Genomic DNA, 109,382 nt, shown 5'->3' on the forward strand with positions numbered 1-109,382 from the left:
TACTCGTTGATGGCGGCGACGACGCCGGCACCGACGGTGCGGCCGCCCTCGCGGATGGCGAAGCGCAGCTTCTCCTCCATGGCCACCGGGACGATCAGCGTGACGTCCATGGTCACGTTGTCGCCCGGCATCACCATCTCGGTGCCCTCCGGCAGCGTGCACACCCCGGTCACGTCCGTGGTCCGGAAGTAGAACTGCGGCCGGTAGTTGGTGAAGAACGGCGTGTGGCGCCCGCCCTCCTCCTTGGTCAGGATGTAGGCCTCGGCCTTGAACTTCGTGTGCGGCTTCACCGAGCCCGGCTTGCACACCACTTGGCCCCGCTCGACGTCCTCGCGCTTGGTGCCGCGCAGCAGAACGCCGACGTTGTCGCCCGCCTGGCCCTGGTCGAGCAGCTTGCGGAACATCTCGACGCCCGTCACCGTCGTCTTGGTGGTCGCCCGGATGCCGACGATCTCGACTTCCTCGCCCACCTTGATGATCCCGCGCTCGACCCGGCCCGTCACCACCGTGCCGCGGCCCGAGATCGAGAACACGTCCTCGATCGGCATCAGGAACGGCATGTCGATCGGGCGCTCCGGCTGCGGGATGTAGCTGTCCACCGTCGCCATCAGCGCCAGGACGGCCTCCTTGCCGATCTTCGGCTCCTTGTCCTCCAGCGCCATCAGCGCCGAGCCCTTGGTGATCGGGATGTCGTCGCCCGGGAAGTCGTACTTCGACAGAAGCTCGCGCACCTCCAGCTCGACCAGCTCCAGAAGCTCCTCGTCGTCGACCATGTCGACCTTGTTGAGGAACACCACCAGCGCCGGAACGCCGACCTGACGCGCCAGCAGGATGTGCTCGCGGGTCTGCGGCATCGGGCCGTCGGCCGCCGACACGACCAGAATCGCGCCGTCCATCTGCGCCGCGCCCGTGATCATGTTCTTCACGTAATCGGCGTGCCCGGGGCAATCCACGTGCGCGTAGTGCCGGTTGGCCGTCTCGTACTCCACGTGCGCCGTCGAGATCGTGATCCCGCGCGCCTTCTCCTCCGGAGCCTTGTCGATCTGGTCGTAGGCCGTGAACGTCGCCCCGCCCGTCTCCGCCAGAACCTTCGTGATCGCAGCCGTCAACGACGTCTTGCCATGATCAACGTGGCCGATCGTGCCGATGTTGCAGTGCGGCTTGGTGCGGGAGAACTTTTCCTTGCCCATCAGAGCCTCCTAAATTCGAAATCGTGTTGCGGTTGAAGAGGTGTTTCAGGCGTAGCCTTAGGCGTACTTGGCGATGACCTTGTCGGCCTCGCCGCGCGGCACCTCTTCGTAGTGATCGAACTGCATGGTGAAGTTCGCGCGGCCCTGCGACATGGAACGCAGGTTGTTCACGTAGCCGAACATGTTTGCGAGCGGCACCATCGCGTTGATGACGTTGGCGTTGCCGCGCATGTCCTGGCCCTGGATCTGACCACGGCGGGAGTTCAGGTCGCCGATGACCGAACCGGTGTAGTCCTCCGGCGAGACCACCTCGACCTTCATCACCGGCTCAAGCAGGACCGAGCCGCCCTTCTGGAGCGCCTCGCGCAGGGCAGCGCGGGACGCGATCTCGAAGGCGAGCGCTGACGAGTCGACGTCGTGGAAGGCGCCGTCGATCAGCTCGACCTTGATGTCCACAACCGGGAAGCCCGCCAGGATACCGGCGCCCAGGACGGAGTTAAGGCCCTTCTCGACGCCCGGAATGTACTCCTTCGGCACCGCGCCGCCGACGATCTTCGACTCGAACGAGAAGCCCGCGCCCGGCTCGTTGGGCTCGACCACCAACTTGACCCGGGCGAACTGGCCCGTGCCGCCAGTCTGCTTCTTGTGCGTATAGTCGATCTCCTGACGGCGGGTCAGCTTCTCGCGATAGGCCACCTGCGGCTGGCCGATATTCGCGTCGACCTTGTACGTGCGGCGCAGGATGTCGACCTTGATGTCAAGGTGCAGCTCGCCCATCCCCTTGAGGATGGTCTGGCCGGATTCCTGGTCCGTGGAAACCCGGAAGGACGGATCCTCGGCGGCGAGCTTCGAGAGCGCGATGCCGAGCTTCTCCTGATCGGCCTTCGACTTCGGCTCGACGGCGATCTCGATAACCGGCTCAGGGAACTCCATGCGTTCCAGGATGACAGCCTTGGTCGGGTCGCACAGGGTATCGCCGGTGCGGGTATCCTTCAGGCCAGCCAGCGCGACGATGTCGCCGGCGAACGCTTCCTTGATGTCCTCGCGATTGTTGGCGTGCATCAGCAGCATGCGGCCGACGCGCTCCTTCTTGTCGCGCGTCGAGTTGATGACGTTGGCGCCCGACTCGACCTTGCCCGAGTACACGCGGCAGAACGTGATCGTGCCGACGTGGGGATCGTCCATGATCTTGAAGGCGAGCATGGAGAAGGGGTCGGTGTCGGTCGGGTGCCGGACGACCGGTTCCTCGGTCTTGTAGTCGATGCCTTCCACGTCGCCACGGTCAGCGGGGGAGGGCAAGTAGTCCACGACCGCGTCGAGGAGCGGCTGCACGCCCTTGTTCTTGAAGGCCGAACCGCAGAGCACCGGATGGAAGGCCCGCAGCTGCACGGCACGGCGCACGAGCTTGTGCATCGTCGCCACGTCCGGCTCGGTGCCGTCGAGGTAGGCCATCATGGCCTCGTCATCGAGCTCGACGCAGGCTTCGACCAGCTTGCCGCGGTACTCGACCGCCTGGTCCTTGAGATCCTCGGGAATCTCGACCTCGGAGAAGTCGGCGCCCAGGGTCTCGCCGGACCAGACGATCGCCTTCATTTTGATGAGGTCAATCACGCCCTTGAAGTTCGACTCCGAGCCGATCGGCAGCTGAAGGCAAACCGGCTTACCAGCGACGCGGTCGATGATGTCGGCCACGCATTTGAAGAAGTCCGCGCCGATCTTGTCCATCTTGTTGACGAACACGACCCGCGGCACGTCGTACTTGTCGGCCTGGCGCCAGACGGTCTCGGTCTGCGGCTCGACGCCCTGGTTGCCGTCGAGCACACACACGGCGCCGTCGAGCACGCGAAGGGAACGCTCCACCTCGATGGTGAAGTCCACGTGGCCGGGGGTGTCGATGATGTTCAGGCGCTTGTCGCGCCAGAAGCACGTCGTAGCGGCGGACGTGATCGTGATGCCGCGCTCCTGCTCCTGCTCCATCCAGTCCATCGTGGCGGCGCCGTCATGGACCTCGCCGATCTTATGAGACTTGCCGGTGTAGTAGAGGATCCGCTCCGTGGTCGTGGTCTTCCCGGCATCGATGTGGGCCATGATGCCGAAGTTGCGGTAGTCCTCGATCGCGTGCGTGCGGGGCATCGGATTGCTCCTGAGAGACGGCGGAACCGCTTACCAGCGGTAGTGCGAGAAGGCGCGGTTGGCCTCGGCCATCCGGTGCGTGTCTTCCCGCTTCTTGACGGCACTGCCGCGGTTGTTGGCGGCGTCGAGCAGCTCGGCGGAGAGGCGCTCGATCATGGTACGGTCGTTCCGGGACCGGGCGGCCTGGATCAGCCAGCGGATCGCCAGAGCCTGGCGACGCTCAGTCCGGACCTCGACGGGCACTTGGTAGGTCGCGCCACCGACGCGCCGGGAGCGCACTTCGATCATCGGAGCGACGTTGTCGAGCGCGGCGCGGAATACCTCGATCGGGTTGGCCCGGGCGCGGTTCTCGACGATGTCGAAGGCGCCGTAGACGATCCGCTCCGCGGTCGACTTCTTGCCTTCGTACATGATCGAATTCATGAACTTCGTCAGCACGACGTCCCCGTACTTCGGGTCCGGAATGATCTCACGCTTCTCGGCAGAGTGACGACGGGACATGTCTCAGAACTCTCAAACGAGTAGTTTTTAAGCGCCTCGCGCAGGCCGCCTCAGCGTTCTTGGTGACGCCGGCGACATCCTTACGAGGCCGTGAAAACCTGTACTGACGTCCGAATAAACTTCGGTCGTCGCCCTTACTTCGGCCGCTTGGCACCGTACTTGGACCGGCGCTGCTTCCGGTTCTTGACGCCCTGCGTGTCGAGCACGCCGCGCAGGATGTGGTAGCGCACACCCGGGAGATCCTTCACGCGGCCACCGCGGATCATGACCACAGAGTGCTCCTGGAGGTTGTGGCCCTCACCCGGAATGTAGCCGATCACCTCGAAGCCGTTGGTGAGACGAACCTTGGCGACCTTCCGGAGCGCCGAGTTCGGCTTCTTCGGGGTCGTCGTGTAGACCCTGGTGCAGACGCCGCGCTTCTGCGGGCAAGCGTCAAGCGCCGGAACCTTGTTGCGGCTCCGCTGGATCTTCCGCGGCTGGGCGATCAGCTGGTTGATCGTCGGCATCCTGTGCCCTCTTCCTCGGTCACCTTGGCCGGACTGCACAGGGCAATCCGCAAAACGAATATGCGCCGGAGGGCCTGTCACGAACCCTCGGCGCGGTGTGGGCAGAGGAGCACGCTCGAAACGAACGCGCTCGTACCTACGGATCTGACTTAGAGCGTCAGGCGATTTGAACCTTCGGATCGCTCGGGGCGATGGCGGCTACAAGGAAGAACCGAGGAGCCGTCGGCAGCCGATGGCCGTCCGAAGTGGCGCGCTTCTAGACGCGGTTAGCGCCTAGGTCAATGCATCCGCTGCAGAAAACTGCGCCCATCGAGACGTTAACGTCCGGTCACAGGGCGGAGCGATCGAGCCGCGCGACCTCCCGCTTTTCAGAGGGCTGTCGCCGACATGACATTGCTCGGGCGCCTCGACGGGAAGCGGAGAATCGGCGGCCGAAGCTCCCCATCCCGGGCGGACAGGCCATGCGCACCTCCCACGCCGTTCCACGCCCGTCGGCCACGTAGTCCGGTCGTGGACCCATCGCTGCGAATCGCTCCGTAGGTCTCCCTCTCATAATAGACGTCCGGCGGTCAGCCGTTTCCGCCGGCGAGGTTTTTTCCGCGCGCGGACATACCTCGAGGCGTCGACCTCATCGAATGCCGGTATTCGGATTCGAAGCCGACGTGTCGGATCGGGGCAGGACACAGGCCTCACGGTCTACGGAAGATTAAAGCGAACCATCGAAGTGTCGCGATCGTCGGGCGGCGAGCAGGTCGCCCAGGTTCGCGTCAAGGATGTTGCGTATGGGTTGCGTCGCTGTCAGCAACGTCGTCCCCTTCCGGCGGATCACTCCCGCCTCTGCGGCGGGCGAGCGTGACGCGCGCAACCGCCGCCGGAGCGAACAGCGGTCGCTCCTGGACGCGGTCTACGCGACGGGCAGCATGATCGTCGGCGCGGACGATCGGGACATCAAACTCACCGCGTCCCGCCTCCAGGTCTATGGCTTCCTGGCGATCGAGGAGGTGAGAGCCGACGGATCCATGCGCCGCTTGCGACCCTCCGAAGCGATTCGCGCGCGGTCGGAGCGTCCGTGGCGCTTGTCGAAGCCGGCTTTCGGTACCGCCGTCACCATTCCAAGCCTCGACGGATTCCTGTTCGAATCGGCCGGCGAGCCTTTCTGACAGCCGCTCGCCTCCGAGCGATGCGTCCGTCGCGCGGGAATACGCGGCTGTCCTACCGGAAGCGTCGCGTTGACGGGTCGGGCCGGCGGCCTCGACGAGTGCGGCCGGTCGAAGAGCGGGGTAAGCCGACTCGGATTGGACGCTGACCGAACAGCCCAGCCGCGAGCCCGCTCAAACGGGATCGGCCGGCGTGACGCGAGCCCGCTCCCGGTGCGATCGAGACGCCCGTGCGCCAAGGCCGGGCCGGCCGATTTCGTCCCGATCGGCTTGCCATCCCGGCCTGCCCGTAGTATGCGCCCGGCCTTCGCGACATTCCCATTGGGTGCTCGCACCCTGTGAACGCGGCGACCGCGCCGGCGTCTTCGACGCCGCAAGCGCGGTTTATTACATGAGCCGGGGACATCAGATCCCCATCAGGCGTCGTCCGCCGGGCAATACCGCCCGCGTGCGGAAACCCGCCTGAAACAAGGAGTCACGCACGTGATCCAGATGCAGACGAATCTGGACGTCGCCGACAACTCGGGTGCACGCCGTGTGATGTGCATCAAGGTGCTCGGCGGGTCGAAGCGCAAATATGCCGGCGTCGGCGACGTGATCGTCGTGTCGGTGAAGGAGGCGATCCCGCGCGGTCGCGTCAAGAAAGGCGACGTCATGAAGGCGGTCGTCGTTCGCACCGCCAAGGACGTGAAGCGCGCCGACGGATCGGTCATCCGCTTCGACAAGAACGCCGCGGTCCTGATCAACAATCAGAAGGAGCCGATCGGCACCCGCATCTTCGGACCGGTGCCGCGCGAACTGCGCGCGCGCAACCACATGAAGATCATCTCGCTGGCGCCGGAGGTGCTGTGATGGCCGCCAAGATCAAGAAGGGCGACAAGGTCGTCGTGCTCACCGGCCGCGATTCCGGCCGCTCGGGCGAGGTGATCCAGGTGCTGCCGAAAGAGGGTCGGGCCTTCGTGCGCGGCATCAACCTGGTCAAGAAGCACCAGAAGCAGACACAGAACCAGGAAGGCGGCATCATCTCCAAGGAGGCCGCTATCCAACTCTCGAACATCGCGGTCGCCGATGCCAACGGCAAGCCGACCCGCGTGGGTTTCCGCATTCTCGAAGACGGGCGCAAGGTCCGGTTCGCCAAGAGCACGGGGGATCAGATCGATGGCTGAGGCCGACAAGAACGCCTACACCCCGCGGCTTCGCAAGCACTACGACGAAGTGGTGCGGCAGAAGCTGATCGAGGAGTTCGGGTACAAGAACCCGATGCAGGTCCCCCAGATCGAGAAGATCGTCATCAACATGGGCGTCGGCGAGTCCACGGCGGATTCGAAGAAGGCGTCTGTGGCTGCCGGCGACCTCGCTCTGATCGCCGGCCAGAAGCCGGTGATCACCCGAGCCCGCAAGGCCATTGCGACCTTCAAGGTCCGCGAGGGCATGCCGATCGGCTGCAAGGTGACGCTGCGCAAGCAGCGCATGTACGAGTTCATGGACCGCCTGATCACGATCGCGCTGCCGCGCGTCCGCGATTTCCGCGGCCTGAATCCGCGCTCGTTCGACGGGCGGGGCAACTACGCGCTGGGTCTCAAGGAGCACCTCGTGTTCCCGGAGATCTCCTACGACAAGGCAGAGCAGACCTGGGGCATGGACATCGTCGTGGCGACCTCCGCCCAGACCGATGCCGAGGCCAAGGCCCTGCTCGCCGCCTTCCAGTTCCCGTTCCGGCAGTGAGGCCCTCGCGCCTCATACGCGGACACCGGAGATAGACCACATGTCGAAGAAAAGCTCAGTCGAGAAGAATGAGGCCCGCAAGGCGTTGGTGAAGCGCTTCGCGGCCAAGCGGAAGGCGCTCCTCGAAGTCGCCAACAACGACAGCCTCGAGATGGAGGAGCGCTTCGAGGCGCGCCTCAAGCTCGCGGAACTGCCGCGCAACTCGTCGGCCACCCGCATCCGCAACCGCTGCGGCATCACCGGCCGGCCTCGGGCCTTCTACCGCAAGATGGGCATCTCGCGCGTCGCGCTGCGAGAGCTGGGCAACCGGGGCCTGATCCCCGGCCTGGTCAAGTCGAGCTGGTAAGGAGGTCCCCATGGTCAACGATCCCGTGGGCGACATGCTCACCCGCATCCGCAACGGCCAGCTGCGCCGTCGCAACGTCGTCCAGACGCCCGGCTCGCGCCTGCGCGCCAGCGTCCTGAACGTGCTGAAGGCCGAGGGCTATATCCGCGACTACGCGGCCACGGACCTCGGCAACGGCCGCACCGAGTTCGCCATCGAGCTCAAGTACTACGACGGCCGCCCGGTGATCCGCGAGATCAAGCGCGTGTCGAAGCCCGGCCGTCGGGTCTACTCGTCGGTCGGCGAACTTCCGCACGTTGCCGACGGCCTCGGCGTCACCATCGTCTCCACCCCGCAGGGCGTCATGGCCGACCACGAGGCGCGCGAGCGCAACGTCGGCGGTGAAGTGCTCTGCACCGTGTTCTGATCGGGACATAAGGAGGGTATCCCATGTCTCGCGTAGGCAAGAAGCCGGTTCCCGTCCCCGCTGGCGTCACCGCCACCGTCGATGGCCAGACCGTGAAGATGAAGGGCTCGAAGGGCGAGCTGCACTTTGTCGTCCCGTCCCTCGTCAATGTGGCGATGAAGGACGGCGCGATCGAGGTCCAGCCGGTCAACCAGTCCAAGCCCGCCCGTTCCCTCTGGGGCACGTCGCGGGCGCAGATCGCCAACATCGTCGAGGGCGTGTCGAAGGGCTTCGAGAAGAAGCTCGAGATCACGGGCGTCGGCTATCGTGCGGCGATGGCCGGCAAGGCCCTCAAGCTGTCGCTCGGCTACAGCCACGACATCGAATACGCGATCCCGGCCGGGATCACGATCGCTACCCCGAAGCCCACCGAGATCACGATCTCCGGGATCAACCGCCAGCAGGTCGGTCAGGTCGCCGCCGAGATCCGCGAATACCGCGGACCCGAACCCTACAAGGGCAAGGGCGTGAAGTACGCGGGCGAGTTCATCTTCCGCAAGGAAGGCAAGAAGAAGTAAGGAGGGCATCATGTCTCGCAAGCTCGAAGCCCTCGATCGCCGCAAGGCGCGCGTCCGCCGCGCGCTGCGGGCGGCCGCCAACGGCCGTCCGCGGCTCTCGGTGTTCCGCTCGTCGAAGCAGATCTACGTGCAGGTCATCGACGACGTGGCCGGCAAGACGCTGGCCGCCGCCTCGTCGATCGACAAGGCGCTCAAGGGTGATCTCAAGACCGGCGCCGACGTCGCCGCCGCGACCGCGGTCGGCAAGCTGGTGGCCGAGCGCGCCAAGGCGGCGGGGGTCACGAAAGTGATCTTCGACCGCTCCGGCTACATCTATCACGGCCGCGTCAAGGCCGTGGCCGAAGCCGCCCGCGAGGGCGGCCTGGAGTTCTAAGACTCCTTCCGCGCGGCATATCGGCCGCGCGGACCTTTCCTCCCCTCTGGGCGGGAAGAATCGAGCGAGCGGGTCCTTCGATCCGCGCTAGTGAGATAGGTAGACCAACATGGCACGTGAACGTGAAGGCGGGGGCCGCGGCCGCCGCGATGATCGCGAGGAGCGCGACAGCGAATTCGTGGACAAGCTCGTCCACATCAACCGCGTCGCCAAGGTGGTGAAGGGCGGCCGTCGCTTCGGCTTCGCGGCTCTCGTCGTCGTCGGCGACCAGAAGGGCCGCGTCGGCTTCGGCCACGGCAAGGCCCGTGAGGTGCCAGAGGCGATCCGGAAGGCGACCGAGGCGGCCAAGCGCGGCCTCATCCGCGTGTCGCTGCGCGAGGGCCGGACGCTGCACCACGACGTCAACGGCCGTCACGGCGCCGGCAAGGTGATCCTCCGTGCCGCCCCGCAGGGTACCGGCATCATCGCCGGCGGCCCGATGCGCGCCGTGTTCGAGACGCTCGGCATGCAGGACGTCGTCGCCAAGTCGCTCGGCTCCTCGAACCCCTACAACCTCGTGCGCGCCACCTTCGAGGCGCTCAAGAACGAGGACAGCCCGCGCTCCGTGGCGGCCCGCCGTGGCATCAAGGTGTCGAGCCTCCAGGCCCGCCGCCGCGACGCCGACCCGGCCGACCAGTCCGAAGCCGCGGTCGCGTAAGGGAGGGTCCGATGGCACAGAAGACGCTCCGCATCGAGCAGATCGGCTCGCCGATCCGCCGCGAGGCCAGCCAGCGCCAGACGCTGATCGGCCTGAAGCTCAACAAGCTTCACCGCGTGTCCGAGCTGGAGGATACTCCCTCCGTGCGCGGCATGATCCGCAAGGTTGCGCACCTCGTGCGCGTCCACGGCGACGTGGCGTGAGGAGGGCACCATGAAGCTCAACCAGATCAGCGACAATCCCGGCGCCACCAAGGACCGGATGCGCGTCGGCAGGGGCATCGGCTCCGGCAAGGGCAAGACCGCGGGCCGCGGCGTGAAGGGTCAGAAGGCCCGGACCGGCGTGTCCATCAAGGGCTTCGAGGGCGGCCAGATGCCGTTGCATCGTCGCCTTCCGAAGCGCGGCTTCAACAACATCCACGGCCAGGACCTGAACGAGGTGAACCTCGGCCGGATCCAGGAAGCCGTGGATGCGGGCAAGCTCGACAAGGCCGCGACCGTGACGGTCGAGAGCCTCGTCGCCGCCGGCATCATCGCCCGTCCCCGGGACGGCGTGAAGCTGCTCGGCGTCGGAGAGCTGACCGCGAAGCTCGCCTTCGATGTTACCCGCGCCTCCAAGACCGCCGTCGAGGCGGTCGAGAAGGCCGGAGGCTCGGTCACGGTCGCCTTCGCTTCGGGCGTCTCGACCCGCGGCGGCGCCCGCGAGGCGGCCACGGCCTGACGGCCGGCCAAGGGGCGACCCGGAGACCCGTTGCGCGGTTCCCCGGCACCCTTTAAGCCGATCCTTCGAGCGGCGGCCCTGCGACCACGCGGGCCGCCGTTTTCATTTCATCCGGGCAATCGACGCCCGGCGACACTCCCAGGACGCGACGCTTATGGCCTCAGCCGCCGAGCAGCTTGCCGCCAACCTCAACTTCGGGGCGATCGCCAAGGCCGATGAGCTGAAGAAGCGCATCTGGTTCACTCTGGGCGCCCTCGTGGTGTTCCGGTTGGGCACGTATATCCCGATTCCCGGTATCGACCCGGAACAGTTCGCCCGGAATTTCCAGCAGCAATCCGGCGGCGTGCTCGGGCTGTTCAACATGTTCTCCGGCGGTGCCGTCGAGCGCATGGCGATCTTCGCCCTGAATATCATGCCCTACATCTCCGCCTCGATCATCGTTCAGTTGCTCACCTCGGTGATCCCGAGCCTGGAGACGCTGAAGAAGGAGGGTGAGTCCGGTCGCAAGGTGATCAACCAGTACACCCGCTATCTCACGGTCGTGCTGGCGCTGGTTCAATCCTGGGGCATCGCGATCGGGCTCCAGAGTTCGTCGGCGGCCATCGATCCCGGCCCGTTCTTCCTGGCCTCGACGGTGATCACACTGACCGGCGGCACCCTGTTCCTGATGTGGGTCGGCGAGCAGATCACCTCGCGCGGCATCGGCAACGGCTCCTCGCTGATCATCTTCGCCGGTATCGTGGCCCACCTGCCGGTGGCGATCGCCGGCGCGCTCGAACTCGGCCGCACTGGCGCTCTCTCGCCGGCGGTGATCCTGGGCGTCGCCGTGGCGGCCGTGGCCCTGGTCTACTTCATCGTGTTCATGGAGCGCGCCCAGCGCCGGCTCCTGATCAATTACCCCAAGCGCCAGGTCGGCAACCGCATGTACGAGGGCCAGACCTCGTTCCTGCCGTTGAAGCTTAATACGTCGGGCGTCATCCCGCCGATCTTCGCCTCGTCGCTGCTGCTCCTGCCGGCGACCGCTGCGAGCTTCTCGGCCAGCGGCGGCACCGCCGGGTGGCTCGGCACGGTCACGGCCTATCTCGGCCACGGCACGCCGCTGTTCATCGCCCTCTACGCGGCGCTGATCATCTTCTTCACGTTCTTCTACACGGCGGTCGTGTTCAATCCGCAGGAGACGGCCGATAACCTGAAGAAGCATGGCGGCTTCATTCCCGGCATCCGCCCGGGCGAGCGCACGGCCGCCTTCATCGACAAGGTGCTCACCCGCATCACGGTGATCGGTGCTCTGTACCTGACCTTCGTGTGCCTGTGCCCCGAGATCCTCTCGTCCTACGCCTCGGCGAGCCTGGGCTTCGGCGGCACCTCGCTGCTCATCGTGGTGTCGGTCACGATGGACACCGTCGCCCAGATCCACGGGCACCTGATGGCGCACCAGTACGAGGGCCTCGTGAAGAAGGCCAAGCTGCGTGGCGCATCGACCACGCAACGCCGCCGCTGACCCTGCTACAGAGGCGGGACTGACCCACGCAAGACCCCGCCTATGGCCCAAAGGCCTGGATGCCTCCGGGCGCAGGACCGGCTAGAAAAACGCGAACCAGGCGATGCCGGGGAGGCTTCGCCAGCCGCCGCTTGTGCCCGGAAAGAGCCGGGCCGGACGAGGACAACGCCATGCGCATCATTCTGCTCGGACCGCCCGGTGCGGGGAAGGGGACCCAGTCCGAGCGGATCGTACAGCGATTCGGGATCCCGCAGCTGTCCACCGGTGACATGCTGCGCGCCGCGGTAGCTGCCGGCACCCCGGTGGGACTCGAGGCCAAGGCCGTCATGGAATCCGGCGGGCTCGTCTCCGACCGGATCGTTGTCGGGATCGTCGCCGACCGCATCGAAGAGGCGGATGCAAGGCGCGGCTTCATCCTCGACGGCTTCCCCCGTACAGTCGCCCAGGCCGAGGCGCTGGCCACCATGCTGGCCGGGAAGGGGCTGAGCCTCTCCGCCGTCATCGAGCTGAAGGTCGACGAGGACGCCCTCGTCGGGCGGATCCAGAAGCGGGCGGCCGAGACCCTGGCCCGCGGCCAGGCCGTGCGCAAGGACGACACCCCGGAGGTGTTCAAGCAGCGTCTCGAGGCCTACCGCGCCCAGACCGCGCCCCTCTCGGCCTATTACGCGAAGACGGGCCTGCTCCGGACCGTCGACGGGATGCAGCCGATCGATACGGTCACCACCGAGCTGATGTCGGTGCTCGAGCCGCACGAGGAGCGCGTCGCCTCCTGACGTGACTGCGCGCGCCGCCGTTCAGGCAGTCTGCCGGATGACGCCTCGGCTCCGGTCGAGCCGCGCGAGCGTGCATTCGAGGTGATCGCATCCAACGCCGAGTCCGATTGGTGCGGACGCGCCGGGTCGACGGCCTTGCCGTCGCACACGCCTTGCGCGGCCCCCCCACCGTCGCCGCGAGGTCGAGGTAATACGGATCGGCGCGATCCCCCGTGCGAGCAGAGCGCGGTGTTGATCATCGCCGCGCTTATGCAGCCGACGGTGCGCTCGGCGCCAGCGAAGGTCGCGACGTGTTCGGCGGTGGAGACCCCTTCCGGATCGCAGGGCGCATAGCCCCAGCCACGCAAGCAGCCGGGGAGAGCTTTCAGGCCGTTCGGCAGGCGGCCTTGACCGTCGGTGCCTCACGAACGGCTGCGCAGGGTGTCGAAGCCTCGGCTGCCACCACAGCCTATCCAGCCGGCAGGTCATCGCCGGTGCGAGGTCGACACGCGGTCGGCAAGTGCCCCGGGGCGCTTCGACGAAGGTTTCCCCCCGGCGGGCCCGGGACAGGTCTGTCCACGACAGTCGATCGTATGAAGTCGATCGATCCGATGCGGACGCGGGGACCGCACAAGGACCGCGGAGCCTTGAAAACGATCGGAAGCGCCAATCCGCCAAGCTGAACCGCACGTGCGAACAATCCGCGGCGTCACCGGTTGAGGGACGCAAGATCCTTGGGAACCTCGATGTCACTCCGCCTCGCCACGACGACGCTGCTCCTCTTCGCTGTGGCGCTGCCGGTGATACCGGTCGCAGCCCAGAGCCCGGCTCAATCCTTCCTCTACGGGGAGAAGCGGTTCCGGCACGCATGCCAGCCGCCGCTGAAATTCGCCGCCGGAGCCTGCGTCCGCCACTGCCCCGCCGGCTATCGCAACACCGGGGGCTATTGCCGGTTTCTGGGAGAGCGGATGCGCTGAGGTCGGAGCGTCAGGGCGCCCGCTTCCGGTCGGCCCGCAGAGCGCCGAAGAAGTTGACGATGTCCATCGCAAGCGAGCGGCGGCCGAACTGGCGGGACGGATGCCCGTCGGTCCTGCCGTCGCGTAGCTCGATCATCGCGGTCATCACGTTGTAGCGGAACACCATCCTCCGCCCGTCGAAGGTGGCCCAGAGCAGGTCCTGCCCAGCGCCGGGCTGCTGGAGTTGCACCGAGCCGGGATCGGCCTCGCTGAGCACACCGCCGACCACCGCAAGAACCACCGGGACCACCTCGTCGGCGCATTCCTCCGCCGCCAGAAGCACCAGATCGGCGAAAGCCCGCAGGGTCGCGCCGTCGCTGGTCACAGCCGACATATCCACCTCTTCGTTCGTGCCTTCGATCCGCGCGCGACGCATGGCGGCACGTTCGGGCGTGCGCTTGTCGTTGACATCGGACTCCGCGCACGCTAGCAGGCCGTCCTTCGTTCAACCGATCGCTGGTCCGAGGTGCCCTGTCCAGGGCCGCCCACGGGCCGCTTCGTCGTTTGACGCGCGCATGGGCCGGCCTCCACCGGACGCGTGCGACCATCGCCCGGCTCGCCCGGGCCTCACATGGAGAGTGATCGTGGCCCGTATCGCAGGCGTCAATATCCCGACCAATAAGCGCGTCGTCATCGCGCTTCAGTACATCCACGGCATCGGCGCGAAGAAGGCCGAGGAGATCACCCAGAAGGTGAACATCCCCGCCGAGCGCCGGGTGAACCAGCTCACCGACGCAGAGGTGCTCCAGATCCGCGAGACGATCGACCGCGACTATCTGGTCGAGGGCGACCTGCGCCGCGAAGTCTCGATGAACATCAAGCGCCTGATGGATCTCGGCGCCTATCGCGGCCTGCGTCACCGCAAGCAGCTGCCGGTCCGCGGCCAGCGCACCCACACCAATGCCCGCACCCGCAAGGGTAAGGCGAAGCCGATCGCCGGCAAGAAGAAGTAAGTTTTAGCGATTGGAAGGCCGTGCTTTGCTCGGCCTTCTTTCCGTCGCGCCGGATGTCCCGCGAGGATCCCGGCGAAGGCTCGATCACCCTGCACGGGCGCCGCAGCCAAATCCCAAAGAGAATCCCGAGCGCCTGGAATTACGGGCGCGCTTGAAGGAAGAGTGAGACCAGATGGCCAAGGAACCGCAACGCGTCCGCCGCCGCGAACGCAAGAACATCGTGTCGGGCGTCGCCCACGTGAACGCCTCGTTCAACAACACGATGATCACCATCACGGATGCGCAGGGCAACACGATCTCCTGGTCGTCCGCCGGCGCCATGGGCTTCAAGGGCTCGCGCAAGTCGACGCCCTACGCCGCTCAGGTGGCCGCCGAGGATGCCGGCCGCAAGGCGGCCGAGCACGGCATGCGCACCCTCGAGGTCGAGGTGTCGGGCCCGGGTTCGGGCCGCGAGTCGGCTCTGCGCGCGCTCCAGGCCGCGGGCTTCACCGTGACCTCGATCCGCGACGTGACCTCGATCCCCCACAACGGTTGCCGTCCGCGCAAGCGTCGCCGGGTCTGATTGAAGCGTTTTGACGGAGAAGCTCATGACGGGATCGAGGCCGCTTCCGGGCGTGCTGCGTTGGAACCTCGGCGACCTCACGGTCACCGCGCTCAACGACGGCTGGTTTCAGGCCAGCCTCGATCTCGTCACGGGGATCTCGAAGGCGGAGGCCGGGACGCTGCAGGTCGCGGGCTTCCGCACAGAGCAGCCGAAAATCACCCTCAACGCGTTCCTGGTCACCGGTGCCGGCCGCAAGCCGGTGCTGATCGATACAGGCTATGGCGACCTCGCGCCGGCTGAGACCCTCGGCCGGGCAGGCGCGGCCCTCGCGCTCACCGGCGTGAAGCCGGAGGAGATCGAGACGGTCCTCGTTACCCACCTGCATCCCGACCACGTCGGCGGTCTGGTGAAGGACGAGGCGGCGCGTTACCCGAACGCCGAGATCGTGGTCCATGCCGACGAGGCGGCGCACTGGCTTCCGGACGAGGCCCTGTCCCGGGCTCCGGACGGCGCCAAGCCCTATTTCGAGGGCGCCCGCAAGGCGGTGGCGCCCTATGCGAAGCGGATGCGCCAGCATCGGGGCGGGGAGGTATTGCCGGGCATCACGGCGGTCCACCTGCCGGGCCACACCCCTGGACATTGCGGTTTCCGCATCGTCTCCGGTGGACAGTCACTCCTGATGTGGACGGATGTGGTGCACCTGCCGGCGATCCAGTTCAAGAACCCGGAGGCCGGCGTCGCATTTGATGTCGACGGCGATCAGGCGCGGGAGACCCGCAAGGCGATCATGGACGCGGTGGCGATCGACCGATCCTTCATCGCCGGGGCGCATCTCGAATTCCCGGCCCTCGGCTACGTGGCTCGGGACGGCGCGGGATACAGCTTCGTGCCGGCGCTCTGGGTCGGCGGCGAGTAGAGACGAATAGAGATTCAGGGACCGTTCGGGGCGCCAGGGGGCGGCGCTGGGCGGCCGAAGCGCGGGGACGGGCGTCGCGGATCCCGGGCATGGACGAGAGGTAGGATCGTGGTCATTCAGAAGAACTGGCAGGAACTGATCAAGCCGAACAAGCTGCAGGTCTCGACCGGCGACGACCCGAAGCGGGTTGCCACCGTCGTGGCCGAGCCGCTCGAGCGCGGCTTCGGTACCACTCTGGGCAACGCGCTGCGCCGGGTGCTCCTGTCCTCGCTCCAGGGCGCGGCCGTGACTTCGGTGCAGATCGACGGCGTTCTGCACGAATTCTCGTCGATCCCGGGCGTGCGCGAGGACGTCACCGACATCGTCCTCAACATCAAGACCATCGCGATCCGGTCGCAGACCGATGCGCCCAAGCGCATGACCCTGCGCAAGACCGGCCCGGGCCTCGTCACGGCGGGCGACATCGGCACGGTCGGTGACATCCAGATCCTGAACCCCGACCTCGTGATCTGCACGCTCGACGACGGCGCAGAGATCCGCATGGAGTTCACCGTCGCCACCGGCAAGGGTTACGTCCCGGCCGAGCGCAACCGCCCCGAGGACGCGCCGATCGGCTTGATACCGGTCGATTCGCTGTTCTCGCCAGTCACCAAGGTCAGCTACCGCGTCGAGACCACCCGTGAGGGTCAGGATCTCGACAAGGACAAGCTCACCATGACGATCGAGACCAACGGGGCGGTCGGTCCGGAGGATGCGCTCGCCTACGCGGCGCGTATCATCCAGGATCAGCTCCAGGTCTTCGTGAACTTCGAGGATCCGCGCAAGGAAGAGGCCGCCCCGCTGGCGCCGCAGCTGCCCTTCAACCCGGCGCTGCTCAAGAAGGTCGACGAGCTGGAGCTTTCGGTCCGTTCGGCGAACTGCCTGAAGAACGACAACATCGTCTACATCGGCGACCTGATCCAGAAGTCCGAGGGCGAGATGCTCCGCACTCCGAACTTCGGCCGCAAGTCGCTCAACGAGATCAAGGAAGTGCTCGCCGGTATGGGCCTGCACCTCGGCATGGACATCCCCGGCTGGCCGCCGGAGAACATCGAGGATCTCGCCAAGCGCTTCGAGGAGCACTACTGAGGCGAGCTGCCTCGGGCTGAACTTGGCGGCGCTTCACGGCGCCGCTTGCTTGGCCGGACCGGGTCGGATCGTCGCGAGCACGACGCGAAGTCCCAAAAAATCCCGCCGCGGGGTCATGCGGAATGAACAGCCCCGCTGTTGGGGCGCCCGGCCGTACCGTGGCACGGCGGCCGAGATGAGAAGGAAGCCAGAATCATGCGACACGGGTATCGCGGCCGCCGCTTCAACCGCACCGCCGAGCATCGCAAGGCGATGTTCGCCAACATGTCGGTCGCGCTTCTGAAGCACGAGCAGATCATCACGACCCTGCCGAAGGCCAAGGACCTACGTCCCGTGGTCGAGAAGCTGATCACCCTGGGCCGCATCGATAGCGTCCACACCCGCCGTCTCGCCATGGCGCAGCTGCGCGATGCCGACATGGTCAAGAAGCTCTTCACCGTGCTCGGCCCGCGCTACCAGGGCCGCCCGGGCGGCTATTGCCGCATCATGAAGGCGGGCTTCCGCCAGGGTGACAACGCCCCGATGGCGGTGATCGAGTTCGTCGACCGCGATGTCGAGGCCCGCGGCAAGGATTCCGGTCCGAGCCAGGTCTCCGAGGCGGCCTGAGCCGACGGGAGAGACCTTCGAGGCTCTCCACTGACCTGAGAAAGCCGCCCCGGACGATCCGGGGCGGCTTTCTTGTGTCTTGCGCCGGGTCAAAAAAAACCCGCCGGCTTGCGCCGACGGGTCTGAAGCAGGGTCCACGTTTCGTGGAGGTCGCGGGAACTCTCCCTGGCGGCCAGGATCGGACTGGCCGGGAACTCGACCGCGCCGCTATCCGCGAAACCCCTATCCCTGCCGGAACCTGTTCGGCGGATCGTCCTGGTCCGGGTCGTTATCGCGCCGTGCGCCTGGGAAGATGCCGTGATCGCTCATGGTCCACCTCCGTCTCTGGCCGGAGCAACGATGCTCCGTGGAGGTCAATGAGCCGGCTCCACGCCAGTTCCCGACCGCCTGACGCCGCTTAGCGGCGCGCCGCGTCGGCGCTCTCGATCAGCCCCGAGACCCGGCTCGCCAGATCCGCCGAGCGGAACGGCTTTGTCAGCACCGGCAGGTCTTCGGGGATCTGCATCGCATCGGCGTGGCCGGTGAGAATCAGGACGGGAAGGCTCGGATCGCGGTCCCGGATCTCGGCGGCCAGCTCGATGCCGCTCATGCCCGGCATGGCGAGGTCGGCGACGACGAGGTCGAACCGGCCGGCCTCCAGCGACTGGAGCGCCGCCTCGCCATCGACCGCTTCCATCGCAGTGTAGCCGAAGCCTGCGAGAAACGAGGCTGTGACGTGGCGGACCTGCGGGTCGTCGTCGACCACCAGGATGCGCGCCGAACGCGCGGCCACCGGCGCCGCCCCCGACGTCCGGGTCGCCTGCTTCGGCGCTTCGGCGGCGAACGGGAGGGCCAGCTCGACACGCGTCCCGCGGCCGACCTCGCTTTCGATCGCGAGCCGCCCCTTCGATTGCTGCGCGAGGCCGAACACCATCGCGAGCCCCAACCCGGTCCCCTGGCCGATGGCCTTCGTGGTGAAGAACGGCTCGCAGACCCGGCGCAGGATCTCCTCCGGCATGCCGGTGCCCTCGTCGGTGACGCTGATACCGAGATAGGAGCCATCGGCGATCTCGGGATCGCCGGTGATGCCGAGCCGCCTTGTGGCCACCGTGATGATCCCGCCCTCCGGCATGGCATCCCGGGCGTTGATGCAGAGGTTGAGCACTGCGAGTTCCAGCTGGTCGGGGTCGACCTGGACGGCCGCCAAGTCGTCCGCCAGCTCGGTCCGCACGCTGACGAGGCCGCCGAGGCTGCGCCCGAATAGATCGCTCATCCCGGCGATCAGGCCATTCACGTCTGTTGCGCGGGCCTGGAGGTCGTGGGCGCGGCTGAAGCTGAGCAGGCGCTTGGTCAGAGACGCACCGCGCTCGGCCGCCCCGCGGGCGTTCTCGATCAGGCGCTGCACCCGCGGCAGGTCGGCGACCTTCGGGCCGGCGAGTTCCAGGCTGCCGAGGATCGCGGTCAGCAGATTGTTGAAGTCGTGCGCGATGCCGCCCGCCAGCGTCCCCAGCGCCTGCATCTTGTCGGACTGGCGCAGCCGCGCCTCCAGAATCCGCTGCTCGGTCACGTCCCGCTCGATCACCGCGAGGTGGCTGACCGCGCCGACCGCGTCGCGGATCGGCACGCGCGTCACGTGGCTCCACTGCTCGGCGCCGGTCGGACCGTCGCTGGTGAGGCTCTCGACGACCGCGCCGGACCGGATCGCCGCCGCGTCCGCCTCGGCGACCGCGCCGGCCGTTGGCCCGAGGAGATCGTCCTCACGGCGTCCCAGGCAGGCGGAGATGTCCTGGCCGAGCAGCGCCGCCTTGCGGGCGTTGAGCCGCACGAAGTGCCCCTGCGCGTCCTTGAAGCTGATGGCATCCTGGGCATGGTCGAGCAGGCCGCGCAACAGAGCCCGCTCGGTGGCGAGATCCCGGCCCAGGCCGTGGCGCTCGAAGGCCTGCCGGACGGTGGAGCGCAGCAGGCTCGCGTCCCAGGGCTTGGTGACGTAGCCGACGATCCCGCCGCGGTTGAGGGCGGCGATCACCGCGGTGATGTCGGCGTAGCCCGTGAGCAGGATCGCCTGCGCATCGTGGAAAGTGCGGGCCTCCGCCAGCAGCGCGTCCCCGGTCAGCCCCGGCATGCGCTGGTCGGAGAGCACCACGGCGATGTCGGGCTCGGCATGGAGGATCTCGAGCGCCTCAGCCGGGCGCGAGGTCGTCAGAACCCGGTAGGAATCCTCGAACAGGTCCTCCAGGGCGATCAGGATGTCCGGCTCGTCGTCGACGGCCAAGATCGTCCCGCTCAGCCTCCCGCTCCCCGCCGTGCCTTCAGTCATGCGCTGGCCGCCTGCCGCGGAATCCCGATCACGAAGCAGGCTCCCCCTTCCGGCGCCGTCTCCACGGTAAGCGCGCCGCTATGCGCCTGAACGACGCTGTAGGCAATCGCAAGGCCCAGGCCGGTACCGGAGCCCACCGGCTTCGTCGTGAAAAACGGCTCGAAGATCTTCTCGCGCAGGTCGTCCGGAATGCCGGGTCCCGTATCGCTGATCCGGATCTCGTCGATCTCGGGGCTCGACTGCGTCGTGATCCGGATGGTGCCCCCGTCCGGCATGGCGTCGGCCGCATTGCCGAGGATGTTCATCACGACCTGGTTGAGCAGCGCCGGGGTGCAGTGGATCTCGGCCCGGCCCGAGAAGGTGCGCTCCACGGCGATCCGGTCGCCGAGCTTGTGCTGGAGCAGGGCCAGCACGGTCTCGATCGCCTCGGGCACGTTGACCAGTGCACGCTCGCCCTCGTCGAGGCGCGAGAACTTCCGGAGGTTCAGCACGAGGTCCTGGATCCGGGTGAGCCCCATCCGCATCGAGCCGACCCGCTGGCGCGCCTTGTCGACGGCGCGGGCGGCGGCCTCGGGGGCCGCCTCCGGCAGCTCGCCGAGCAGGCGCTCGACCGTGCCCTGGTGGGCCAGGATGAAGGCGAGGGGGTTGTTGATCTCGTGGGCGATACCGGCGACGAGTTCGCCCAGCGAGGCCATCTTGGCGGCCTGGACCAGCTTGGCCTGGGCGTCGGTAAGCTGGCGGTTCGCGTCGGCGAGGTCGCGGTTGGCGCGCTCCAGGGCGTCGGCGAGCCGGGCCCGGGCCTCGGCGGCGTCGGCCTCGGCGCGGGCGCGCTCCACCGCCCGCTCCCGCTCGCCGAACTGGCCGGCGATGCGCCGGTCGTCCTCCTCCAGCAGGCGGCGGCGCACGAAGCCGCGCACCCGCAGCGCCAGAACCTCGGCGTCGGCCTTGGAGATCACGTCGTCCGCGCCCGCCGCGAAGGCCTCGACCAGAAAGTCCTTGGCCGGGTCGCTGCCGGCGATGCCCACGAGGTGGAAGCCGGCGCCCGCCGCCTGGCCGGAGCGGCGCTGGCTGATCACCCGGCACAGGACGAGCCCGTCATAGGCGTGGCCGAGCAGGTCGACGGTCACGCAGTCGAACGGGGCCTCCCCACCGGCCCCGTCGAGGGCAGCGAGCGCGGCCTCCGGCCCTGCCGCGGTGGCGACGTGGTGCCCGTCCTGGCCGAGCAGGCCGCCCAGGTAGGTCCGGTAGGTGGCGCTGCCGTCGATCACCAGGATGCGCCCGCGCCGGAAGGCGGCGGCGCCCGGGCCCTCGCCGTCGGAGGCCGCGCGGCGCTCGCGCAGCAGGGCACGGATCCGCAGGATCATCAGGTCGCGGTCGGCGGATTTGGGCAGGTAGGCGTCGGCGCCGCTTTCGAGCCCCTGGCGCTCGCCGCCATTCCCGCCGGTCAGCATCAGCACCGGCAGGGCGCGGGTCCGCAGGGACAGGCGCATCTGCCGGATCAGCTCGTCGCCGTTCATGCCCGGCAGGTGGTAATCCGCAACCACGAGGTCGGGCTGGTTGCGGTTGAGGTGGTCGAGGGCGGTTTCGGCCGAGGGGCAGCGCTCCACCGCGAAGCCGTGCGCCTCCAGCAGCAGGCGCAGCTCCAGCGCCTGCGTCTCCGAATCCTCCACGAGCAGGATCCGGGCGGGCTCCTCCCTGGCGACGGCCTCGCCCGGGCTCACGGACGCGCCCCCGGATCGGCGAGCCGAAGGACGTGGTCGGCGATCCGGTCGAGGGGCAGGACGGCCCGGGCGGCGCCGAGCCGCACGGCCGCCGCCGGCATGCCGTAGACCACCGCGGTGCTCTCGTGCTCGGCCACCGTCTGGGCGCCGGCCCGGTGCATGTCGGCCAAGCCGGCGGCTCCGTCCTCGCCCATGCCGGTGAGCAGGACGCCGATGCCCGCAGCGCCAGCCTGCCGGGCCAGGGAGCGGAACAGCACGGTCGCGGCCGGGCGCTGGCCGGAGACCGGCGCAGACTGGATCACCCGCATCACGCGTCCCGTACCGATCTCCAGGTGGCGGTCGCCCGGCGCCACGTAGACGCGGCCGGCCTCAGCCCGCTCCCCGTCCCGGGCCAGCGAGACCGGCAGCGCCACCACGCTGTCGAGCCAGCTCGCAAACCCTTCCATGAAGGCCGCCCCCATGTGCTGGACCACGAGCACCGGCAGCGGAAATCCCTTCGGGAGCGCGCCGATGACCCGGGCCAGTGCCGGAGGACCTCCGGTCGAGGCTGCGATCCCGAGAAGGCTCGGTGCCTGCCCGGTCGGCTCGGCAACGGGCGCGAAGGAGGCGGGCGCGGTGCGGCCCGCCCATTCGGTGCCGATCGGCCGCCTTCGGATCACCGGGACCTGGGCCATGATCCGCAGCTGCGTGCAGATCTCGCCGGCCACCGCCTCGTAGCCGGCGTGGGTCGTGGCCACGGGCTTCTCGACCACCGACAGGGCGCCGGCGCGCAGCGCGTTCATGGAGATCCGCAGCGAGGCATCCTCGACCGAGTCGGCGACCACGACGATCGGTGTCGGATGCTCGGCCATGATTCGGCGGGTGGTCTCCAGCCCGTCGATGCCGGGCAGGCGGATGTCCATCGAGATCACGTCCGGCCGCACCGCCCGGAGCGTATCGAGGGCCTCCTCGCCGGAAGCCACCGCGGCGACGAGTTCGAGCCGGGGATCGCGCGAGACGATGTAACGCAGCAGCTCGCGCACGACGAGGCTGTCCTCGACCAGCATGACCCGGACCGGATTCATAACAGCTGCCCGATCGTGTCGAGCAGCTGGCGCTGGTCGAATTTCTGCTTGGTCAGGTAGGCATCCGCGCCGAGATCGAGGCCGCGGGCCACGTCCTCGGCGTCCCCGCGCGAGGTCATCAGGATCGTCGGAAGCCGGGCGAAGCGGCCATCGGCGCGCAGGGCCTTGAGCAGGCCAAAGCCATCGAGACGCGGCATCTCCACGTCGGCGAGCACGAGATCGACGGGCTCGATCTCGGCGCGCAGCCGATCGAGGGCATCCTGACCGTCGACGCAGACGACCACGCGGTAGCCGGCGGCTTCCAAGATGCCCTTCTCCAAGGTCCGGGTGGTGATCGAATCGTCGACGACGAGGATCGTCGCGCGTGCTGTGGCGCGGGATGCGGTCGTCGAACGTGGAGCCTGCGCCATCGTTCCGGCCGATACAACGGCCGACGTGACAGCAGCGCGCGCGGCGAGCCCCTCGGGGTCGAGGACGAGCACCGGCACATCCCCCGGCAGCACCGCGGTCCCGGCGACCAGGCCGGGATCGGACCCGAAGGACGGGGCGGGCAGGACCAGGAGTGAACGGACGTCGTGCAGGCGGTCGACCGCGAGCGCGAGGCGGCCGCCACCGGCTCGCAGCAGCACCGCGGTCAGGATGCCCGGGTCGGGCGGCGCGCCGCCCGGGTTGCCGGGATCGGGCGCGGCGGAGACCGGGCCGAGGATCTCGGCGAGGTCGGTCACCGGGTGGCTGGTCGCCGCGTCGCCGGCACCATGCCGCAGGATCGTGCGGCCCATGGCCAGCGGCAATCCGGCCCGCTCCAGGCGCAGCAGGCGCTCCACGACACCACCCGGCAGGGCGTAGGTGCGCCCGCCCGCCTCGACCAGGAGCAGGCTGCGGCGGGCCGCCGAGAGCGGCAGGCTGAAGACCAGCGCGGTGCCCGCGGGCTCGCGCGGCTCGAGGCGCACGCTGCCGAGGAGCTGGCGCGCCGCGTCCGCCGCCACCGACAGGCCGTAGCCGCGTCCCGAGAGGGTATCGACGGCCTCCGCGGTGGAGAAGCCGGGCTCGAAGACGAGGCGCAGCAGGGTCTCGGAATCGGCCGGCCCCTCGGGGGCGAGCAGCCCGCGCGCGCGGGCGGCGGCCTCGATCCGGGTCAGGTCCGGGCCGGGCCCGTCGTCCGACACCGTGACCTGGAGGCGCGACCCGCGCACCGCCACCTCCAGCCCGAGCCCCAGCGCCTCGGGCTTGCCGGCGGCACGGCGCAACTCCGGCTGTTGCCAGCCGTGGCTCAGGGCATTGCGCAGGGCGTGCAGCAGCGGGTCCTTCAGTGCCTGCAGGGTGCCGCGCTCCACCGGCAGGTCGAGGCCTTGCAGGTCGAGATCGACCTCGCGCCCCTGCTCCCGGGCCGTCTCCCGGATCGAGCGGGCGAGGGGGCCCAGCACGGTCTCGGCCGGGACGAGGGCGAGGCGCTCGGCCCCGGCATGGACCCGGACCGCCGCCGCCTCGATCGCGCTGGTTGCGGCACCTTGCCGCCGGGACAGTTCCGCGGCCTCGCGAGCGAAGCTGCCGAGGCGGGCCGCGAAGGCGCGCAGTTCGGGTCGCTCCGTTTCGGCCCCGGCGGCGAGGACCTCGGCGCCGGCACGCAGGTCCCGGGCCAGCCGGGCGAGGCGCGCCAGGCCCTCTGCGGCGGGCGCCTGAGCCGCCAGGGTGCTGGCGAGGTCATGGCTCGCCCGGGCCAGCGCCTCCACGGCCTCGCCCGGCACCCGCAGGATCGCGGCGCCGGACTCGGCGGGCTCCGGGGGCGCCTTGGGTGCGGGGGCGGCAGCGACCGGCGCGGCGACCGGCGCGCGCGATGCGGCGGGCGGGGCCGACGCCTCCGGGGCCAGCCCGTGCAGCCCGAGGTACCGCCCCAGCGCGGCCAGCGCGTCACCCGGCATGTCCGGTCCGGCCCCATCCTTGAGGCCGGCGACGTAGGACTCGATCCGATCGAGGGCGAGGTGCACGGCGTTGGCCCCGTCCCGGTCGAGGGCGCTCGCGCCGTTGCGGACCCGCTCGAACAGGGTCTCCAGGCGGTGGGCCACCGCCTCCACGGCCGGGAGATCGACGGCGCGCGCGGCCCCCTTCAGGCTGTGGGCGCGGCGGAACACATCGTTCCAATCCGGCGTCGCGCTGCCCAGCGCGCCGCGGATCGCCGCGATGTGCTCATGGTGCTCGACCTCGAAGGCCGCGAGCAGGAGCTGGCGGATGTCGGCGGCCAAGGCGCGATCCGGCCTCAGTGCCGATAGCGTTCGGCGAGGGCCATGAGGGCCTGGGCCAACTCGGTGAGATTGGCCGAGGCCGTCTCGACCTGCCGGGTTCCGGCCGCCGTCTGCTGGCTCGCCTGCCGGATGTTCTGCAGGGCGCCCATCACCTGCTCGATGCCCAGCTGCTGCTGGTTCGTGGAGGCCACGATCTGCTGGAAGGTCTGCACGTTCTCCTCGACCCGGGCGGTGATCTCCTCGATGGTGCGCTGGGTCGTGTCGGAGCGGGTCTTGCCGGCCGCCGCGCGCTTGACCGCCTCCTCGGTGAGCATCACCGATGTGTTGATGCCGCGCTGGATCTCGCCGAGGATCCCGCGGACCTGGCCGGTGGCCGCCTTCGCTTGGTCGGCCAGCAGCTTCATCTCCGAGGCGACGACCGCGAAGCTGCGCCCGTTCTCCCCGGCGGCGGCGGCCTCGATCGCCGCGTTGAGCGCGAGGAGATGCGTGCGCTCCGAGATGTCGTTGACCGTCTCGATGATGTCGCCGATCGTCTGTGTCTTCTCGGAGAGGCTGACGATGTTGCCGGCCACCGCCTCGGCCTGCTCGCGGATGGCGTCCATGGCCTTGGCGGTATCGGACACGGCGCGCAGCCCCTGGCGCGACGTCTGCGCGGTGGCCTGCGCGGTGGCGATCACCTCGGTGGCGCGCTTGCTGATCTGGGCGCCCGAATGGGTGATCTCGTCGACCGTGGCGGCGGTCTCCTGCACGGCGGCGAATTGCTGCTCGACCGAGGCCGCCTGCTCCTGCGCCGAGGCGCGGATCTCGGCCGCGGCGGCGTTCAGGTCGGCCGTGGCGGCGCGGTTCGTCCGCGCGAGGTCGGAGAGGCCGGCCACCATGGCGTTCAGGGTGACGCCGAGGCGGCCGATCTCGTCGCCACCGCGCGCTTCCAGCCGGCCCGAGAGGTCGCCTTCGCCGACCCGTTCCACGAAGGCCATCACCGTTTCGAGCGGGCGCACCACCGCTCGGCTGATGAGCCACGTGACGAGGATCGCGAGCAGCACGGCGGCGGCCAGCGTCAGGTAGATCGAGAGGCGCGAGCGCTCGTAGACCTCCTGCGCGGCGCGCTGGCCGAGGGCCATGCCGCCATCGAGCAGGGTGCGGAGGTTCCGGATCCCGTCCAGGAACGGCGCCTGCAGTCGGATGATCTCGTCGTTGCGGGCCTCGACCGCGGCGGTGTCCTGCTTGGCGATCGCCGCGAACTGCGCCTCGCTCGCGCTCCGGACCTCGCGGAAGGTGCGCTGAGCCTCGGTCGCCGCCGTGGCGGTCCGCTCCCAGACGGAACGGCGCTCGGCGGAGGCCGATTGGGCCCGGTACTCGGTGGAGAGCTGGAGGATGGCGGCGAGGCGGTTCTCGACCTGGGCGGCGGTCTGGCGCCAGGCGGCCACGGTTTCGTCGGTGCGCACCACCGTCGCCTGGCCCTGCGACAGCATCGCGATCACGGCGTTGCGGCGCAGGAGCCCGAGGTCGCGGGCCTCGTTCCCCAGATCGTCGAGTTGGCGCAGGACCGACATGTCGCGGCGGACGATCATGTCGGTGGTGTCGCGCACCGAACCGATCTGCTCCAGCGCATAGAGGCCGAGGGCCACGATCACCACCGTGACGGCGACGAAGCCGAGGAGGATGCGTCTTCCGATCGAGAGCGTCACGGTCGGGGGTGGCTCCGGTTGGGGGCGCGCCGGCGCGGTCAGGGCAGCGCGCGGCGCAGGAGGCGAGCGAGGTCGATGACGACGAAGTCGGGGCGGTCGTCGCCGGCCGCCGCGGGGGCATAACCCGAAGCGGCCTCGTTTCCCAATCCGTCGGGGTCCGTGCCGTCCGGCAGCCCCCCGGCGGCAGATCCCGGCGCGCGGACGATTCCCAGCACCCGGTCGACCGCGAGGGCGATGGGCTGCGTCTGGCTCTGGGTTGCGCGCAGCACGACCAGATGGCCCGCGTCCGGCCCCGCCTCGGACGATGGCTGCGGCCGGCCCAGGGCGCGGGCGAGGCCGAGGACACCGACGATCCGGCCCGAGAGTGCGATCAGGCCGATCAGCGCGGGCATCGCGCCGGGCATCGGCGTGCAGGGGCGCATCGGCAGCACCTGCGCCACGGCGGCCAGCGGCAGCCCGTAGCGCTCGCCCCCGCAGGTGCAGACGAGGTGGTCGGCGCCTTCCTCCGACCGTGCCGCGGCGGCGCCCCTCCGGGCCAGAGCCGCGGCGCGCTCGGCCCGCAGGTCCCGCTCGGTTCGCGGCCGTGGGCCCCGCGCCTGTGCGCTCGGGCGCGCCTCCATCAGGAACTCCTGCTGCCAGTGCCAGTGCGGCGGGACGCGACGAGCCCGGCGCGGGCCGCGGCCGCCCCGGCGGCGATCTCGCCGGCCGCCGCGCCGTCCCCCTCGGGCAGGGTCATGTCCGGCCTGAGGGCTTGGCTCAGGGCGACGGCGTTGTCGAGGGCGCGGGCCGCCTCCTCCGGGCGGCCCAGGGCGACGAGCAGCAGCCCGAGATGGTAATGGGCCATCACGAAGCCCCGGTCGAGGTAGAGCGCCGCCCGCAGCGCCCGCTCGGCCTCCGCGTCCCGGCCGAGGCTGCGGGCCAGCAGACCTTCGTAGAAGCGCAAGGCGGGAACGGTCGGATCCCGGTCGAGGGCGGTGTGCAGCGCCCGCCAGGCCGCGCCGGTCTCGCCCGCATCCGCCAGGGCGCGGATGCGATCGAGGTCTCCGGCCTGTGCCTCGTCCGCGGCCTGCGTGTCGTCGCCTGCCGCACCGGGCCGCGCGAACGCCGCCGAGGCGGCGGGCGCAAGATGCGGAGCCAGGGCCGCGACAGGACCGACGGAGCCCTGGACCTCCCACGATTCATCGCCCGCCCGGGTCCGCCGCACCGGGTCCGGCTCCGGCATGGCACGGCTGGCGGCGGAGAGCACCGGCCAGGGGGCGGGTGGCGGAACCGCGTCCTCAAGGCGGCGATAGGCCACGGTGCCGGGCAGGCTGACGGGGTCGAGGAAGGCCGAGAAGGCCGGGCTCGGCTCGGCATGGCCGAGGAGCAGCCAGCCGTCCTTCCGCAGCCTGCGGCCGAGACCGCGCACCACCCCGGAGACCGTCTCGGCGTTGAAATAGATCAACACGTTGCGGCACAGGATCAGGTCGAACCCCTCGCCCTGCAGAGGCATCGGCTCGGCGAGCCTCAGGAGGTTGCCGCGCTCGAACCGGACCAGCGCGCGGAATTCCGGCCGCAGGGCGTAGCCGCCCTCGCGGTGGATGCCGGGCGCGGGGGGCAGGCGCGTGAAGTAGCGCAGACGCTCCTCAGGGGGCATCGTGCGCAGGGCCCAGCGGCCGTACTCGGCCGCGCGCGCGGTCGCCAGCGCCTCGCCGCTGATGTCGGTCCCGAGGATGTTGACCCGCCAGTCGGGCAGGGCTTCGCCGAGGGCCTCACGGACCAGGATCGCCAGCGAGTAGGCCTCGGCCCCCGTCGAACACCCGGCACTCCAGATCCGCAGGGTGCGCTCGGGCTCCCGCGCCGCGATCAGCCCCGGCAGAATCGTCTCGCGCAGGGCTTGGAACTGCTCGGCATACCGGAAGAAGAAGGTCTCGCCGACCGTGATCTCGGCCTCGAGATTCGCCCATTCGGCCTCGCCGCGCTGGCCGTCGGCCAGGAGGGTCCCGTAACCGGTGCAGTCCGGCACCGACGTCGCGCGGAAGCGCCGGCGCAGCCGCTCGACCAGGAGGTCGTCCTTGTCGGCATAGTAGTGGTGACCGGTGCGCGTGATGATCCGCGCCTTCAGCTCGGCATAGGCCGGGTCGGCCGGATCTGGGCGGGAATGGCCCGTGCGGGGCATCGCGGGATCAGGCGGTGGGGGGAAGCGCGGCAAGGCGCTCGGCGGCGGCCTGCGCCAGCGCCGCGACCCGGGCCCGCTCCTTTGCGGTCAGGAGGCTCTCGGTGGCGAGGGCGTGGACGAGGCGGTCGCCGATGACGATCTCGGCGGCGACGCAGCCGTTGAGGGTCCCGGCCTCCTCGGCCGGCCGGATCGCAGCCTCGGGCACGCTCACGAGATCGGCGACGCGATCGACCAGATATGCGGTCGCCTCGCCCCGCGTGAGCACGAGATGCGCGTAGAGGCCGGGCTCGGAGGCGGCCGGGCGCAGGCCCAGCAGGGTCGCCAGATCGATCACCGGAACCGGCGCGCCGCCGAGATTGAGGAAGCCGGCCAGCCAGCCCCCGGTGGCGGGCGGATTGTGCAGATCCGGCAGCGGCAGGATTTCGGCGACGGCGGCGCGGGGCAGGGCGCAGGGCGTTCCGGCCACGTCGAGGAGGAGATAGGCCGAACCGCTGCTGGCCACCGCCACCCCCTGCCTCTGATACGCGGTCGCGGGACGAGCCGGGACTGGTCGCGAGATAGGCCGCGAGAGCGCGCCAGGCAATCGCCCGATCGATCCGTCGCGGCACCGGGGAACCAAGTCTCACCCAACCCGCTTATTTTCCGACGCAGCGGCGCCGTTCCAGACGACGAGCGACGCCTCGCCTGCGCCGGACTACGCCAGGGATTGATCATGAGGAAACTACTGTTGGCCGCCGCGTCGCTGACGCTGCTCGCGGGCTCCGCGTACGCTCAGGGCAACGCCCCCTACAACAACATCGGCGCACAGGCCGGCGGCCCCCGCGGTGGGGTCGAGCGCGCGGGCGAAGCCGCCGCCATGGAGCAGGGCGCCGCGCCGGCTCGGCGGCCGATGATGCGCAAGCGCATGAAGCACAAGCGCATGATGAAGCACCACCGCCGGATGCACCATCAGATGTGATCGGCCCGGGTGCCGCCACTCGGCGGCACCGCTGGGACGTTCAGGCCTGTCGCACCTGCGGCGGGCCTTTTTTCATGGCGCCCAAGCCTTCGCGGCGCCCAAGCCTTCGCGGCGCCCAGAGCCGAGCCTTCACGGCGCCCGGGTCATGGCGCGCGGTCGTCCCGCGACGGATACGGTTGCCCGGAGAGGCGGGTCGGTTCACTCTCATGCGAAAGCCGTCTCAACCGGAAGATGTTCGCAAACGAACATCCGCACCCGGAAGGGTAGGCCGGCCCGGCGGTGCCGGGGGAATCCAGGGAGTCCCGATGTCACGACCGCTCGACCGGAGATCCGACGACAGGATCGAGGCGACCGGCGTCGAAGGACGGCGCAGTGCCATCGTGGCGTCGGTGCGCCAGCGCGGCTTCGTCACCATCGAGGCCCTGGCGACGCAGTTCGGCGTCACCGTGCAGACGATCCGGCGCGACCTGAACGAACTCAGCGCCGAGGGGAGGCTGGAGCGCTACCGCGGCGGCGGCGGCCTGCCCTCCAGCGTGGAGAACATCGACTATGCCGACCGACGGGTGACTCTGCTGCCCGAGAAGACCCGGATCGGCCGGCTCGCGGCCAGCCGGATCCCGTCGCACTGCTCGGTCTTCGTGAACATCGGCACCACCCCGGAGGCGGTGGCCCGGGAACTGACCCGGCACGATGACCTCAGCGTCATCACCAACAACCTCAACGTGGCGATCTCCCTGGCCGAAGCCACCGAATTCCGCATCGTTGTGGCGGGGGGCACCGTGCGCAACCGCGACGGCGCGGTGCTCGGGCAGCTCACCTGCGACACGCTCAGCCAGTTCCGGGTCGACGTGGCGGTGATCGGCATCAGCGGCATCGATGCCGACGGCGCCCTGCTGGACTACGATTACGAGGAGGTGCGGGCGACGCAGACCATCCTGGCCCATGCCCGCAGGACCTTCCTGGTGGCAGACCACACCAAGTTCACCCGCCGGCCCATGGTGCAGGTCGGGCGGCTCGACCAGATCGACACCTTCTTCACCGACCGGATGCCCCCGCCGGAGATCGTCGCCATGATCGAGCGACAGGGCGTCACCCTGGCCGTCGCAGACGACGAACCATAACGAACATCGTTTTTTCGCTTGCGAAAATTTGTGACCCGCTCAATATATCCTCAACCCGCCACAAGGGCGGGATTGGAGGAACAATGGCGGCAGCAACGCGCCAGCGCACGCCGTCCGACGCCTACGATCTCCTGGTCATCGGCGGCGGCATCAACGGGACCGGCATCGCGCGCGATGCGTCCGGCCGCGGCCTCTCGGTCCTGCTGGCCGAGCGCGGGGATCTGGCCGGCTTCACCTCGTCGTCGTCGACGAAGCTGATCCACGGCGGCCTGCGCTACCTTGAATATTACGAGTTCCGCCTCGTGCGCGAGGCGCTCGCCGAGCGCGAGCGGCTGCTCCGGCTCGCCCCCCACGTAATCTGGCCGCTGCGATTCGTACTGCCCCACGACGAGGGCCTGCGCCCGGCCTGGATGCTGCGGCTCGGCCTGTTCCTGTACGACCATCTTGCGCGGCTGCGCACGCTGCCGGGCTCGACGTCGGTGGACCTGCGCAGTTCCCCGTACGGTGCGCCGCTGCAGAAACGGCTCACCCGCGGCTTCGTCTATTCCGACTGCTGGGTGGAGGATAGCCGCCTCGTCGTGCTCAACGCCATGGACGCGCGCGAGCATGGCGCCACGGTGCTGACCCGCACCGGCGTGGTCTCGGCCCGGCGCGAAGGTGACGGCTGGGTCGCGACGCTCCGCGACGAGCGCGGCGGGGCCGAGCGCACCGTCCGGGCGAAGGCCGTGGTCAACGCGGCCGGTCCCTGGGTCAGCGCAACGCTCGGCAGCACGCTCGGCATCAACAGCCGCGCGGCCGTGCGCCTGATCAAGGGCAGCCACATCGTGGTGAAGCGGCTGTTCACGGGCGATCAGGCCTACATCCTGCAGCAGCCCGACAAGCGGATCGTCTTCGCGATCCCCTACGAGCGCGACTTCACGCTGATCGGCACCACGGACGTGCCCTATGACGGCGAGCCGGGATCGGTCTCGATCTCCCCGGAGGAGACCGACTACCTCTGCGGCTGCATCAACCGTTCCTTCGAAACCCGCATCGGCCCGGCCGACGTGGTCTGGAGCTATTCGGGGGTGCGCCCGCTCTACGACGACGCGGCCGAGAACGCCTCGGCGGTGACCCGCGACTACGTCCTGGACGTGGAAGACCAGGGCGGCCGGGCGGCGGTGCTGTCGGTGTTCGGCGGCAAGATCACGACCTACCGGCGGCTGGCCGAGCACGCGCTGGAGAAGCTGAAGCCGTTCTTCCCCGGCCTCAAGGGCGCCTGGACCGGGGACGCGATTCTGCCCGGCGGGGCCATGCGGGATGCCGATTTCGACCAGTTCCTGGCCAAGCTGAAGGCCGAGAAGCCGTTCCTGCCTGCCGAGACCGCGCGGCGCCTGGCCCGCGCCTACGGGACGCGGACGCGCGACATCGTCGGGACCGCCCAGTCCATGGCCGATCTCGGCGAGGCCTTCGACGGAGGCCTCACGGCGGCCGAGGTCGATTATCTCCGGACGGAAGAGTGGGCGGTTACCGCGGAGGACATCCTCTGGCGGCGTTCGAAGCTCGGCCTGCGCACCGGCCCGGAGAGCGCGGCGCGGCTTGCCGCCTACCTCGACCGCAAGGCCGAGGCGGCCTGAGCTTTCGGACCCGAGTTTTTTCGGACGCGAGTCTTTTCGGACCCGAGTCGGCGCGAGACCGATCGGGCAAACAGGGAGGTGACGATGAGCCGTTACGTCGGGGCCATCGACCAGGGCACCACGAGCAGCCGCTTCATGGTGTTCGATCGCGAGGGCAGCGTGATCGCGCTGGCCCAGGCCGAGCATGCGCAGATCTATCCGGCTCCGGGCCATGTCGAGCACGACGCCGCCGAGATCTGGACGAAGACGCAAGGGGTGATGCGCGAGGCCCTGGACAAGGCCGGCCTCCAGCCCACCGACCTCGCCTCCATCGGCATCACCAACCAGCGCGAGACCACGCTGATCTGGGACCGGCGGACCGGCAAGCCGCTGCACAACGCCCTGGTCTGGCAGGACACCCGCAACGACCGGCTGGTGGCCGAGTTCGCCCGCGACGGCGGCCGTGACCGGTTCCGCGACCTCACCGGGCTGCCGCTGGCGAGTTATTTTTCGGGGCTCAAGCTGCGCTGGCTCCTGGACCACGTGGACGGCGCCCGGGAGCGGGCCGAGGCCGGCGACGTGCTGTTCGGCAACATCGACACCTGGCTGGTCTGGAACCTCACCGGCGGCACCGAGGACGGCCTCCACGTCACCGACGTGACCAATGCCAGCCGCACGCAGCTGATGTCGCTCAAGACCCTGGAATGGGACGACGGCATGCTGAGCGTCTTCGGCATCCCGAAGGCGATGCTGCCCAAGATCGTCTCGTCGAGCGAGGTCTACGGCGAGACCAAGGCCCCGTTCGCGGGGGTGCCGATCGCCGGTATCCTGGGCGACCAGCAGGCGGCCCTGTTCGGGCAGACCTGCTTCGCGCCCGGCGAGGCCAAGAACACCTACGGCACCGGCTGCTTCGCGCTGATGAACACCGGCGCCGAGCCGGTCCCCTCGAAGGCCGGCCTCGTCACGACCCTGGCCTACCGCCTCGACGGCCAGAAGCCCGCCTATGCGCTCGAGGGCTCGATCGCCATCACGGGCGCCCTGGTGCAGTGGCTGCGCGACAACCTTCACATGATCAAGGATTCGGCCGAGGTCGAGACGCTGGCCACGACCGTGGAGGACAATGGCGGGGTCTACTTCGTGCCGGCCTTCTCGGGCCTCTACGCGCCGCACTGGAACGAGGGCGCCCGCGGCCTGATCATCGGGCTGACCCGCTACGTCAACCGCGGCCACATCGCCCGCTCGGTTCTGGAGGCGACCGCCTTCCAGACCCGCGAGGTGCTGCAGGCGATGGCCCAGGATTCCGGCATCCCGGTCAAGGAGTTACGGGCGGATGGCGGCATGGTCGCCAACACCACGCTGATGCAGTTCCAGTCCGACATGCTCGACGTGCCGGTGGTGCGCCCGAAGGTCTCCGAGACCACGGCGCTCGGCGCCGCCTACGCGGCCGGCCTGGCGGTCGGCTACTGGAAGGGCCTCGACGACCTCAAGCGCAACTGGGGCGTCGACAAGCGCTGGACGCCCAAGATGGATGCCGGCCAGCGCGAGAAGATCGCTTCCGCCTGGGGCCGGGCGGTGCAGCGGTCCTTCGACTGGAAGACGGACGCGGATTGATCGGACGGCCTTGGCCCGCACGCGATACGTGCGGGCCAAATTTTTGAAAAGAAACAATAAAATTGGGGAGAGAAGACCATGACATCGCCATTCCTGGGCGAATTCCTCGGCACGATGACGCTGATCGTGCTGGGGGACGGCGTCGTCGCCGGCGCGCTGCTCAAGAAGTCCAAGGGCGAGAATGCGGGCTGGATCGCGATCACCGCCGGATGGGCCTTCGGCGTCCTCGCCGGGATCTTCGTCGCCACGGCGACCGGCAGCCCCGACGCGCACCTCAACCCCGCCGTGACCGTGGCGGGCGCCGTCAGCTCCGGGGATTTCTCGAAGCTCGCGGTCTTCATCCCGGCGCAGATGCTCGGCGCCTTCGTGGGCGCCGCGATCGTCTGGCTCCACTACCTGCCCCACTGGGCGGCGACCCCGGAGCAGGACCTCAAGCTCGCCTGCTTCTGCACGGGGCCGGCGATTCGGGACGCGAAGGCCAACTGGATGTCCGAGATCATCGCCACCTTCTTCCTGATCCTGACGATCTCGGCCCTCGTGACCAACGCGGTCGGTGTCGCGGGGACGATCCCGCGCGGAGTCGCACCCTACATGGTCGGCATGCTGGTCTGGGGCATCGGCCTCTCGCTCGGCGGCACCACCGGCTACGCCATCAACCCCGCCCGCGACCTCGGGCCCCGGCTCGCTCACGCCGTCCTGCCGATCGCCGGAAAGGGCCATTCCGACTGGGGCTACGCGCTGATCCCGGTCGCCGGACCCGTGGTCGGGGCGGTGCTGGCCGGGCTGTTCGTGCGGTTCCTCGGGATCTGACGGAAACGCCGCATCCTCAACCGCCGCATGGCGTCCCGGCGTCGCGGCGGTTTGCGGCGCGGGGTCTTGCACCTTAAGTCAGGGCGATCCCGACCGCGCCCACGGGCGCCTCCCCGCGGTGTGGCATGGCCGTCGTCCTCGACATCCTGAAGAACGATCCGCGGCCGGTGCGCCTGCGCCACCCGGAGAAGGCGCACCGGCCCGACCAGCCCGTCCAGGCGAGGAAGCCCGACTGGATCCGCGTGAAGGCGCCGGGCTCCAAGGCCTGGGCCGAGACCCAGAAGATCGTGCGCGAGCACGGCCTCGTCACGGTCTGCGAGGAGGCCGGCTGTCCCAATATCGGCGAGTGCTGGGAGAAGCGGCACGCCACCTTCATGATCATGGGCGACACCTGCACGCGGGCCTGCGCCTTCTGCAACGTGCGCACCGGCCTGCCCGACGCACTCGACGCCCAGGAACCCGAGAAGATCGGCGACTCGGTGGCCAAGCTCGGCCTGCACCACGTGGTGATCACGTCGGTGGACCGCGACGACCTGAAGGACGGCGGCGCCGCCCATTTCGCCCGGACCATCGCGGCGATCCGGCGGGCGAGCCCCGGCACCACGGTGGAGATCCTCACCCCCGACTTCCTGCGCAAGGACGGCGCACTGGAGGAGGTGGTCGCGGCCAAGCCCGACGTGTTCAACCACAACCTCGAGACGGTGCCGGCAAAGTACCTTACGGTCCGGCCCGGCGCCCGGTACTTCCACTCGGTGCGCCTGCTCCAGCGGGTGAAGGAGCTCGACCCTGCGATCTTCACCAAGTCGGGCATCATGGTCGGGCTGGGCGAGGAGCGGAACGAGGTTCTGCAGCTCATGGACGACCTGCGCTCAGCCGAGGTCGACTTCCTCACCATCGGACAGTATCTGCAGCCGTCGAAGAAGCACCACGAGGTCGTGCGCTTCGTGCCTCCCGACGAATTCAAGACCTACGAGACCACCGCCTACGCCAAGGGTTTCCTGCTGGTCTCGGCCACGCCCCTGACCCGCTCGTCCCACCATGCAGGCGAGGATTTCGCGCGCTTGCAGGCGGCCCGGCTCGCGAAACTGTCGCCTGCGCTCTCGGCCTGAGGAAATCCGACGACCATGCCGTCCTTTCGGGTCACCCGCGCGGTGAAGCACTCGCCGCAGCAGATGTACGACCTCGTCGCCGACGTGGAGCGCTATCCGGAGTTCCTGCCGCTCTGCGAATCCCTGCGGGTGATCCGCCGCCAGGACATGCCGGACGGCGGCCAGGTGCTGATCGCCGAGATGGGCGTGGGCTACAAGGCGATCCGCGAGCGCTTCACCACCCGGGTCAGCCTCGATCCCGCGAACTTCAAGATCGTCGCCGAATACATCGACGGCCCGTTCCGCCATCTGGAGAACCGCTGGCTGTTCAAGGACGCGCCGGAGGTGGCGTGCAACGTCGATTTCTTCATCACCTACGAATTCAAGAGCCGCACCCTCGGCCTGCTGATGGGCACGATGTTCGACCGGGCCTTCCGCAAGTTCACCGACGCCTTCGAGGGGCGGGCGAACCGGATGTACGGCGCGGGGGCGTAAGGCGCAGGCCTCACCGGCCGCCCTTGCGCGCGCCCAGCAGCAGGCTCGTCTCCGAATTGGCGATGCCGTCGATCTGACGGATCGTCCGGAGCAGGGCGTCGAAGGCCGGGAGAGACTCCGCCTCGATCTCGGCGACGATGTCCCAGCGCCCGTTGGTGGTGTGGAGCGCGCGGATCTCGGGCAGTCCGGCGAGGCGCCGGATCACGCTCTCGGCGTGGCGCCCGTCCACCTCGATCATCGCCACCGCCCGCATGCCGCCCGGTTCGAGGTCGCGGGCGAGCACGACCGTGAAGCCGTGGATCACGCCGGTCTCGATCAGGCGGTCGAGGCGGGCCCGCACGGTCGCGCGCGTCACGCCGAGGGCGGCCGCGAGCTTGGCGATCGGCAACCGCGCATCGGTACGCAGCAGCGCGATCAGGCGGTGGTCGAGGTCGTCCGGCATCGCATCGGCACTCTGAGCGGCAGAGCTTATCAGACTGCGCGACCCGGTGCCCGGAATGATCACTTCTCGGGCTCAACACCGCCATCCGTCCCGGGTCACGCTGCGGGATCGAAAAGCGAGGGCGGGAGATCGACGTGGTGCGCTACATCGGCACGGCTGAGATGGCGGCGCTGGTCGGGCGCGAGGGGCCGGAGGCATTCCTGATCCGGCTCGCCGGCTATCTGCGCGCCGATTTCCGGCGCTGGACGGCGTTCGACCGGGCACCGCGGCTGGCCACGCTGTCGCCGCTCGGCGTGATCGAGCTGATGCCGGTCTCGGATGCGGGGACCTACGCGTTCAAGTTCGTCAACGGGCATCCCGGCAACCCGCGGACCGGCAGGCTCACGGTGGCGGCCTTCGGGGTGCTGGCCGATGTCGCCACCGGCTACCCGCTCCTCGTCTCCGAGATGACCCTGCTGACGGCCCTGCGCACCGCCGCGACCTCGGCCCTGGCGGCCTCGGCGCTGGCCCGTCCCGGCAGCCGCACGCTCGCGCTGATCGGCACCGGAGCGCAGGCCGAGTTCCAGGCGCTGGCCTTTAAGGCCGTCAACGGCATCGAGGCGGTGCGGCTCTTCGACGTGGATGCCGGCGCCATGGCCAAGGCTCGGGCGAACCTGGAGGGCCGGGGGCTCTCCGTCACCTGCGCGAAGTCCGTGGCGGACGCGGTGCGCGGCGCCGACATCGTCACCACCGCCACCGCCGACAAGGCGCGCGCCAAGATCCTCACCCCCGACCTGATCGAGCCCGGTCAGCACCTCAACGCCATCGGGGGCGATTGCCCGGGCAAGACCGAGCTGCATGTCGACATCCTGCGGTCCGCTGCCGTGTTCGTGGAATACGAGCCGCAGACCCGGATCGAGGGCGAGATCCAGCAGATGCCGGCAGATTTCCCCGTGACCGAGCTGTGGCGGGTGATCGCCGGCGAGACGCCGGGCCGCACCGGGCCGGATCAGGTGACGGTGTTCGACTCGGTCGGCTTCGCCCTCGAAGACTTCTCGGCGTTGCGCTGCGTGCGCGACCTTGCGGGTCCGGGTCCCGAACTCGATCTGGTCCCGGACCTGGACGACCCGAAGGATCTGTTCGGCGCGATGCTCGGGCGGGGCAGGGCGCTCGACCGGGCCGCCTGATCAGGCGCGAGCCGGCATGCGGACATGCTCCGGCCGCACGCCCATCCCGATCATCCGGGCGGGCAGGGCCTGGAGCATCGGCAGCCTGTCGAGCATCCGCAGGGCGAGCGGTGCCCGGAACGGCGCGTCGGCCTCGAGGGACGCGGCGATGACCCGGGACTGGATCACGCGCTGCAGCCCCTGCGTCACCCGCACCGGAAACATCCGCCGGGCCTGGACGCGGGCGAGATCGGCCTCGGCGAGGCGGCCGGCCCGGAGGGGTTCGACCAGGATGTTGGCCGCCGCGACCGCATCCTGGATCGCGAGGTTGATGCCGACCCCGCCCACCGGCGACATCGCGTGCGCGGCATCCCCGATACAGAGCAGCCCCGGCCGGTGCCAGCGCTCCAGCCGGTCGACCGTGACGGTCAGGAGCTTCACCGCGTCCCAGTCGGCGATCTCGCCGGTGCGGTCGGCCAGGAACGGCGCGATCTCGCCGACCGCAGCCCGGAAGGCCGGAAGGCCCTTCGCGCGGATCGCCGTGTCGCCGCCCTTCGGTACCACGTAGGCGCATTGCCAGGTGTCGCCCCGGTCGAGGGTGATCAGGATGCGCCCCGGGCCGAACCGCCCGGCCGCCGCCTCCGGATCGCCGTCCCGCCGCGGGAGTCGGAACCACATCACGTCGATCGGGGCCCCGAAGGTGCGGGGCGCGAAGCCCGCCTGCGCGCGCATGAGCGAGTGGCGCCCGTCCGCGCAGAGCACGAGGTCGGAGCGGATTTCCAGCGGCCCGTCCGGTCCCTCCGCCCGCACGCCCACCACCCGGCCATCCGCCTCAATGAGACCGCGCGCCTCGGTACGGCGGATCAGCCGGAACTCTGGATACTGCCCGGCCTCACGGGCCAAAAAGTCCAGAAAATCCCATTGCGGCATGAAGGACAGGAAGCGGTTGCGGGTCGGTAGCCGGCTGAAATCGGCGACCCGGTAGCTCCGTCCCGCAACGACGCCGGAGAAGGTCTCCACCCGGCGCTGGGGCAGGGCACGGAAGCGCTCGGAAAACCCCAGCTCGTCCATCAGATCCAGGGTGGAGGGGTGGATCGTGTCGCCGCGGAAATCGCGCAGGAAATCCGCGTGCTTCTCCAGCACGGTCACGGCGATCCCGGCGCGGGCGAAGAGCAGGCCGGCCATCATGCCGGCCGGTCCGCCGCCGACGACGCAGAGCCGGGTCGTCACCGTGTCCATCGATCGCCTCCGTGCCGGCCGGTCAGTCCGCGAGCGCCCCTTCGAGGAGGCCGATGGCGTCCGCGACGGCGGCGCGACGGATGCCCGCGCGCCCGAGGTCGCCGTAGCGCCGCTCCAGGTGGCGCCGACCGCCGTCCCGCAGGGCCAACCCGAAATGCACGAGCCCGACGGGCTTCTCCGCGCTGCCGCCACCGGGCCCGGCGACGCCGGTGATCGCCACTGCGACCGTGGCGTGCGACGCCGCCAGCGCCCCAGAGGCCATCGCCCGCGCCACCGCTTCGCTGACCGCGCCCTGCGTGCGGATCAGCTCCATCGGCACGCCGATAGCTTCCGCCTTGGCGGCGTTCGAGTAAGTGACGAACCCCCGTTCGACCACGGTCGAGGAGCCCGGAACCGCCGTGAGCAGCCCCGCCACGAGGCCGCCCGTGCACGATTCCGCGGTGGCGATCATGTGCCCGGCTGCCGCGTAGGCGGCGATCAGCGCCTCGGCGCGCCCGAGAAGCTCCGTGTCGTCGATCATGGCGAACAGGCTCCCTCGGGGCCGGAGCGCCCTATCTCGCCTTGTGACGCAAGGCCGGGTCCGGCTCAAGGACCGGCAGCCCCCGACAGGAGAGACCGCGCCGATGATGTTTCCCGCGACCACGGCCTTCTACGCCGCGCTGCTCGCCCTCCTTTATCTGGGCCTTTCGGGATGGGTCATGGCGAGCCGGGTCTCCGGCAACGTCCTGGTGGGTGACGGCGGCGACGATGTCCTGCTCAAGCGCGTCCGCTCGCACGCCAATTTCTCGGAATACGTGCCGCTGGCGCTGATCCTCGTGGGCCTGCTGGAAGCCGGGGGCGCCGGCCATGGGCTTGTGCAGGGTCTTCTGCTCGCCCTGCTGGTCGGCCGCATCCTGCATCCGGTCGGCATGTTCGCGCCGCCGAACTCCCCGCGCCAGTACGCCTGCCGGGGCGGCGGCATCCTGCTGACCATGGCGACGCTGGGCATCGCGGCGATCGCGCTTCTCCTGCGGGCGGCTTGACGACGGAGAGGGTGCTCCGGCGCTGAGCGCCGTTGGACGGGACGGGCTTCCTCTGACCAGGCGCCGCGCTCAGGACGGACACGATCCGAGCCTTCGACGCGCCCGCGTGGGCGGCGCGTCTCTCAGAGTTCCAGCACGTCCACGGCCGCGCCGAGGCGGTCGCGGGCGATGTCGGCGACGTGGCGGTGGTGGGTGAACAGGATCGGCTGGACGCTGGCACCGATCTCCGCCAGCGCATCCAGGCCGTAGCCGGTACGGGCCTCGTCGAAGGTCGAGAACAGGTCGTCGCCGATGAACGGCGCCGGCTCGGCGCGCCCGGCGTAATCCTCCAGGTAGGCGAGCCGTAGGGCGAGGTAGAGCTGATCGCGGGTGCCCTCGCTCAGCGCCTCGATCCCGACCAGGCCGCCGCCCGCGCGCTGCCCGGCAAGCTTCGGGGTGTCGGCCTCGTCGTAGGTCTGGGCGAGGCCCGAGAAGGCGCCGCCGGTGAGAGCCCGGAACAGGGCGCCGGCCCTCGCCACAAGCGGATCCTGCTGGCCCGCCCGGTGCCGGGCAACGGCCTGCCCGAGCATCAGCCCGGCCAGCCGCAGCACCGCCCAGGAGCGGGATGCCGCCTGCAGGTCCGCTTCGGCGGCCTTGCGCTCGGCCAGCGCCAGCTCGGCGCCGGAGCCACCCTCCAGCTCCGCCCGGCGGCGCTCGGCGCGGTCGCGGTCGGCGAAGATGACTTGCCCGCGCTCGGCCTGTTCCTCGGCCTCCATGGCGAGCCGGGCCAGCTCCGCCTCGACCGCCTCCGGGGGAAGCGCGTCGAGCCCGCTTCGCAGCTCGGCTTCGGGCAATCCATCGGCGGCCCCGGCGAGGCTGCCGCGCAGCCGAAGCAGCTCGGCGCGGAGCATCGCCCGGGCCTTGAGCCGGCCGAACAGGGCCTCGATCTCGGGGGTCGGCGCCTCGGAGAGACCCGGCATCGCCTCGGCGACCTGCCGGGTCAGGTCCGCGCGGGCGGCGTCGCGCAGCCCCGCGGCGGCACGCAGGGCGGTCTCGGCCTCTTCCAGGCGGCGGTTCAGCTCGGCGCGCCGGGCCTCCCGGGCCTGGGCGGCGACGAGGCGGGCGTGCAACGTGCGGATCGCGCCGGTGGGCGATGTGCCCGCGAGGTCCGGCGCCAGGGCGTCGACGAGGTTCGCCGCGCCGACCCGGAAGCCCTCCATGTCGCGGCGGAGACCGGCCGCCCGCCGGTGCAGGTCGGCCCGCACCGCGAGCCGGTCGGGCACCGTGCGCCACGCCTCCAGCGCGCCCTCCGCCTCCTCGGGCCGGGCGCTGGCGTCGAGGCCCAGAGGCAGCAGCGCCTCCGCCCATTCGGATCGCCACGCGGCCCGGCGCGAACCGGCCTCGGCCAGGGCGAGCTCCAGCCTCTCCGTGGTCGCGGTGGCGGCTCGCAGCAGGCCGCCGGTCTCCAGATTCGCCTCCCAGCGGCTCGCCAGGGTGGCGACGCGCGCCTCCAGCCGTTCGAGCGTCGGGCCGATCTCGAAATCCGGCCCCGCATCGAGCCCGGCGCGGGCGCAGAGATCGGCGAGCGGCGCCCTGGCGGCCTCGATCCGCGCCCCCAGCCTGTCCCGCTCGATCCGCTGCTCGGCCAGCCGCTGCTCGGCCTCGATCAGGCTCTCGGTCTCGGCGAGCCAAGCCGCCATCTCGGCCGGGGGCCCGGGGACGATGCCGGCGGGCTGCCAGGCCTCGCGCCATGCCGCCTCGCCTTCGGCGATCTCCCCGGCGAGCCCGGCCAGGATAGCCTCGGCCGCAGCGACGGCGGCCTCTTCGGCGGCGAGGCGCTCCAGATCGGCCGCATGGGCCGCGACCCGGGCGGCATCAGTGGCGCGCTCGTCGGCGAGGCGGTCCGCCTCCAGGAGCGCCCGCTCGTAGGCGGCGATCTCGGCGAGCCCGGCGGGCCGCCCGGCGGCGAGGGCGTCGCGCAGGGACGCGAAGGCCGCGTCGCGGGAGGCGCGCAATCCGTCGAGCCGCTCCCTCGTGGCGATCGGCCGTCCGGCCTCGCGCTCGCGCAGGCGGTCCCGGGTGGCGGCGGCCTGCCGGAAGGCGGCGTCGCGCCGGTCGGCCGCGCGCTCGTGCTCGCGGCTCTTGGCGTCGAGGCGGGTCCGGTAGCGCGACACCGTCTCGGGGGCGGGCAGGGGGGTGCGGGCGAGGTTCGCGGTGTCGGCGACAGGCGGCGACAGCCGTCCGGCCTGATTGCGCAGCAGCCCCGTCTCCCGGCGGATCGCGGAATCGAGGGCCTCGTGGGTGGCGATGCGCTCGTGCAGCCTCGCGAGCGGCTTCAACGCCTCGCGCAGCGGCGTGGGATCGCGGGCGGCGTCGGCCGCATCGACCTCCCGAGCCCGCAGGTCGCGCTCGGCCCGGGCGGCGGCGAGGTCGCGGGCGAGTTGCTCCTCGGCGGCCGCCAGGGTCCGGCCGTCGCGGATCAGCCGGTCGATCCGGGCGCGGGCGGCGTCCGTGGGCTGGCCGATCTCGAGCGCGGCGAGGTCCGGGGCGCCGATCCGGGCGCGCAGCCGCTCCAGGTCGAGCCCGACCTTGTGGGCGTCGCCCTCGATCCGGGGCAGGTCGGTGCCGCCCTTCTCGAACTCCTTGGTGCCGCTGAAGGCGGCGAGGATCTCGTCCGCCCGTAGGAGCAGCGCCGGCTCCACCGGCACGGCTTCGGCCTCAGTGCGCGCCCGGGCCAGGACCGAATCCGCCCGCGCCGCCTCGGCTTCCGCGGCGCGGCAGCGTTCGAGGGCTGCCGCGAGGCGCTCGATCCAGGCGGAATCCGCCTCGACGAGCCCGTCATCGGCGGCGATCCGGCGTTCCAGGGCGTCGATCTCGGCGACGATCGGCCGGGCGCGCTTGAACCGTTCCAGGCGGGCGCGCTCGGTCGCCACGCGCTCACGCTCGACCCGGAGCGCGTCGAGTTGAGCGGCCGCGGCCGCGATCTCCTCGTTCAGGGCGCGCCAGTCCCCGGCGCGCAGGCCCTTCTCGCGGATCGCCTTGCGGGCGCTCTCGTGCCTCTCCAGCGCCTGGTAGAAGGTCCTGTGCTTGGCCTGGCGCGGCGCGAAGATGGCCTCGGCCTCCGTGTCGAGCTCGGATTGCAGCTCCGTGAGGCCGCGCAGGCCCGAACCCGCCGCGAACAGGCTGGCGCCGACCTCGCCCTCGACGTCGACCATCTCGCGCCCCCCCGCCCGCAGGCTCACCGCATCGAGGCCGAAGGCGCGGCAGAACACCGTCCGGGAGATGCCGCCGAGAAACGGCGCCAGCACGTCGTCCTGCAGGGGGGCCTCGTCGGCGTCGATCAGCGTCCGGCTGTTGCCCTTCCGGCGGCGGAACGACAGACGCCTTCCGTCGGCGCCCTCCACCTCGGCGCCGAGGCGCAGAAGTGGCATGTCGTGCAGGAAGGCGTAGCGGGTGGTCTTCTCGAACCCGAACAGCAGGTCCGTGACCGCCGCCAGCGCGGTGCTCTTGCCGGCCTCGTTCGCGCCCAGCACCACGTGCAGGCGCGCATCGGGCCGGAAGGTCACGGTCCGGTCCGTGAAAGCGCCGTAGCGCTCCAGGGCGAGGCGGATCAGCCGCATGGCGCGCCACTCAGCAATGCCGGCCGCCGAGGCGGCCGAGGATCAGCGCCTCGGCCTCGGCGCAGAGGGCGTCGAACTCGGCCTCCAGATCCGCCTCCGCGGCGGCGGTGGCGGGCATCCGGGCCTCGATCTCGGCGAGCGCGGCCCGGGCGCGGGTCCGGAACTCCGGATCGCGGTCGAGGTCGGCGAGCAGGGCGGCGGGGTCGATCGCCGCCCCGGACGGAATCGCGGCGGCGCGGGGGCGGCGGGTCTCGATCTTGAGGCGCTCCAGCCAGATATCCTCGTGCAGCCGGTGCGCGGCGGCCTGGATCTCGGCGGTGAGGTTCTCGCGGTCGGCCGAGAGTGCGTCGTGGGCCGGCGTGGTGCCGGTGAGGTGGACGCGCACCAGCACGAGGCGACGGGCTGCCACCGATGCCAGCGGCCGCAGCGCCGCCTCCACGACGTCGAGGGCGGCGCGGGTGTCATCCGCGTCGGCCAGGTCGACCGAGACCTGCTCGAAGCGGGCCCGGTCGAGGGGGAAGCGGCTGACGCCGGTCACCCGCCCGTCGGCCACCTCGACCAGGACCGCACCCTTCTCGCCGCATTCGCGCACGCTCCGACCCTGGATGTTGCCGGGGAACACGATCCAGGGATCCCGGGACAGCTCGGCGTATTCGTGGATGTGGCCGAGGGCCCAGTAATCGTAGCCCCGGCCGACCAGGTCGGCGACCGAGCAGGGGGCGTAGGTCTCGTGGGCCGCGTGGCCGGTGCAGGAGGTGTGGAGCACGCCGAGGTTGAACCAGCCCGGCAGGGCGGCCGGGTAGGTCAGCGACAGGTTCTCCTCCACGGCCCTGCCCTGGAAGCTGCGGCCGTGCACCGCGACCCGCAAGGCCTCGAGGCGCAGGGTGCCGGCGCGGGCGGCCGGGAATACGTGCACCGAGGCCGGCAGGGTGATCGCGCGGGTGATCACGCTCTCGGCGTCGTGGTTGCCGCGCACCAGGATCGTCGGGATGCCGGCCCGGTCGAGCCGCGCCACCTGCCGGGCGAAGAACAGCCCGATCGTGTTGTCCGCCCAGTCGCCGTCATAGACGTCGCCCGCCACGACCACGAAGGCGACCGCGCGCTCGATCGCCTGGGTGACGAGATCCTCGAAGGCCTGCCGCCCGGCCGTGGCGAGGCGGCGGGCGAGTTCCGCGTCGCGCGTGGCCAGGCCCGACAGCGGACTGCCGAGATGCAGGTCCGCCGCATGGATGAAGCTGAAGCCCGTCATCGGCCTCCGAGGGAGCGATCGGTGAAATGGCGCGACACGCACCGGGCGGACCGGGGTCTTAGGCCGCCGGGGCGTCCTGCCTCAAGCGCCGTCGGCGGATCGCTGCACAGGTACGATCACCGGGTGACGATCGAAGCGAACGCTCCGGCCCCGGGCGCGTTGAAGCGCGGCGGTGGCGGGCGTGCCCCCCGTTGAGGTACGAGTCCGGCCCGATGAACAGTGCTGCACATCCCGCCCGGTCCGGCCTCGCCCCGGTCCCGGCGCATCCGATCCGGCCGGCGGATCGCGGGCGGACGCCCTACAAGATCGTGAGCTGGAACCTGCTTCGGCGCACCGGCGCGGCGGTGGACGACGTAGCCGCGCTCGTGAGGCAGGAGCAGCCCGACCTGCTGCTGATGCAGGAGGCGACCCGCGGCATCGGGTTCCTGCGGGAGCGGGTCGGCGGCCACTATGCCTGGGCGCCGCTGCCGGGGCGGATCCACGGGCTGGCCATGTGGAGCCCGAAGCCCTGGCAGACGCCGCCGCGGGTGATCGCGCTGCCCTCCGGCGCCCTGGTGCACCGGGTCTGCCAGGTGCTCGATCTGGGCGATTTCGGCGTGGCCAACGTCCACCTGTCGCACGGGCAGATGCTGAACCGCCGCCAGCTGCGCCGGATCGTCAGCGAGCTGCCGCCGCGCGCCGCGGTGCTGGGCGACTACAACATCGTCGGCCCCGCCCTGATCCCGGGCTTCCGCGATGTCGGCCCCCGCCAGCCGACCCACGCCATGGTCGAGGTGCTGCCGCTGCGGCTCGACCGCTGCCTCGCCCGGGGCCTCGTCTGCCACGAGCACGCTGTGCTGCCGCGCGGCCCCTCCGATCACCGGCCGATCGTCGTCCATCTCGGGCCGGCGTCCGAGGCGCACGCGCCCGGCCGCTTCAAAGGTATGGCAGCAGCAGTCGCACGCCTGCGTCGCGCAGACGGACCGGCAGGGACCGCGCGCTGAGATCATCCAGGTTCAGGCGCGCCTCCATCTTGCCGCGCATGAACGCGTCGATCTGGGCCGCGAGGTCCGGGTCGATGATCTCGACGTTCAGCTCGAAGTTGAGCCGGAAGCTGCGCATGTCCCAGTTCGCGCTGCCGACGAAACACCACACGTCGTCGACCACCATCGCCTTCGAGTGGTCGAAGGGCGGCTCGTCGAGCCAGACCCGCACCCCGGCCCGGAGCAGCGATTCGAGATGCGCCCGGGTGGCCCAGTCGATGAACGGGTGATCGCTCGTCCGCGGGATGATCAGGTCCACCGTGATGCCGCGGATCGCGGCCTGCGCCAGGGCCCCGGTCACCAGCTCGTCGGGCAGGAAGTAGGGTGTCACGAACCGGACCGTCTGGCGCGCGCAGGCGAGCGCCTGGAGGATGACCTGCTCGATCTTCTCCACGTCCGCGTCCGGGCCCGAGGTGACGGCCCGCGCGACGATGTTCCCGACCGGCTCCAGATCGGCGAACCAAGGCTCGGCATCCAGGATCTCGCCGTCGACGAAGGCCCAATCCGCCGCGAAGGCGGCGGCCAGCTGCTCGACCACCGGTCCCCGGAGCCGGAAATGCGTGTCGCGGATCGGGTGCTCGGGCTTCAAGGCGACGCGGTTCGGCTGCGAGATGTTGAGGCCGCCCGTGAAGGCGATGCACCCATCGATGATCAGCAGCTTCTTGTGCGAGCGCAGGTTGAGGAAGGGCATCCGCCAGGGCAGGGCGGAGTGCATGAACAGCGCCACCGGCACCCCGAGGTCCGTCAGGCGACGATAGACGGGCGCGCGGAAATAGCCCCCTCCGATGCCGTCGATGATGACGCGGACCTTCACGCCGCGCGCCTTGGCCTCCGCCAGAGCGTCGCAGAATTCGCGGCCGGTGGGATCGTCGCGGAAGATGTAGCTGGACAGTCCGATGCTGGCCTGGGCCTCGCGGATCGCCGCCAGCATGACCGGATAGGCCGCGTCGCCGTTGCGGAACATCCGCACGTCGTTGCCCGAGAAGGCCGGGAGGCCGGTGATGCGCCGGATCGCCCGGTCCAGGGGCCAGAGTGCCTCCGGCACCACGGCATCATCGAAGTCCGGAAGCTGCGTCGCGTCGGAGGGCTTCGTCCGCAGCCTTCGGGCGCGGCGCGAGACGCGGTTGATGCCGAAGATCAGATAGAGGGCCGTGCCGAAGATCGGCGACAGCCAGGCGAGTCCGATCCACCCGACCGCGACGCTGACCCGGCGCTTGCGCAGCAGGGCGTGCAGGGTGACCCCGACCGCCAGCACGAAGCCGATGAGCGCCACGACATCCGCCCGCAGCAGGGCGGTCGACTGAACCCATCGATACAGCGCGTCTTCCAAGATCTCGGCATCCGGTTCGCGTCAGACGGCGCCGGATATACCTGAAGGCAGCGTCGGGGCGCGGATTTAATCCGTCTTCTTCACGGGATACGCGACGGATCCGCGGCACCGATGGGCCGCGCGCAGCGATAGGGGCCGCTGCCGTCCAGTGCCCCGTACAGGACGCGGCCGCCGGACGCGATGCAGCGCGCCTTGGCCTCGGCGTAGGGCCGGTGAAAGCTCCAGATCGTGATCATCGGCCCGACCGTCGCGAGGCAGATGCCGGCGAACAGCAGGGATGCGGCCCAGGTCGCACCGTCCCGCTGCGGGCGCGGCGGCCGGGGCGGCGGCATCGCACCGACGAATGCCAGCGTCAGACCGAACAGGTCGATGGTGCTCATCAGCCGTTCCGCATTGAGGCGCCGAGCCCGGTAGGACCGGGAGATCCTTAATCCTAGGGCAGCGGGGCGCCATAACCTACGCGAAGCGGGCCAAGGCGCCCTGCGTCGTATCGCGCCTGGGTCACGGCTCCCAGCGGGGCGGCCGCTTGCCCAGGAACGCATCGATGCCCTCCTGCGCGTCGGCCATCATCATGTTCCGGGTCATGACCTCGGCGGTGTATCCGTAGGCCTCCTCCAGGCCCATCTCGATCTGCCGGCCGAACGCCTCCTTGCCGATCGCCAGCACGCGCCGGGCCTTCGAGGCGATCCGGGCGGCGAGGGCGGAGACCGCACCGTCGAGCGCGCTGGCGGGCACGACGCGGTTGACGAGGCCGATGCGCAGCGCCTCGGGCGCGTCGATCGGCTCGCCGACGAGCAGCATCTCCAGGGCGGCCTTGCGCGGGACGGCGCGCGACAGGGCGACCATCGGGGTCGAGCAGAACAGGCCGATCTGCACGCCCGGCGTGGCGAAGCGGGCATCCTCGGCGCAGATCGCGAGGTCGCAAGTGGCGACGAGCTGGCAACCGGCCGCTGTGGCGATGCCGTGGACCTGGGCGATCACCGGCTGCGGCAGGCGTGCGATGCTCAGCATCAGGCGGGCACAGGTGCGGAACACAGCCTCGGTTGCTCCCCGGGAGGGATCAGCGCGCATCTCCTTGAGGTCGTGGCCGGCGCAGAAGGCGGGGCCGGCGCCGCGCAGGACCACGACGCGCACGCCGGGGTCCTGACGAATCGCGTCCAGCGCCTCCTGGAGCGCACCCATCAGCGCCATCGACAGGGCGTTGCGCGCCTGCGGGCGGTTCAGCGTCAGGATCGCGACGCCATCGGCATCGTGGCGCAGCAGGACGGGCGCTTCGGCGGGACTTGAGGCGGACAGGACTGCGGACATGCTGGCGTCTCCCGGTGGCGGCCCCGTATTCGTGCGGGGCCAGTCTCGGAGCGAGACGCTAGCACAGCGACGGAGGTGGGTACGCCACCCTCATGCCTGCTCGGCCAGGGCGAAGTCGAGACTCGCGAAGTCGGCGCCCGGCCCGTTCCACCACACCGCGGGGTAGGTCGCGAGCCGGCCCATCACGCCGGCATAGGCATCGGACAGCGCGGTATCGACGATCGCCAGCCCGGCGCCCGACAGGGCAAGGCTGTCGGCGAGGGCTGCGCCACGCCGGTTGCCGTCGAGGCAGGCGACGCGGATCCCGATTCGGGTGAGGCCGAGGCGGATCCCCTCGGCCTGTCCGAGGTCCCGCACCAGCAGGGCGACCGCGTCGCCGGCCCGCAGGCCTTCGCCGCAGGCCCAGCGCGCGACGCGGTGCGGGCAGATCGGCGCGGCGGGCGCGCCCTGGACGGCGCGCGGGTCGTAGGGAGCAGGGCCGGCGGCCCCGCGGAAGCGCCGGTCGGGGTCGCGCGGCGCCGGGGCCGGCACCGGGGCGGACATGTCTGCGGCAGAGGAGTTCACGCCTAGCATACGCTGCGAACCGCCTGGATCTGGATAAACGGTGGACTTGGCGTGACGCGGGCAGGTTAACACTCTGTCTCACGATCGCTCACCATCGGAACACTGGCCCGCTTTCAGGCCTCCGGAGGCCCGGGACTGCGCCTATGCCGAATAGGTCGTGAACGGCGAACAGCACTTTGCATGCAACTTCGGTCGCATTGGCGGCCGCAACGGGCCGGCCTATGTCCCGCCTGCCCGAGGCGACCCGCGAGAGGTCGCCCATCATTGAGGAAACGAAAACCCATGCGCCACGTCGCACCCTTCGCCGCCCTGATGCTCGCGGCCCTGCCGGCGCAGGCGCAGATCCGGAACGCGCCGGCGCCCCGCACCCTCGAATTCGCCGCCTACATCTTCGCCGCCTCGAACGTCTGCGGCTACCGGATCGGCACGGACGCGTTCGAGGCCCTGCTGGCGAAGCAGAACGTGCGGATCGACGACGTCCAGCCGCGCGGACCGTTCGGCAACCGCGTGCAGACGATGTTCACGCTCATGTCGAACCAGATGGCCGTCGATCGCGATCAGGCCTGCCTCGCGGTCGCGGGCGAGTACGGGCCGGAGGGCACGGTCGCACGCAATGTCCTCCTGCCGGCGGGCGCGAATCCGGCAGCCCCCGCCCCGGCGGAACCCGCCAAGCCGGCGCAGTGACGGCGAGCGCGGGCTTGGCCTGCGCGTCATCCGCCGAAGCGGCCGCCCGCGCCGGCGGATGACGCAACATCCGGGATCGCGGGAGAACCGCCCTATGACCCGCCGCCGAGGCGCCACTCGATCGGCCGCCCGCCGTTCTCGGAGAGCCAGCGGTTGGCGCGGCCGAACGGGTCGGACCCCGGGAAGTCCCGGGCGCGGTTGAGCGGCGAGGGGTGCCCGCTCTCGAAGACGCCGTGGCGTGCCGCGTCGATCAGCGCGGTCCGGGCGCGGGCCTGGGCGCCCCAGAGCAGGAAGACGGCGGGCTCCGGGCGCGCCGAGACGGCGGCGACCGCCTCGTCGGTGAGCGCCGCCCAGCCGTAGCGCAGATGCGCGCCGGCCTCGCTCGCCTCCACGGTGAGCGCACTGTTGAGGAGGAGCACGCCCTGCCGGGCCCACGGCGTCAGGTCGCCGCCGGCGGCACGGTCGGAGCCGGCCTCCGCCAGGATGACCCGGAGCGACGCGGGCAGCCGGCCCGAGCCCACGTACGAGAAGGCGAGGCCGTTGGCGTCGCCCGGCGTGGGGTACGGGTCCTGCCCAAGGATGACGGCGCGGACGGCGGTCAGCGGCGTCTCGGTCAGCGCGCGGAAGATGTCGGCCGGCGCCGGCAGCACGCGCGCGCCCGCCGCGATCCGGGCGTCGACGCGGGCAGCCACGGTGTCGGCCTCCCCGTCCGCGAAGAACGGCAGCGCCAGCCACGGCGAACCGGAGGCACGGAAGGTGGCGAGGGCAGCGGTCACGGGCGTGTCGGTCATCGGGTCTCGACTTTTCCAGGGAGGACGGCGGCCTGCGGCGAGATAAGCGGCCCGGCGCCCGGCGCCATTCTGCCGGCGGCTTGCGCCGACCGAGGGCGCCCGCGGTTGCGGGCCGGGGCCACGGTGATTAGGGAAGGTTGGTCGACCGCGTGCGGCGATATCGGTGCGGCATGTCGCTGCCGGCCTTCGCCGGGCAGTTCCGCACCCTACATGGGATCGCATCCGACACCGGGAAGCGTCCGGTCCAGGCCCAAGCGCGTGCGCCGGCTGCCGGGCATCTGAAGCCAGAGGAAGGACTCGGCGCGCGGCGCCGGAACGCTGCCATGAACGAACGCGTCGAACCCGCCGCGCTGGCGGAGAGCCGGCCCCTCGCATCCCGCGCGCCCGCGGCGGACGGCCTTCCGGCCGACCACCCGAAGGTCGCCTGGGGCCGCGTCGGCGTGCTCCTGATGAACCTCGGCACGCCCGAGGGCACGAGCTACTGGCCGATGCGGCGCTATCTCAAGGAGTTCCTATCGGACCGGCGCGTCATCGAGGTACCGCGCCTGATCTGGTGGCCGCTGCTCAACCTGATCATCCTGACCAAGCGCCCGGGGCCGAAGGGCCGCGACTACGCGAGCGTGTGGAACAACGCGCTGAACGAGGGGCCGCTCAAGACCATCACCCGCGGCCAGAGCGAGCGCCTCCAGGCGGCGATGGGCGATTCCGTCGTGGTCGACTGGGCGATGCGCTACGGCAAGCCGGAGGTCGCCGGGCGGCTCCAGGCGCTCCTCGACCAGGGCTGCGACCGGATCCTGCTGGTGCCGCTCTACCCGCAATACGCCGCCGCCACGTCCGCCACCGCCTGCGACCAGGCGTTCCGGGCGCTGATGGACATGCGCTGGCAGCCGACGGTGCGGGTGTCGCCCCCCTACCACGACGATCCGGTCTACATCGCCGCGATGGCCGATTCGATTCGCGAAGGCCTCGCCAAGCTCGACTTCGAGCCCGAGGTGATCCTCACCTCCTTCCACGGGGTGCCGCGGAGCTACCTGCTCAAGGGCGACCCCTACCATTGCCAATGCCTCAAGACCGGGCGGCTGATCCGGGAGGCCCTGGGCCTGTCACCCGAGCGCATGAAGGTGACGTTCCAGTCGCGCTTCGGCAACGAGGAATGGCTGAAGCCCTACACCGACGAGACCGTGACGGAACTGGCGAAGTCCGGCGTCAAGCGCATGGCGATCGTCGCCCCCGGCTTCACGGCGGATTGCCTGGAGACGCTGGAGGAACTCGACGGCGAGAACCGCCACTATTTCGAGGAGAACGGCGGGGAGCGCTTCGCCTACATCCCCTGCCTGAACGATTCCGATCTCGGCATGCGGGTGATCGAGCACGTCGTGCGCCGCGAACTCCAGGGCTGGCTCTGAGGGAAAGCGTCCGGGCGCCGCTTGCGGATGGCCCGGGCCGACCTATCATCCTCCGAAGCTGGACGGTTTCCACGATCCGGCGCCTGGAGGATCACATGGCGTTCTTCATCGGGATCGCATGTCCCTGGCTCCTGATCGCCGTGCTCGATCGGATCGCCGAAGGCCGCCGCACGGCGGAACTCGCCGCTCTCGGGGTCACGGCACCGCCGCCGCCTGCGAGCTCCGCCTACCTGCATCCCGACCGGCCGTATTGAGGGATCGAGGCGACCAAGATCGCCGGTCCTCCAAAGACTCGCGAGTTTCCTGGCCGTCCGACCCACTCCTGATCATTCCGGGGCCGCGAAGCGGAGCCCGGAATGACAACGTATTTTATTCTGCGGGCGTCACGTCACCGGTTGAAGAGCAGATCTGAGAAACCGTCGCATTTCTCAGAGTAGCCTTCCCCGGCGGTCGCCCTCCCCGAGCCAGAGAGGGGGATGCCGCAGGGTCCTACCCGGTCACGGCTTCTTCGTTTCCGGCGCAGGCTGCGCCGTCGCGGGCGCCGCGTCGGTGCGGTCGATCTTGGCCTGCGAGCGGAGCTTCAGGATCAGGTCCTGCTGCGCCTTGCGGATCAGGTGCTGGTCGATCTGCTCCTTCAGCTCGTCGAAGGTCGGCTGCGGCTTGGTGCGCTTCTCCTCGACCTTGATGACGTGCCAGCCGAACTGCGTCTTGACCGGGTCCGAAACTTGGCCGGGCTTCATCGCAAAGGCGGCGTTGGCGAAATCCGGGACCATCCGTTCCTTGGTGAACCAGCCGAGATCGCCGCCCTCGGCCTTCGAGCCCGGATCCTTCGAGGTCTCGGCCGCGACCTTGGCGAAATCCTCGCCGCCCTTGATCCGCGTGGCGATGTTCTTCGCGTCGGCCTCGTTGTCGACCAGGATGTGGCGCGCGTGCACCTCCTCCTCCGGCTTCATGAGCTTGACGGTCTGGTCGTAGACCGCGTGCTCCGCCTCGGGCGTGACTGAGCGCTTGGCCTCCTGCTCCAGGTAGTCGTCGAGCAGCAGCTTGTCGCGGAAATAGGCGAGCTTGCGCTTGAAGTCCGGCGTGTCGCCGATCTTGGCGGCCTCGGCGGCCTGCGCGCCGACCCGCAGGTCGACCATGTAGTCGACCAGCAGGGTCTTCTTCTGCGCGTCGTCGACCCCCGGAAGGGACAGGGCCGGGTCGTCGGCCGCGATCGCGAGATCGCCCTGCGTGATCGGCTTGCCGTTGACGCTGGCGACCACCGTGTCCGGCCCCGGAGCGGCGGCCGGCGTGCTGGCTGCGGGCGTCGGGGCCGGAGCCTTCTGGGGCGCCTGCGCCAACGCGAATCCGGGCATCGCGAGCATCAGGGCAAGCGCGCTCGCGCGCCGGAGGAGGGCGGTGTTCGGCATGCTGGCGTAGTCCTCGACTGACGTCTCGTCGCCGCACCTGTTGAGGCCGGGCGGCAGGCCGCGGCACAGGTGGCCCGCGTGGCGCGAGAAGGCAAGCGCCGCAGTTTCGCGCCGTTCGGAACCGCCGCCGGGCCCCGGCGCGTTTGATGCCGCCTCTTTCAGGTGCACCGGGCGATGTTTACCTCTATAAGCCCGGCCAACTCCGCCAAGGCCGGCCCGCCACGCTCGCACGTGGGCGGGCTCGCGCGTCTGCAGGTCAACGATGCTCGGCTCGATCGCCAAGAAGATTTTCGGCTCCTCCAACGACCGCCGCGTCAAGGGCTACCGCCCGCGCGTGGCGCAGATCAACGCGCTGGAACCGGAGATCCAGGCCCTGTCCGATGACGTCCTGCGGGGGCGAACCGAGACGCTGAAGGCGGAACTCGCCGCCGGCAAGAGCCTCGACGACATCCTGGTGCCCGCCTTCGCGACGGTGCGCGAGGCCGCCAAGCGCGTCTTCGGCCAGCGCCACTTCGACGTGCAGCTCATCGGCGGCATGGTCCTGCACGAGGGCGGCATCGCCGAGATGAAGACCGGCGAAGGCAAGACCCTGGTGGCGACGCTGCCGGTCTACCTGAATGCCCTTGAGGGCAAGGGCGTCCACGTGGTGACGGTGAACGACTACCTCGCCTCGCGTGACGCGGAGTGGATGGGCCAGCTCTACCGGTTCCTGGGGCTCACCGTCGGCACCATCGTCCACGGCCTCGACGACGAGCAGCGCAAGGCGGCCTACGCCTGCGACATCACCTACGGCACCAACAACGAGTACGGCTTCGACTATCTGCGCGACAACATGAAGTACGAATTGTCCCAGCTCGCCCAGCGGGGACACAACTTCGCGATCGTCGACGAGGTCGACTCGATCCTGATCGACGAGGCGCGCACGCCGCTGATCATCTCCGGGCCGGTGGACGACCGGTCCGAGCTGTACGTCGCCGTCGACGCGCTCATGCCCCGGCTGGTGCGCGAGCATTACGACCTCGACGAGAAGCAGCGCACGGTCTCGCTCACCGAGGACGGCAACGAGTTCGTCGAGCAGGCGATGCGGGAGGTCGGCCTCCTGAAGGACGGCGACCTGTACGACGCGCACAACGTCACCCTCGTCCACCACGTGAACCAGGCGCTGCGCGCCAACACCCTGTTCACCCGGGACAAGGACTACATCGTCAAGAACGACGAGGTGGTGATCATCGACGAGTTTACCGGCCGCATGATGCAGGGCCGGCGCTACTCGGAGGGCCTGCATCAGGCGCTCGAGGCCAAGGAGCGGGTGACGATCCAGCCCGAGAACCAGACGCTGGCGTCGATCACCTTCCAGAATTATTTTCGACTTTACAAAAAGCTGGCGGGCATGACCGGCACCGCATCGACGGAAGCCGACGAGTTCGCCGAGATCTACAAGCTCGACGTGGTCGATATCCCGACCAACAAGGAAGTCGAGCGCGTCGACGAGGACGACGAGGTCTACCGCACGGTGGCCGAGAAGTACGACGGCATCATCGCGGAGATCGACAAGGCCCATGCGCGCCACCAGCCGATCCTGGTCGGCACCGGCAGCATCGAGAAGTCGGAGCACCTGGCCGAGATGCTGAAGAAGGCCGGCTACACCCTGCTCGACTATTCCGACCCGAACGCGCTCACCGACGTCTACAAGGCGGCCCGGGAGGGCCGGGTCACCAAGCGCTTCGCCGTGCTGAACGCCCGCTTCCACGAGCAGGAGGCCTACATCGTCGCCGAGGCCGGCGTGCCCGGCGCGATCACCATCGCCACCAACATGGCCGGCCGCGGCACCGACATCAAACTCGGCGGCAACCTCGAGATGCGCATCGAGAAGGAGCTCAGCCATCTCCCGGACGGCTCCGAACGCGAGGCCGCGATCGAGGCGATCAAGGCGGAGATCGCCGACAACCGCGCCAAGGTGCTGGCCTCCGGCGAGCCGGCCGATCCTGCTGCCGGCCGCAAGAAGGCCCTGCCGGGCGGCCTCTACATCATCGGCACCGAGCGCCATGAATCCCGGCGCATCGACAACCAGCTCCGCGGCCGCTCGGGCCGCCAGGGCGATCCCGGGCGCTCGAAGTTCTACCTGTCGCTTCAGGACGACCTGATGCGGATCTTCGGCTCCGACCGCATGGACGGGATGCTGCAGAAGCTCGGCCTGGAGCAGGGCGAGGCGATCATTCACCCCTGGATCAACAAGGCCATCGAGAAGGCGCAGCAGAAGGTCGAGGCGCGCAACTTCGACATGCGCAAGAACGTGCTGAAGTACGACAACGTCATGAACGACCAGCGCAAGGTCGTCTTCGAGCAGCGCCGGGACTTCATGGCCCAGGAGAGCGTGCGCGAGACCGTCGACGAGATGCGCGAGGGCGTGATCGACGACCTCGTCGCCCGCCACATTCCGGAGAACGCCTACGCCGAGCAGTGGGACGCTGCCGGCCTGCGCGAGCAGGTCAAGGAGGTGCTCAACCTCGACGCGCCTGTGGAGGACTGGGCCAAGGAAGAGGGCATCGCCGACGAGGAGATGCGCGAGCGGCTGCTCAAGGCGGCAGAGTCGGCCTACGCGGCCCGCGCCGAGAAGAACGGCGCCGAAGTCACGGCCTATATCGAGAAGCAGGTGCTGCTCCAGACCCTGGATCATCTCTGGCGCGAGCACCTCGTGACCCTCGACCATCTGCGGCAGGTGATCGGCTGGCGCGGGTTCGCCCAGCGCGACCCGCTCAACGAGTACAAGTCCGAGGCGTTCGACCTCTTCAATTCCCTCGTGACGGCCCTGCGCGAACAGGTGACGACCCAGCTCTCGCGCGTCGAGATCATGTTCCAGGAGCCGGGTCAGGAGTCTTTCCCGGCCGCCAGCCCTGCGCTGCCGCAGATGTTCGCCGAGCATCTCGACCCGGTCACCGGCGAGAACGAGATGGCCTATGCCGAGCGCGGCTCGGGCAGCGAAGGCGGCGGCGGGCCGGCCTATGGCTACGCGGCGCAGGCTCTGTCGGCCGACGGCGCCGTGATGGAGCGCGACCCCACCGACGCCACCACCTGGGGGCGCGTCGGGCGCAACGAGCCGTGCCCGTGCGGATCCGGGAAGAAATACAAGCACTGCCACGGCAGCCTTCAGGCCTGAGGCGGCCTTCGCCATGGCCGCGCGGACGGTCTTCGTCGCCGGCGCCGGCACCGAGATCGGCAAGACCTACGTCACCGCGGCGCTCACCCGGCGCCTTCGGGCGCGGGGCCGTCCGATCCGGACGCTGAAGCCGCTCGCGAGCGGCGTTCCGCCGCTCGGCGACCCGGCCTTCGCCGAGAGCGACACCGCCCGGTTGCTCGACGCCCAGGACATCGCCGTCGACGACGCCACCGTCGAGGCCTGCTCGCCCTGGCGGTTCTCGGCGCCGCTCTCGCCCGATCAGGCGGCCGTGCTGGAGGGCCGGTCCCTGGCGCTGCCCGACCTCGTCGCCTGGTGCCGGGCGCAGATCGCCGGCACCGAGGGGACGCTGCTGATCGAGGGCGTCGGCGGCCTGATGAGCCCAGTGACCGAGACGGCGACCGGACTCGACTGGCTCCGGGCGCTCGGCGTGCCCGCGCTGCTCGTCTCCGGCAGCTATCTTGGGGCGATCAGCCACGCGCTGACCGCCTGCGAGACCCTGCGCCTGCACGGCGTTCCGCTGCTCGCCGTGGCGGTCAGCGAGAGCGAGGGGGCGCCGGCACCGCCCGCCACCGTGGCCGCATCGATCGGCCGCCATGCGGGCGTGCCGGTCTTTCGCCTGAGGCGCGACGAGGCTTGCCCCGACGCGCTCGCCGACCTGATCTGACGGGGGCTTCGGATCCCGGTCCGGCGCTGGACGGAGCAGCAGCAGTCGCTACCTGTCCGGTGGTGGCGAAAGGCCCAGCTTCGGGATAGCCGGGTCGGCGATGCGGAAATCCGGTATGTGGCCTGCGGGAGCCGTTCGTTGAGTCAGTCCCTTGCTCCTGAGGCGAATCCAGGCTCCGAGGGCGGGGCGGACGAGGCCCAGCCCGGCCGAGGCCGGCTGCGGCCGGCACTCGTCTTCGGCGCGCTGGGCGTCGTCTACGGGGACATCGGCACGAGTCCGCTCTACGCCTTCAAGGAGGCAGTGAAGGCCGCGACCGCCGGCGGCGCGGCGGTGCCGGCGGCGGCCACCGGGGCGGTGTCGCTGATCCTGTGGTCGCTGATCCTGATCGTCTCGCTGAAATACGCGGTGCTGATCCTGCGGGCCGACAACCGGGGCGAGGGCGGCATCGTGGCGATGCTGGCGCTGCTCGGCGCACGGCAGGCGCGGCCCGGAACCTGGAAGGCGCTGCTGCTGGTGGTCGGGCTGATCGGCGCGGCGCTGCTGTACGGCGACGGGGCGATCACGCCGGCGATCTCGGTGCTCTCCGCCATCGAAGGCCTGAAGGTCGACGCGCCGGCGCTCGGACATTTCGTCGTGCCGATCACCATCGTGATCCTGCTCGCTCTGTTCATGGTGCAGCACAAGGGCGTGGCCGTGATCGGCCGGGTGTTCGGCCCGGTGATGCTCGTCTGGTTCGTCGTGCTCGCGGCGCTCGGGATCGGCGGCATCCTCGGCAGGCCCGAGATCCTGGCGGCGCTGAACCCGCTCCGGGCACTCGATTTCATGCTGCATGCGGGCTGGCACGTGAGCTTCGCGATGCTGGGTGCGGCCTTCCTGGCGGTGACCGGCGGCGAGGCGATGTACGCCGATCTCGGCCATTTCGGCGCCCTGCCGATCCGCGCGGCGTGGTTCGGCCTCGTGCTGCCCGCCCTGGTGCTCAATTATTTCGGCCAGGGTGCGCTGCTGCTCGCCGCGCCGGACGCCCTGGAGAACCCGTTCTTCCGGCTGTGCCCGGACTGGGGGCACCTGCCGCTCATCCTCCTCGCCACGATGGCCACGATCATCGCCTCGCAGGCGATCATCTCCGGCGTGTTCTCCCTGACCCAGCAGTCGATCCAGCTCGGGTTCCTGCCGGCCATGCGCATCGTCCAGACGGCGCGGGACGAGCGCGGCCAGATCTACGTGCCGGCGGTGAACTGGCTGCTGGCGGCCGCGACCCTGGTGGCGGTGGTGATGTTCGGTTCCTCCGACGCGCTGGCCGGTGCCTACGGAATCGCGGTCTCGGCGCTGATGGGCATCACCACCCTGCTGGCCGCCCTGATCGCCCTGCGGTGGGGCTACAACCCGATCCTGGTCTGCGCGGTCAACGGCGTCTTCCTCGCCATCGACAGCGTGTTCTTCGCGGCCAACAGCGTGAAGATCCTGGAGGGCGGCTGGTTTCCCCTCATCCTCGCGGGGATCGTCGCGCTGATGATGCTCACCTGGAAGAAGGGCAACGAACTCGTCGAGCAGGCGCGGGTCGCGATGCGGCAGCCGGAGGACGCGTTCCTGTCCGGTCTCCAGCACCGCGACCTGCTGCGCCTGCCCGGCACGGCGGCGTTCCTGTCAGCGGCCGAGCACGGGATCCCGCTGCACCTCTCACGCTTCGTCGAGCGCAACCGCGCCCTGATGGAGCGGATCCTGATCATCACCGCCCAGTATGAGGAGACGCCGACCGTCCCGGTGGCACGGCGGGCGCACGTGACGATCCTGGCGCCGGACTTCTACCGGGTGATCCTGCGCTACGGCTTCATGGAGGAGGCCTCGATCCCGGAGGGACTGGCCTGCGCGGTCGAATCCCGCCACCTCCCGCCGCACGCGATCGACGACCTGACCGTGTTCGTCGGGCACGAGACGATCATTCCGAAGAGCGACAACCTCGGCATGGCGAACTGGCGCGAGAACCTGTTCGCCTTCATGCAGCGCAATGCCGAGCGCACCGGCGCGTTCTTCGGGGTGCCGACCCGCCAGGTGGTCGAGGTCGGCACCGAGATCGAGATCTGATCGGACCTGATCGGGCGTGAACGACGCGGTACCGCCGCGACCGGGACCCGGGGGGGGTTCGCCGCCGGCGATCACCTCGACGATGGATGCCCGGGGTCAGGGGACTGTCATAAGAGGATGCTCGCTCGCGCTCCGGACGGCATCCTTCCGCGCCCGATTTCCAGGGTAACCCCACAGAAACTTGAGGCTCCGCTTCGGGCGCGAGCGGAACCGCGGCCCGGCGTCATCGTTCCGCCCCGACACAGGCGACGCACGTCGACGGCGGTCGCTGGATCGGAGGGAAACCATGAACAGGGATCATTTAGAGGGCGGGGTCCGCCACCTGCGGGGCCGGGTGAAGACGGCGGCGGGCGCGGTCCGCGGCCGGCCCGGCACGCAGCTCGACGGAGCCTACGATCAGGCAGCCGGCGCCGCACAATACGCCTACGGCGAGGCGCGCGACGCCGTGCGCGATCTGCGCCACGGCGGCGAGCACTTGGTGGAGGAGGGCCGCACCCGCTTTCGGCAGGTCAGCGATCGTGGGCACGCCCTGGCCGATGAGGCCATCGAACGCGGGCAGCATTACCGCGACCGAGCAGTCCGCCACGGTCGCAGCCTTGCCGAGCGAGCGGACGAGAACCGCGCCACCACCCTCGCCCTCGTGGCCGCCGTGGCCTTCGGCCTCGGCTGGCTGGCGCGGCCCAGCCGCTGAGAGGGCCTGCGCGTTCCGCGGCGGGGCGGGCGGCGATGCGGCCGCCCCGCAGACATGAACGCATAAAGACATCTTTATGTCTTGATTGCTTCATAGGCCGCGAGGTGGTAGGGGCTGCCCCCGAACCGCAACGCGAACACGGAGCCATCGACTCATGGCCAAGGATTACATCGTCAAGGACATCGGGCTGGCCGATTACGGCCGCAAGGAGATCTCGATCGCCGAGACGGAGATGCCGGGCCTGATGGCGGTCCGCGAGGAGTACGGCGCCGCGCAGCCCCTGAAGGGCGCGAAGATCGCCGGCTCGCTCCACATGACGATCCAGACCGCGGTGCTGATCGAGACCCTGAAGGCGCTCGGCGCCGACATCCGCTGGGTCTCCTGCAACATCTACTCGACCCAGGACCACGCCGCCGCCGCCGTTGCGGCCGCCGGCATCCCGGTCTTCGCCGTGAAGGGCGAGACCCTGGAGGAGTACTGGGACTACACCTCGCGCCTGTTCGACTGGCATGGCGGCGGCATGCCGAACATGATCCTCGACGACGGCGGCGACGCCACCATGTTCGTCCATCTCGGCCTGCGCGCCGAGCGCGGCGACACCGCCTTCCTCGACAAGCCCGAGAGCGAGGAGGAGGAGATCTTCTTCGCGCTGCTCAAGAAGAAGCTCGCCGAGAAGCCGAAGGGCTGGTTCGCCGGTCTGGCCGACAGCATCAAGGGCGTCTCCGAGGAGACCACCACGGGCGTCCACCGCCTCTACGTGCTGGCCAAGGAGGGTAAGCTGCTCTTCCCGGCGATCAACGTGAACGACTCGGTCACAAAGTCGAAGTTCGACAACCTCTACGGCTGCCGCGAGTCGCTGGTGGACGGCATCCGCCGCGGTACCGACGTGATGATGGCCGGCAAGGTCGCCATGGTGGCGGGCTTCGGCGACGTCGGCAAGGGCTCGGCCTCGTCGCTGCGCCATGCCGGCTGCCGCGTCCTCGTCTCCGAGGTCGATCCGATCTGCGCCCTGCAGGCGGCCATGGAGGGCTACGAGGTCGTCACCATGGAAGACGCCGCGCCGCGCGCCGACATTTTCGTGACCGCCACGGGCAACAAGGACATCATCACCCTCGATCACATGCGGGCGATGAAGGACCGGGCGATCGTCTGCAACATCGGCCACTTCGACAACGAGATTCAGGTCGCCGGCCTGAAAAATCTGAAGTGGAACAACATCAAGCCGCAGGTCGACGAGATCGAGTTCGCCGACGGCCACCGCATCATCCTCCTGTCGGAGGGCCGCCTGGTGAACCTCGGCAACGCCACCGGACACCCGTCCTTCGTGATGTCGGCCTCGTTCACCAACCAGACGCTCGCCCAGATCGAGCTCTGGACCAACCCGGGCAAGTACCAAAAGCAGGTCTACACCCTGCCGAAGGCCCTGGACGAGAAGGTGGCGGCGCTCCACCTCGAGAAGATCGGCGCCAAGCTGTCGAAGCTGCGCCCCGATCAGGCCTCCTATATCGGCGTCTCCGAATCCGGCCCGTTCAAGCCGGAGCATTACCGCTACTGACGCGGACGGGACCGGGTTCGGCGCGCTCCCGCACGCCGAACCCGGAGTTGCAGATCCAACGCTCCCGCGTCACCGGCAGGGTCACGACCCCGCCCGCCACTGAGTCTCAAAGGGCCCGGCGCGCTGCGTCGGGTCCTTTCGTTTGTCAAGGCATTCGCGCGTCATCGAACTGTGTCTTCTGTGTGTCGTTAACGGATGATTGTGGCCGCCCGGCTGAAAGCCACGCTTCGTTCCCCTTCCGGGGCGATTCCGCAGCACGTTAGAGTGTGGGCGAATCTTTGATCGATGGGTCCGCGGCGGTTCGCGAGAATCAGCCCGGGGACGGTGCGTTCCGCGCCGCGCGATGTTGCGCGCTGTTCGGGCCGCGAGGGGCGGGGCGGGGCAAATCATGGGTGTCGGTCGTGCGGCGCACGTTCGGATCTGCGTGGGCGTGCTCGCATTGACCGCGGCAAGCACCGCACTCGCCGAACTGCCCGAGACCGCCGCGGCGCGCGCGCCGCGCGAGATGCACAGCGTCGCCGCCCTGGCGATCTTCGGCGGCCTCATCGCCTTCGCGGTGATTCTCTCGCTGCTCCACCTCTACGAGCGCGGGCGCTGGACCCGCCGGGAGCGCGAGCTCGCCGGTGCCCTCGACGTGCTGCGCGGCGCCCACGACCGCGCCGAGATGCTGCTCAACGCCGAGCGCCAGATCATCGTCACCTGGGACCGGCGCAGCGAACCGGTGGTCGAGGGTGATATCAGCCTGGCGATCTTCGGCGAGCGCCCGACCTCGGGCTATGCCCGCCGCGTCCTGGCGTTCGGCACTTGGCTGGTCGCTTCGGACGCCGCCACGGTCGAGGCCGCGGTGGAGACCCTGCGGGCGCGGGGCACGAGCTTCACGCTCAGCCTGCGCACCCAGACCGGGCGGAGCATCGAGGCGCACGGGCAGGCGGTGGCCGGTCGCGCGCTCCTGCGGCTGCGCGAGACCACTCAGGAGCGCTGCGAGATCGCCGATCTGCGCGCCACCCTCGACGAGACCCGCCGCGGCCTGTCGGCGCTGGCCGGCCTCCTCGACGCGATCCCACAGCCGGTCTGGCGGCGCAACCGCGAGGGCAGCCTGAGCTGGGTCAACGCCGCCTACGTGGCGGCTGTCGAGGCGGAGAGCCGCGAAGCCGCCCTGGATCGCGGCACCGAGCTGTTCGACCGGCCGGCCCGCGAATCGATCGCCCGCGACGAGGCGGCGCGCTTCGCCGGCCCGACCCGGAGCGTGCCGCGTCTCTCGGCGGTCGTCGCCGGCAACCGGCGCATGCTCGACGTGTTCGAGGCGACCCTCGACAGCGGCCGCGTCGGGATCGCCATCGACGTGTCCGAGCTGGAAAGCGTCCGCGCCGACCTGCAGCGCCAGATGAACGCGAACGTCCGCACCCTCGACCAGTTGCCGACCGCGGTGGCGATGTTCGACGTTTCGCAGCGGCTGATCTTCCACAATGCCGCCTATCGCCAGCTCTGGGATCTCGATCAGGCCTTCCTCGACAGCCGCCCCTCGGACGGCGAGATCCTCGATCACCTCCGGGCGGAGCGGAAGCTCGAGGAGCAGGCGGATTTCCGCGGCTGGAAGCAGGGGGTGCTCGCGGCCTACCGGGCTGCGGAGGCGAACCAGACCTGGTGGTACCTGCCCGATGGCCGCACGCTGCGCGTGGTTGCGGATCCGAACCCGCAGGGCGGCCTGACCTACCTGTTCGACGACGTTTCTGACCGGCTGAACGCCGAATCGCGTTACATCGCCCTGCGCCGTCTCCAGGCCGAGACCCTGGACACCCTGGCAGAGCCGGTCGCGGTGTTCGGCGCGGACGGCCGCCTGACCCTCGCCAACCGCGCCTTCTGCACCGTTTGGCGGCTCGACCCCGCGATGGTCGAGGAGCGCCCGCACGTCGACGCCGTGATCGTCGCCTGCCGGTCTCTGGCCCCCGCCGAGGAGCCGTGGCTCGACATCCGCGACGCGGTGGTCGGGCTCGAATCCAGGACCGCACGCGCGTGCCGCCTGGAGGTGGTGGACGGCACCGTCCTCGATTGCGCGGCCCAGCCGCTGCCCGAGGGCGCGACCCTGCTGACCCTGATCGACGTGACCGCGAGCGTGAATGTCGAACGGGCGCTGACCGAGAAGAACGACGCCCTCGAGAAGGCCGCGCAGCTGCGCGACACCTTCGTGCACCATGTCTCCTACGAGCTGCGCTCGCCGCTCACCAACATCATCGGCTTCACCCAGTTGCTCGGCGACGAGACGGTCGGGGCGCTCAACGAGCGGCAGCGCGAATATGCCGACCACATCATGCGCTCCTCGGCCGCGCTCCTCGTCATCATTAACGACATCCTCGACCTCGCCTCGATCGATGCCGGCTCGCTCGAGCTTCAGCGGGAGGATGTCGACGTTCAGGCCACGATCGAGGCCGCCGTGCGCGGCATCGAGGACCGGCTGGCGGAATCGCACATCACCCTCGCCCTCGACGTGCCAGAGGATATCGGCAGCGTCCACGCGGACGGGAAGCGTGTCCGCCAGATCCTGTTCAACCTGCTCTCGAACGCCGTCGGCTTCTCGGATCCCGGACAGCGCGTCGAGGTCCATGCCCGGCGGGACGCGAACGACCTGCTCCTGAGCGTGCGCGATCACGGCCGCGGCATGCCGCCGGAGATCGCGGATTCGGTCTTCAACCGCTTCGAGAGCCACACCCTCGGCACGCGCCATCGCGGGGTCGGCCTCGGCCTGTCGATCGTGCGGTCCTTCGTCGAGCTCCACGGCGGCCGGGTCCTGCTGGAGACGGCGCCCGGGAACGGGACCCGCGTGACCTGCACCTTCCCGCTCGCCGCAGCAGAGGCGCCGCGGCTCGATGAGCGGGAGCCACCCCGGCCGTTCGCCACCCCGCCCGCGACCGCGCCGCGCAAGCCGGGATTGGCGCTTCACTGACCGTTTCGGCAGTCGGGCCGCGCCATCGCGTGAAGCGGTGGCGGTATCGGACTTGATTAATCGGCCGGTCCTGCTCAGCACGAGGCATGTCCGCATACGATCGTTCCGGCTGGGCCGTCTTCGGCATCGGCGACTTCCGCCTGTTCGGCTCAGCCCGGTTCCTGACGGGTCTGGCCTACCAGATGCAGGCGGTGGCGATCGGTTGGTTCGTCTACGGCCTGACCCATTCCGCCCTGGCGCTCGGCCTCGTCGGCCTCGCGGGCTTCCTACCGGCGATGCTCTGTGCGTTGATCACCGGACATGTCGCGGATGCCTACGACCGCCGCCTCGTCGGCGCCTCGGCCTTCGCGCTCCAGAGCGCGGCGAGCTTCGGCCTCTTCGCCTACGCGCTGGCGGGGTACCAATCCGTCTGGCCGATCTACGCCCTGGTGATCGTGGTCGGCACCGCCCGGGCTTTCGCGAATCCGGCCCTGCAGGCGCTGCTGCCGACCCTTGTGCCGGGCCCGCAGTTCGGCTCGGCCATCGCCTGGAACGCCTCGCTCTGGCAGAGCGCCTCCGTGATCGGCCCGGCGCTGGGCGGCCTCCTCTATGCCTTGGGGCCGTCGGTGGTGTTCGGCGGGGCAGGGGCCAGCTTCGCGCTGGCCAGCGCCCTCACGGTGCTGATCCGGTTCCGGCCGGCACCGGCGAGCGAGCGGCCGCCGATCACATGGGCGGCGCTCTCGGCCGGCATCGGCTACATCCGCTCGCAGCCGGTGGTGCTCGGGGCGATCAGCCTCGACCTGTTCACCGTCCTGCTCGGGGGCGCCACAGCGCTCCTGCCGATCTACGCCGCAGAGGTTCTGCATGTCGGCCCCCTCGGGCTCGGGGCGCTCCGGAGCATGCCGGCCTTCGGGGCAGTCGCCATGGCGATCCTGCTGGCGAACCGCCCGCTCCGGCGCCACGCGGGCCTGCGCATGCTCCGGGCGGCCGCCGTGTTCGGCGCCGCCACCGTGGCGTTCGGCCTCTCGACCTCGCTGCCGCTCTCGATGGCCTGCCTGTTCGTCACCGGGGCGGCCGACATGATCTCGGTCTACGTGCGCCAGACCTTCGTGCAGGGCGAGACCCCCGACGCCATGCGCGGCCGGGTCTCGGCGGTGAACACGGTGTTCATCGGCGCCTCAAACGAGCTCGGCGAGTTCGAATCCGGCCTGCTCGCCGCCGCGATCGGCGCGGTGCCGGCGGTGGTGGCCGGCGGCGCGGCCACGATCGCCGTCGCGCTGCTCTGGGGCCGGCTGTTCCCGGCGCTGCGCGCACGGGACCAATTGATGGTTCAGAGGTGACGGGCCAAATCGGCGACAGGCATCGGCGGAGGTGAACACCGGTTCGGACAATCCGATCACGTCCGGCCGCCCCAAGGTTCATCCCGGCCGCGCCGCCAAGCCGGCCGGGTCGGGATAACCCTTTCTCTGACAGACGCTTCGCGTGGGCTCTTCAACCTTGAAGCCCGGCTGGCAGCCGGGCCCCGGGTCGATGCAGTCGAAGGTCAGCGCCCCGCCAGCAGCGGCGACCAGGTCGGATCGGAGGCGTAGGAGGGCGTCGGGACCGGCTGCTCCACGCGGCCGGTGATGTCGACCATGAACAGCTTGCCGCCGCCCTGGCCGCCGGGATCGCGGAAGAACAGCACGTACTGGCCGTTGGGCGCGAAGGTCGGCCCCTCGTTGTGGAAGCCCTCGGTCAGGACCCGCTCGCCGGTGCCGTCTGGCTTGGACACGCAGATGGCGAAGCCGCCGTTGCGCTGGCGGGTATAGGCGATCAGGTCGCCCCGCGGCGACCAGGCCGGCTGCGAGGCTGAGCCGGGGCCGAAGGTGATCCGGTGCGGGTTCGAGCCGTCCGCGCCCATGACGTAGACCTGCTGCGAGCCGCCGCGGTCCGATTCGAACGCGATCTGCGCACCGTCCGGCGCGTAGGTCGGGGAGGTGTCGATCGCCATGCCGTTGGTGATCGAATGCTGAGCCTTCGAGGCGATGTCCATCGTCACGATGTCGGCGTTCCCGCCCTGCTGGACGCTCATCACGAGGCGCCGGCCGTCCGGCGAGAAGCGCGGGCTCGCGCTCATCGAATCGACGTTGCCCAGCGCCTGGCGCGAGCCCGTCTCCAGATTGATCACCTGGACCCGCGGCTGGTGCCCGGTGGCCTGCGCCATGAAGGCGATGTCCTGCGTGGCCGGGGAGTAGCGCGGGGCGACGATCGACATCTCCCCGCTGGTGATCGCCCGGACGTTAGCCCCGTCCTGATCCATGACCATCAGGCGCTTGCGCCGGTTCTCCTTCGGGCCGGTCTCGTCCACGAACGCGATGCGGCTGTCGAACCAGGGGCCGAGGCCGGTGATCTTGGTGTAGACCGCGTCGGAGATCAGGTGGCCGGTGCGCCGGGCGTTGGCGGCGTCGGTGCCGTATTGCTGGCCGGTCATCTGCTGGCCGGAGGTCACGTCCCAGAGGCGGAACTCGACCTTGAGCCGACCGGAGGCGTCGCGGGCGACGCGCCCGGTGACGAGGCCCTGGACGCCGGTGGCGCGCCACTTCTCGAAGTTCGGCGCGGCGTCGAAGTTCGGTGATTCCGGGAAGCGGGCGTGGTCGAGGGGCGTGAAGTAGCCCGAGCGACGCAGATTGTTGGTGACCACGCCGGACACGAGGCCGCCGAGGCTCGGATCGCCGCCGAAATCCGCGATGGCGATCGGCATCGGCTGGAAGTTGCCGCCGCCGATGCGCAGCTGCAGCTGCGCCTGGGCCGGCGCCCCCAGGAACGCCGTCAGCACGGCCAGGAACGCGATCAGGCGCGCGGCAAAGGACGTCGGGGAACGCCCGACGGAGGATATGTTCTTCATGGGTCGGATCCGAGTGACGATCAGACGGGGAGGTGTTTGAAGGCAGGTCGCGCGGGCGGAGACCTCAGGTCGCCGTGAACTCGAACTCCGCGTTGATGGCCTTCCAGTCATTGTAGTACGGCGCGTAGGTGGCGGGAATGTTGTACGGCGCGCAGCGGCGAACGGCCCGGAGCGCGGCTTGCGCGATCGACTGGTCGACCGCGCTGCTCCCGCCGCGCATGATCCGCGGCTCGGTGCTCAGCGACCCGTTCGGGTTCAGGCGGATGTCGAGCACCGGCAGGATCACCCCCTGGGCCGCACCGGGCGGCGCCGAGTAGCAGCGCTCGATCTGCTGCTGCAGCAGTCCGACCAGGGCGTCACGCAGCGACGGCGACAGGCGCTGCGCGGTCCCGGTCGCGGCGCCGAGCGCCGCCACCTTCTGCACCGCGTGGCCTGTGGCGCCGGTGGACTGGGACGGTGCCTTCGAGGCGAGCATCGAGCGGATGTCGCCCGCGTTGAACTTGTCGGCAAGCTCGGCCTGCTTGCGCGCCTTGGCCTCCGCGTCGGCCTTGGCCTTCGCGTCCGCCGTTGCCTTGGCCTTCGCCTTGGCGGCGGCCTCCGCTTTGGCCTTGGCCGCGGCTTCCGCCTTCTCGCGCTCCGCCTCGGCCTTGGCCTCGGCGATCTCCTTCTGCCGCTCGGCTTCCGCCTCGGCCTTGGCCTCCGCAGCCTTGGCCTCCGCGGCCTTCTTGGCGGCTTCCCGGGCGGCCTCGGCCTTGGCGGCATCCGCCTTCGCCTTGGCCTCGGCCTTCGCGGCGGCGGCCTTCGCAGCCATGGCCTCGGCCTCCTGCCGCTCGATCAGCTTGTCGAGCTGCTCGCGCTTCTCGGCTTCGGCCTTGGCCACCGCCTCGGCCTTGGCTTTCGCCTCGGCCTTGGTCGCCGCGGCCTTCTCGGCGGCAGCGGCCTTGTCGGCCGCAGCCTTCTCGGCTGCCTTCTCGGCGGCCTTGGCGGCCGCCTTCTCGGCCTCGCGCTTCTCCTCGGCGGCCTTGGCCGTCTCCTGCGGATCCGGCTCGGCGCGCAGCGGCATCTCCTCCGCGTTGGCGAGCTTCATGTCGGCGGTGCGGGTGGGCGCGTTCGGCGCGTCGGTCTTGGCGTTCTCGGGCTCGCGATCCTCGATCTTCTCGGCTTGGCGATCGGCCCGCGGCTGCGCGTTCGGCATCGGCTTGTCGGCCTGCCGCTCGCCCTTGGTGATCTCCGAGAACTGGTTCTCGGTGATCACCTCGACGGGCACGCCCTCCTGCGCCTCGGGCAAAGCCGGGGCCGCCACGCTGAACAGCGCGAGCGCGAGCAGCGCCACATGGGTGCCGGCCGAGATCCAGACACCCGGTTCCTTGCGGTCGAAGCGGAACTCCACGGCGATTGGCCCTACTGATGCTCAGGCTCGGTGACGAGGGCGACCTTCTTGAAGCCGCCACCGGTCACGATCGCCATCACCTGTGCGACGCGGCCGTAATCGACCCGCTTGTCGCCGCGCACGAACACGCGCTCCTCGGTCCCGGTCTTCGCCGTCTCGAGGAGCTTCGGGATGATCGTATCGTCGGTCAGCTCGTCCTCCCCGAGGAAGACCTGGCCGGTCTGGCGAATCGACAGGGTCACCGGCTTGACGTCGGAATTGAGCGGCGACGCCTTGGATTGCGGCAGGTCGAGGGGGACGCCCACCGTCATCATCGGCGCCGCGACCATGAAGATGATCAGGAGCACCAGCACGACGTCGATGAACGGCGTCATGTTGATCTCGTTGATGGGGCCACCGCGCCGGCCCCTGCGCCGCCGCCGCTTGCCGCCGTGGGATGCTCCCGCCGCCATGCTCATGGGTCAAGCTCCTGGATCAGCCCCCTCAGGCGGCGAGAGAGAGCCGCTCGTCGATCTGGCGAGAGAGGATCGCGGAGAACTCGTCGGCGAAACCCTCCAGCCGCGACTGCGACTTCGAGACCTCGGCCTGAAGCTTGTTGTAGGCGAGCACGGCCGGAATCGCCGCGAACAACCCGATGGCGGTGGCAAACAGCGCCTCCGCGATGCCGGGGGCGACGACCGCCAGCGAGGTATTCTTCGAGGCCGCGATCGAGGTGAACGCGGTCATGATGCCCCAGACCGTGCCGAACAGGCCGATATAAGGGCCGGCCGAGCCGATCGAGGCGAGGAACAGCAGGCGCGATTCCAGCCGCTCGACCTCGCGCTGGATGGTGACGTCGAGCTGCTTCTCGATGCGCTGCGACAGGGACTGAACCTGCCGGCCCGAGCCCTCGAACGAGCGCTTCCACTCGCGCATGGCGGCGACGAACACGGCGGCCAGCCCCGTGGCCGGCCGGTCATTGAACGAACGGAACAGCTCCTCGAGCGAGCGGCCGGACCAGAACGCGTCCTCGAACGCGTCCATCTCGGCCTTGGTGCGGCGGAACAGCAGCGTCTTGTCGACGATGATCGACCAGCACCAGATCGAGGCGCTGAGCAGCCCGATCATCACGATCTTCACGACGAAATGGGCCTGCAGGAACAGCCCGAGCAGCGTCATGTCGGCGACAGGCGCGGCCTGCATCGCGTCGGCTGGGTTCATCCGTCGAGGTCTCCTGCTCCGGATCGCGATGCGCCGGGCGAGGCCCGCGTCCGCCGGATCCGTGAGCGATATCAATGCTATCGCCCGCGAATCTGTCGAAAGTAAGGGCCGTTCTTGCCTCGAGGACCCGGCACCGTCGCACCGCCGTCTTAAGGGCGCGATAGGGTTAAGGATCGGTTTCGATCCGGGTTTTCCCGAGGCGCCCCCGCGTCATCTCTGGCAGGCTGGACCTCCCGAAACCGCCCCCCTTATGCTCACGCCCGGCGGCGCCGCATCGAGAGCGCCGCGAGCCTCAGTACGGGATGCGAGATGACTCTACCTGTTCCGAGCCTCCCCGATCTGCTGCCCGCCGGCCCGGCGCGGTTCCTCGGCTGGTCCTGCATCGCCGACCCGGCGATCGCCGGCGCCCTGGCGCGGGCGGGCTTCGACGCGGTTCTGCTGGACCAGCAACACGGCGCCCACGACTACCAGTCGAGCTGCGCGGCGATCACCGAGGTGGCGCTCGCCGGCAAGCCGACCCTGGTTCGGGTGCCGGTCGGTGACTTCGCCATGGCCTCGCGGATGCTCGATGCGGGTGCGTCCGGCATCGTCGCGCCGATGATCAACACGGTGGCCGACGCGCGGGCGCTCGCCGCCGCCACCAAGTACCCGCCCGTCGGGCAGCGCAGCTGGGGACCGGACCGTGCGATGTGGATGTCGGGGCTTCTCGACGGATCCGATTACCTCGCGGCCGCCAATGACCGCGCGCTGACCATCGCCATGTGCGAGACCGCCGAGGCCATCGACGCGCTGGAGGCGATCCTGGTCGTGCCGGGCATCGACGGGATACTGGTGGGGCCCGCCGATCTGTCCATCGCCCTGTCCAAGGGCGCGGCCCTGGACCCACTCGGGTCGGCGGTCACCGCGGCTCTCGGCGAGATCGTGCGCAAGACCCGGGCCGCGGGCAAGCTCCCCTGCGCCTTCGCACACGCCCCGGCGCGGGCGCGGGAGATGGTCGCCATGGGCTTCCAGCTCGTGTCGGTCGAGTACGATGCGATGACCATCGTCAACGCGTTCGCCCGGCTGCTGTGCGAGGCCGACCCGTCGCGGGCAGGATAGCCCTACGCGGCGTCCTCCGGAGCCAGGCGTCGGCGCAGGGCATCCGGCAGGCGCACAGCGCGTCCGTCCCGCACGCAGGCGACCATGACCTCGGCGCCAACCAGGAACTCGCCGTCCCGGCGGACCTCTTGGGCGAGTTGCATCGACGCGCCGCGCACGGAACAGGTGCGGGTGAGGACGCATAATTGGTCGTCCATGCGCGCGGGACGCACGAAGTCGAGCCTCATCCGGCGCACGACGAAGACGAGGCCGTGCGCCTCGCGGTGAAGGTCGGATTGGTCACCCGCCATCGCCCGGAGCAGCTCGGTCCGGCCGCGCTCCATGAACCGGAGATAGCTCGCGTGGTAGACGAAGCCGGAGAAGTCGGTGTCCTCGTAATAGACCCGGATGCTCAGCCGGTGGAAGGCGTCGCTTTCGTCAGCCAATTCGGTGTTCGCGATGGTCGATACGGTCATCGCAATCGTTTAGCGGGGCGCAACGAGCGCACGCAATATGACGAGGGCCACCCCGGGGGGCAGCCCTCGCAGGTCTCAAATCCGCGCTGTCGGATCAGCCGCCGATGCGGGCGGCCAGGCTCGCCGAGTGGGCGTGCTCGTCGGCGATGTAGGGCAGCGCCTCGCTGGCGAACCGGCGGCCCTGCGCGTTGTCGCCCGCCTTCGCGTAGGCGTCGTAGAGCGACAGGGTCCGGGCGTCGGACCGGGCCTGCTGGTCGATGTAGGTGCGGTCGAAGGCGCGGCCGTTCGGGGCCGACTGGAGCTGCGCCAAGCGGGCCTGACCGCGTTCGCCGAGGGCCACACGGCGACCCGGCTCAGCGGGGCTGTTGTCGACGATGCCGACCGCGCCGAGGGCGCCGCCGACGATGCTGGTGCCGATGTTGGCGGCGACGGTCACGGGGGCGAGCACGAGACCGACCGGGTTGCTCAGATCGGTCCGGATGCCCTGGTTATCGGACACCACCGATCCGTTGCGCGACAGCGAGGTGTTCGGCGGCAGCAGCGCGTCGGTGGTCGCCTTGCGCTCGACCAGGACGCGGTTGGCGTAGTTGCGGACATGCGGGTTGCGCGAACGCTGCAGGGCGATGCGGCTCGCCTCGATGCTGGCGGCGTCCGAACGCAGCGCCTCGGCACGGAACGCGGGGGTCTCGGTCGCGGCGGCGCCGACATCCTGCTGGTTCGCGAAGGGCAGCACGCGGATCGGGAGCGCGTCCTGCGCGAGCGCCGGCGTCGAGAGCGCGGCAGCGGAGAGGCCGAGGACGGCGAGCGTGATTGTCTTCATGACGGAAGATTATCCCTAATGTTCTTATGATGGCTTGAATGATGGCCTGAAGATCTGGCCCGATCCGAGGGGCATCGCCTCGGTTTCGACCGTCTTGCCGGCGCCACGCAGTCTTGGCGCGGTCGCAACCACAACTGCCGCGATTACGCGCTGTTCCCGAACCGAGATCGCTTTTGCGTGATCAGATCAGCGACCGCCGATCCGCATAAGCTTGGCTATATTATCGCGGCCGGCTTCCAAAAGCGGACTGATCACAGGCGCTTGCCGCTTTTGCACCGCACAACCGAATCCGCTCCGCGTTTCGATGCGCCCGCGTCAGCCCATGAGTTGAGGGAGGCTCTGCCCTGCTTCATCGGCATGGATGCCGCCGCCGCCATTCGCTTCAGGCGTCGTCGCCGCCGTCGAACAGGCCGGATTGCGCCCTCGTGTCTCGCTTCGGCTCCGCGAAACCCATATGCCGAAAGGCGTGCTTGGTCAGGACGCGGCCGCGGGGCGTGCGCTGCACGAAGCCGCGCTGGATCAGGTAGGGCTCGATGATGTCCTCGATCGCGTCGCGCGGCTCGGAGAGCGCCGCTCCGATCGTCTCGATGCCGACGGGGCCGCCGCCGAACGAGGTTGCGATCAGCGTGAGGTACTTGCGGTCCATCACGTCCAGCCCGACCGAATCCACGTCGAGAAGCTTCAGCGCCCGGTCGGCGATGGCGCGCGTCACCGTTTCGGCCTCCGCCACCACGGCGAAGTCGCGCACCCGGCGCAGCAGCCGCCCGGCGATGCGCGGCGTCCCGCGGGCGCGCCGGGCGATCTCGTTGGCGCCTTCCGCCGACATGCCGAGCCCGAGCACGCGCGCACCGCGGGCGACGATCTTCTCCAGCTCGTCGATCTCGTAGAACTCGAGGCGGATCGGGATGCCGAACCGGTCGCGCAATGGCGTCGTGAGAAGGCCCGCCCGGGTGGTCGCCCCGACCAGCGTGAACTTCGGCAGCTCGATCTTGACCGAGCGTGCCGCCGGTCCCTCGCCGATGATCAGGTCGAGCTGGTAATCCTCCATGGCGGGGTAGAGGATTTCTTCCACGGCCGGGTTGAGGCGGTGAATCTCGTCGATGAAGAGCACATCGCGCTCTTCGAGGTTGGTCAGCTGCGCCGCGAGGTCGCCGGCCTTGGCGATGACCGGGCCCGAGGTCGAGCGGAAGTTGACCCCGAGTTCGCGCGCCACGATCTGAGCCAGCGTGGTCTTCCCGAGGCCCGGGGGGCCGACGAACAGCACGTGGTCGAGCGCCTGGCCGGTCTTCCTTGCGGCCTCGATGAAGATCTGCATGTTGGCGCGCGCCGCCTTCTGCCCGATGAACTCGGACAGGCTGAGCGGGCGGATGGTCTGATCCACGTCCTCGGCGCGCTTCTCCGGCGTCAGGAGCGCGTTCGTCAGGGGCTTCGGCTTGCTCATGGACCCTTGGCTCGGACCCTCGCTCGTGGACCGGTCCTCGCAGCCCCGACCGAGGGGCCTCGGGAGCCGTCGCGTCCGGGCCGCTCCTCCTAACCTGCGGATGCCGCGAAGTCTAAGAGCCTCTCACAAAGCGCCCGCTGCGCCGTCGCGATCAGTGGAAGGGCTCCCGCTGATCGAGCGCTTTGTGAGGAGCTCCAAGCGCGTCGTGCGGCCCGTTCCGCGGCTCGCCGGGCCGGCGTTCCGTTCGACGGCGGGGGCTCTCGGAGGCTGCCGTTCCGTCACGGCCCATGAAACCGAAGCGGCGCGCCGCGCATTCACGTGTCGAATCCGCAGACTCGGCCGCAGAGCGCTGTCCCAGACCATGATGATCCGATCGACCGCCACCGGTGCAGCCAGCGCCATTCTCCTCCTCGCCAGCCTCGTCGCTGCCGAGGCCGCGCCCTCCCAGGCCGAGACCAAGGTCGCCGAGGCCACGCAGCCCCAGGTCCATCCGGTCGCCGCGGTGGACCGGGACGACGACGCCACCTGCAGCCGGATGCGCCGCCGCCTGTGGATCGAGGGCGAGGGCTGGGTGGTGCGGCGGATCACGACCTGCCGCTGAATCTGCCGGCGTCCCCGGAAGGGCCCATACGCAGTCTGCGCGGCTGGAGACCGGGAACGACGGGTGCTCCGGTCCGTTTCCCAGCGTCGTTTCCGACGCGTTCCCTTCCGATGAGCCTCGGAGCCGGCCCCATGGCGTCCCGGAAAGCCCTCACGCTCCTCACCCTGCTGGTCGCCGCGCCGGCCTCGGCGCAGGGCGTGTATCCCTATGCCCCGGCTCATGGCGGCTATGCCGTCGACTTCGTCCGCGGCACCTATATCGGCGCACCCCTGACGCGTGTCCCGCGTCCGAGCGAGATTGTGCCGTCACCCTGGAGCTACGGGACCTACGGCATTCCGACAGTCTCCGGCATCGCGTCCGCCCCGGCGGCACAGCCGACCATCACGGTCATCAACGCGACGGCCCCGAAGGCGCGCGGCCGCCGTGGCGACGGCGCGACGGATGAGGGCCACGCAGCCGGCGCCCGGGTCATCGCGGTCCAGGTTCCCCGCCGCTGAGCGCGGCGTAGCACGCCGCGTAGGGCGTATTGCAGACCAGACGGCGGTTGAAATCTGGGGCGTCATCGCTCCACCAAGCCGGGCCGCGCTCGCCGAGGGCCGTCTTTGCCGCGTCGACCGCAGCGCGGGCCGAAGCCAGGGCCGCGCCGCGGTCGGGCGGCGGGTCGGGTTCGGCGCGCCGCCACAAGCGACCTCGGATAACGATATTGCGCAAGTCGGGCGCGGTTTTCACCCCGCTCATGCTTGAGGCCGGATCCAGCGTTGGGCTGAAGTTAAGTCTTCCGCCCTAAGACCGGATATCGGGTCCGGAATACGCCATGCAGATCGTCATCGTCGATTCGAGCCGCGTCGTGCTCCAGATCATCACCTCGCTGATCGCGCCGCGGGGGCACCACGTGCATGCCTTCACGGATTCGGCCGAGGCGCTGCAATTCATAACCACCACTCCCTCAGTCCGCGTGCTGATCACCAGCCTTGAGGTGCGGCCGCTCTGCGGGCTCGAACTCTGCTGGTCCGCGCGCCTGCTCGCCGACGAACGCGGCCCCCTGTATGTCATCACCATGTCGTCCGCGCGCAATGTGCGCAGCCTGGCCGAAGCCCTCGACAGCGGCGCCGACGACTTCATCGAGAAGCCGCCGAGCGCCGAAGAGTTGAATGCGCGCTTGCGCGCGGCCGAGCGCCTGATCACGATGCAGGAGGAGCTGAGACGCCTCGCCGAGACCGATCCGCTCACCGGTTCCTACAACCGGCGCGCTTTCTTCAAACGGGCGCGCATCGCCGCAGAACAGTTCGGGCGGCCGGGCGGCATCTCGGCGATCCTCGCCGACATCGACCATTTCAAGCGGATCAACGACCAGCACGGGCACGATGTCGGCGACGTCGCCATCAAGGCCGTCGCCGATCTGCTCGCAGGAGAAGGTGTCGCCGGGCGCCTCGGCGGCGAGGAATTCGGCATCGTCCTCCCGGGCTGCAGCCTCGCCGAGGCCAGCACGCGGGCCGAGCACCTTCGGGAGCGCGTCCAGGCGCTGCGCATCCGTGGCAGCAAGAGTGCGGTCAGCCTGAGTTGCAGCTTCGGGGTCAGCACCTGGATCGACGCCGACAGCGTCGACGCCCTGCTCAAGCGGGCCGACATCGCGCTCTATGCCGCCAAGACCGGCGGCCGCAACCGCGTCGTCCCGTATGAGAGCGAGGCGCCCCGGGCTGTCGCAGGCTGAGACGGCCCGTCTGGTCCAAGTTGGCACGGGCGGCTTGCATATGGTTACCGGCCCCGTCCCGCGGTGGCACACTGGTTGCCTGAACAATGATGCAAAGCGACAGAATCGGCCAATATAAACCTTAATATTCAGGCAGAAATGCTGGAATAGATTTTGGAACTGAGCACCCGATCCCGGTGGGTTTGTATCAAGCCGGGAGACGAAAGGTGCGAGGTCATGAGTACGGCCGTTGGCGTTCTGATCCTGGATGAACCGCAGGACTTGAGTGCGACAGTTCGCGCCACTCTGGAGCATATGCCGGAGTTCCAGACGATCAGCGAAGAGGATCTGGACCAGGCGAATGCGGGGACAGCAGTCGCCCTCGTCTTCCTCGACGAGATCCGGCTCGCGGACGGGATCGCGCGCATCGTCGGGCTGAAGGAGCGGCAGCCGGGCCTGCGCACCCTCGTGGCCTTCGGTGCGCTCACCGCCGACGATCTTCGCGCGCTCCTGGCCGCGGGCGCGGATGCCTTCGTGGCGCGCTCGAAGTCGCCGCGGGAACTCTGCGCCGCCCTGCTCGCCCTGGCGGAGGGTTCGGATTGCCTCGTGCCCCCGGAACAGGCAGTCGCGATGCCGTCGGAACAGGGCGACGGCCTCGGGCTCACGCCGCGCGAGGCGGAGGTCCTCCGCTTCCTCAGTTCCGGCTTCAGCAACAAAGAGGTCGCCCGCCGTCTGGCCTTGAGCGTGCGGACGGTGGAGACCCACCGCCTGAACCTGCGCCGCAAGACGCAGACCGGGCGGTTGAAGGATCTGGTCTCCCTCGCCCGCCAGCTGGGGCTCGCGCCGGTGGTGGACAGCGAGCAGGTCCGCCGCGGCGACGGCCGGTCCGGCTCGGGGAACGACAACCAGTCCCGGCACTGACCGGAGCGCCGGATGATCCCGACCCGGGCTTCACACCTCAGCCGGCGCCGGCCTGCGCGCCGGCGGGGGCCCGCGCACGTCCCGACGACCGCTTCCGCTTGGCTGCCGACTTGGCTGCTGACTTGGCTCCCGACGTCACCGACGGTTCGGCCGCCGAACCGGTCTTCGGCTTGGCCAGGGTCTTCCCCGCGCTCCGCTTGCGTCCCTCGGCCGCCACGGGCTTGACCCGCTTGCCGGCCCGGGCGTCATCTTCGGCCGCGGCCAGACGGGCCTGGAGCAGCCCGAGAACCGCCGCCTCCTCCGGCCGGAGACGGGAGAGATCCGCGCTCAGCTCCGACTCGACCGCATCCTTCACCTGCAGCAGGAGGGCTCCCTCCAGGTAGCAGTCGAGGATCTGCGGGTGGATGTAGCACTTGCGGCAGATCGTCGGCGTGTTGCCGAGGCGGCCTGCGACGCTCTCGATCGCCGCCCGGACGTTGCGCTTGGCGCATGCCTCGCTGTCGAAGCTCTCGAACTCGTGCAGGGCAAGCGCGGCCAGCACCGTCCCGGCCCAGGTGCGAAAATCCTTGGCGGTGAAGTCCTCGCCGGTGATCGCCCGGAGATACGCGTTCACGTCCGACGAGGTGACGTCGCGCCGCGTGCCGTCCGCGTCGAGGTACTGGAACAGCTCCTGCCCGGGCAGGTCCTGGCACGCCTTCACGATCCGGGCGACGCGCCGGTCCTTGAGCGATACGTCCCAGGTCTTGCCGCTCTTGCCCTTGAACCGGAACGACAGGGCAGCGCCCTCGATACGGACATGCGGGTCGCGCAGGGTGGTCAGACCGTAGCTCTTGTTGGTGCGGGCATAATCGTCGTTGCCGACGCGGATCAGTGTGGTCTCGAGCAGGTGGACCACGGTCGCCAGGACCTTGTCGCGGCACAGGCCCGGGCGCTTCATATCGGCATCGACCCGGCGGCGGATGCCCGGCAGGGCGTCCGCGAAGGCCATGATGCGCGAGAACTTGTCGGCCTCGCGGGCCTGCCGGAACCCTGGGTGATAACGGTATTGCTTCCGGCCCTTGGCGTCCCGGCCGGTGGCCTGGATATGCCCGTTGCGGCGCGGGCAGATCCAGACGTCGGTGTAGGCCGGCGGGATCGCCAGAGCGCGGATGCGGGCCAGCGTCGCCGCGTCCCGCAGCGGGGCGCCCTTCGCGTCGAGGTATCGGAACCCCGTACCGCTGCGCTTGCGCCCGAGGCCGGGCCGGCTGTCGTCGACATAGACGAGTCCGGCTTCCTCGGCCGCCGCACGCAGGCCTGCGCCGCTCTGGACCGTCTCGAAATCCGCCATGGCCTGCCCCTCCCATGAACGCCGCCGGGGGCTGCGCCCGGCGGAAAGGCCCTCCTCAAACGGCGATGCGCGACCGCCGTTCCGGTGCTGCGCATCCGCCGCAGGACGATCCGGCGCGCCGTGCTAGAGGAAGCCGATGGAGTCCCCATCCGCCCGCGAAAACCTGCCCACACCGATGCGAAGCCTCGTCTTCGTGGTGACCGAGGATTGGTTCTTCGCCTCGCATTTCCTGCCCATGGCGCGGGCCGCGCTCGCCATGGGGCTCTCGGTCACCGTCGTCACCCGGGTGCGGGCGCACCGCGCGGCCATCGAGGCGACGGGCGCGCGCGTCGTCGCGCTGGAGGCGGAGCGGGCGAGCCTCAACCCGATGGCGGCGGGCTACGCCGCCGGGCAGCTGGCGGCGATCCTGAAGGCGCTCCGGGCCGACATCGTCCACTGCATCGCGCTGCGCGGCATCCTGGTGGGCGGAACCGCGGCCGCGATGGCCGGCATCCCGGCGCGGGTCTACGCGCTCACAGGCCTCGGTCTCATGGGCGCCCGCAGCGATCGGGTCGGGCGCGCGGCGCGCTTGGCCCTGCGGGCGCTGATCCGGGGCCCGCTGGCTTCCGCCCGCACCCGGTTCCTGTTCGAGAATCCGGACGACGCGCTGGCGCTCGGCCTCGATCCGTCCGAGCGCAGCGTCACCGTGGTCGGGGGTGCCGGCGTCGACCTCGACGCGTTCGCGCCGCGGCCACTGCCGGCGATGCCGCCGCTGCGGGTGGCAATCGTGGCGCGCATGCTCTGGTCGAAGGGCGTCGACGTGGCGGTGGAAGCCGTGCGCCTCGCCCGTTCCCGGGGAGCCCCCGTGGAACTCTCGCTGTACGGGGCGCCGGATCCGTCGAACCGGCGCGCGATCGCCGAGTCGACGCTGCGGAACTGGAGCCACGACGGCGTCGCCTGGCACGGGCCGACCGAAGACGTGGCCGCCGTGTGGGCCGGCCACCACGTCGCATGCCTGCCGTCCCGGGGCGGGGAGGGACTGCCGCGGACGCTGCTGGAGGCCGGCGGCTGCGGCCGGGCGCTCGTCACCACCGATGTCCCGGGCTGCCGCAGCCTCGTGCGCGACGGCGTCGAAGGCCTGCTCGTGCCGCCCGGCGACGCCCCGGCCCTGGCCAACGCCCTCGTGCGCCTGAGCGGCGATCCGGCACTGGTGGCGGCCCTCGGCGCGGCGGCCCGGGCGCGGATCGAGTCCGGTGGCTTCACCGAAGCTGCGGTGACCGACAGGGTCTGCGCCGTATGGCGCGATCTGCTGGAGGCCTGACCATGCGCGCTCCGGACGATCCGGCCGGCTTCATCGAGGCCAATACGCGGCTGCTGCCGGTTCCCCACGTCCCCGAGATCCGTCTTCACGTCGCCGAGGAGGCGACCGAGCTCTGGCAGCGGACCGAGGCGGAGTTGCAGGAGATCGGGCTGCCCCCGCCGTTCTGGGCCTTCGCCTGGGCCGGCGGTCAGGCGCTCGCCCGCTACGTCCTCGACAATCCCGGGATCGTCGATGGCCGCCGGGTGGTGGATTTCGCCTCCGGCTCCGGACTGGTGGCAATTGCCGCGGCCCGCGCCGGAGCGGACCATGTGGTCGCCAGCGACCTCGACCCGTTCGCCGTCGCGGCGATCCGGCTGAATGCAGCAGCCAACGGGGTCCGCGAGCGCATCGAGCCCGTCTCCACCGACCTCCTGGGTACCTCGCCCGAGGCCAGCTTGGTATTCGCGGCGGATGTCTTCTACGAGCGCGACCTCGCCCAGGCGGTGACCGGCTGGCTCTCCGACCTGCAAGCGCGGGGCGTCACCGTACTGATCGGCGACCCGGGCCGCGCCTACCTGCCGCGCGAGCGTCTCGAATGCCTGGCGACCTATGCGGTACCGGTCTCGCGCGCCCTCGAGGATGCCGAGATCAAGCGGAGCCACGTCTGGCGGTTGCGCGGCTGAGGCGATGGCGCGGCCGCCGCGCGCCAAATCGATGCGGTCGCGACCTTCGCGGGCTTCGAGGCTTCATCCACGGCCGGAATGCGTTACCTTGGGATCGGTCCGAGATTGGCTCGAGCGCCCCTCGCGCCGGGACGAGGCCGATACAGGTTCGTCCGTGTCCCGCGGAGGGGCGCACAGCGGCATAAGGGTTGTCAGTGAGCGTGAAGCCGAGCCTTCCCCGCGTCGTCGCCTTCTCCGGGAGCGCCAAGCGGCCTTCCCGGACCCGCGACCTCGTGGAGGCGGTCGGCGCCGAGCTTGGGCGACTGCGCCGCATCGACCTCAAGGTCTACGACCTGATCGATGCCGGGCCGGGCCTCGGCGCGACGCGGCGCGAGGACCTGTCCCTGCCGGCGGCGCGACTGATCGAGGCCATCGAGGGGGCGGACGCCCTGATCGTCGGGACGCCGGTCTACCAGGGAGGCTATGCCGGCCTCTTCAAGCACGTGTTCGATTTCGTCGATCCGGCGCGGATGTCGGGCATCCCGGTTGCGCTCACGGCCACGGGCGGCGGCCTGCGCCACGCCCTCGTGGTCGAGCACGGCCTGCGGCCGCTGTTCGGCTTCTTTGCGGCCCATGTGGCGCCGACATCAGTCTATGCCGGCCCCGAGGACATGGCCGACGGGCGCGTCATCGACGAGACCGTGGCCGTCCGGCTCGCTGCCGCCGCCGCCGAGCTGGCGGCCCTGCTCGACGTCGCGCGGGCGATCGATGCCGGCGCGGCCGCCTGAGGCAAGAATCCCCGAGACCGCGGCCGGCCCTAGATCCGGAGCGGACCACGCCAACCCGCGAGGGATCATGTCAGGTTCTCCGATCACGGCCGGCCGGGCGCCCGCGCCGCTCCCCGCCACCTACGTCACGGCCTCCGGCCTGCCGCGCTACCATCCGGTCGCGCAGGCGCTTCACTGGTTCACCGCCGCCCTGGCGCTGGCGGTGCTGCCGCTCGCCTGGGTGGCGATGAGCCTGCCGCCGGCGCCGGCCAAGGGCAGCCTGTTCGTGCTGCACAAGTCGGTCGGGCTGACGATCCTGGCGATCGTCGTCCTGCGGATCGTGTGGCGCATGATCCGGCCGGCGCCCCCGGACCCTCAGGCGCCGCGGCTCCTGACGCTGATCGGCCGCGTGAACCACTGGCTGCTCTACGCGATCTTCCTGATCATGCCGGTCAGCGGCTACCTGCTGAGCGCGCTGTCCGGACGGGACACCCCGTATTTCTGGCTGTTCACGATCCCCGGCCTGACCAAGGACGAAGGGGCGCAGAAGATCGCCGAGTCGATCCATCTCGTCGGGCAATGGTTCGTCTACGCCCTGGTGCTGCTGCACATTGCCGGGACGATCTGGCACCTCGTCATCCGACGGGACGGCCTGCTGGAGCGCATGCTGCCGGTCCAGGACGGACGCGGGACCCGGTAGGTCAGTCGACGCGGCGCAGAACGAAGGTGGTGCCGACCTCCGGGTCGCGCCGCCAGCGTCCGTCGCCGCTCGGAACCAGGTCGATGGTGTGGCCGCGCTTGGCGGTCAGCGTCATGCGCCCGTTCGCGTAGCGCCAGCGGACCGGATCGAACACCTCCAGGCCGCCGTCGTGGCAGCCGGGCACCACGTGAACACCGTCGCCGGCCCCCTCCAGGCTGATGCGGCAGGTATCCCGCTCCTGGAAACGGTCGAGGGCGTACACCCCCGGCACAGGTCCCGCGGCCGCGGTCGATGCGCGTTGCAGCTCCGCCGGCACGGCCGGCGCCGTCTGCAATGGGGCCGTAGGGGGGCGGGTCTCGATCCCGGCGATATCGGGCGTGGCGGCGGCGGGCGGCCGCATCGCCACGATGTCGAGGGGCACGAAGCTGTAGTGCTCGCCGCCCTCGGACGTCGCCATGAGGCTGCGCTGGTCCGGCCGGCGGATGAAGTCGAGGATCGGACGGACGTTGCGGTCGACGAGGCGCACGGCCCCGTCGACGAAGAGCCACCCGGCGACCCCGCTCACGATCGGGAGGGCGCGCCGGCAGCCGGCCGGGAAATTCACACGCCGGCCGGCATCGCCGTTCGCCAGCTGCAGAGTCATCACGCAGCGGCGGTTGGTGCCGTCACGGGACAGGTCCCAGGATCCGGGGGCCTCCCCTAGCTTCTCGGGCAGGCTCGGCGGGGCCGGGGGCGCCGCGAGGGTCTCCGGGGCCGGGACACTGGGCTCGGTCGCTTCTTGCGCTGCGGCCGGCCACGGAATCAGGGCCAAAGCGGCAAGCAGCGCGGCCTGTGCGGATTTCACGCGTGCGGGCTCCAGGGTGTCTCGGCAACGGGGGTCAGCGGGCCGCGGCCTTCGAACCAGGACACGACATTGTCGACCACGAGTTGGGCCATCGCCGCGCGGGTGTGCTCGGAGGCGGAGCCGACATGCGGCAGCAGCACGGTGTTGTCGAGGGCGGCGAGGTCGGCCGGCACGTGCGGCTCGTTCTCGAACACGTCGAGCCCGGCGCCCAGGATCGTACCCGTCCGCAGTGCGGCGATCAGCGCGGCCTCGTCGACGAGGCTGCCGCGGGCGACGTTGACGAGGATCCCCTCGGGGCCCAGCGCCTGCAGGACCGGGGCATCCACCAAGCTTTTGGTGCCGGCGCCGCCGGGTGCGACCACGATCAGGATGTGGACTGCCCGGGCCAGGCCGATCAGGCTGTCGTGGTAGGCGTAGGGAACATCCGCCTGCGGGCGGCGGCCGTGATAGTCGATCTCGACGCCGAAGCTTTCGAGCCGACGGGCGATCGCCCGCCCGATCCGGCCGAGCCCGAGGATGCCGACCCGGCGCTCGCGCAGCGAAGCCGTGAGCGGGAACGGGGCCTTGGGCCAATGGCCTGCGCGCAGGTAGCGGTCGGCCTGCGGGAGCCGCCGCAGCGTCGCCAGCACCAGGCCGACGGCGAGGTCGGCGACCTCGTCGGTGAGCACGTCCGGGGTGTTGGTGACGACGATGCCCCGCCGGTGCGCCTCGACGGCATCGACGGCGTCGTAGCCGACCCCGAAATTGGCGATGATCTCCAGATTCGGCAGGCGGTCCATGAGGGCTGCGTCGACCTGGCCGCCGACGCAGAGGCCGCGGATCCGCGCGCCGATCTCGGTGAGCCTCGCCTCCGGGTCGGCGGCCTCCGCGAGCCGGTGCACGGTGAAGCGGCCCGCGAAGGCTGCCTCGATCAGCGGATGCATCGTCCGCAGGAACAGGATCTCGGGCGGCGCTTCGGGCATCTCACACTCCCCTATCCGGCCGGCCGCCGATGCGGCGACCGAGCGCGGATCCTGGCATAGGGCCTGCGCCCGGTGATGCACCACAGGGCCCGGCCGCCCAGCCGTGACATCCGGGATCCAGCGCCGAGCGGCCTGTCGCTCGGGGCAGGGCTCGCCCCTTCCGAAAACCGCGCGCGATGCCTACTAAGGACAGCGCATAACCGCGAGAGCTTTGCACCGACTCCATCCGAAGACGAAAACCGATGACCAGCCCGCGCACCCTCTACGACAAGATCTGGGACGACCACGTCGTCGATGTCCAGCCGGACGGCACCAGCCTCCTCTACATCGACCGTCATCTCGTTCACGAAGTGACGAGCCCGCAGGCGTTCGAGGGACTCCGCGTGGCCGGCCGCAAGGTTCGGCACCCCGAGAAGACGCTGGCGGTGGTCGACCACAACGTCCAGACCTCCGACCGCTCGAAGGGCATCGAGGATCCCGAGAGCCGGACCCAGCTCGAGGCGCTGGCCGAGAACGTGCGCGATTTCGGCATCGAGTTCTACGACGCCCTCGACCGGCGCCAGGGCATCGTCCACATCATCGGCCCGGAGCAGGGCTTCACGCTCCCCGGCCAGACGATCGTGTGCGGTGATTCGCACACCTCGACGCATGGCGCCTTCGGGGCGCTTGCCCACGGCATCGGCACCTCGGAGGTCGAGCATGTGCTCGCCACCCAGACGCTGCTGCAGAAGAAGGCCAAGAACATGCGCGTCACGGTGGACGGCACGTTGCCGGCCGGCGTGACCGCCAAGGACATCATCCTGGCGATCATCGGCGAGATCGGCACCGCAGGCGGCACCGGCCACGTGATCGAGTACGCCGGCGAGGCGATCCGCGCCCTCTCGATGGAGGGGCGGATGACGATCTGCAACATGTCGATCGAGGGTGGCGCCCGTGCCGGGATGGTCGCGCCCGACGCCACCACATACGCCTACGTCAAGGACCGCCCGAAGGCCCCCAAGGGCGCGGCCTTCGACAAGGCGCGGGCCTACTGGGAGAGCCTGCTCACCGACGAGGGCGCGCAATTCGACCGCGAGGTGCGCCTCGACGCCGCGAGCCTGCCGCCGATCGTCAGCTGGGGCACGAGCCCCGAGGACGTGATCTCGGTACGCGGCCGTGTGCCGGACCCGGCCGCGATCGCCGACGAGAACAAGCGGCAGTCGAAAGAGAAGGCGCTGGCCTACATGGGCCTGACCCCGGGCACGCCGATCACCGACATCACCCTGGACCGAGTGTTCATCGGCTCCTGCACCAATGGCCGGATCGAGGATCTGCGGGTCGTGGCCAAGATGGTCGAGGGCCGCAAGGTCCATGAGAGCGTCTCGGCCATGGTGGTGCCGGGCTCCGGACTCGTGAAGGCGCAGGCCGAGGCCGAGGGCATCGACCGGGTGCTGAAGGCGGCGGGCTTCGACTGGCGCGAGCCGGGCTGCTCCATGTGCCTCGGCATGAACGCCGACCGGCTCAACCCGCTGGAGCGGTGCGCTTCCACGTCGAACCGGAATTTCGAGGGCCGTCAGGGCCATCGCGGACGCACGCATCTGGTCTCGCCGGCGATGGCTGCGGCCGCTGCAGTGGCCGGCCGCTTCGTCGACATCCGGGATTGGCCGCAGGGCTGAAATCCCGATTGACGGGCCACGTCGGTCCGCATAAACGGGGCCGTCGCCGGCTGAAGGCCGGTGGCGAGCCCAGGTGGCGGAATTGGTAGACGCGCTGGTTTCAGGTACCAGTCTTGCAAGAGGTGAAGGTTCGAGTCCTTTCCTGGGCACCATCAGCCGCCTAAAGCGCTGATCCGCAACAAAGCAATTCCCTTGGTTTGATCGTTCGGATGGTTGCATCCGTTCGAGTCCGGCACCGAGATCGTCGACGCGAAGGACGGCAGCAGCGCGGCGCTGGGTCCTCGCCGGGCGCATCCACGGCGGCGCCGACCATGCTGCAGGGCCTCGAGAAGGTCGTCGCAGCGCAGGCATGGCAGGGGAAGATCCGGCAGGCGGTCCGAGCTACGGCACCGCATTCAGATCCCGATCGGGTCGCCCCGGAATGGGCCTACATGGTGCGGCGATTGCAGCCGTTCGTGCCGCTGCGGATCGACCGGGGCCGTGCTCAAGCCTGTCCCGACAAGCAGCGTCGTGCCGCACATCAGCAGGACGGCCGTTCCGGCTGCCGCCTATGACCTCGCACTCTGAGCCGGATCGCCCCGACTCCCACGCGGTCGCGTGAAGGTCGGGGCCAGGGCCCACAGCGCACTCCGGCATCGCTGCCCCGCGCGACAGGCGGCGTCCCCTACCGAGCTGCGCTGGCGGCGTGGAGCCAGCCGAAATCGACTGGGTAGCCAAGGCCGTGAAGCATCTTGACCCGCTTCCACGAGGCCGAACGGGCAGAGGCCTCGTCCTGGCCGGCCTCGACCTCCGCGGCTTCCATGTCCTGAAGTTCACGGGTCAGTTCCTCGCGGAGGCCGGCCGCCTTCATGGCGCCGAGCGCAGCCGTGAACGCCCGCTCGGTAATTTTCACCTGGTCGCAAATCTGACGCACGCTCATCAGTCCTGAGCCCTCTGATATTGCAGATGGACTGCCGCTTCGCAGTCTCCAGACTCCTATCATCCCAGGATGCCCCATGGACGTACGTCTTTGGGTCAGACGGGTTTCGTATCCACCGGGATAAAGCCGCCGGCTCACTTCAGCGACAGCGAACCGAGGCGACGCGTCGCACGACGCCACCGCCGCTTCCGTCCGAATATCCTGCGCGGGTCGGCGAGCCGCGTTTCGAGGTCATCCTTGTGGATGATCCCGGGCTGTACGGTGGCGGCGATCGCGACCAGTGCGGCCGAGCCGACCAGCGCGACCATTGCTGCACCCCAGAACAAACTCTCGAACATTTGGTACTTCCGGCAGGCGTCAGTCTCCAATAGACTCGAAGTCTGATTGAAATTGCGGCCAAAGCTAGACCGTGCAGCATATTTTGCACGCTATTCAGTATCGGCCGGCGCCGCGCGTTGAAGGTCGCGCCGCCTCGACAGCTGTTCAACGCTCCGTTCCGGACGCCGAATACCGGTCCGCGGCGCGAAGGCGAATCGCCCTATGGCGGTGTGCCCGGACGTCCTTGCGCTGGATCAAGGCGCATGGCGCCGTTCGCAGGAAGATTCGTCCGCGCCGCAACAGGGGCCGAGCGATGCGAACCTATATCGTCACCTTCTACAAGACCGTTTCCGACGATACCGGCCATGATCACCATGTCCTGCAGCGGCAGGTCGCAGTCCGCGCCCAATCGGACGTGTCCGCCGAGTGGCAGGCGAAGGCGATGCTCTGCGAGCACGCGCGGGTCATCGACTGGCGGCTGCGGGCGGACACCTGCGAGGTCGCCGCGGCTCCGCATCTCGCAGCGTGAGGCCCCGATCCTGAGCCCCGATCCGGCCGGGCCGGTAGATGAGCCGGGCCGGAACTTGGCAGACAGGATCGGGCGCGTCGGTCCCGGCAGGCAGGCTGGGCGATTTACGAAGCATTCATACTTCCGGTGTCCCCTGGCACTCGATCGTGAGCGATCCCCGGCCCGACCGCATCGGGCTGGCGGCTCCAGCCTTTGGGATCGTGATCCTTTCGACGAGCGGCCCTCCACTTCGTCGAGAGGCAGCCGGGACGGGGATACGCAAGCCATGCCGAGCAGGACCGACAAGGAGCCTAACGAACCGATCCTGGAGTTGTGGCGAATCCTGGCGTTGGCACTGATCGTCGCCGCCGGGATGCTGTTCGTCCACCTGATCGTTCCCGCCGAGGCCGAAGCCTCCAACCAACCGTCGGGCGCAGCCGCGACGGTTCGGTAGCCGGCAGGATCCGCGGGGCCGAGGCCACAGGGCCGCCGGAGCCCAGGACACCATACCGGCGGCGTCAAACCGATCAGCCAGCCGACGGCCCGGGCGGCGCGGCCGCATTCGGCTGGGCGCCGCAGATCAGGACAGCCACCCGCGGAAGCGCGTAATCCGAAATCAGTAAGTTACTTCGGCGCGCCCAGTCGCAGGCCGCAACTATAGAAATCACAAGCAGTCAAGGTCGACATCGCGCGTTCGCCGCGGAGGCCCGCTGGACGCGGACCGGCCAAGGCGCGACACCTACTGCATCGGCAGCGGCAACGCCTCGACGGCGATCTCGCCGATCCCGCGAGCCGCGAGCGAGGCGCGCAGCGGCGCGGTCAGGCAGGTCCCGGCCGTGAAGGCGCCGTGCACGCTCGCGTCCCGGGCCGCATCACGCGGGGCCCCGCCGATCAACTGCACCACCCGCCGCGCGATGGCCGGGGCCGGGTCGATCCAAGCCACCGGCCAGGGCGCGAGGGCCTCGAGGCGCGGCAGCAGCAGGGGATAATGGGTGCAGGCGAGGCAGACCACGTCGGTGCGCCGCCCGTCCGGCTCCGCCACGAAGCAGGGAGCGATCTCGGCGGCCAGGGTGGCGTCGTCCACGGGCGTACCGGCCAGTTCGGCTTCGGCGAAGCCCGCGAGGTTCGGCGAGCCCACCAGGGTGACCGCGCAGGACCCCGCATAGGTCGCGATCAGGTTGTGGGTGTACGAGCGCGCCACCGTGCCGGGGGTGGCGAGCAGGGAGACGAGCCCCGAACGTGTTGCCTCGGCGGCTGGCTTGATCGGCGGCACCACGCCGACGAACGGGGTGGCGAAGCGCTGGCGCAGAGCCGGCAGCACGAGGGTCGAGGCGGTGTTGCAGGCGATCACGACCAGATCGGGCCGGTGCGTCGCGACGAGCTGCTCCATCACGGTCAGGACCCGGGCGACGAGGGTCGCCTCGCCGAGCCGCCCGTACGGGAAAGCGGCGTCGTCGCCGGCATATATGTAGCGGGCATCGGGGCGGGCGCGGCGCACAGCGTCGAGGACGGTGAGACCGCCCAGGCCGGAATCGAAGACCAGGATCGTCGGCTCCGGCGCGCCCCTGAACGCCGCAGGGGCCAGGCTGGCCCCGGCCATCAGATCGATCCGCATGGAAACCCTGGACTCCGCGATGAGCGTCTCGAATCTCGGTGCCGAGAGTTAAGGCCGTGTCACTGCGGCAAGAGAAAGACCCGCGATCCCCAACCGATCTTGTTAACGGTCGTCACCCGACACGCGAACGGGCCGACCGGGGACATGAGGGAGGCGGAATCTCCTGCGGAGGTTGTCTGACCCCGACGGGGACTTATCTTCCTCGCCCGGGCCCGGCGCCGATGAGACGGTTCCAGGACGGGCTCGAAAAGAGGAAGGATCCGCGCATGGCAGCGACGGCGGCACTCCGCTCAGGCGACGCGCGCGCGCAGGCGGCGCCGGCCTTCCCGCCGCCGCCCGTGACAGCCCGGCCGATCGACCGCGCGGCCTGGATCGGCGCCTACCGCCATGTCCGGTGCGAGACCGAGCGACGCGCCGCGCCGCTCTCTCCGGAGGACCAGCAGGTCCAGTCGATGGCCGATGCCAGCCCGACCAAGTGGCATCGCGCGCACGTGACCTGGTTCTTCGAGCAGTTCCTGCTCCGCGAGCATCTGCCGGGCTACGCCATCTACGACGAGCGCCTGCACTACCTGTTCAATTCTTACTACGTCGCGGCCGGCCCGCGTCAGCCGCGCATCCAGCGGGGCATGATCACCCGTCCGACCATGGCGGAGGTGACGGCCTACCGGGCCCATGTCGACCGGGCCGTGGAAGCGCTTCTGGGCGAGGCGTCCGACAGCGCACTGGACGGCCTCCTGCCGATCCTCGAGATCGGCCTGTATCACGAACAGCAGCATCAGGAGCTCCTGCTCACCGATATCCTGCACGCCTTCGCGCAGAACCCGCTGAACCCGGTCTATGACTCCGATTGGCGCTTCCCCGGAGCCTCGGCGAAGGCAGGCCGCGCCGCGCTTGCTCGCGGTGTCGCCTGGATCGGGCATACGGGCGACGGATTCTCGTTCGACAACGAGTCGCCCCGCCACGAGGCGCTGATCCTGCCCGGCCGGATCGACAAGGCCCTCGTTACGAACCGTCAATGGCTCGCCTTCATGGAGGATGGCGGGTACGCCAAGCCCGAGCTGTGGCTCTCGGACGGGTGGTATGCCGGCCAGGGCGAGGCCTGGGAGGCGCCCGGCTACTGGCGCCGGGACGGCGACGGCTGGGCGATGATGACCCTCGGCGGGCTGCGGCCGGTGGAGCTCGACGCCCCCGTGACCCATGTCAGCTACTACGAGGCCGACGCCTATGCCCGCTGGGCCGGCCGCGTCCTGCCGACGGAGTTCGAGTGGGAGGTCGCGGCCCGGGACGGTGCCCTGCCGGACGCGTTCGGGCTCGTCTGGCAATGGACCCGCAGCGCCTACGTGGCCTATCCGGGCTACCGGCCGCTCTCCGGGGCCCTCGGCGAGTACAACGGCAAGTTCATGGCCAACCAGTTCGTGCTGCGCGGCTCCTCCGTCGCCACCCCCGAGGGCCATGCAAGGCTGCCGTACCGCAACTTTTTCTATCCTCACCAGCGCTGGCAGTTCACCGGCCTGCGCTTGGCCGACGCCGCCTGACGCGCCCCGGAGCCCCCCTTTGACCGTCAAGCCCACCTTCCCCGACGCGACACCGGTCGCGCTGGAAACAGCCGAGCTGGCCTTTCTCGCCGACGTGCGGGACGGTCTCTCCCGTCCGCAGAAAGCGCTCTCGCCGAAATACTTCTACGATGCCGCAGGCTCGGCCCTGTTCGAAGCGATCACGCGGCTGCCGGAATACTATCCGACCCGCACGGAGATCGGCATCCTGGACAGGAGCGGGCCGGAAATGGCGGCACTTCTGCCGGCCAAGGCAGCCCTGGTCGAATTCGGCAGCGGCTCGACGGCCAAGCTCCGGAGATTGCTGCGGCACCTCGACAAGCTCGCGGCCTACGTCCCGGTGGACGTCTCCGGCGAGTTCTTGCGCGCGCAGGCCGAGACCCTGAGCGGCGACTTCCCGCATCTGCGGGTCGAGCCGGTGGTGGCCGACTTCACCCGCGACTTCGACCTGCCCGAAACCCTGAGCGGGATGCCGCGGGCCGGCTTCTTCCCCGGATCGACCATCGGCAATTTCGAGCCGGCGGAGGCCGAAGACCTGCTGCGGCGGTTCGGGCGGATCCTGGGGGTGGGCGCGCACATGATCGTGGGCGTCGACCTCGTGAAGGATGCGGCGACCCTGGAGAATGCCTACGACGACGCCCAGGGGGTGACGGCGGCCTTCAACCTCAATCTCCTGACGCGGATCAACCGGGAACTCGCCGGCCGGTTCGACCTCGACAGCTTCGCGCACAGGGCCGTGTTCAACGCGGATGCGTCGCGGATCGAGATGCATCTCGTCGCCCGGGACGCGCAGGCGGTGCGCGTGGGCTCCGATACCTTCGCGTTCGAGGCCGGCGAGACGATCCATACCGAGAGCAGCTACAAGTACACGGTCGAGACCTTCCGGGCGCTTGCGGAACGGGCCGGCTGGACGTGGCTCCAGGTCTGGACGGATCCGGAGGGGCTGTTCTCGGTCCACGCTCTCCGGCAGGATTAGGGCGCTTCCGATCGAAGCGGCTCCCGGTCCCGCGCAGCGATGCCGTCGCCTCGGAGGCTGATGAGCGAGGTCGAGCGATCTGGGCCTGCCGCCGTGGCCGTGGAGACGGGGTGAAGGACGCCCGGATGCGTTTCAGCCCGCGCTGGTTCTACCTCGTGGCGCCCGGTCTGGGCGCGCTGGCCGGCTTGCTCTACGGTTCGATCTTCGCGGTCGGCCCCCTGACGGGTTCGGCGATCCGCGGCGCGATCATCGGCGCGCCGATCCTGCTTTACGAGCGCAGGCTGCTGCTTCCGGCGATGCGCGAGCGCGTGCGCCAACTGGCGACCCCTTTGTTCCTGATCGCCACCGTGGCGATCTACGTGGGGATGATCATCGCGGGCAACGCGGCCGCCAGCACCGTGCTGAACCGACTGTTCCGCTTCATGTACAGCGAGCGGAACGCGATGCTGATGTCGCAATCCGGCCTGCTCTACGCCCTCGGCGCCTCGGCCGTCGCGGTGTTCGTGTTCCGGGTCCGGGACCTGATAGGACCGGGGGTCTTCGCCAACCTGCTGATCGGGCGCTATCACCGGCCGATCAGCGAGGAGCGCGTCTTCCTGTTCCTCGACGTGACCGGCTCGACGCGCTTCGCGGACCGTCACGGCGACCGCGCGGCCCAGGCCTATCTCGGGCAGGTGTTCAACGCGCTGGCGCTGCCGGTCTCACGCGCGCGGGGCTCGATCGACGACTATATCGGCGACATGGCCCTGGTCACCTGGACGATCGAGCGAGGCACCCGCGACGCGGCCTGCCTGCGCTGCGTCTTCGATTTCGCAGCGCGGCTCGCCGAGGATGCCGCCGCCTGGACGGAACGCTTTGGGCAGGTCCCGGAATTCCGCGCCGCCCTCCATTGCGGCTCGGTGGTCACGGCCGAGATCGGGCTGGAGCGTCACAAGATCGCGTATTTCGGCGATGTCGTGAACACGACCGCGCGTCTGGAGAGCCTGTCGAAGACCCTCGGCGTCCACGTCCTCGTATCGGCCGATCTCCTCGATCGCATCGGCCGGCTGCCGGACGATCTCGTGGCGGAGGGCCTGGGTCGCCACAGCCTGCGGGGCCGCGACGAGCCCCTGGCGGTCGCCGCGATCACGCAGCGGGCGGCCGCCCCCATGCCGACCTCGACAATCCTTTCGCGCGCGGCACAACCACCCGGTCTTCGCTGAGACCTGTCAGGCGCCGAGCGCCTTCAGCACCGCGCGGGCGGCGCGCGCGCCGTCGAGGGTGGCACCGCCGACCGTCATCGCGCCGCCGCCGGCCAGCGCCTCGCCGGCGAAGAACACGCGCCCGCCGACCGGATTCCGCAGGCGATCACGTGCCTCCGCGTGGCCGGGGCCGACGATGGAATACGAGCCCCGGGCATAGGGATCGGTCCACCAGCCGGCGAGCCGCCCGGCCAGAATGGCGCCCCGCACCTCTGCGCCGAAGATCGCGCCGAGCCGCTCGGAGGCGAGGGCGACGGCCGCCGGCTCACCCGCCCCGCACAGGTCGCGGGCGAGGTCGCCGCCGAGGTTGGCGACCGCGAGGGCGCGGCCGAACGGACCCATCTCGAAGTAGAGCGTCGGTCCGACCTTGGTCGCCGACACCGCGTCGCCGAGCGCCGCCGGATCGACCTTCGCGGGGTCGAGACGCAGGCCAATCTTGGTGTAGGCCCCCATTCGCAGGCCCGCGAGCGCCGCCTCCGCGGCATCGGGCAGGCGCGGCGCGAACCGGATCGCGCCGGCCTTCAGCACGCCCACCGGCACCGTGACGATCACGGCCGCCGCTTCGAGCGTGCCGCGCCCGGTCTCGACCCGGACGGTCCGTCCGGACCAGTCGATCGCCAGAACCGGACAGCCGAGACTCACTGGCAGGTCGGCGAAGTGCCGCGCCACGAGGTCGCCGTAGCCGTCGACCCACAGGTCGGTGCCGGACCAAAGCCGGTCGTAGTCCATCGCGGAGACGCGCTCGGGATCCTCGCCCAGCGAGAGCCGGCTCAACCCCGCGGCCGCCTGTTCGGCGTTCGGACCGCCGACGCGGGCCGCCTCCGCGAGCGAGGTATCGGAGCCCTTCGGGGCCAGCAGAGCATCGAGCGCGGCAAAGCCGGCACGCCGGCTGGACGTCTCCGCCTCGGTGGCCGGGCGGCCATCGATGCTCAGCGAGCGGGCCCAGCCGTCCTCGCGGGCGAAGCGGGCGCCTGCGTCCCGGGCGATCGGCGCCCAGGGATTGCGCTCGGCCCAATGAATGTACTGGGCGCCGGCGTCGAACGGGCAATCCGGGCCGAGCGCCCGGTCGGTGAAGGCGCGGCCGCCGATCCGGTCCCGCGCCTCGACAAGAGTGACGTTCTGGCCCGCCGCGCGCAGGGCTGCGGCGGCTGCCAAGCCGGCGGCCCCCGCGCCGATGACCACCACCGTCGCGCCCCGCGCCGCCGTACGCAGGGCGGGCGCCGCGAGCGCGACCGAGGCCAGGATCGTTCTGCGGGTCGGTCTCATCGCGTGCGCGCTCGGCAGCAACCTGGAGCCGTGTCCGACCCCGCCGTTCGAGCCGAGCGCTCCGTCAGACGCCCTGCATCGGCCCCGAAGCCGCCTCGCCACTCCGGAACGACGGCCCATCCCGAAACCGCCAGAGCATCTCCGACAGCGCGCTAACCGTGCGCACCCGGGCCGCCCGACCGCTTCTCCATCATCGCCTTGACCTGCATCAGCTGGTCCCAGACCTGGCCCGGCGACGTCCCGAAGAAGTCGAAGCCCGCATTCACGCCCCAGTAGATGCCGAAGCAGATCAGCGGCACCAGCACCCAGGCGAGCATCTCTTCGCCACGCCGACGCCGCTGGCGACGGCGGCGTCGCTCCTCGCGCCGCGTCATCTTCTGGGGGGGCGCCGCCGGATGCGCGACGGGGGAAAGAGGTCCCTCGTGCAGGTCTTCAGTCATCAGGCGCCTCCTCGCCGCGGCGCGTTCGCGTCGCGGCGGTCATAGACCGGCAAGGCTTGGTCCGAAAGCCTGCCGGCCGCCGTGCGCGCCCTTATGCGCGCACGAGTGGCACCTTCGGCACGGTCCGGATGCCGCCCGAGCCGCCGCCCCCGCCGCCCTTGTCGTCCTTCGGGGTCTTCTTGCGCGTGGTCGCGCGGGGCTTGGCACGCTTGTGCCGCTTGGCCGCGTTGGTGACGTCGGCCTCCGGCTTCGGCGTGACCGGACCGGCCGGAAAATCGAAGCCGAGGCTGTCCTTGGCGCCGGCCTTGGCCTCCTCGTCCTCAGGCTTGCGCACCACGACCTTGACGGCACCGCCATCCTTGAGCTTGCCGAACAACACCTCGTCCGCCAGAGGCGTCTTGATCGTCGACTGGATCAGCCGCGCCATCGGGCGGGCGCCCATCGCGTCGTCGTAGCCGTGCTCCACCAGCCACTCGCGGGCCTCGTCCGACAGCTCGATCGTGACGTTGCGGTCGGCGAGCTGCGCCTCGAGCTGGAGCACGAACTTGTCCACCACCTTCGCCACCACGTCCTTCGGCAGGTGGCCGAACGAGATGATCGCGTCGAGACGGTTGCGGAATTCCGGCGCGAACAGGCGGTTGATCGCCTCCACGTCGTCCCCCGTCCGCTTGGCCTGGGTGAAGCCGTAGGCCGACTTCGCCAGGTCCGAGGCGCCCGCGTTCGACGTCATGATGATGATGACGTTGCGGAAATCGACCTGCTTGCCGTTGTGGTCGGTGAGCTTCCCGTGGTCCATCACCTGCAGCAGGATGTTGAACAGGTCCGGATGCGCCTTCTCGATCTCGTCGAGCAGGAGCACGCAGTGCGGGTGCTGGTCGATCCCGTCAGTGAGCAGGCCGCCCTGGTCGAAGCCGACATAGCCGGGGGGCGCGCCGATCAGGCGGCTGACCGTGTGGCGCTCCATGTATTCCGACATGTCGAAACGCAGCATCTCGACGCCCAGCGAAGCCGCGAGCTGCTTGGCCGCCTCGGTCTTGCCGACGCCGGTCGGGCCCGCGAACAGGTAGGAGCCGATCGGCTTGTCCGGATCGCGCAGGCCGGCCCGCGCGAGCTTTATCGCCGAGGTCAGGGCCTCGATGGCGCTCGGCTGGCCGTAGACCACCCGCTTCAGGTTCTCGGTCAGGTGCTGCAGCACCACCGCGTCGTCCTTCGAGACGGTCTTGGGCGGGATGCGGGCCATCGTGGCGATGGTCGCCTCGATCTCCTTGATGCCGATGGTACGCTTGCGTCGCGCCTCCGGCACCAGCATCTGCGAGGCCCCGGTCTCGTCGATCACGTCGATCGCCTTGTCGGGCAGCTTGCGGTCGTTGATGTAGCGGGCCGACAGCTCCACTGCGGCCTTCACGGCCTCGGTCGTGTACTTGAGCTTGTGGAACTCCTCGAAGTACGGGCGCAGGCCCTTCACGATCTCGATCGTGTCCGGGATCGACGGCTCGTTGACGTCGATCTTCTGGAAGCGGCGCACCAGGGCGCGGTCCTTCTCGAAGTACTGGCGGTACTCCTTGTAGGTGGTCGAGCCGATGCAGCGCAGCGTGCCCGAGGCGAGGGCGGGCTTGAGCAGGTTCGACGCGTCCATGGCGCCGCCCGAGGTCGCACCGGCGCCAATCACCGTGTGGATCTCGTCGATGAACATGATCGCGTTCGGATGCGCCTCGATCTCCTTCATCACCTGCTTGAGGCGCTCCTCGAAGTCGCCCCGGTAGCGGGTGCCGGCCAGCAGCGTGCCCATGTCGAGGGAGAATACCGTGGCGTCGGCCAGGACCTCCGGCACCTCGTGCTGGATGATCTTGCGCGCCAGACCCTCGGCGATGGCGGTCTTGCCGACGCCCGGGTCACCCACGAGCAGCGGGTTGTTCTTCTGCCGGCGGCACAGGACCTGGATGGTCCGCTGGACCTCGCTCTCGCGGCCGATCAGCGGGTCTATCTTGCCGTCGCGGGCCTTCTTGTTGAGGTTGACGCAGTAGGCATCGAGCGCGTCGCCCTTCTTCTTCGCGCCGCGGGGATCGCCCTCGTCGCTCGGCCGCTCGGCGGCGCCTTCCTCCTCGGCACCGCGCACCGGCTTCGACTCGGAGGCGCCCGGACGCTTGGCGATGCCGTGGCTGATGTAGTTCACCGCGTCGTAGCGGGTCATGTCCTGCTCTTGCAGGAAGTAGGCGGCGTGGCTCTCGCGCTCGGCGAAGATCGCCACCAGCACGTTGGCGCCTGTGACCTCCTCGCGGCCGGAAGACTGGACGTGGATCACCGCGCGCTGGATCACCCGCTGGAACCCGGCCGTGGGCTTGGCATCCTGGCGGCCGTCACCCTTCAGGTTCGAGAGTTCGGTATCGACGTAGTCGACCAAGCTGCGCTTGAGCGTGTCGATCTCGACGTTGCAGGCGCGCATGACCGCAGCCGCGTCCTGATCGTCCACCAGGGCGAGCAGGAGATGCTCCAGCGTCGCGAATTCGTGCCGACGCTCGCCGGCGAGCGCCAGGGCCCGGTGGAGAGCTTGTTCTAGGCTGCGTGAGAAGCTTGGCAAAGCTGGCCTCTGTGTGGGTGCCTACCGCGAGCGGCGCCTATTTCTTTTCCATAACGCACTGGAGAGGATGTTGGTGTTTGCGTGCGAAGTCCATGACCTGCGTCACCTTGGTCTCCGCCACCTCGTAGGTGAAGACCCCGCACTCGCCGACCCCGTTCTGATGCACGTGCATCATGATGTGGTAGGCGTCCTCGTGGCTCTTGTTGAAGAAGCGCTCGACCACCAGCACGACGAATTCCATCGGCGTATAGTCGTCGTTCAGAAGGAGTACCCGGTAGAGGCTGGGCCGCTTGGTCCGGGGCTTCGTGCGGGTGATGATCGCGGTGTTGGAACGGTCGTCCCCTCCCGGTGCGCGCGAGCCGGACGCCGTGGTCGCGCGGAACGCCGGCCTGTGAACCTTCGTCGATATCGCGGTGCCCTGCCTGGGGACCTGTGTCATGTGCGTCGAACCGATCCCTCGATTGGAGCGGGCGTCGCCGGCCCCGAATACCGATCCTGTCGCGACCCTGCCGGAAGCGGCACCCGGGTCCGTGACGATTAATCTACAGACCGTGCGGCGAGTTCGCCAGACGCCTGTGCGCACTTGTCCGCCCCGCAGGGGCCACCTCGGGCGCACCGCCTCCGCCCCGTGCCCGGGAGGCGCGGCGGGGAAGCGTTGCCGACGTCCGGCGCTTTCCGGCCCTCCTCATAAAATCGTGACCGCGCAACGCCGAGCGCGCCATGCCGCCCCCGGCCAGGGCCGGGCCCGAGGGCAGAGCGGAGGCGCTGCGAGGCCGATCTCCAGCTTGCCGCCAGCCACAAGCGACCGACACGAACAGGGAAGCCGGGTCGCGACCGACTGTGTGCGCCGCGTCAGCCATCGTCAAGCCGCAGTCGGAACGACAGGATTCGGCCGTCGAGTCGATCGCATTAACGGGCCTGTAACTGCACCCGCCTAATTCTCCGACGATGCAGCGGGGCCACGCCATCGGCGGCGGTCTGCGCGGGAAATATGACCGGCGGGTGCCGGTCTCGCGAGGCAATCAGGCGTGATGCGTAGCGTTGTAGGCCGCTCCCGGACGATTCCCGTGCTGCCGGCCGCCCTTGCGGCCGCCGCGGTTCTGACGGCCCTGGCCTCGCCGGCCGAGGCCCGGCGCGGGCGACACCATCACCATGCGGCCGGAGGCGGTGGCTACAATCCGCCCTACGCCGCGATGGTCGTTGACGTGAAGAGCGGGAAGACCCTGCACGCCGTCAACGAGGACGCGCTGCGCCACCCCGCCTCGATCACCAAGGTGATGACGCTCTATATGCTGTTCGAGCAGATGGAGCGCGGCAAGTTCGCCCTCGATTCCGAGCTGACGATCTCGGCCCACGCCGCCGCCCAGGCGCCGTCGAAGCTCGGCCTGCGCCCCGGACAGACCATCGCGGTCGAGGACGCCATCAAGGCGATCGTGACCAAGTCGGCCAACGACGTGGCCTGCGCGATCGGCGAGAACATCGCCGGCTCCGAGGAGCGCTTCGCCCAGATGATGACCGCCAAGGCGCATGCGCTGGGCATGAGTCGCACGCATTACGCGAACGCCTCCGGCCTGCCGGACCCGGACCAGATCACCACGGCGCGCGACCTGACCGTTCTGGCGCGGGCAATCCAGGATCGGTTCCCGCACTACTACCGCTATTTCCAGACCCGGTCCTTCGCGTTCCGGGGCCGGGTTATCGGCAACCACAACCACCTGCTCGGTAATGTCGAGGGCGTGGACGGAATCAAGACCGGCTACACGCGCGATTCCGGCTTCAACCTGATGACGGCGGCGAAGTCCGAAGGCCGCCAGATCGTGGCGATCGTGCTCGGCGGACGGTCGGGCGCGAGCCGCGACCGGATCATGGCCGACCTGGTCCGCTCCAGCCTGCCGCGTGCCTATGCCGGCGTCCGGCAGGCGCCGCCGGTCACCGAGGTGGCCGAACGCGCCCGCCCCGCGGTTGTCGCCGACGCCGTCTCGCGCACCCGCACCCAGGTCGCCTCGGCCGACGACGAGGACGTCGAGACCACCGGCACCACGGGCGAGCCGCTCGACCTCTCGCCGTCCCGGACTACGACCCCTGGCGGGACCTGGAAGCCCGGCCCCCAGGGCCTGCCGAAGGCGGCCCAGGCCTATGCCGGCACCGGCAGCGCCCAGCCGCCCTTCCCGGGAGCGACCAAGTCGGCGGCCCGGGTGGCCTCGACCGAGCGGGACGAGCCGCCGAAGGCCGTCGCAGGCACGCGCGTCACACCGACCGCCTGGGTGATCCAGCTCGGCGCCATGGACGACGAGGGCAAGGCCCGCTCGATGCTCTCGGAGGCGCGCGCCAAGGTCGGCAGCAGCCTCTCGAAGGCGGCCCCCTACACGGTCAAGGTCGAGCACGGCGGCACCACGCTCTACCGCGCCCGCTTCTCGGGCTTCGCCGAGCAGGATTCCGCGCAGGATGCCTGCACCGCCCTGAAGCGCAGCGGCTTCAGCTGCTTCGCGACCCGAAGCTGAGCCGTTCACCGGCCAGAACTCGATGCGGAACAGCAAAATCCCGCCTTCCGCATCTTACGCAACCAACGCGATCGGTCCTGCCGCGATTTTCGTCGGGAGGCGGTCGGCTCCGGCGTCGCGCTCGCGCGCGCCGGCACGATGGGCCGCGGCCGGGTTCGGCCGCGGTCGAGTATCAGTAAGCATCTGACAACGCGCGTGGAGTTCAGCGATGTCGGTTCAGAAGCCTGTCCCGGGCCGCGTTGACACGCGCCGCCTGCTCGCCACTCCCCCCCTGATCGGGGTGGGTGATCTTCATAAGAGACCTGTGGGCCGCGCGGACCTGCTCAGCGGTCGCCCCGCGCTGAAGCCCCAGGATCTCGTACGCCTCCTCCTGCGTCATCGCCCCTGGGTGCGCCGAATGGCCCGACCGCGGGTCTCGATCACGCTCAGCGTCTACACGCCATCCGGGCGCCCGGCGGTCGAGATACGCCTCTAGCAGTGCCGCCCCTTCGGCATCGCGCACGCGGCAGAACCGCAGCAACTGCACCACCGCGCCGGGGGGCATGGCGTCGAGCCACGCCCCGGCTTCGGGCCCGGCGATCACCCGGCCCTCGCGGAAACTGCCGTCCGGACGGACGAGGATTTCGATCAGCGCCGTCCGGCGCCGGTGCCCCAGCCCGAAGCGGGGCTTGATGAAGCGCAGGAGACGCGCGGTCATCGCCGCCTGGCCCTCGATCATCCAGACGCCGCCGAGACCGAGCAGCGCCGCCAGGACGACGTTTCCGTGCAGCAGGAGGAACCCGGCCGCCGCCAGCGCGAAGGCGCCGCCGAGCTTGGGCGGTCGGACTGCCCCGATCGTCGCACCGAGGCCCCGGCCGAAAGCGCGCCCGAGTCGGCGACCGAGGCCGTCGCGATTCTTCGAGAGCCACCAGAGCGTAAGACAGGCCAGGAGGCCCGCAAACAGCATCATCTGTCAGCGCCGCACGCCGTATTCGGCACCGGCGCGACCGCCCACCTGCACGGTGGTGCCGTCTCCGAAGTCGTAGAATCCGTCGCGCCGTGTCTTCGGCTTCGGTACCCTTTGCCCGCATCCCGGCGGCGGCGGCAGGCGCACCCCATCGGGCAGATCGTCCGGGCAGAGGCGGGACCGCACCGGCTGCTCGGCGGCCTGCGCGACTCCGGCCGCCAGTGAGACGAGGAGGACGAGAAGCGGCAGGACCCTCATTGGCGGTTCTCCGCGACGTCTGCCGTGGTGATCCTGACCTGTCGGGCCCTGCCGTCCCGCACGACCTTCAAGGTCAAGGGCGCACCGAGGCCGGCCGCCTCCATCGCCGCCGTGAGATCGGCGAGGCGGTGGACCGGCCGGTCGTTGGCCGCGATGATCACGTCTCCGAGTTCGCCGGTCTGCGGATCGACGCCGTGCAGGCCGGCCTGGGCCGCCGGGGAGCCGGGCAGCACGCGCACGATCACCACGCCGTCGATCCCCAGCCGGGCCGTTGCGGCCTCCTGGGCGGCGATGATGCCGATGCCGGGGTTGCGCACCCGCCCAACCCGGATCAGCTCCGGCACGATGCGGTTGACGACATCCACCGGGATCGCGAAGCCGATCCCGGCGCTGGCCCCCGAGGGCGACACGATCGCCGTGTTGACGCCGATCAGCCGCCCCGCGGAATCGAGGAGCGGCCCGCCGGAATTGCCGGGGTTGATCGCCGCATCCGTCTGGATGACGCCCGACACTTCGCGGCCCTCGCTGGTCGGCATCCGCCGGCGCACCGCGCTGATCACGCCGGTCGTCAAGGTGTGGTCGAGGCCGAACGGGTTGCCGATCGCGAAGGTCGTCTGCCCGACCTTGAGATCCGCCGAGGTGCCGATCGCCAGCGGCGGGGGCATATGCGCCACCCGGCCGAGCTGCAGAACCGCCAGATCGTAGGACGGCGCCATCCCCACGAGGGTGGCGGACACCACCTCTCCGTCGCTCATCCGGACCGAGACGGACCCGCCGGCCCGGGCCGCATTCTGCACAACATGCGTGTTCGTGACGACGTGGCCGGCGCCGTCCCAGATAAACCCGGTCCCGGTCTGCGTACCGCCCTGCTCACCGGCCTCGTCGTCGAGGTCGAGCAGATCCTGCCCCCGCGCCGCGCTCTGCGCGAAGACGTGAACCACGGAGGGGCTCGCCTGCTCGAACAGCGCGATGGTGGCCGTCTCAGACTGCGCGAGATTGCCGCGAGCCGTCACCGCGCGGGGCGCGTCGGCCGAGTAGAGCAGCGGCTGTAGGTACGGCTGGGCAACGTAGAGCGCCAGCAAGACCAGGACCGCGGCGAGCAGGATGCGCACGGTACGATCCGGCACAGGTGTCTCCGACAAGGGCCCACGCGCGGGCGCAGGTCTTAAGTGCGCGTTCAGGATCGGGGCGTCAACACGGACGGCGCGCGGCCGCTGACGGGACCGAGACGTGTTCTGGCGCACGTCGGAGGCCGGCGCGAACTGGCTAACGGAATGGTCATCATTCGAGAGCCACAATTCTCGCAAGTCAACGGCGGATCAGACGCGCGCGATTTGGAAATGGAACCCCGCACAGCACCTTGTCCCGCAGCTCGGGTCCGGGCGCTGCTTTCGGAAACCGCCCGAATTGATCGCAAAGCCGCCGCAGAGATGCTTGCATTGATGGCTAGACCTTCGATCCCCGCGGCGCTTCGGCTCGACCGGACGGCGGGGATCTGAACGGTCCAAAACGGTTCGGAAGGACGAGAACTCATGGAAACCGAAGCTCTGGAACGCCCCGCCGATCTCACGATCTGGCGCACGGCCCCGGCGAGCACGCCGCTCGCGCAGCCCGAGCGGTACGGCACCCTGCGCGAGGCGATCGCCGCCGCGGCCGGTGCCCTGGCCGATCCGGCCAAGCAGCCCTGGATCATCACCGAGGAGGGCGAAATCCTCTCCCCGAACTGGATCCGCACCTACCTGAACTGAAGGCTATCCGCGCACGCACCGCTGGAGCGGATACCGGCTCGGCGCAAACGCGCGTGACTTCACGATGTAAAGCCGAAGAGCGGGGATACCGGGGAATGTGGCACGCGCCCGCCCCGGTGCCCCGCCGGCTCACTCAGCCGCGTCGGAGCGGCGGAACGCCTCGATCCCGATCTGGTCCGGGTTGATCGCGTGGAGCGCCCGCCGGGCCGCCTCGAGCGGATGCTCGGCCTCGATCCGCACCGAGGTCAGATCCGGGCTCTTGTAGACCGTGACGATGGTGTCCATCACCTCGGTGAGCGTCGTGCGCTTGTCCTCGGGGGCGGCGATCAGCAATTGCAGGCCCCAGGCCCGGTACAGGTCGACCAGCGCCTGGCTGTTGCGCACGTCGAGCTTCGAGAACGCCTCGTCGAGGAGACACAGGCCGAGGCCGGGATTCTCGTCGCCAGGCCGGTCGCCCGGATAATACGCGCTGGCGAGCGAGGCGGCGATCGCCACGTAGAACGGCGCCTGCGCCTCGCCGCCCGAGCCGCGCAGCGCCCGCGCCGACATGGTGGTGCGGTTGCCCGCCCCGTCCCGCATGCCGATCTCGTACACGAAGTAATTGCGGTAATCCGCCAGGCGCGCCGCGTCCTCGTCCCCCGCGATCAGCGCGGTTATCTCTTCCAGGGCCGCCGCCATCGGGCCCTCGGCCTCGCCCGCCAGAAGCGCCTGCGCGGCCTCGGGCGAGCGGGCGGTCTCGGTGGCGAGCGCGTGCACGGCGGCGTACCGGCGGTCCACCGCCGCCTCGAACGCGTAGGTCTGGCCGGTGAAGCTGCGCGCGGACAGGCGCTCGTTCAGCGCCGCCAGACGGGCATGGACCCGTTCGAACCGGTCGGCGAGGCGCGTCAACAGATCCTCGGTCATCAGGCGGCGCATCTCGGCTTCGGCCCGCACGGCCTGAGCGCGGTAGCGGCGCAGCTCGTGCCCCTCCACGGCCTCGTACTCGCGCCGAACCCAGCTGAACCCGTCGATCGCCGGGGCATCGCCGGCGTTGAGCGGATTCTCGACCCGCCAGGCGGCACAGGCTTCCGCCAGCTCCCGTTCGGCGATGCGACCGTGCGAGCGGGCGGCCTCGGCGGATTCGCGGGCGAGGCCCCGCTCGGTGGCTGCCCGGGAGGCGGCGGCCTTCGCGTCGAGGCCTGCCAGCGCGCGCCGCGCCTGCGCGAGCACGGCCAGGTCCAAGGCCTCGGAGCGGGCGAGGCGCACCCGCGCCGCGTCACCGCCCGTGAGCTGGCGCAGGGCCGCGCGCCAGGCCGCCAGTGCGGCGCGGGCGGCCTCGCGCACGGGGCCCAGGCGGGCACGGAGCGCCGCCTCGTCGGCGAGCAAGCGGTCGAGCTTCGGCTCCAGCTCTTCCGACAACTCCCGCAGGTAACCGAGGCGCTCAGCGGTCAGCGCGGCGATCTCGGCGGTCAGGCCGGCGGTGTCACGCTTCTCGATGCCCTCGCGCTCGGTCTGGAGCGTGCGCCGCCGGCCTTCGAGCCCGTCGAGTTCGCCCCGCAGGGCGTCCACGTCGTCGAGACCGCGGGCGATACGGGCCCGGATGGCGGCGGCGGTGCGGGCAGCCTCACGCAGGACCGCGGCCTCGCCGCGCAGCCGCCGCGCCTCCGCGACCGCGGCCTCGTGGGCTCGGCGGCTGTCGGCGGTCGGCCCGCGATGGCCGCGGGTCATCAGCAGGTCGACGTTGCGGGTCACCGAGTAGGCCATTCCGGCCGTGGTCCGCCCGCTCGGTGCCACAGCACGGGAGAGGCGCGCCAGCTCGGCATCATCCCGGGCGAGGTCGTAGCCGCCGAGCCGCACGCCGAGGAACGCCTCCGCGTGCGGATCGCTGGTCTCGATCACGGTCAGCGGCCCGTCGTCGTAGCGGCGCGCCCGCTGCCTGGCGGTGTCGGTGGTCTTGACCAGGATGCAGCGGTGGAACCGGTCACGGCCGGATTGCAGGACGCCGAGCGCCTCGCTCAGCCGGTCCGGCGCGACGACCAGGGCCTCGCGGGCGCGCCCGAGCAGGCCTTCCAGCGCCGGCCCCCAGGTCGGGTCGACGATCTCGGCCAATTCGCAGATCGGCAGCGCCGCGATGCCGCGACGCTCCAGTTCCCCGCGAAACGCCACCGTGTCGGAAGACAGGCGCGCAGCCGGGCCGGCGCCTGTCCGCGGTGCGGTGCGCTCGGCCTCGCTCTCCTGGGCGCGGGCCTTGAGCGCCGCGTCTTCGGCCGCCCTCTCCAGGGCCTCGTCGAAGTCGGGCAGCCGCGCAAGCCCGTCGACCAGCTCGGTGAGCGGTCCGTCGGGACGCAGGATCTCCTCGGGGGAGGATTCCCGGCGCAGGCCGGCGCGGGCACAGGATTCGGCCAGGCGCGCCGCCTGCGGGCAGACCTGGCGCAGGATCGGGGAGACCGGCTGGAGCTTGCCCATCTGGCCGACCAGCCCGACGAGGTCCGCGATGCGCGCGACGAGATCCTTCCGGTCCCGCTCCAGCATCGAGAGGCCCAGCGTCGAGGCGGCGAGCCGGCCCTCTGTGGCGCTCCCGGCCAGCAGCGCCTTCTGCTCGGCGATCTCCCCGTCGATCTCCCGCACGTGGCCACGGCTCGCGGCGACCCGCTCCCGGGCGATCCGCAGGGTGTCGGCGCCCTCGCGCAGGCGTGTCCGCACGGCGACGAGGTCGAGGCTACGGCGGCGCAGTTCGGCACCGGCCGCACGCAGTTCGTGGGTGGCGGCAGCGAGCACCGCCTCGCTCCAGGCCTCGTAGCGGTCGCGCAGGCGCCGCAGCCGGGCGAGCCGGCTCTCCAGCTCGGCGATCGTCTCCAGCAGGCGGCGCCAATTGGCGATCGAGAGCCGCACGCGCTCGACATCGAGCGGCTCCGGGTCGAGCACGAAGGCGCGTACGAAGGCGCTGGTGTCGAAGATCGGCTTGAACGCCACCGCGTTGGCGAAGCTGCGCAGGAAGTGCCGGGGCTCGGGCGCCGGCGCGCCCTCGCGCAGGGTCGCCAGGATATCGGCGGTGAAGCGCTCGCCGGAGGTCCGGTACTCGGTGAAGCTCGACGCGCGGGCGCGCAGATCCGCGGCGATCTCGCTCCACGGCGCCGTGAAGCTGCCCCCCGGCGCGGTGCGGGCGTAATCGGCGATCTCGAACCGGTGCCCGACCGCGATGAAGCGGGACAGTACCGTCTCCCGCGGCTCCACGGCGCGGGCCGCCAGCGCCAGCCCGACCGTGACCGTCCGGCCGGAGGCGGGGTTCTCGAACACCAGGGCCAGCACGGTCTCGCAGGATTCCCGGGTCGGCCGGCCGCCCTCCGCGGGATCGCTGATCCAGCCCAGGCAATAGTCGCGCACCGTGCGGGCGCTGCGTCCGGAGGCCGAGGCGTTGAGGGCGAGCCGGCTGGCGTTGTTGCCGGCCAGCACCGTGCCGACCGCGTCGAAGATCGTCGACTTGCCGGCCCCGGTCGGCCCGACCAGGGCCGCGGCGCCCCGCAGCCGGATCTGTTCGCGCCGGATCAGGTACCAGTTCGAGAGGGCGATGTCGGTGAGGACGTACACGATGTCGGGGTGCCGGGCCGCTGGAAACGAGCGGCCCAGTTGGCCGGGTTCGGCCGCGCATGCAAGCCGCGCGATGAGCCGGGCGAGGCCGATTGCCGGCCCTCGCCTTCACGGTCGAGGCGGGCGGACGCGGCTTCGCTGCGTCGCCACCGCGGCGATGGCGGGCTCCGCCCGGCCGACCGGGCGCAGGCCGGTCAGGGCTCGCCCGCCTCGGACCAGGCCCGCAGGCGTTCGAGCCAAGCGTCGGAGGCCAGCACCGCCAGCCCCGGCAGGAGCGCGAGCGGCGTGACCCGCTCGACCCGATCGCGCTCGCCGAGCCGGAGGCCGCCGCGCCGGGCATAGAGACGGAGGATGTCGGCGAGCCGTCCCTCCTCGGGCGGCTCGTTGCGCGCCACGTTCCGGATCTTCTCGACGACCTCGTCGGTGGTGCACTCGACGATCCCGTCGGTGCCGGCACGGTGATCGCGCAGGCCCTCCTCGTAGAGGAGCCGGAGCGCCAGGAGCACCAGGGTCTCGTCCTTGCGCAGTCGCTCCGAGACGATGTCGTGGCGCGGCGCGTCCGCGGCCGGGCCGAGGGACACCATCTGGTCCCGGTGCGAGACCGCCAGGGCGTAGCCGAGGCAGGCGAAATAGTCGGTGAAGAACGGCGCGTAGTGCCGGGCGAGCTCGTAGGAACGGCCGATGCCCGGCGTGTCCGCATAGATCACCTGCCCCTTGAGCAGCACCTGCAGGGCGCGGCACAGCTCCTCCGCGTCCGGCGCCCGGGCGCCGGGGGGCGGGGGCTCGTCGCCGTCGATGATCGCGCGGAAACCCTCAAGCACCGGCGCGTCGCTCCAGCATGAAATCCGGGCAATCCAGCCAGCCGTTGGCGATCCGCTCGGGCAGCCGCGTGACCGCGTAGCGCTCGCCGAGCCGCGCCTCGAACAGCACGTCGATCTCGCGCAGGCGCTGGAACACCACGAAGTCGTCGACGCCGTCGATCGCGATCTGCGAGCCGCGCAGGGACAGCGCCCGGCCGAGCCGGGCCTCGACGAAGGTCGTCATGGTCTCGGGCGTCACCGTGGTGCGGCGCCGGAACTCGGCCTTGGCGGCCGCGAAGGCGTCCACCGCTGGGTCGTGATCCACGTCGGGCAGGGGCTCGACGTCGATCGCGGTCCTGCGGGCCCGCGGTGCCTGGAGATGCGCCTGGCCGATCGGTGGCCGCAGCAGCGAGATCACCGGCGCCACGTCGGGGGCCACATCGGCCCCGCCGACGGCACGCAGCATCGCGGCGGTGCGCTCGATCCCGCTCGGATCCGGGCGATCCATGACGTGCAGGGTCGCGCCGATCCGGCGCTCCAGGCGCGCCACGACGGCGTCGACCGCGTCGAGATGGCTGTCGAGGCCCTCGAACACGGACAGGATCTGCGTGAGATCCGCCCGGACCGCCCGCTGGGCGGTGTCCAGATCCGGGCTGCGGCCCTCGCGGATCAGGCCCTCGGCCAGGGCCCGCACGGTCAGCGCGTCGCGCAGGGCCCGGCCGGCCTCGCGCACGACGCTGGCGCGGAAGCGGAACGGGTTGAAACGCGTGTGCAGCGTCCGGTAGTCGCTGATCAGGTGGCGCTCGACGAAATCCTCGAAGAACAGCCGGAAGGTCTTGGCGCGGTCGGGCTCGCGCAGGATCCGCTCCTCGACCTTGCGCATGCCGGCGGCCAGTCCGCGTACATGCGCCAGGAAGGCCGATGCGGCCCGGGCGGCATTGGACAGGGCCTCGGAGCGGCTGGTCGGATCGGAGACGGCGCTCTCCAGGCCGCCCAGCACCTCCAGCACGGCCCCGCCATACGAACGGGTCTCGCCGCGCTCGAGGCGCGACAACTCCTCCAGGAGGAGGCGCGCCTCGGGGTCGAACTCCACCACCGGCACGTAGCGCTCGCGGCGCTCGATCAGCCAGCCGGTTTCCAGGAGGCGGCGGTAGAGCGCGGTCCGGCGCTCGGCCGGATCGGTGGAGACCGGCTCGTCGCCGTGGACCTCCGGGTCGCTCCAGCCGGCGGCGAAGTCGCCGATCTCGGCCAGCAACTCGGCCTTGCGCACCGGCTCCGCCCCGAGGACGCGCCGGTGCAGGTGCAGCAGCAGGGCCGCGTTGAAGCCCCGGCTCGGCGAGGCCAGGGGCTTGAACAGCTCGTCGGGCAGCTGCGCGAACAGCATGGCTGTCGGAGTCTCGCCGCCGCGCAGCCGTATCCTTACTTCGCGCCGAGGAGCTCGACGTCGAAGATCAGGGTGGCATTGGGCGGGATCACGCCGCCGGCGCCCCTGGCGCCGTAGCCGAGCGCCGGCGGGATGATCAGGGTGCGCTTGCCACCGGTCTTCATCGTGGCGACGCCCAGGTCCCAGCCCTGGATCACCTGGCCGGCACCGAGCGGGAAGGTGAAGGGCTGGTTGCGGTCGCGCGACGAGTCGAACTTCTTGCCCTTCTTGCCGCCCTCGTCGAGCCAGCCGGTGTACTGCACGGTCACCTGCTGCCCGGCCTTGGGCTCCGGCCCGGTTCCCACGACCTCGTCCTGATACTTGAGGCCCGAGGGGAGGGTGACGATCTCGGCATTCGCGGTTGCAGTCATGGCGATCAACGCGGCTCCGGCGATGAGGGACAGGCGAGGCATGGTTACTCCCTGGGACCGGCGCCGTCCGCGCCGGCCGTCGGGGGCCTTCTATCGGCTCAGGCCGGTCCAGGCCAGGGAGGCGGGCGATCGATGATCGTCCGGCCGGCGATCACGCGCCGCGACCCGGAGTGCCACGGATCAGGTCCCGGGATCGTACATCCCGCCTCGCACGACCGACCGGCGGCCCTGCCTATGCGACCCGCACGGTGTCGAGGAAGCGGGCGACCTCGGCGGTGAGGTGCTCGGATTGGCGCGACAGCTCCGAGGCCGCGTTGAGGACCTGACCCGCGGCCGCCCCGGTCTCCTCGGCCGCCCCGGCCACGCCGGCGATGGTGGCGGTCACCGCGCCGGTGCCCTGCGCCGCCTGCCCGACGTTGCGCACGATCTCCCGGGTCGCCGCGCCCTGCTCCTCCACCGCCGCTGCGATGCCGGTCGCGACCCCGCTGATCTCCCGGATGCGCGCCGCGATCGCGCCGATCGCCGACACCGCCTGGCCGGTCGAGGCCTGCACGTGCGCGATCTGGCCGGCGATCTCCCCGGTGGCCCGGGCGGTCTGCTCGGCCAGCGCCTTGACCTCCGCGGCCACCACGGCAAAGCCCCGGCCGGCCTCGCCCGCGCGGGCCGCCTCGATGGTGGCGTTGAGCGCCAGCAGGTTGGTCTGGCCGGCGATCGACGCGATCAGCCCGACCACGTCGCCGATCCGCGCCACCGCGCTGCTCAACTCCTGCACCAGCGCGCCGGTCT

At 70.2% G+C, this 109,382-nt stretch carries 107 protein-coding genes and 1 tRNA gene; 58 read left to right on the plus strand and 50 right to left on the minus strand.

Going from position 1 to position 109,382, the window contains the following annotated elements:
• The 4 genes from tuf to rpsL form a co-directional block, all read right to left on the minus strand.
• The coding region (gene tuf / locus Q8W67_RS15410; RefSeq protein ID WP_305547017.1) for an elongation factor Tu at positions 1 to 1,190 on the minus strand (1,190 nt) is incomplete at its 3' end.
• 57 nt (positions 1,191 to 1,247) lie between these two features.
• Positions 1,248 to 3,323 (minus strand): elongation factor G, encoded by a 2,076-nt coding sequence (gene fusA / locus Q8W67_RS15415; protein WP_305547019.1) that lies wholly within the window; start codon positions 3,321 to 3,323, stop codon positions 1,248 to 1,250.
• A gap of 30 nt (positions 3,324 to 3,353) precedes the next feature.
• Positions 3,354 to 3,824: a 30S ribosomal protein S7 gene (gene rpsG, locus Q8W67_RS15420; RefSeq protein ID WP_305547021.1), complete on the minus strand. Its 471-nt coding sequence runs from the start codon at positions 3,822 to 3,824 to the stop codon at positions 3,354 to 3,356.
• 134 nt (positions 3,825 to 3,958) lie between these two features.
• Positions 3,959 to 4,330, minus strand: a complete 372-nt coding sequence (gene rpsL, locus Q8W67_RS15425; RefSeq protein WP_007557568.1) for a 30S ribosomal protein S12 — start codon at positions 4,328 to 4,330, stop codon at positions 3,959 to 3,961.
• Between the two features lie 782 nt (positions 4,331 to 5,112).
• Here rpsL and Q8W67_RS15430 point away from each other — a divergent pair.
• From Q8W67_RS15430 to Q8W67_RS15495, 14 genes are all read left to right on the plus strand, one after another.
• Positions 5,113 to 5,490: a hypothetical protein gene (locus Q8W67_RS15430; protein ID WP_305547022.1), complete on the plus strand. Its 378-nt coding sequence runs from the start codon at positions 5,113 to 5,115 to the stop codon at positions 5,488 to 5,490.
• A 480-nt stretch (positions 5,491 to 5,970) separates the two neighbouring features.
• A complete protein-coding gene (gene rplN, locus Q8W67_RS15435) occupies positions 5,971 to 6,339 on the plus strand; it encodes a 50S ribosomal protein L14 (protein WP_010686182.1) in 369 nt (122 codons plus the stop codon).
• On the plus strand, positions 6,339 to 6,653 hold the full coding sequence (gene rplX, locus Q8W67_RS15440; protein WP_007557581.1) for a 50S ribosomal protein L24: 315 nt from the start codon (positions 6,339 to 6,341) through the stop codon (positions 6,651 to 6,653). Before rplN ends, rplX begins: the two co-directional genes overlap by 1 nt.
• Positions 6,646 to 7,212, plus strand: coding sequence for a 50S ribosomal protein L5 (gene rplE / locus Q8W67_RS15445; protein WP_305547023.1), 567 nt, complete (start codon positions 6,646 to 6,648; stop codon positions 7,210 to 7,212). The genes rplX and rplE overlap by 8 nt, the downstream gene beginning before the upstream one ends.
• 40 nt (positions 7,213 to 7,252) lie before the next feature.
• On the plus strand, positions 7,253 to 7,558 hold the full coding sequence (rpsN, locus tag Q8W67_RS15450; protein ID WP_305547024.1) for a 30S ribosomal protein S14: 306 nt from the start codon (positions 7,253 to 7,255) through the stop codon (positions 7,556 to 7,558).
• A gap of 10 nt (positions 7,559 to 7,568) precedes the next feature.
• Complete coding sequence (gene rpsH / locus Q8W67_RS15455; protein ID WP_091715665.1) at positions 7,569 to 7,964, plus strand: 30S ribosomal protein S8; 396 nt, start codon at positions 7,569 to 7,571, stop codon at positions 7,962 to 7,964.
• A 23-nt stretch (positions 7,965 to 7,987) separates the two neighbouring features.
• Complete coding sequence (rplF, locus tag Q8W67_RS15460) at positions 7,988 to 8,521, plus strand: 50S ribosomal protein L6 (RefSeq protein ID WP_305547029.1); 534 nt, start codon at positions 7,988 to 7,990, stop codon at positions 8,519 to 8,521.
• Positions 8,522 to 8,531: 10 nt separating this feature from the next.
• Positions 8,532 to 8,894, plus strand: coding sequence for a 50S ribosomal protein L18 (gene rplR, locus Q8W67_RS15465; RefSeq protein WP_007557587.1), 363 nt, complete (start codon positions 8,532 to 8,534; stop codon positions 8,892 to 8,894).
• Between the two features lie 109 nt (positions 8,895 to 9,003).
• The gene (rpsE, locus tag Q8W67_RS15470) at positions 9,004 to 9,591 is read left to right on the plus strand and encodes a 30S ribosomal protein S5 (RefSeq protein WP_092039094.1); all 588 of its coding nucleotides are present in this window, start codon (positions 9,004 to 9,006) and stop codon (positions 9,589 to 9,591) included.
• 11 nt (positions 9,592 to 9,602) lie between these two features.
• Positions 9,603 to 9,794 carry a 50S ribosomal protein L30 gene (rpmD, locus tag Q8W67_RS15475; RefSeq protein ID WP_238293232.1) on the plus strand — a complete coding sequence of 64 codons (192 nt, stop codon included), beginning with the start codon at positions 9,603 to 9,605 and terminating at the stop codon, positions 9,792 to 9,794.
• 10 nt (positions 9,795 to 9,804) lie between these two features.
• Complete coding sequence (gene rplO, locus Q8W67_RS15480) at positions 9,805 to 10,311, plus strand: 50S ribosomal protein L15 (protein ID WP_305547034.1); 507 nt, start codon at positions 9,805 to 9,807, stop codon at positions 10,309 to 10,311.
• 154 nt (positions 10,312 to 10,465) lie between these two features.
• The gene (secY, locus tag Q8W67_RS15485) at positions 10,466 to 11,812 is read left to right on the plus strand and encodes a preprotein translocase subunit SecY (protein WP_305547036.1); all 1,347 of its coding nucleotides are present in this window, start codon (positions 10,466 to 10,468) and stop codon (positions 11,810 to 11,812) included.
• Between the two features lie 170 nt (positions 11,813 to 11,982).
• On the plus strand, positions 11,983 to 12,585 hold the full coding sequence (locus tag Q8W67_RS15490) for an adenylate kinase (RefSeq protein ID WP_305547038.1): 603 nt from the start codon (positions 11,983 to 11,985) through the stop codon (positions 12,583 to 12,585).
• 725 nt (positions 12,586 to 13,310) lie between these two features.
• The gene (locus tag Q8W67_RS15495; RefSeq protein WP_305547040.1) at positions 13,311 to 13,541 is read left to right on the plus strand and encodes a hypothetical protein; all 231 of its coding nucleotides are present in this window, start codon (positions 13,311 to 13,313) and stop codon (positions 13,539 to 13,541) included.
• Positions 13,542 to 13,551: 10 nt separating this feature from the next.
• Here Q8W67_RS15495 and Q8W67_RS15500 read toward each other — a convergent pair whose 3' ends face one another.
• Positions 13,552 to 13,914 (minus strand): hypothetical protein, encoded by a 363-nt coding sequence (locus Q8W67_RS15500; RefSeq protein WP_305547042.1) that lies wholly within the window; start codon positions 13,912 to 13,914, stop codon positions 13,552 to 13,554.
• Between the two features lie 250 nt (positions 13,915 to 14,164).
• Here Q8W67_RS15500 and rpsM point away from each other — a divergent pair, with 250 nt between their 5' ends.
• The 5 genes from rpsM (at position 14,165) to rplQ (ending at position 17,727) form a co-directional block, all read left to right on the plus strand.
• Positions 14,165 to 14,533 carry a 30S ribosomal protein S13 gene (gene rpsM / locus Q8W67_RS15505; protein ID WP_012319166.1) on the plus strand — a complete coding sequence of 123 codons (369 nt, stop codon included), beginning with the start codon at positions 14,165 to 14,167 and terminating at the stop codon, positions 14,531 to 14,533.
• 172 nt (positions 14,534 to 14,705) lie between these two features.
• Positions 14,706 to 15,095, plus strand: coding sequence for a 30S ribosomal protein S11 (gene rpsK, locus Q8W67_RS15510; RefSeq protein WP_010686167.1), 390 nt, complete (start codon positions 14,706 to 14,708; stop codon positions 15,093 to 15,095).
• Between the two features lie 25 nt (positions 15,096 to 15,120).
• Positions 15,121 to 15,993 (plus strand): MBL fold metallo-hydrolase, encoded by an 873-nt coding sequence (locus tag Q8W67_RS15515; RefSeq protein WP_305547045.1) that lies wholly within the window; start codon positions 15,121 to 15,123, stop codon positions 15,991 to 15,993.
• A gap of 108 nt (positions 15,994 to 16,101) precedes the next feature.
• Positions 16,102 to 17,121, plus strand: a complete 1,020-nt coding sequence (locus tag Q8W67_RS15520; protein WP_305547047.1) for a DNA-directed RNA polymerase subunit alpha — start codon at positions 16,102 to 16,104, stop codon at positions 17,119 to 17,121.
• 195 nt (positions 17,122 to 17,316) lie between these two features.
• Complete coding sequence (rplQ, locus tag Q8W67_RS15525; protein ID WP_305547049.1) at positions 17,317 to 17,727, plus strand: 50S ribosomal protein L17; 411 nt, start codon at positions 17,317 to 17,319, stop codon at positions 17,725 to 17,727.
• A 397-nt stretch (positions 17,728 to 18,124) separates the two neighbouring features.
• Here the strand turns inward: rplQ and Q8W67_RS15530 are convergent, their stop codons facing one another.
• From Q8W67_RS15530 to Q8W67_RS15565, 8 genes are read right to left on the minus strand one after another with little or no spacing between them, the layout of a single operon-like run.
• On the minus strand, positions 18,125 to 20,023 hold the full coding sequence (locus Q8W67_RS15530; protein ID WP_305547051.1) for a response regulator: 1,899 nt from the start codon (positions 20,021 to 20,023) through the stop codon (positions 18,125 to 18,127).
• On the minus strand, positions 20,020 to 21,744 hold the full coding sequence (locus tag Q8W67_RS15535; RefSeq protein WP_305547053.1) for a response regulator: 1,725 nt from the start codon (positions 21,742 to 21,744) through the stop codon (positions 20,020 to 20,022). The genes Q8W67_RS15530 and Q8W67_RS15535 overlap by 4 nt, the downstream gene beginning before the upstream one ends.
• Positions 21,741 to 22,808, minus strand: a complete 1,068-nt coding sequence (gene cheB, locus Q8W67_RS15540) for a chemotaxis-specific protein-glutamate methyltransferase CheB (protein ID WP_305547055.1) — start codon at positions 22,806 to 22,808, stop codon at positions 21,741 to 21,743. Before cheB ends, Q8W67_RS15535 begins: the two co-directional genes overlap by 4 nt.
• A complete protein-coding gene (locus Q8W67_RS15545) occupies positions 22,805 to 25,048 on the minus strand; it encodes a response regulator (RefSeq protein ID WP_305547057.1) in 2,244 nt (747 codons plus the stop codon). Before Q8W67_RS15545 ends, cheB begins: the two co-directional genes overlap by 4 nt.
• 14 nt (positions 25,049 to 25,062) lie before the next feature.
• Positions 25,063 to 26,736 (minus strand): methyl-accepting chemotaxis protein, encoded by a 1,674-nt coding sequence (locus Q8W67_RS15550; protein ID WP_305547059.1) that lies wholly within the window; start codon positions 26,734 to 26,736, stop codon positions 25,063 to 25,065.
• A gap of 38 nt (positions 26,737 to 26,774) precedes the next feature.
• Positions 26,775 to 27,356, minus strand: coding sequence for a chemotaxis protein CheW (locus Q8W67_RS15555; RefSeq protein WP_305547061.1), 582 nt, complete (start codon positions 27,354 to 27,356; stop codon positions 26,775 to 26,777).
• On the minus strand, positions 27,356 to 28,894 hold the full coding sequence (locus Q8W67_RS15560; RefSeq protein WP_305547063.1) for a protein-glutamate O-methyltransferase CheR: 1,539 nt from the start codon (positions 28,892 to 28,894) through the stop codon (positions 27,356 to 27,358). The genes Q8W67_RS15555 and Q8W67_RS15560 overlap by 1 nt, the downstream gene beginning before the upstream one ends.
• A 7-nt stretch (positions 28,895 to 28,901) precedes the next feature.
• Complete coding sequence (locus tag Q8W67_RS15565) at positions 28,902 to 29,396, minus strand: chemotaxis protein CheW (protein ID WP_305547210.1); 495 nt, start codon at positions 29,394 to 29,396, stop codon at positions 28,902 to 28,904.
• 210 nt (positions 29,397 to 29,606) lie between these two features.
• On the opposite strand from Q8W67_RS15565, the gene Q8W67_RS15570 reads away from it, so the two are divergent.
• The 7 genes from Q8W67_RS15570 to Q8W67_RS15600 all read left to right on the plus strand — a co-directional run bounded on the left by Q8W67_RS15570 (position 29,607) and on the right by Q8W67_RS15600 (position 36,572).
• Positions 29,607 to 29,852: a hypothetical protein gene (locus Q8W67_RS15570; protein ID WP_305547065.1), complete on the plus strand. Its 246-nt coding sequence runs from the start codon at positions 29,607 to 29,609 to the stop codon at positions 29,850 to 29,852.
• A gap of 305 nt (positions 29,853 to 30,157) precedes the next feature.
• On the plus strand, positions 30,158 to 30,973 hold the full coding sequence (locus Q8W67_RS15575) for a DeoR/GlpR family DNA-binding transcription regulator (RefSeq protein ID WP_305547067.1): 816 nt from the start codon (positions 30,158 to 30,160) through the stop codon (positions 30,971 to 30,973).
• Between the two features lie 83 nt (positions 30,974 to 31,056).
• Entirely contained in the window at positions 31,057 to 32,589 is a 1,533-nt protein-coding gene (gene glpD / locus Q8W67_RS15580; RefSeq protein WP_305547069.1) for a glycerol-3-phosphate dehydrogenase, read from the plus strand.
• Positions 32,590 to 32,673: 84 nt separating this feature from the next.
• Positions 32,674 to 34,179, plus strand: a complete 1,506-nt coding sequence (glpK, locus tag Q8W67_RS15585) for a glycerol kinase GlpK (RefSeq protein ID WP_305547071.1) — start codon at positions 32,674 to 32,676, stop codon at positions 34,177 to 34,179.
• 78 nt (positions 34,180 to 34,257) lie between these two features.
• Positions 34,258 to 34,989 (plus strand): MIP/aquaporin family protein, encoded by a 732-nt coding sequence (locus Q8W67_RS15590; protein WP_305547073.1) that lies wholly within the window; start codon positions 34,258 to 34,260, stop codon positions 34,987 to 34,989.
• Positions 34,990 to 35,114: 125 nt separating this feature from the next.
• Positions 35,115 to 36,098, plus strand: coding sequence for a lipoyl synthase (gene lipA / locus Q8W67_RS15595; protein WP_305547075.1), 984 nt, complete (start codon positions 35,115 to 35,117; stop codon positions 36,096 to 36,098).
• A gap of 15 nt (positions 36,099 to 36,113) precedes the next feature.
• On the plus strand, positions 36,114 to 36,572 hold the full coding sequence (locus tag Q8W67_RS15600; protein ID WP_305547077.1) for a type II toxin-antitoxin system RatA family toxin: 459 nt from the start codon (positions 36,114 to 36,116) through the stop codon (positions 36,570 to 36,572).
• Between the two features lie 10 nt (positions 36,573 to 36,582).
• Here Q8W67_RS15600 and Q8W67_RS15605 read toward each other — a convergent pair whose 3' ends face one another.
• Positions 36,583 to 37,014: an Lrp/AsnC family transcriptional regulator gene (locus tag Q8W67_RS15605; protein ID WP_305547079.1), complete on the minus strand. Its 432-nt coding sequence runs from the start codon at positions 37,012 to 37,014 to the stop codon at positions 36,583 to 36,585.
• Between the two features lie 128 nt (positions 37,015 to 37,142).
• Between Q8W67_RS15605 and Q8W67_RS15610 the strand changes: the two genes are divergently transcribed.
• Positions 37,143 to 38,180: an ornithine cyclodeaminase gene (locus Q8W67_RS15610; RefSeq protein ID WP_305547211.1), complete on the plus strand. Its 1,038-nt coding sequence runs from the start codon at positions 37,143 to 37,145 to the stop codon at positions 38,178 to 38,180.
• On the opposite strand, the gene Q8W67_RS15615 is transcribed toward Q8W67_RS15610, so the two are convergent.
• Positions 38,181 to 39,398: an FAD-dependent oxidoreductase gene (locus tag Q8W67_RS15615; RefSeq protein WP_305547081.1), complete on the minus strand. Its 1,218-nt coding sequence runs from the start codon at positions 39,396 to 39,398 to the stop codon at positions 38,181 to 38,183.
• Positions 39,399 to 39,420: 22 nt separating this feature from the next.
• A complete protein-coding gene (locus Q8W67_RS15620; RefSeq protein ID WP_305547083.1) occupies positions 39,421 to 39,918 on the minus strand; it encodes a CinA family protein in 498 nt (165 codons plus the stop codon).
• 103 nt (positions 39,919 to 40,021) lie between these two features.
• Here Q8W67_RS15620 and Q8W67_RS15625 point away from each other — a divergent pair, with 103 nt between their 5' ends.
• A complete protein-coding gene (locus tag Q8W67_RS15625) occupies positions 40,022 to 40,420 on the plus strand; it encodes an MAPEG family protein (protein WP_305547085.1) in 399 nt (132 codons plus the stop codon).
• 122 nt (positions 40,421 to 40,542) lie between these two features.
• Here Q8W67_RS15625 and Q8W67_RS15630 read toward each other — a convergent pair whose 3' ends face one another.
• Together Q8W67_RS15630 and Q8W67_RS15635 are read right to left on the minus strand one after the other, a co-directional pair.
• Positions 40,543 to 44,019: a YhaN family protein gene (locus Q8W67_RS15630; protein WP_305547087.1), complete on the minus strand. Its 3,477-nt coding sequence runs from the start codon at positions 44,017 to 44,019 to the stop codon at positions 40,543 to 40,545.
• 10 nt (positions 44,020 to 44,029) lie between these two features.
• Positions 44,030 to 45,268, minus strand: coding sequence for a DNA repair exonuclease (locus Q8W67_RS15635; RefSeq protein ID WP_305547089.1), 1,239 nt, complete (start codon positions 45,266 to 45,268; stop codon positions 44,030 to 44,032).
• A 212-nt stretch (positions 45,269 to 45,480) separates the two neighbouring features.
• On the opposite strand from Q8W67_RS15635, the gene Q8W67_RS15640 reads away from it, so the two are divergent.
• A complete protein-coding gene (locus tag Q8W67_RS15640; RefSeq protein ID WP_305547091.1) occupies positions 45,481 to 46,251 on the plus strand; it encodes an endonuclease/exonuclease/phosphatase family protein in 771 nt (256 codons plus the stop codon).
• On the opposite strand, the gene Q8W67_RS15645 is transcribed toward Q8W67_RS15640, so the two are convergent.
• The 4 genes from Q8W67_RS15645 to Q8W67_RS15660 all read right to left on the minus strand — a co-directional run bounded on the left by Q8W67_RS15645 (position 46,184) and on the right by Q8W67_RS15660 (position 49,471).
• Entirely contained in the window at positions 46,184 to 47,620 is a 1,437-nt protein-coding gene (locus tag Q8W67_RS15645) for a phospholipase D-like domain-containing protein (RefSeq protein ID WP_305547093.1), read from the minus strand. The two genes, Q8W67_RS15640 and Q8W67_RS15645, sit on opposite strands and share 68 nt — an antisense overlap.
• Positions 47,621 to 47,700: 80 nt before the next feature.
• Positions 47,701 to 48,000, minus strand: a complete 300-nt coding sequence (locus Q8W67_RS15650) for a hypothetical protein (RefSeq protein WP_305547095.1) — start codon at positions 47,998 to 48,000, stop codon at positions 47,701 to 47,703.
• Positions 48,001 to 48,121: 121 nt separating this feature from the next.
• Entirely contained in the window at positions 48,122 to 48,928 is an 807-nt protein-coding gene (locus tag Q8W67_RS15655; protein WP_305547097.1) for an enoyl-CoA hydratase, read from the minus strand.
• A gap of 90 nt (positions 48,929 to 49,018) precedes the next feature.
• Positions 49,019 to 49,471 carry an AMP-dependent synthetase gene (locus tag Q8W67_RS15660; RefSeq protein ID WP_305547098.1) on the minus strand — a complete coding sequence of 151 codons (453 nt, stop codon included), beginning with the start codon at positions 49,469 to 49,471 and terminating at the stop codon, positions 49,019 to 49,021.
• Positions 49,472 to 49,774: 303 nt separating this feature from the next.
• On the opposite strand from Q8W67_RS15660, the gene Q8W67_RS15665 reads away from it, so the two are divergent.
• Entirely contained in the window at positions 49,775 to 50,176 is a 402-nt protein-coding gene (locus Q8W67_RS15665; protein ID WP_305547100.1) for a hypothetical protein, read from the plus strand.
• A 92-nt stretch (positions 50,177 to 50,268) separates the two neighbouring features.
• On the opposite strand, the gene Q8W67_RS15670 is transcribed toward Q8W67_RS15665, so the two are convergent.
• Positions 50,269 to 50,967 carry a uracil-DNA glycosylase gene (locus Q8W67_RS15670; protein ID WP_305547102.1) on the minus strand — a complete coding sequence of 233 codons (699 nt, stop codon included), beginning with the start codon at positions 50,965 to 50,967 and terminating at the stop codon, positions 50,269 to 50,271.
• A 323-nt stretch (positions 50,968 to 51,290) separates the two neighbouring features.
• Between Q8W67_RS15670 and hemH the strand changes: the two genes are divergently transcribed.
• Both hemH and Q8W67_RS15680 read left to right on the plus strand, forming a co-directional pair.
• The gene (hemH, locus tag Q8W67_RS15675) at positions 51,291 to 52,373 is read left to right on the plus strand and encodes a ferrochelatase (RefSeq protein WP_305547104.1); all 1,083 of its coding nucleotides are present in this window, start codon (positions 51,291 to 51,293) and stop codon (positions 52,371 to 52,373) included.
• Between the two features lie 95 nt (positions 52,374 to 52,468).
• Complete coding sequence (locus Q8W67_RS15680) at positions 52,469 to 52,627, plus strand: hypothetical protein (protein ID WP_305547106.1); 159 nt, start codon at positions 52,469 to 52,471, stop codon at positions 52,625 to 52,627.
• Positions 52,628 to 52,870: 243 nt separating this feature from the next.
• Here Q8W67_RS15680 and Q8W67_RS15685 read toward each other — a convergent pair whose 3' ends face one another.
• A complete protein-coding gene (locus Q8W67_RS15685) occupies positions 52,871 to 53,782 on the minus strand; it encodes a peptidylprolyl isomerase (protein ID WP_305547108.1) in 912 nt (303 codons plus the stop codon).
• Positions 53,783 to 54,044: 262 nt separating this feature from the next.
• Between Q8W67_RS15685 and secA the strand changes: the two genes are divergently transcribed.
• The 7 genes from secA (at position 54,045) to Q8W67_RS15720 (ending at position 66,212) form a co-directional block, all read left to right on the plus strand.
• The gene (secA, locus tag Q8W67_RS15690; protein ID WP_305547110.1) at positions 54,045 to 56,939 is read left to right on the plus strand and encodes a preprotein translocase subunit SecA; all 2,895 of its coding nucleotides are present in this window, start codon (positions 54,045 to 54,047) and stop codon (positions 56,937 to 56,939) included.
• A gap of 13 nt (positions 56,940 to 56,952) precedes the next feature.
• Positions 56,953 to 57,624, plus strand: coding sequence for a dethiobiotin synthase (bioD, locus tag Q8W67_RS15695; protein ID WP_305547112.1), 672 nt, complete (start codon positions 56,953 to 56,955; stop codon positions 57,622 to 57,624).
• A 138-nt stretch (positions 57,625 to 57,762) separates the two neighbouring features.
• On the plus strand, positions 57,763 to 59,706 hold the full coding sequence (locus Q8W67_RS15700; RefSeq protein WP_305547114.1) for a potassium transporter Kup: 1,944 nt from the start codon (positions 57,763 to 57,765) through the stop codon (positions 59,704 to 59,706).
• Between the two features lie 286 nt (positions 59,707 to 59,992).
• Positions 59,993 to 60,397, plus strand: coding sequence for a CsbD family protein (locus tag Q8W67_RS15705; protein WP_305547116.1), 405 nt, complete (start codon positions 59,993 to 59,995; stop codon positions 60,395 to 60,397).
• A gap of 154 nt (positions 60,398 to 60,551) precedes the next feature.
• Positions 60,552 to 61,952: an adenosylhomocysteinase gene (gene ahcY / locus Q8W67_RS15710; RefSeq protein WP_305547118.1), complete on the plus strand. Its 1,401-nt coding sequence runs from the start codon at positions 60,552 to 60,554 to the stop codon at positions 61,950 to 61,952.
• 388 nt (positions 61,953 to 62,340) lie between these two features.
• The gene (locus tag Q8W67_RS15715) at positions 62,341 to 64,893 is read left to right on the plus strand and encodes a PAS domain-containing sensor histidine kinase (RefSeq protein WP_305547120.1); all 2,553 of its coding nucleotides are present in this window, start codon (positions 62,341 to 62,343) and stop codon (positions 64,891 to 64,893) included.
• Between the two features lie 86 nt (positions 64,894 to 64,979).
• Positions 64,980 to 66,212, plus strand: a complete 1,233-nt coding sequence (locus Q8W67_RS15720) for an MFS transporter (protein ID WP_305547122.1) — start codon at positions 64,980 to 64,982, stop codon at positions 66,210 to 66,212.
• Positions 66,213 to 66,415: 203 nt separating this feature from the next.
• Here Q8W67_RS15720 and tolB read toward each other — a convergent pair whose 3' ends face one another.
• From tolB to tolQ, 4 genes are all read right to left on the minus strand, one after another.
• Positions 66,416 to 67,756, minus strand: coding sequence for a Tol-Pal system beta propeller repeat protein TolB (gene tolB / locus Q8W67_RS15725; RefSeq protein WP_305547124.1), 1,341 nt, complete (start codon positions 67,754 to 67,756; stop codon positions 66,416 to 66,418).
• A 64-nt stretch (positions 67,757 to 67,820) separates the two neighbouring features.
• Positions 67,821 to 69,146: a cell envelope integrity protein TolA gene (gene tolA / locus Q8W67_RS15730; RefSeq protein WP_305547126.1), complete on the minus strand. Its 1,326-nt coding sequence runs from the start codon at positions 69,144 to 69,146 to the stop codon at positions 67,821 to 67,823.
• A gap of 11 nt (positions 69,147 to 69,157) precedes the next feature.
• Positions 69,158 to 69,604 (minus strand): ExbD/TolR family protein, encoded by a 447-nt coding sequence (locus Q8W67_RS15735; protein WP_007566852.1) that lies wholly within the window; start codon positions 69,602 to 69,604, stop codon positions 69,158 to 69,160.
• Between the two features lie 25 nt (positions 69,605 to 69,629).
• Positions 69,630 to 70,346 (minus strand): protein TolQ, encoded by a 717-nt coding sequence (tolQ, locus tag Q8W67_RS15740; RefSeq protein WP_007566854.1) that lies wholly within the window; start codon positions 70,344 to 70,346, stop codon positions 69,630 to 69,632.
• 309 nt (positions 70,347 to 70,655) lie between these two features.
• Here tolQ and Q8W67_RS15745 point away from each other — a divergent pair, with 309 nt between their 5' ends.
• Entirely contained in the window at positions 70,656 to 71,444 is a 789-nt protein-coding gene (locus Q8W67_RS15745) for an HpcH/HpaI aldolase/citrate lyase family protein (RefSeq protein WP_305547129.1), read from the plus strand.
• 2 nt (positions 71,445 to 71,446) lie between these two features.
• Here Q8W67_RS15745 and ybgC read toward each other — a convergent pair whose 3' ends face one another.
• From ybgC to ruvB, 3 genes are all read right to left on the minus strand, one after another.
• On the minus strand, positions 71,447 to 71,899 hold the full coding sequence (ybgC, locus tag Q8W67_RS15750; RefSeq protein WP_305547132.1) for a tol-pal system-associated acyl-CoA thioesterase: 453 nt from the start codon (positions 71,897 to 71,899) through the stop codon (positions 71,447 to 71,449).
• Positions 71,900 to 71,993: 94 nt separating this feature from the next.
• Positions 71,994 to 72,719 carry a DUF4142 domain-containing protein gene (locus Q8W67_RS15755; protein ID WP_305547136.1) on the minus strand — a complete coding sequence of 242 codons (726 nt, stop codon included), beginning with the start codon at positions 72,717 to 72,719 and terminating at the stop codon, positions 71,994 to 71,996.
• 382 nt (positions 72,720 to 73,101) lie between these two features.
• A complete protein-coding gene (gene ruvB / locus Q8W67_RS15760) occupies positions 73,102 to 74,160 on the minus strand; it encodes a Holliday junction branch migration DNA helicase RuvB (protein WP_305547138.1) in 1,059 nt (352 codons plus the stop codon).
• A gap of 361 nt (positions 74,161 to 74,521) precedes the next feature.
• Here ruvB and Q8W67_RS15765 point away from each other — a divergent pair, with 361 nt between their 5' ends.
• Complete coding sequence (locus Q8W67_RS15765) at positions 74,522 to 74,761, plus strand: hypothetical protein (protein WP_305547140.1); 240 nt, start codon at positions 74,522 to 74,524, stop codon at positions 74,759 to 74,761.
• A 131-nt stretch (positions 74,762 to 74,892) separates the two neighbouring features.
• Entirely contained in the window at positions 74,893 to 75,258 is a 366-nt protein-coding gene (locus tag Q8W67_RS15770; protein WP_305547142.1) for a hypothetical protein, read from the plus strand.
• Here Q8W67_RS15770 and Q8W67_RS15775 read toward each other — a convergent pair.
• Positions 75,230 to 75,499 carry a hypothetical protein gene (locus tag Q8W67_RS15775; RefSeq protein WP_305547144.1) on the minus strand — a complete coding sequence of 90 codons (270 nt, stop codon included), beginning with the start codon at positions 75,497 to 75,499 and terminating at the stop codon, positions 75,230 to 75,232. The genes Q8W67_RS15770 and Q8W67_RS15775 overlap by 29 nt on opposite strands.
• 76 nt (positions 75,500 to 75,575) lie before the next feature.
• Between Q8W67_RS15775 and Q8W67_RS15780 the strand changes: the two genes are divergently transcribed.
• Positions 75,576 to 76,472 carry a diguanylate cyclase gene (locus Q8W67_RS15780; protein ID WP_305547145.1) on the plus strand — a complete coding sequence of 299 codons (897 nt, stop codon included), beginning with the start codon at positions 75,576 to 75,578 and terminating at the stop codon, positions 76,470 to 76,472.
• Positions 76,473 to 76,688: 216 nt separating this feature from the next.
• Positions 76,689 to 77,372 carry a response regulator transcription factor gene (locus Q8W67_RS15785; protein ID WP_305547146.1) on the plus strand — a complete coding sequence of 228 codons (684 nt, stop codon included), beginning with the start codon at positions 76,689 to 76,691 and terminating at the stop codon, positions 77,370 to 77,372.
• Between the two features lie 37 nt (positions 77,373 to 77,409).
• On the opposite strand, the gene Q8W67_RS15790 is transcribed toward Q8W67_RS15785, so the two are convergent.
• Positions 77,410 to 78,699, minus strand: a complete 1,290-nt coding sequence (locus Q8W67_RS15790) for a DNA topoisomerase IB (protein WP_305547148.1) — start codon at positions 78,697 to 78,699, stop codon at positions 77,410 to 77,412.
• 136 nt (positions 78,700 to 78,835) lie between these two features.
• Between Q8W67_RS15790 and Q8W67_RS15795 the strand changes: the two genes are divergently transcribed.
• The 4 genes from Q8W67_RS15795 (at position 78,836) to Q8W67_RS15810 (ending at position 82,107) form a co-directional block, all read left to right on the plus strand.
• Positions 78,836 to 79,999: a glycosyltransferase family 4 protein gene (locus Q8W67_RS15795; RefSeq protein WP_305547150.1), complete on the plus strand. Its 1,164-nt coding sequence runs from the start codon at positions 78,836 to 78,838 to the stop codon at positions 79,997 to 79,999.
• Between the two features lie 2 nt (positions 80,000 to 80,001).
• Complete coding sequence (locus Q8W67_RS15800; protein WP_305547152.1) at positions 80,002 to 80,661, plus strand: methyltransferase; 660 nt, start codon at positions 80,002 to 80,004, stop codon at positions 80,659 to 80,661.
• A gap of 200 nt (positions 80,662 to 80,861) precedes the next feature.
• The gene (locus Q8W67_RS15805) at positions 80,862 to 81,428 is read left to right on the plus strand and encodes an NAD(P)H-dependent oxidoreductase (protein ID WP_305547154.1); all 567 of its coding nucleotides are present in this window, start codon (positions 80,862 to 80,864) and stop codon (positions 81,426 to 81,428) included.
• Between the two features lie 67 nt (positions 81,429 to 81,495).
• Positions 81,496 to 82,107: a cytochrome b gene (locus tag Q8W67_RS15810; protein ID WP_305547156.1), complete on the plus strand. Its 612-nt coding sequence runs from the start codon at positions 81,496 to 81,498 to the stop codon at positions 82,105 to 82,107.
• Between the two features lies 1 nt (position 82,108).
• Here Q8W67_RS15810 and Q8W67_RS15815 read toward each other — a convergent pair whose 3' ends face one another.
• A complete protein-coding gene (locus Q8W67_RS15815; protein WP_305547158.1) occupies positions 82,109 to 82,951 on the minus strand; it encodes an AprI/Inh family metalloprotease inhibitor in 843 nt (280 codons plus the stop codon).
• Positions 82,948 to 83,913, minus strand: a complete 966-nt coding sequence (locus tag Q8W67_RS15820; RefSeq protein WP_305547160.1) for a 2-hydroxyacid dehydrogenase — start codon at positions 83,911 to 83,913, stop codon at positions 82,948 to 82,950. The genes Q8W67_RS15815 and Q8W67_RS15820 overlap by 4 nt, the downstream gene beginning before the upstream one ends.
• Positions 83,914 to 84,155: 242 nt before the next feature.
• On the opposite strand from Q8W67_RS15820, the gene leuC reads away from it, so the two are divergent.
• From leuC to Q8W67_RS26870, 3 genes are all read left to right on the plus strand, one after another.
• Complete coding sequence (leuC, locus tag Q8W67_RS15825) at positions 84,156 to 85,568, plus strand: 3-isopropylmalate dehydratase large subunit (protein ID WP_305547162.1); 1,413 nt, start codon at positions 84,156 to 84,158, stop codon at positions 85,566 to 85,568.
• Between the two features lie 67 nt (positions 85,569 to 85,635).
• Positions 85,636 to 85,720, plus strand: a tRNA-Leu gene (locus Q8W67_RS15830).
• 159 nt (positions 85,721 to 85,879) lie between these two features.
• Positions 85,880 to 86,122 (plus strand): hypothetical protein, encoded by a 243-nt coding sequence (locus Q8W67_RS26870; protein ID WP_370693890.1) that lies wholly within the window; start codon positions 85,880 to 85,882, stop codon positions 86,120 to 86,122.
• Positions 86,123 to 86,232: 110 nt separating this feature from the next.
• On the opposite strand, the gene Q8W67_RS15840 is transcribed toward Q8W67_RS26870, so the two are convergent.
• Together Q8W67_RS15840 and Q8W67_RS15845 are read right to left on the minus strand one after the other, a co-directional pair.
• Positions 86,233 to 86,487: a hypothetical protein gene (locus Q8W67_RS15840; RefSeq protein ID WP_305547164.1), complete on the minus strand. Its 255-nt coding sequence runs from the start codon at positions 86,485 to 86,487 to the stop codon at positions 86,233 to 86,235.
• A gap of 134 nt (positions 86,488 to 86,621) precedes the next feature.
• Positions 86,622 to 86,825, minus strand: a complete 204-nt coding sequence (locus tag Q8W67_RS15845; RefSeq protein WP_305547166.1) for a hypothetical protein — start codon at positions 86,823 to 86,825, stop codon at positions 86,622 to 86,624.
• Between the two features lie 293 nt (positions 86,826 to 87,118).
• Between Q8W67_RS15845 and Q8W67_RS15850 the strand changes: the two genes are divergently transcribed.
• Together Q8W67_RS15850 and Q8W67_RS15855 are read left to right on the plus strand one after the other, a co-directional pair.
• Entirely contained in the window at positions 87,119 to 87,334 is a 216-nt protein-coding gene (locus Q8W67_RS15850; protein ID WP_305547168.1) for a hypothetical protein, read from the plus strand.
• A gap of 265 nt (positions 87,335 to 87,599) precedes the next feature.
• The gene (locus Q8W67_RS15855) at positions 87,600 to 87,767 is read left to right on the plus strand and encodes a hypothetical protein (protein ID WP_305547170.1); all 168 of its coding nucleotides are present in this window, start codon (positions 87,600 to 87,602) and stop codon (positions 87,765 to 87,767) included.
• Between the two features lie 285 nt (positions 87,768 to 88,052).
• Here the strand turns inward: Q8W67_RS15855 and murI are convergent, their stop codons facing one another.
• A complete protein-coding gene (gene murI, locus Q8W67_RS15860; protein WP_305547173.1) occupies positions 88,053 to 88,928 on the minus strand; it encodes a glutamate racemase in 876 nt (291 codons plus the stop codon).
• 266 nt (positions 88,929 to 89,194) lie between these two features.
• Between murI and egtB the strand changes: the two genes are divergently transcribed.
• The 3 genes from egtB to Q8W67_RS15875 all read left to right on the plus strand — a co-directional run bounded on the left by egtB (position 89,195) and on the right by Q8W67_RS15875 (position 92,659).
• A complete protein-coding gene (egtB, locus tag Q8W67_RS15865; RefSeq protein ID WP_305547175.1) occupies positions 89,195 to 90,463 on the plus strand; it encodes an ergothioneine biosynthesis protein EgtB in 1,269 nt (422 codons plus the stop codon).
• A 19-nt stretch (positions 90,464 to 90,482) separates the two neighbouring features.
• Entirely contained in the window at positions 90,483 to 91,457 is a 975-nt protein-coding gene (egtD, locus tag Q8W67_RS15870) for an L-histidine N(alpha)-methyltransferase (protein ID WP_305547177.1), read from the plus strand.
• Positions 91,458 to 91,582: 125 nt separating this feature from the next.
• Complete coding sequence (locus tag Q8W67_RS15875; protein ID WP_305547179.1) at positions 91,583 to 92,659, plus strand: adenylate/guanylate cyclase domain-containing protein; 1,077 nt, start codon at positions 91,583 to 91,585, stop codon at positions 92,657 to 92,659.
• 6 nt (positions 92,660 to 92,665) lie between these two features.
• Here Q8W67_RS15875 and Q8W67_RS15880 read toward each other — a convergent pair whose 3' ends face one another.
• From Q8W67_RS15880 to clpS, 4 genes are all read right to left on the minus strand, one after another.
• A complete protein-coding gene (locus Q8W67_RS15880) occupies positions 92,666 to 93,964 on the minus strand; it encodes an NAD(P)/FAD-dependent oxidoreductase (RefSeq protein ID WP_305547182.1) in 1,299 nt (432 codons plus the stop codon).
• 152 nt (positions 93,965 to 94,116) lie between these two features.
• Positions 94,117 to 94,404, minus strand: a complete 288-nt coding sequence (locus tag Q8W67_RS15885; protein ID WP_305547184.1) for a hypothetical protein — start codon at positions 94,402 to 94,404, stop codon at positions 94,117 to 94,119.
• A 91-nt stretch (positions 94,405 to 94,495) separates the two neighbouring features.
• Positions 94,496 to 96,982, minus strand: coding sequence for an ATP-dependent Clp protease ATP-binding subunit ClpA (gene clpA / locus Q8W67_RS15890; RefSeq protein WP_305547186.1), 2,487 nt, complete (start codon positions 96,980 to 96,982; stop codon positions 94,496 to 94,498).
• 37 nt (positions 96,983 to 97,019) lie between these two features.
• Positions 97,020 to 97,421, minus strand: a complete 402-nt coding sequence (gene clpS, locus Q8W67_RS15895; RefSeq protein WP_305547188.1) for an ATP-dependent Clp protease adapter ClpS — start codon at positions 97,419 to 97,421, stop codon at positions 97,020 to 97,022.
• A gap of 592 nt (positions 97,422 to 98,013) precedes the next feature.
• Between clpS and Q8W67_RS15900 the strand changes: the two genes are divergently transcribed.
• Positions 98,014 to 99,483, plus strand: a complete 1,470-nt coding sequence (locus Q8W67_RS15900; protein WP_305547190.1) for a D-alanyl-D-alanine carboxypeptidase — start codon at positions 98,014 to 98,016, stop codon at positions 99,481 to 99,483.
• Between the two features lie 202 nt (positions 99,484 to 99,685).
• Here the strand turns inward: Q8W67_RS15900 and Q8W67_RS15905 are convergent, their stop codons facing one another.
• The 3 genes from Q8W67_RS15905 to Q8W67_RS15915 are packed head-to-tail and all read right to left on the minus strand — an operon-like array spanning position 99,686 to position 101,814.
• A complete protein-coding gene (locus Q8W67_RS15905) occupies positions 99,686 to 100,432 on the minus strand; it encodes a DnaJ domain-containing protein (RefSeq protein ID WP_305547192.1) in 747 nt (248 codons plus the stop codon).
• 3 nt (positions 100,433 to 100,435) lie between these two features.
• Positions 100,436 to 100,687 carry a hypothetical protein gene (locus tag Q8W67_RS15910; protein ID WP_305547194.1) on the minus strand — a complete coding sequence of 84 codons (252 nt, stop codon included), beginning with the start codon at positions 100,685 to 100,687 and terminating at the stop codon, positions 100,436 to 100,438.
• Entirely contained in the window at positions 100,684 to 101,814 is a 1,131-nt protein-coding gene (locus tag Q8W67_RS15915; RefSeq protein WP_305547196.1) for a S1C family serine protease, read from the minus strand. Before Q8W67_RS15915 ends, Q8W67_RS15910 begins: the two co-directional genes overlap by 4 nt.
• Positions 101,815 to 102,219: 405 nt before the next feature.
• On the opposite strand from Q8W67_RS15915, the gene Q8W67_RS15920 reads away from it, so the two are divergent.
• Positions 102,220 to 102,435, plus strand: a complete 216-nt coding sequence (locus tag Q8W67_RS15920) for a hypothetical protein (RefSeq protein ID WP_238287319.1) — start codon at positions 102,220 to 102,222, stop codon at positions 102,433 to 102,435.
• A gap of 129 nt (positions 102,436 to 102,564) precedes the next feature.
• Here Q8W67_RS15920 and Q8W67_RS15925 read toward each other — a convergent pair whose 3' ends face one another.
• The 5 genes from Q8W67_RS15925 to Q8W67_RS15945 all read right to left on the minus strand — a co-directional run.
• Positions 102,565 to 106,002 (minus strand): SbcC/MukB-like Walker B domain-containing protein, encoded by a 3,438-nt coding sequence (locus Q8W67_RS15925; protein ID WP_305547200.1) that lies wholly within the window; start codon positions 106,000 to 106,002, stop codon positions 102,565 to 102,567.
• A 194-nt stretch (positions 106,003 to 106,196) separates the two neighbouring features.
• Complete coding sequence (locus Q8W67_RS15930; RefSeq protein ID WP_305547202.1) at positions 106,197 to 106,823, minus strand: DUF4194 domain-containing protein; 627 nt, start codon at positions 106,821 to 106,823, stop codon at positions 106,197 to 106,199.
• Positions 106,816 to 108,186, minus strand: coding sequence for a Wadjet anti-phage system protein JetA family protein (locus tag Q8W67_RS15935; RefSeq protein ID WP_305547204.1), 1,371 nt, complete (start codon positions 108,184 to 108,186; stop codon positions 106,816 to 106,818). Before Q8W67_RS15935 ends, Q8W67_RS15930 begins: the two co-directional genes overlap by 8 nt.
• Positions 108,187 to 108,221: 35 nt before the next feature.
• On the minus strand, positions 108,222 to 108,638 hold the full coding sequence (locus tag Q8W67_RS15940; protein ID WP_305547206.1) for an FKBP-type peptidyl-prolyl cis-trans isomerase: 417 nt from the start codon (positions 108,636 to 108,638) through the stop codon (positions 108,222 to 108,224).
• Positions 108,639 to 108,828: 190 nt separating this feature from the next.
• Positions 108,829 to 109,382: methyl-accepting chemotaxis protein (locus Q8W67_RS15945; RefSeq protein WP_305547208.1), on the minus strand; the 554-nt coding region annotated here is incomplete at its 5' end.

Source organism: Methylobacterium sp. NEAU K (assembly GCF_030700285.1).
Classification (GTDB): domain Bacteria; phylum Pseudomonadota; class Alphaproteobacteria; order Rhizobiales; family Beijerinckiaceae; genus Methylobacterium.

Coding starts and splice junctions, on each gene's coding strand:
- fusA (WP_305547019.1), bottom strand. CDS start 3,323: ATGCCCCGCACGCACGCGATCGAGGACTACCGCAACTTCGGCATCATG.
- rpsG (WP_305547021.1), bottom strand. CDS start 3,824: ATGTCCCGTCGTCACTCTGCCGAGAAGCGTGAGATCATTCCGGACCCG.
- rpsL (WP_007557568.1), bottom strand. CDS start 4,330: ATGCCGACGATCAACCAGCTGATCGCCCAGCCGCGGAAGATCCAGCGG.
- Q8W67_RS15430 (WP_305547022.1), top strand. CDS start 5,113: ATGGGTTGCGTCGCTGTCAGCAACGTCGTCCCCTTCCGGCGGATCACT.
- rplX (WP_007557581.1), top strand. CDS start 6,339: ATGGCCGCCAAGATCAAGAAGGGCGACAAGGTCGTCGTGCTCACCGGC.
- rplE (WP_305547023.1), top strand. CDS start 6,646: ATGGCTGAGGCCGACAAGAACGCCTACACCCCGCGGCTTCGCAAGCAC.
- rpsN (WP_305547024.1), top strand. CDS start 7,253: ATGTCGAAGAAAAGCTCAGTCGAGAAGAATGAGGCCCGCAAGGCGTTG.
- rpsH (WP_091715665.1), top strand. CDS start 7,569: ATGGTCAACGATCCCGTGGGCGACATGCTCACCCGCATCCGCAACGGC.
- rplF (WP_305547029.1), top strand. CDS start 7,988: ATGTCTCGCGTAGGCAAGAAGCCGGTTCCCGTCCCCGCTGGCGTCACC.
- rplR (WP_007557587.1), top strand. CDS start 8,532: ATGTCTCGCAAGCTCGAAGCCCTCGATCGCCGCAAGGCGCGCGTCCGC.
- rpsE (WP_092039094.1), top strand. CDS start 9,004: ATGGCACGTGAACGTGAAGGCGGGGGCCGCGGCCGCCGCGATGATCGC.
- rpmD (WP_238293232.1), top strand. CDS start 9,603: ATGGCACAGAAGACGCTCCGCATCGAGCAGATCGGCTCGCCGATCCGC.
- rplO (WP_305547034.1), top strand. CDS start 9,805: ATGAAGCTCAACCAGATCAGCGACAATCCCGGCGCCACCAAGGACCGG.
- secY (WP_305547036.1), top strand. CDS start 10,466: ATGGCCTCAGCCGCCGAGCAGCTTGCCGCCAACCTCAACTTCGGGGCG.
- Q8W67_RS15490 (WP_305547038.1), top strand. CDS start 11,983: ATGCGCATCATTCTGCTCGGACCGCCCGGTGCGGGGAAGGGGACCCAG.
- Q8W67_RS15495 (WP_305547040.1), top strand. CDS start 13,311: ATGTCACTCCGCCTCGCCACGACGACGCTGCTCCTCTTCGCTGTGGCG.
- Q8W67_RS15500 (WP_305547042.1), bottom strand. CDS start 13,914: ATGTCGGCTGTGACCAGCGACGGCGCGACCCTGCGGGCTTTCGCCGAT.
- rpsK (WP_010686167.1), top strand. CDS start 14,706: ATGGCCAAGGAACCGCAACGCGTCCGCCGCCGCGAACGCAAGAACATC.
- Q8W67_RS15515 (WP_305547045.1), top strand. CDS start 15,121: ATGACGGGATCGAGGCCGCTTCCGGGCGTGCTGCGTTGGAACCTCGGC.
- rplQ (WP_305547049.1), top strand. CDS start 17,317: ATGCGACACGGGTATCGCGGCCGCCGCTTCAACCGCACCGCCGAGCAT.
- Q8W67_RS15530 (WP_305547051.1), bottom strand. CDS start 20,023: ATGACTGAAGGCACGGCGGGGAGCGGGAGGCTGAGCGGGACGATCTTG.
- cheB (WP_305547055.1), bottom strand. CDS start 22,808: ATGAATCCGGTCCGGGTCATGCTGGTCGAGGACAGCCTCGTCGTGCGC.
- Q8W67_RS15555 (WP_305547061.1), bottom strand. CDS start 27,356: ATGGAGGCGCGCCCGAGCGCACAGGCGCGGGGCCCACGGCCGCGAACC.
- Q8W67_RS15560 (WP_305547063.1), bottom strand. CDS start 28,894: ATGCCCCGCACGGGCCATTCCCGCCCAGATCCGGCCGACCCGGCCTAT.
- Q8W67_RS15570 (WP_305547065.1), top strand. CDS start 29,607: ATGAGGAAACTACTGTTGGCCGCCGCGTCGCTGACGCTGCTCGCGGGC.
- Q8W67_RS15575 (WP_305547067.1), top strand. CDS start 30,158: ATGTCACGACCGCTCGACCGGAGATCCGACGACAGGATCGAGGCGACC.
- glpD (WP_305547069.1), top strand. CDS start 31,057: ATGGCGGCAGCAACGCGCCAGCGCACGCCGTCCGACGCCTACGATCTC.
- glpK (WP_305547071.1), top strand. CDS start 32,674: ATGAGCCGTTACGTCGGGGCCATCGACCAGGGCACCACGAGCAGCCGC.
- Q8W67_RS15590 (WP_305547073.1), top strand. CDS start 34,258: ATGACATCGCCATTCCTGGGCGAATTCCTCGGCACGATGACGCTGATC.
- lipA (WP_305547075.1), top strand. CDS start 35,115: ATGGCCGTCGTCCTCGACATCCTGAAGAACGATCCGCGGCCGGTGCGC.
- Q8W67_RS15600 (WP_305547077.1), top strand. CDS start 36,114: ATGCCGTCCTTTCGGGTCACCCGCGCGGTGAAGCACTCGCCGCAGCAG.
- Q8W67_RS15605 (WP_305547079.1), bottom strand. CDS start 37,014: ATGCCGGACGACCTCGACCACCGCCTGATCGCGCTGCTGCGTACCGAT.
- Q8W67_RS15615 (WP_305547081.1), bottom strand. CDS start 39,398: ATGGACACGGTGACGACCCGGCTCTGCGTCGTCGGCGGCGGACCGGCC.
- Q8W67_RS15620 (WP_305547083.1), bottom strand. CDS start 39,918: ATGATCGACGACACGGAGCTTCTCGGGCGCGCCGAGGCGCTGATCGCC.
- Q8W67_RS15625 (WP_305547085.1), top strand. CDS start 40,022: ATGATGTTTCCCGCGACCACGGCCTTCTACGCCGCGCTGCTCGCCCTC.
- Q8W67_RS15630 (WP_305547087.1), bottom strand. CDS start 44,019: ATGCGGCTGATCCGCCTCGCCCTGGAGCGCTACGGCGCTTTCACGGAC.
- Q8W67_RS15635 (WP_305547089.1), bottom strand. CDS start 45,268: ATGACGGGCTTCAGCTTCATCCATGCGGCGGACCTGCATCTCGGCAGT.
- Q8W67_RS15640 (WP_305547091.1), top strand. CDS start 45,481: ATGAACAGTGCTGCACATCCCGCCCGGTCCGGCCTCGCCCCGGTCCCG.
- Q8W67_RS15650 (WP_305547095.1), bottom strand. CDS start 48,000: ATGAGCACCATCGACCTGTTCGGTCTGACGCTGGCATTCGTCGGTGCG.
- Q8W67_RS15655 (WP_305547097.1), bottom strand. CDS start 48,928: ATGTCCGCAGTCCTGTCCGCCTCAAGTCCCGCCGAAGCGCCCGTCCTG.
- Q8W67_RS15660 (WP_305547098.1), bottom strand. CDS start 49,471: ATGTCCGCCCCGGTGCCGGCCCCGGCGCCGCGCGACCCCGACCGGCGC.
- Q8W67_RS15665 (WP_305547100.1), top strand. CDS start 49,775: ATGCGCCACGTCGCACCCTTCGCCGCCCTGATGCTCGCGGCCCTGCCG.
- Q8W67_RS15670 (WP_305547102.1), bottom strand. CDS start 50,967: ATGACCGACACGCCCGTGACCGCTGCCCTCGCCACCTTCCGTGCCTCC.
- hemH (WP_305547104.1), top strand. CDS start 51,291: ATGAACGAACGCGTCGAACCCGCCGCGCTGGCGGAGAGCCGGCCCCTC.
- Q8W67_RS15680 (WP_305547106.1), top strand. CDS start 52,469: ATGGCGTTCTTCATCGGGATCGCATGTCCCTGGCTCCTGATCGCCGTG.
- Q8W67_RS15685 (WP_305547108.1), bottom strand. CDS start 53,782: ATGCCGAACACCGCCCTCCTCCGGCGCGCGAGCGCGCTTGCCCTGATG.
- secA (WP_305547110.1), top strand. CDS start 54,045: ATGCTCGGCTCGATCGCCAAGAAGATTTTCGGCTCCTCCAACGACCGC.
- bioD (WP_305547112.1), top strand. CDS start 56,953: ATGGCCGCGCGGACGGTCTTCGTCGCCGGCGCCGGCACCGAGATCGGC.
- Q8W67_RS15705 (WP_305547116.1), top strand. CDS start 59,993: ATGAACAGGGATCATTTAGAGGGCGGGGTCCGCCACCTGCGGGGCCGG.
- ahcY (WP_305547118.1), top strand. CDS start 60,552: ATGGCCAAGGATTACATCGTCAAGGACATCGGGCTGGCCGATTACGGC.
- Q8W67_RS15715 (WP_305547120.1), top strand. CDS start 62,341: ATGGGTGTCGGTCGTGCGGCGCACGTTCGGATCTGCGTGGGCGTGCTC.
- Q8W67_RS15720 (WP_305547122.1), top strand. CDS start 64,980: ATGTCCGCATACGATCGTTCCGGCTGGGCCGTCTTCGGCATCGGCGAC.
- tolB (WP_305547124.1), bottom strand. CDS start 67,756: ATGAAGAACATATCCTCCGTCGGGCGTTCCCCGACGTCCTTTGCCGCG.
- Q8W67_RS15735 (WP_007566852.1), bottom strand. CDS start 69,604: ATGAGCATGGCGGCGGGAGCATCCCACGGCGGCAAGCGGCGGCGGCGC.
- tolQ (WP_007566854.1), bottom strand. CDS start 70,346: ATGAACCCAGCCGACGCGATGCAGGCCGCGCCTGTCGCCGACATGACG.
- Q8W67_RS15745 (WP_305547129.1), top strand. CDS start 70,656: ATGACTCTACCTGTTCCGAGCCTCCCCGATCTGCTGCCCGCCGGCCCG.
- ybgC (WP_305547132.1), bottom strand. CDS start 71,899: ATGACCGTATCGACCATCGCGAACACCGAATTGGCTGACGAAAGCGAC.
- Q8W67_RS15755 (WP_305547136.1), bottom strand. CDS start 72,719: ATGAAGACAATCACGCTCGCCGTCCTCGGCCTCTCCGCTGCCGCGCTC.
- ruvB (WP_305547138.1), bottom strand. CDS start 74,160: ATGAGCAAGCCGAAGCCCCTGACGAACGCGCTCCTGACGCCGGAGAAG.
- Q8W67_RS15765 (WP_305547140.1), top strand. CDS start 74,522: ATGATGATCCGATCGACCGCCACCGGTGCAGCCAGCGCCATTCTCCTC.
- Q8W67_RS15770 (WP_305547142.1), top strand. CDS start 74,893: ATGGCGTCCCGGAAAGCCCTCACGCTCCTCACCCTGCTGGTCGCCGCG.
- Q8W67_RS15775 (WP_305547144.1), bottom strand. CDS start 75,499: ATGAGCGGGGTGAAAACCGCGCCCGACTTGCGCAATATCGTTATCCGA.
- Q8W67_RS15780 (WP_305547145.1), top strand. CDS start 75,576: ATGCAGATCGTCATCGTCGATTCGAGCCGCGTCGTGCTCCAGATCATC.
- Q8W67_RS15785 (WP_305547146.1), top strand. CDS start 76,689: ATGAGTACGGCCGTTGGCGTTCTGATCCTGGATGAACCGCAGGACTTG.
- Q8W67_RS15790 (WP_305547148.1), bottom strand. CDS start 78,699: ATGGCGGATTTCGAGACGGTCCAGAGCGGCGCAGGCCTGCGTGCGGCG.
- Q8W67_RS15795 (WP_305547150.1), top strand. CDS start 78,836: ATGGAGTCCCCATCCGCCCGCGAAAACCTGCCCACACCGATGCGAAGC.
- Q8W67_RS15800 (WP_305547152.1), top strand. CDS start 80,002: ATGCGCGCTCCGGACGATCCGGCCGGCTTCATCGAGGCCAATACGCGG.
- Q8W67_RS15810 (WP_305547156.1), top strand. CDS start 81,496: ATGTCAGGTTCTCCGATCACGGCCGGCCGGGCGCCCGCGCCGCTCCCC.
- Q8W67_RS15820 (WP_305547160.1), bottom strand. CDS start 83,913: ATGCCCGAAGCGCCGCCCGAGATCCTGTTCCTGCGGACGATGCATCCG.
- leuC (WP_305547162.1), top strand. CDS start 84,156: ATGACCAGCCCGCGCACCCTCTACGACAAGATCTGGGACGACCACGTC.
- Q8W67_RS26870 (WP_370693890.1), top strand. CDS start 85,880: ATGCTGCAGGGCCTCGAGAAGGTCGTCGCAGCGCAGGCATGGCAGGGG.
- Q8W67_RS15840 (WP_305547164.1), bottom strand. CDS start 86,487: ATGAGCGTGCGTCAGATTTGCGACCAGGTGAAAATTACCGAGCGGGCG.
- Q8W67_RS15845 (WP_305547166.1), bottom strand. CDS start 86,825: ATGTTCGAGAGTTTGTTCTGGGGTGCAGCAATGGTCGCGCTGGTCGGC.
- Q8W67_RS15850 (WP_305547168.1), top strand. CDS start 87,119: ATGCGAACCTATATCGTCACCTTCTACAAGACCGTTTCCGACGATACC.
- Q8W67_RS15855 (WP_305547170.1), top strand. CDS start 87,600: ATGCCGAGCAGGACCGACAAGGAGCCTAACGAACCGATCCTGGAGTTG.
- murI (WP_305547173.1), bottom strand. CDS start 88,928: ATGCGGATCGATCTGATGGCCGGGGCCAGCCTGGCCCCTGCGGCGTTC.
- egtB (WP_305547175.1), top strand. CDS start 89,195: ATGGCAGCGACGGCGGCACTCCGCTCAGGCGACGCGCGCGCGCAGGCG.
- Q8W67_RS15875 (WP_305547179.1), top strand. CDS start 91,583: ATGCGTTTCAGCCCGCGCTGGTTCTACCTCGTGGCGCCCGGTCTGGGC.
- Q8W67_RS15880 (WP_305547182.1), bottom strand. CDS start 93,964: ATGAGACCGACCCGCAGAACGATCCTGGCCTCGGTCGCGCTCGCGGCG.
- Q8W67_RS15885 (WP_305547184.1), bottom strand. CDS start 94,404: ATGACTGAAGACCTGCACGAGGGACCTCTTTCCCCCGTCGCGCATCCG.
- clpS (WP_305547188.1), bottom strand. CDS start 97,421: ATGACACAGGTCCCCAGGCAGGGCACCGCGATATCGACGAAGGTTCAC.
- Q8W67_RS15900 (WP_305547190.1), top strand. CDS start 98,014: ATGCGTAGCGTTGTAGGCCGCTCCCGGACGATTCCCGTGCTGCCGGCC.
- Q8W67_RS15905 (WP_305547192.1), bottom strand. CDS start 100,432: ATGATGCTGTTTGCGGGCCTCCTGGCCTGTCTTACGCTCTGGTGGCTC.
- Q8W67_RS15910 (WP_305547194.1), bottom strand. CDS start 100,687: ATGAGGGTCCTGCCGCTTCTCGTCCTCCTCGTCTCACTGGCGGCCGGA.
- Q8W67_RS15920 (WP_238287319.1), top strand. CDS start 102,220: ATGGAAACCGAAGCTCTGGAACGCCCCGCCGATCTCACGATCTGGCGC.
- Q8W67_RS15935 (WP_305547204.1), bottom strand. CDS start 108,186: ATGCTGTTCGCGCAGCTGCCCGACGAGCTGTTCAAGCCCCTGGCCTCG.
- Q8W67_RS15940 (WP_305547206.1), bottom strand. CDS start 108,638: ATGCCTCGCCTGTCCCTCATCGCCGGAGCCGCGTTGATCGCCATGACT.